General features: G+C 57.4%; 101 protein-coding genes, 8 tRNA genes, 1 pseudogene and 1 CRISPR repeat array (1 of these 111 only partly in view). Of the genes and pseudogenes, 67 read left to right on the top strand and 43 right to left on the bottom strand.

The features are described 5' to 3' along the window. Positions 1-40, top strand: the end of a protein-coding gene (locus tag R84865_RS02670; protein ID WP_435638766.1) for a hypothetical protein. It extends 233 nt beyond the left edge of the window; 40 of the gene's 273 nt are visible here — the last part of the coding sequence; its start codon lies off the left edge, out of view; it ends in the stop codon at positions 38-40. Positions 41-46: 6 nt separating this feature from the next. Here R84865_RS02670 and R84865_RS02665 read toward each other — a convergent pair whose 3' ends face one another. Then, positions 47-253, bottom strand: a complete 207-nt coding sequence (locus R84865_RS02665) for a hypothetical protein (RefSeq protein ID WP_435638765.1) — start codon at positions 251-253, stop codon at positions 47-49. A gap of 239 nt (positions 254-492) precedes the next feature. Here R84865_RS02665 and R84865_RS02660 point away from each other — a divergent pair, with 239 nt between their 5' ends. The 7 genes from R84865_RS02660 to R84865_RS02630 all read left to right on the top strand — a co-directional run bounded on the left by R84865_RS02660 (position 493) and on the right by R84865_RS02630 (position 5,441). Continuing rightward, positions 493-1,476, top strand: a complete 984-nt coding sequence (locus R84865_RS02660; protein WP_435638764.1) for an ABC transporter substrate-binding protein — start codon at positions 493-495, stop codon at positions 1,474-1,476. A 47-nt stretch (positions 1,477-1,523) separates the two neighbouring features. Next, on the top strand, positions 1,524-2,495 hold the full coding sequence (locus tag R84865_RS02655) for a FecCD family ABC transporter permease (protein WP_435636835.1): 972 nt from the start codon (positions 1,524-1,526) through the stop codon (positions 2,493-2,495). Next, entirely contained in the window at positions 2,495-3,535 is a 1,041-nt protein-coding gene (locus tag R84865_RS02650) for a FecCD family ABC transporter permease (protein ID WP_435638763.1), read from the top strand. Before R84865_RS02655 ends, R84865_RS02650 begins: the two co-directional genes overlap by 1 nt. Position 3,536: 1 nt before the next feature. Further along, positions 3,537-4,325, top strand: a complete 789-nt coding sequence (locus tag R84865_RS02645) for an ABC transporter ATP-binding protein (protein WP_435632179.1) — start codon at positions 3,537-3,539, stop codon at positions 4,323-4,325. Positions 4,326-4,664: 339 nt separating this feature from the next. Next, positions 4,665-4,868, top strand: coding sequence for a hypothetical protein (locus R84865_RS02640; RefSeq protein WP_435632178.1), 204 nt, complete (start codon positions 4,665-4,667; stop codon positions 4,866-4,868). A gap of 390 nt (positions 4,869-5,258) precedes the next feature. After that, positions 5,259-5,334, top strand: a tRNA-Gly gene (locus R84865_RS02635). Between the two features lie 33 nt (positions 5,335-5,367). Next, positions 5,368-5,441, top strand: a tRNA-Cys gene (locus R84865_RS02630). A 64-nt stretch (positions 5,442-5,505) separates the two neighbouring features. Here R84865_RS02630 and R84865_RS02625 read toward each other — a convergent pair. The 3 genes from R84865_RS02625 to uvrC form a co-directional block, all read right to left on the bottom strand. Beyond that, positions 5,506-5,895, bottom strand: a complete 390-nt coding sequence (locus R84865_RS02625) for a tautomerase family protein (RefSeq protein ID WP_435632177.1) — start codon at positions 5,893-5,895, stop codon at positions 5,506-5,508. 944 nt (positions 5,896-6,839) lie between these two features. Next, positions 6,840-7,107: direct repeats of the CRISPR family, unit length 28 nt; unit sequence GTGCGCTGCCGCACAGGCAGCTTAGAAA. 140 nt (positions 7,108-7,247) lie between these two features. Then, positions 7,248-7,796: a CDP-diacylglycerol--glycerol-3-phosphate 3-phosphatidyltransferase gene (gene pgsA / locus R84865_RS02620; protein ID WP_435632176.1), complete on the bottom strand. Its 549-nt coding sequence runs from the start codon at positions 7,794-7,796 to the stop codon at positions 7,248-7,250. Between the two features lie 362 nt (positions 7,797-8,158). After that, positions 8,159-10,015, bottom strand: coding sequence for an excinuclease ABC subunit UvrC (gene uvrC / locus R84865_RS02615; RefSeq protein ID WP_435632175.1), 1,857 nt, complete (start codon positions 10,013-10,015; stop codon positions 8,159-8,161). 155 nt (positions 10,016-10,170) lie between these two features. Between uvrC and R84865_RS02610 the strand changes: the two genes are divergently transcribed. Together R84865_RS02610 and grxD are read left to right on the top strand one after the other, a co-directional pair. Beyond that, positions 10,171-10,246 (top strand) — tRNA-Ala (locus R84865_RS02610). 263 nt (positions 10,247-10,509) lie between these two features. Continuing rightward, positions 10,510-10,854, top strand: coding sequence for a Grx4 family monothiol glutaredoxin (grxD, locus tag R84865_RS02605; protein ID WP_435632174.1), 345 nt, complete (start codon positions 10,510-10,512; stop codon positions 10,852-10,854). A gap of 87 nt (positions 10,855-10,941) precedes the next feature. On the opposite strand, the gene rnt is transcribed toward grxD, so the two are convergent. Next, entirely contained in the window at positions 10,942-11,616 is a 675-nt protein-coding gene (gene rnt / locus R84865_RS02600) for a ribonuclease T (protein WP_435632173.1), read from the bottom strand. A gap of 137 nt (positions 11,617-11,753) precedes the next feature. On the opposite strand from rnt, the gene R84865_RS02595 reads away from it, so the two are divergent. The 3 genes from R84865_RS02595 to R84865_RS02585 all read left to right on the top strand — a co-directional run bounded on the left by R84865_RS02595 (position 11,754) and on the right by R84865_RS02585 (position 15,395). Further along, on the top strand, positions 11,754-12,062 hold the full coding sequence (locus R84865_RS02595) for an HlyU family transcriptional regulator (RefSeq protein WP_435636839.1): 309 nt from the start codon (positions 11,754-11,756) through the stop codon (positions 12,060-12,062). Continuing rightward, the gene (locus R84865_RS02590) at positions 12,055-13,785 is read left to right on the top strand and encodes a SulP family inorganic anion transporter (protein ID WP_435638762.1); all 1,731 of its coding nucleotides are present in this window, start codon (positions 12,055-12,057) and stop codon (positions 13,783-13,785) included. The genes R84865_RS02595 and R84865_RS02590 overlap by 8 nt, the downstream gene beginning before the upstream one ends. Positions 13,786-13,949: 164 nt before the next feature. Then, positions 13,950-15,395, top strand: coding sequence for an MFS transporter (locus R84865_RS02585; RefSeq protein ID WP_435638761.1), 1,446 nt, complete (start codon positions 13,950-13,952; stop codon positions 15,393-15,395). A 15-nt stretch (positions 15,396-15,410) separates the two neighbouring features. On the opposite strand, the gene nth is transcribed toward R84865_RS02585, so the two are convergent. From nth to metG, 3 genes are read right to left on the bottom strand one after another with little or no spacing between them, the layout of a single operon-like run. Continuing rightward, a complete protein-coding gene (gene nth, locus R84865_RS02580; protein WP_435632169.1) occupies positions 15,411-16,046 on the bottom strand; it encodes an endonuclease III in 636 nt (211 codons plus the stop codon). A gap of 18 nt (positions 16,047-16,064) precedes the next feature. Next, entirely contained in the window at positions 16,065-17,060 is a 996-nt protein-coding gene (locus tag R84865_RS02575) for an RnfABCDGE type electron transport complex subunit B (protein WP_435638760.1), read from the bottom strand. Positions 17,061-17,064: 4 nt separating this feature from the next. Beyond that, positions 17,065-19,113, bottom strand: a complete 2,049-nt coding sequence (gene metG, locus R84865_RS02570) for a methionine--tRNA ligase (RefSeq protein WP_435638759.1) — start codon at positions 19,111-19,113, stop codon at positions 17,065-17,067. Positions 19,114-19,361: 248 nt separating this feature from the next. Between metG and apbC the strand changes: the two genes are divergently transcribed. Next, positions 19,362-20,162 carry an iron-sulfur cluster carrier protein ApbC gene (apbC, locus tag R84865_RS02565; RefSeq protein ID WP_435638758.1) on the top strand — a complete coding sequence of 267 codons (801 nt, stop codon included), beginning with the start codon at positions 19,362-19,364 and terminating at the stop codon, positions 20,160-20,162. A 325-nt stretch (positions 20,163-20,487) separates the two neighbouring features. Further along, the gene (dcd, locus tag R84865_RS02560; RefSeq protein ID WP_025731914.1) at positions 20,488-21,057 is read left to right on the top strand and encodes a dCTP deaminase; all 570 of its coding nucleotides are present in this window, start codon (positions 20,488-20,490) and stop codon (positions 21,055-21,057) included. A gap of 82 nt (positions 21,058-21,139) precedes the next feature. Here dcd and purN read toward each other — a convergent pair whose 3' ends face one another. From purN to R84865_RS02545, 3 genes are all read right to left on the bottom strand, one after another. Next, positions 21,140-21,853, bottom strand: coding sequence for a phosphoribosylglycinamide formyltransferase (gene purN, locus R84865_RS02555; protein ID WP_435638757.1), 714 nt, complete (start codon positions 21,851-21,853; stop codon positions 21,140-21,142). Beyond that, positions 21,853-22,917 (bottom strand): phosphoribosylformylglycinamidine cyclo-ligase, encoded by a 1,065-nt coding sequence (gene purM / locus R84865_RS02550; RefSeq protein WP_435632164.1) that lies wholly within the window; start codon positions 22,915-22,917, stop codon positions 21,853-21,855. Before purM ends, purN begins: the two co-directional genes overlap by 1 nt. 233 nt (positions 22,918-23,150) lie before the next feature. Continuing rightward, positions 23,151-23,369 (bottom strand): hypothetical protein, encoded by a 219-nt coding sequence (locus R84865_RS02545; protein ID WP_435638756.1) that lies wholly within the window; start codon positions 23,367-23,369, stop codon positions 23,151-23,153. A 374-nt stretch (positions 23,370-23,743) separates the two neighbouring features. Here R84865_RS02545 and hda point away from each other — a divergent pair, with 374 nt between their 5' ends. Then, a complete protein-coding gene (hda, locus tag R84865_RS02540) occupies positions 23,744-24,442 on the top strand; it encodes a DnaA regulatory inactivator Hda (RefSeq protein WP_435632162.1) in 699 nt (232 codons plus the stop codon). A 217-nt stretch (positions 24,443-24,659) separates the two neighbouring features. Here the strand turns inward: hda and R84865_RS02535 are convergent, their stop codons facing one another. After that, positions 24,660-25,079 carry a secondary thiamine-phosphate synthase enzyme YjbQ gene (locus R84865_RS02535; protein ID WP_435636849.1) on the bottom strand — a complete coding sequence of 140 codons (420 nt, stop codon included), beginning with the start codon at positions 25,077-25,079 and terminating at the stop codon, positions 24,660-24,662. Between the two features lie 359 nt (positions 25,080-25,438). Between R84865_RS02535 and R84865_RS02530 the strand changes: the two genes are divergently transcribed. Beyond that, positions 25,439-26,815, top strand: coding sequence for an amino acid permease (locus tag R84865_RS02530; protein WP_435632161.1), 1,377 nt, complete (start codon positions 25,439-25,441; stop codon positions 26,813-26,815). 267 nt (positions 26,816-27,082) lie between these two features. Here R84865_RS02530 and R84865_RS02525 read toward each other — a convergent pair whose 3' ends face one another. Both R84865_RS02525 and R84865_RS02520 read right to left on the bottom strand, forming a co-directional pair. Further along, positions 27,083-28,057, bottom strand: coding sequence for an aliphatic sulfonate ABC transporter substrate-binding protein (locus tag R84865_RS02525; RefSeq protein ID WP_435632160.1), 975 nt, complete (start codon positions 28,055-28,057; stop codon positions 27,083-27,085). Positions 28,058-28,183: 126 nt separating this feature from the next. Next, positions 28,184-29,317 carry an L-dopachrome tautomerase-related protein gene (locus R84865_RS02520; protein WP_435638755.1) on the bottom strand — a complete coding sequence of 378 codons (1,134 nt, stop codon included), beginning with the start codon at positions 29,315-29,317 and terminating at the stop codon, positions 28,184-28,186. Between the two features lie 393 nt (positions 29,318-29,710). Here R84865_RS02520 and R84865_RS02515 point away from each other — a divergent pair, with 393 nt between their 5' ends. Together R84865_RS02515 and glpT are read left to right on the top strand one after the other, a co-directional pair. Further along, positions 29,711-31,087 (top strand): class II fumarate hydratase, encoded by a 1,377-nt coding sequence (locus R84865_RS02515; protein ID WP_435638754.1) that lies wholly within the window; start codon positions 29,711-29,713, stop codon positions 31,085-31,087. Between the two features lie 195 nt (positions 31,088-31,282). Then, positions 31,283-32,608 (top strand): glycerol-3-phosphate transporter, encoded by a 1,326-nt coding sequence (gene glpT / locus R84865_RS02510; protein ID WP_435638753.1) that lies wholly within the window; start codon positions 31,283-31,285, stop codon positions 32,606-32,608. A 179-nt stretch (positions 32,609-32,787) separates the two neighbouring features. On the opposite strand, the pseudogene R84865_RS02505 reads toward glpT, so the two are convergent. Beyond that, positions 32,788-33,594, bottom strand: a pseudogene (locus R84865_RS02505) (IS3 family transposase); the annotation flags it as partial. Next, entirely contained in the window at positions 33,588-34,100 is a 513-nt protein-coding gene (locus tag R84865_RS02500) for a helix-turn-helix domain-containing protein (protein ID WP_435638752.1), read from the bottom strand. The gene R84865_RS02500 and the pseudogene R84865_RS02505, both read right to left, overlap by 7 nt. A gap of 272 nt (positions 34,101-34,372) precedes the next feature. Between R84865_RS02500 and R84865_RS02495 the strand changes: the two genes are divergently transcribed. Continuing rightward, complete coding sequence (locus tag R84865_RS02495; RefSeq protein ID WP_435638751.1) at positions 34,373-34,564, top strand: hypothetical protein; 192 nt, start codon at positions 34,373-34,375, stop codon at positions 34,562-34,564. A 227-nt stretch (positions 34,565-34,791) separates the two neighbouring features. Here the strand turns inward: R84865_RS02495 and R84865_RS02490 are convergent, their stop codons facing one another. Next, a complete protein-coding gene (locus R84865_RS02490) occupies positions 34,792-35,892 on the bottom strand; it encodes a hypothetical protein (protein ID WP_435638750.1) in 1,101 nt (366 codons plus the stop codon). 37 nt (positions 35,893-35,929) lie between these two features. Beyond that, positions 35,930-36,778, bottom strand: a complete 849-nt coding sequence (locus R84865_RS02485; protein ID WP_435638749.1) for an abortive infection family protein — start codon at positions 36,776-36,778, stop codon at positions 35,930-35,932. A gap of 244 nt (positions 36,779-37,022) precedes the next feature. Between R84865_RS02485 and R84865_RS02480 the strand changes: the two genes are divergently transcribed. Beyond that, positions 37,023-37,331, top strand: a complete 309-nt coding sequence (locus R84865_RS02480) for a DUF736 domain-containing protein (RefSeq protein ID WP_435638748.1) — start codon at positions 37,023-37,025, stop codon at positions 37,329-37,331. A gap of 73 nt (positions 37,332-37,404) precedes the next feature. Here R84865_RS02480 and R84865_RS02475 read toward each other — a convergent pair whose 3' ends face one another. From R84865_RS02475 to R84865_RS02460, 4 genes are all read right to left on the bottom strand, one after another. Next, a complete protein-coding gene (locus R84865_RS02475) occupies positions 37,405-38,244 on the bottom strand; it encodes a hypothetical protein (protein ID WP_435638747.1) in 840 nt (279 codons plus the stop codon). A gap of 104 nt (positions 38,245-38,348) precedes the next feature. Then, the gene (locus R84865_RS02470; protein WP_435638746.1) at positions 38,349-38,606 is read right to left on the bottom strand and encodes a helix-turn-helix domain-containing protein; all 258 of its coding nucleotides are present in this window, start codon (positions 38,604-38,606) and stop codon (positions 38,349-38,351) included. 198 nt (positions 38,607-38,804) lie between these two features. Next, positions 38,805-40,334 (bottom strand): glycerol-3-phosphate dehydrogenase, encoded by a 1,530-nt coding sequence (glpD, locus tag R84865_RS02465; protein ID WP_435638745.1) that lies wholly within the window; start codon positions 40,332-40,334, stop codon positions 38,805-38,807. 201 nt (positions 40,335-40,535) lie between these two features. Further along, positions 40,536-41,318 carry a DeoR family transcriptional regulator gene (locus R84865_RS02460; protein WP_435632155.1) on the bottom strand — a complete coding sequence of 261 codons (783 nt, stop codon included), beginning with the start codon at positions 41,316-41,318 and terminating at the stop codon, positions 40,536-40,538. 578 nt (positions 41,319-41,896) lie between these two features. Between R84865_RS02460 and R84865_RS02455 the strand changes: the two genes are divergently transcribed. The 4 genes from R84865_RS02455 to R84865_RS02440 all read left to right on the top strand — a co-directional run bounded on the left by R84865_RS02455 (position 41,897) and on the right by R84865_RS02440 (position 44,583). Continuing rightward, the gene (locus tag R84865_RS02455) at positions 41,897-42,742 is read left to right on the top strand and encodes an MIP/aquaporin family protein (protein ID WP_435632154.1); all 846 of its coding nucleotides are present in this window, start codon (positions 41,897-41,899) and stop codon (positions 42,740-42,742) included. Further along, a complete protein-coding gene (gene glpK, locus R84865_RS02450; protein ID WP_435638744.1) occupies positions 42,742-44,244 on the top strand; it encodes a glycerol kinase GlpK in 1,503 nt (500 codons plus the stop codon). The genes R84865_RS02455 and glpK overlap by 1 nt, the downstream gene beginning before the upstream one ends. Before the next feature lie 152 nt (positions 44,245-44,396). Beyond that, positions 44,397-44,473: transfer RNA gene (locus tag R84865_RS02445), tRNA-Val, on the top strand. A 33-nt stretch (positions 44,474-44,506) separates the two neighbouring features. Further along, positions 44,507-44,583 (top strand) — tRNA-Val (locus tag R84865_RS02440). A 234-nt stretch (positions 44,584-44,817) separates the two neighbouring features. On the opposite strand, the gene R84865_RS02435 is transcribed toward R84865_RS02440, so the two are convergent. The 5 genes from R84865_RS02435 to R84865_RS02415 all read right to left on the bottom strand — a co-directional run bounded on the left by R84865_RS02435 (position 44,818) and on the right by R84865_RS02415 (position 48,714). After that, complete coding sequence (locus R84865_RS02435; RefSeq protein ID WP_435638743.1) at positions 44,818-45,477, bottom strand: HD domain-containing protein; 660 nt, start codon at positions 45,475-45,477, stop codon at positions 44,818-44,820. A gap of 57 nt (positions 45,478-45,534) precedes the next feature. Then, complete coding sequence (locus R84865_RS02430; protein WP_435632151.1) at positions 45,535-45,999, bottom strand: GAF domain-containing protein; 465 nt, start codon at positions 45,997-45,999, stop codon at positions 45,535-45,537. A 130-nt stretch (positions 46,000-46,129) separates the two neighbouring features. Further along, the gene (locus tag R84865_RS02425) at positions 46,130-46,948 is read right to left on the bottom strand and encodes a MetQ/NlpA family ABC transporter substrate-binding protein (protein ID WP_435632150.1); all 819 of its coding nucleotides are present in this window, start codon (positions 46,946-46,948) and stop codon (positions 46,130-46,132) included. Positions 46,949-47,021: 73 nt separating this feature from the next. Further along, complete coding sequence (locus tag R84865_RS02420; RefSeq protein ID WP_435632307.1) at positions 47,022-47,672, bottom strand: methionine ABC transporter permease; 651 nt, start codon at positions 47,670-47,672, stop codon at positions 47,022-47,024. After that, entirely contained in the window at positions 47,665-48,714 is a 1,050-nt protein-coding gene (locus R84865_RS02415; protein ID WP_435632149.1) for a methionine ABC transporter ATP-binding protein, read from the bottom strand. Before R84865_RS02415 ends, R84865_RS02420 begins: the two co-directional genes overlap by 8 nt. A 360-nt stretch (positions 48,715-49,074) precedes the next feature. On the opposite strand from R84865_RS02415, the gene R84865_RS02410 reads away from it, so the two are divergent. From R84865_RS02410 to moaA, 11 genes are all read left to right on the top strand, one after another. Next, entirely contained in the window at positions 49,075-49,686 is a 612-nt protein-coding gene (locus R84865_RS02410; protein WP_435632148.1) for a riboflavin synthase subunit alpha, read from the top strand. A 207-nt stretch (positions 49,687-49,893) separates the two neighbouring features. Then, positions 49,894-50,451: an adenine phosphoribosyltransferase gene (locus tag R84865_RS02405; RefSeq protein WP_435632147.1), complete on the top strand. Its 558-nt coding sequence runs from the start codon at positions 49,894-49,896 to the stop codon at positions 50,449-50,451. A 5-nt stretch (positions 50,452-50,456) separates the two neighbouring features. Further along, positions 50,457-50,966 carry a xanthine phosphoribosyltransferase gene (gene gpt / locus R84865_RS02400; protein WP_435632146.1) on the top strand — a complete coding sequence of 170 codons (510 nt, stop codon included), beginning with the start codon at positions 50,457-50,459 and terminating at the stop codon, positions 50,964-50,966. An 8-nt stretch (positions 50,967-50,974) separates the two neighbouring features. Continuing rightward, positions 50,975-51,673, top strand: a complete 699-nt coding sequence (ung, locus tag R84865_RS02395) for a uracil-DNA glycosylase (protein ID WP_435638742.1) — start codon at positions 50,975-50,977, stop codon at positions 51,671-51,673. A gap of 198 nt (positions 51,674-51,871) precedes the next feature. Continuing rightward, a complete protein-coding gene (gene upp / locus R84865_RS02390; RefSeq protein ID WP_435632144.1) occupies positions 51,872-52,501 on the top strand; it encodes a uracil phosphoribosyltransferase in 630 nt (209 codons plus the stop codon). 463 nt (positions 52,502-52,964) lie between these two features. Further along, on the top strand, positions 52,965-53,594 hold the full coding sequence (gene mobA / locus R84865_RS02385) for a molybdenum cofactor guanylyltransferase MobA (RefSeq protein ID WP_435638741.1): 630 nt from the start codon (positions 52,965-52,967) through the stop codon (positions 53,592-53,594). A gap of 2 nt (positions 53,595-53,596) precedes the next feature. Continuing rightward, positions 53,597-54,187 carry a molybdopterin-guanine dinucleotide biosynthesis protein B gene (mobB, locus tag R84865_RS02380; RefSeq protein ID WP_435636863.1) on the top strand — a complete coding sequence of 197 codons (591 nt, stop codon included), beginning with the start codon at positions 53,597-53,599 and terminating at the stop codon, positions 54,185-54,187. Then, positions 54,187-55,428 carry a molybdopterin molybdotransferase MoeA gene (locus tag R84865_RS02375; RefSeq protein WP_435638740.1) on the top strand — a complete coding sequence of 414 codons (1,242 nt, stop codon included), beginning with the start codon at positions 54,187-54,189 and terminating at the stop codon, positions 55,426-55,428. The genes mobB and R84865_RS02375 overlap by 1 nt, the downstream gene beginning before the upstream one ends. Continuing rightward, positions 55,418-56,245: a cyclic pyranopterin monophosphate synthase MoaC gene (gene moaC / locus R84865_RS02370; protein ID WP_435638739.1), complete on the top strand. Its 828-nt coding sequence runs from the start codon at positions 55,418-55,420 to the stop codon at positions 56,243-56,245. The genes R84865_RS02375 and moaC overlap by 11 nt, the downstream gene beginning before the upstream one ends. Continuing rightward, complete coding sequence (locus tag R84865_RS02365; RefSeq protein ID WP_435636866.1) at positions 56,242-56,697, top strand: molybdenum cofactor biosynthesis protein MoaE; 456 nt, start codon at positions 56,242-56,244, stop codon at positions 56,695-56,697. The genes moaC and R84865_RS02365 overlap by 4 nt, the downstream gene beginning before the upstream one ends. 2 nt (positions 56,698-56,699) lie before the next feature. Continuing rightward, entirely contained in the window at positions 56,700-57,722 is a 1,023-nt protein-coding gene (gene moaA, locus R84865_RS02360) for a GTP 3',8-cyclase MoaA (RefSeq protein ID WP_435632138.1), read from the top strand. A 41-nt stretch (positions 57,723-57,763) separates the two neighbouring features. Here the strand turns inward: moaA and R84865_RS02355 are convergent, their stop codons facing one another. Both R84865_RS02355 and dinB read right to left on the bottom strand, forming a co-directional pair. After that, entirely contained in the window at positions 57,764-59,392 is a 1,629-nt protein-coding gene (locus tag R84865_RS02355; protein ID WP_435638738.1) for a ribonuclease J, read from the bottom strand. A 368-nt stretch (positions 59,393-59,760) separates the two neighbouring features. Then, positions 59,761-60,846, bottom strand: coding sequence for a DNA polymerase IV (gene dinB / locus R84865_RS02350; protein WP_435638737.1), 1,086 nt, complete (start codon positions 60,844-60,846; stop codon positions 59,761-59,763). 313 nt (positions 60,847-61,159) lie between these two features. Between dinB and R84865_RS02345 the strand changes: the two genes are divergently transcribed. After that, the gene (locus tag R84865_RS02345; RefSeq protein ID WP_435632135.1) at positions 61,160-61,543 is read left to right on the top strand and encodes a histone-like nucleoid-structuring protein, MvaT/MvaU family; all 384 of its coding nucleotides are present in this window, start codon (positions 61,160-61,162) and stop codon (positions 61,541-61,543) included. 310 nt (positions 61,544-61,853) lie between these two features. Next, entirely contained in the window at positions 61,854-62,696 is an 843-nt protein-coding gene (gene cysQ / locus R84865_RS02340; RefSeq protein WP_435638736.1) for a 3'(2'),5'-bisphosphate nucleotidase CysQ, read from the top strand. Here the strand turns inward: cysQ and R84865_RS02335 are convergent. Next, positions 62,635-63,588, bottom strand: coding sequence for a FlhC family transcriptional regulator (locus tag R84865_RS02335; RefSeq protein ID WP_435632133.1), 954 nt, complete (start codon positions 63,586-63,588; stop codon positions 62,635-62,637). The two genes, cysQ and R84865_RS02335, sit on opposite strands and share 62 nt — an antisense overlap. A gap of 357 nt (positions 63,589-63,945) precedes the next feature. On the opposite strand from R84865_RS02335, the gene R84865_RS02330 reads away from it, so the two are divergent. Continuing rightward, positions 63,946-64,491, top strand: coding sequence for a histidine phosphatase family protein (locus R84865_RS02330; protein WP_435636871.1), 546 nt, complete (start codon positions 63,946-63,948; stop codon positions 64,489-64,491). A 134-nt stretch (positions 64,492-64,625) separates the two neighbouring features. Further along, positions 64,626-65,057 carry an OsmC family protein gene (locus R84865_RS02325; RefSeq protein WP_435632131.1) on the top strand — a complete coding sequence of 144 codons (432 nt, stop codon included), beginning with the start codon at positions 64,626-64,628 and terminating at the stop codon, positions 65,055-65,057. 183 nt (positions 65,058-65,240) lie between these two features. Here the strand turns inward: R84865_RS02325 and argE are convergent, their stop codons facing one another. After that, complete coding sequence (gene argE, locus R84865_RS02320) at positions 65,241-66,437, bottom strand: acetylornithine deacetylase (RefSeq protein ID WP_435638735.1); 1,197 nt, start codon at positions 66,435-66,437, stop codon at positions 65,241-65,243. Positions 66,438-66,766: 329 nt separating this feature from the next. Here argE and R84865_RS02315 point away from each other — a divergent pair, with 329 nt between their 5' ends. The 10 genes from R84865_RS02315 to R84865_RS02270 all read left to right on the top strand — a co-directional run bounded on the left by R84865_RS02315 (position 66,767) and on the right by R84865_RS02270 (position 82,175). Next, positions 66,767-68,095, top strand: coding sequence for an MFS transporter (locus R84865_RS02315; RefSeq protein ID WP_435638734.1), 1,329 nt, complete (start codon positions 66,767-66,769; stop codon positions 68,093-68,095). A gap of 159 nt (positions 68,096-68,254) precedes the next feature. Further along, entirely contained in the window at positions 68,255-71,752 is a 3,498-nt protein-coding gene (recC, locus tag R84865_RS02310; protein ID WP_435638733.1) for an exodeoxyribonuclease V subunit gamma, read from the top strand. Then, positions 71,749-72,366 (top strand): UbiX family flavin prenyltransferase, encoded by a 618-nt coding sequence (locus R84865_RS02305; protein ID WP_435638732.1) that lies wholly within the window; start codon positions 71,749-71,751, stop codon positions 72,364-72,366. The genes recC and R84865_RS02305 overlap by 4 nt, the downstream gene beginning before the upstream one ends. Further along, on the top strand, positions 72,359-76,078 hold the full coding sequence (recB, locus tag R84865_RS02300; protein ID WP_435638731.1) for an exodeoxyribonuclease V subunit beta: 3,720 nt from the start codon (positions 72,359-72,361) through the stop codon (positions 76,076-76,078). The genes R84865_RS02305 and recB overlap by 8 nt, the downstream gene beginning before the upstream one ends. Continuing rightward, on the top strand, positions 76,075-78,093 hold the full coding sequence (gene recD / locus R84865_RS02295) for an exodeoxyribonuclease V subunit alpha (RefSeq protein ID WP_435638730.1): 2,019 nt from the start codon (positions 76,075-76,077) through the stop codon (positions 78,091-78,093). The genes recB and recD overlap by 4 nt, the downstream gene beginning before the upstream one ends. Positions 78,094-79,059: 966 nt before the next feature. Further along, entirely contained in the window at positions 79,060-79,971 is a 912-nt protein-coding gene (locus tag R84865_RS02290) for a Hint domain-containing protein (protein ID WP_435638729.1), read from the top strand. 311 nt (positions 79,972-80,282) lie between these two features. Continuing rightward, positions 80,283-80,636 (top strand): hypothetical protein, encoded by a 354-nt coding sequence (locus R84865_RS02285; RefSeq protein WP_435636878.1) that lies wholly within the window; start codon positions 80,283-80,285, stop codon positions 80,634-80,636. Positions 80,637-80,693: 57 nt separating this feature from the next. Further along, on the top strand, positions 80,694-81,038 hold the full coding sequence (locus R84865_RS02280) for a hypothetical protein (RefSeq protein ID WP_435636879.1): 345 nt from the start codon (positions 80,694-80,696) through the stop codon (positions 81,036-81,038). A gap of 382 nt (positions 81,039-81,420) precedes the next feature. Next, a complete protein-coding gene (locus R84865_RS02275) occupies positions 81,421-81,774 on the top strand; it encodes a hypothetical protein (protein ID WP_435636880.1) in 354 nt (117 codons plus the stop codon). 56 nt (positions 81,775-81,830) lie between these two features. Then, entirely contained in the window at positions 81,831-82,175 is a 345-nt protein-coding gene (locus tag R84865_RS02270) for a hypothetical protein (RefSeq protein WP_435636881.1), read from the top strand. 906 nt (positions 82,176-83,081) lie between these two features. On the opposite strand, the gene R84865_RS02265 is transcribed toward R84865_RS02270, so the two are convergent. Further along, complete coding sequence (locus R84865_RS02265) at positions 83,082-83,642, bottom strand: helix-turn-helix transcriptional regulator (protein WP_435638728.1); 561 nt, start codon at positions 83,640-83,642, stop codon at positions 83,082-83,084. On the opposite strand from R84865_RS02265, the gene R84865_RS02260 reads away from it, so the two are divergent. After that, on the top strand, positions 83,629-84,000 hold the full coding sequence (locus R84865_RS02260) for an alpha/beta hydrolase (RefSeq protein ID WP_435638727.1): 372 nt from the start codon (positions 83,629-83,631) through the stop codon (positions 83,998-84,000). The genes R84865_RS02265 and R84865_RS02260 overlap by 14 nt on opposite strands. Positions 84,001-84,191: 191 nt before the next feature. After that, a complete protein-coding gene (locus R84865_RS02255) occupies positions 84,192-84,344 on the top strand; it encodes a hypothetical protein (RefSeq protein ID WP_435632118.1) in 153 nt (50 codons plus the stop codon). 1,111 nt (positions 84,345-85,455) lie between these two features. Here R84865_RS02255 and dusA read toward each other — a convergent pair. The 5 genes from dusA to acnB form a co-directional block, all read right to left on the bottom strand. Further along, complete coding sequence (gene dusA / locus R84865_RS02250; RefSeq protein WP_435638726.1) at positions 85,456-86,457, bottom strand: tRNA dihydrouridine(20/20a) synthase DusA; 1,002 nt, start codon at positions 86,455-86,457, stop codon at positions 85,456-85,458. A 218-nt stretch (positions 86,458-86,675) separates the two neighbouring features. Beyond that, on the bottom strand, positions 86,676-87,854 hold the full coding sequence (locus R84865_RS02245; protein ID WP_435633500.1) for a NupC/NupG family nucleoside CNT transporter: 1,179 nt from the start codon (positions 87,852-87,854) through the stop codon (positions 86,676-86,678). A gap of 60 nt (positions 87,855-87,914) precedes the next feature. Continuing rightward, entirely contained in the window at positions 87,915-88,385 is a 471-nt protein-coding gene (locus R84865_RS02240) for a cytidine deaminase (RefSeq protein WP_435633499.1), read from the bottom strand. Positions 88,386-88,918: 533 nt separating this feature from the next. Continuing rightward, on the bottom strand, positions 88,919-89,413 hold the full coding sequence (locus R84865_RS02235) for an outer membrane beta-barrel protein (RefSeq protein WP_435633498.1): 495 nt from the start codon (positions 89,411-89,413) through the stop codon (positions 88,919-88,921). A 314-nt stretch (positions 89,414-89,727) separates the two neighbouring features. Continuing rightward, the gene (acnB, locus tag R84865_RS02230) at positions 89,728-92,325 is read right to left on the bottom strand and encodes a bifunctional aconitate hydratase 2/2-methylisocitrate dehydratase (RefSeq protein WP_435638725.1); all 2,598 of its coding nucleotides are present in this window, start codon (positions 92,323-92,325) and stop codon (positions 89,728-89,730) included. 173 nt (positions 92,326-92,498) lie between these two features. Here acnB and R84865_RS02225 point away from each other — a divergent pair, with 173 nt between their 5' ends. Next, a complete protein-coding gene (locus R84865_RS02225) occupies positions 92,499-93,140 on the top strand; it encodes a MiaE family protein (RefSeq protein ID WP_435633496.1) in 642 nt (213 codons plus the stop codon). 244 nt (positions 93,141-93,384) lie between these two features. Here R84865_RS02225 and R84865_RS02220 read toward each other — a convergent pair whose 3' ends face one another. The 3 genes from R84865_RS02220 to R84865_RS02210 form a co-directional block, all read right to left on the bottom strand. Next, positions 93,385-93,867 (bottom strand): MaoC/PaaZ C-terminal domain-containing protein, encoded by a 483-nt coding sequence (locus R84865_RS02220; protein WP_435633495.1) that lies wholly within the window; start codon positions 93,865-93,867, stop codon positions 93,385-93,387. Between the two features lie 149 nt (positions 93,868-94,016). Continuing rightward, the gene (locus tag R84865_RS02215; protein ID WP_435633494.1) at positions 94,017-94,778 is read right to left on the bottom strand and encodes a UDP-2,3-diacylglucosamine diphosphatase; all 762 of its coding nucleotides are present in this window, start codon (positions 94,776-94,778) and stop codon (positions 94,017-94,019) included. A 223-nt stretch (positions 94,779-95,001) separates the two neighbouring features. After that, a complete protein-coding gene (locus R84865_RS02210) occupies positions 95,002-95,499 on the bottom strand; it encodes a peptidylprolyl isomerase (protein WP_435638724.1) in 498 nt (165 codons plus the stop codon). Between the two features lie 304 nt (positions 95,500-95,803). Between R84865_RS02210 and R84865_RS02205 the strand changes: the two genes are divergently transcribed. The 4 genes from R84865_RS02205 to R84865_RS02190 all read left to right on the top strand — a co-directional run bounded on the left by R84865_RS02205 (position 95,804) and on the right by R84865_RS02190 (position 100,314). Beyond that, positions 95,804-97,507: a glutamine--tRNA ligase/YqeY domain fusion protein gene (locus tag R84865_RS02205; RefSeq protein WP_435636890.1), complete on the top strand. Its 1,704-nt coding sequence runs from the start codon at positions 95,804-95,806 to the stop codon at positions 97,505-97,507. 10 nt (positions 97,508-97,517) lie between these two features. Then, positions 97,518-98,906, top strand: a complete 1,389-nt coding sequence (gene cysS, locus R84865_RS02200; protein WP_435638833.1) for a cysteine--tRNA ligase — start codon at positions 97,518-97,520, stop codon at positions 98,904-98,906. 81 nt (positions 98,907-98,987) lie between these two features. Then, positions 98,988-99,341, top strand: coding sequence for a copper resistance CopC family protein (locus R84865_RS02195; protein WP_435638723.1), 354 nt, complete (start codon positions 98,988-98,990; stop codon positions 99,339-99,341). Between the two features lie 43 nt (positions 99,342-99,384). Further along, positions 99,385-100,314 carry a copper resistance D family protein gene (locus R84865_RS02190; protein ID WP_435638722.1) on the top strand — a complete coding sequence of 310 codons (930 nt, stop codon included), beginning with the start codon at positions 99,385-99,387 and terminating at the stop codon, positions 100,312-100,314. 121 nt (positions 100,315-100,435) lie between these two features. Here R84865_RS02190 and R84865_RS02185 read toward each other — a convergent pair whose 3' ends face one another. From R84865_RS02185 to folD, 3 genes are all read right to left on the bottom strand, one after another. Then, positions 100,436-101,164, bottom strand: a complete 729-nt coding sequence (locus tag R84865_RS02185; RefSeq protein ID WP_435636893.1) for a 5'-methylthioadenosine/adenosylhomocysteine nucleosidase — start codon at positions 101,162-101,164, stop codon at positions 100,436-100,438. Beyond that, positions 101,164-101,631: an S-ribosylhomocysteine lyase gene (locus tag R84865_RS02180; RefSeq protein ID WP_435633488.1), complete on the bottom strand. Its 468-nt coding sequence runs from the start codon at positions 101,629-101,631 to the stop codon at positions 101,164-101,166. The genes R84865_RS02185 and R84865_RS02180 overlap by 1 nt, the downstream gene beginning before the upstream one ends. A gap of 111 nt (positions 101,632-101,742) precedes the next feature. Next, positions 101,743-102,603, bottom strand: coding sequence for a bifunctional methylenetetrahydrofolate dehydrogenase/methenyltetrahydrofolate cyclohydrolase FolD (gene folD, locus R84865_RS02175; protein WP_435633487.1), 861 nt, complete (start codon positions 102,601-102,603; stop codon positions 101,743-101,745). 421 nt (positions 102,604-103,024) lie between these two features. Here folD and R84865_RS02170 point away from each other — a divergent pair. The 10 genes from R84865_RS02170 to R84865_RS02125 all read left to right on the top strand — a co-directional run bounded on the left by R84865_RS02170 (position 103,025) and on the right by R84865_RS02125 (position 114,728). Beyond that, positions 103,025-103,101, top strand: a tRNA-Pro gene (locus tag R84865_RS02170). Positions 103,102-103,166: 65 nt separating this feature from the next. Continuing rightward, positions 103,167-103,243, top strand: a tRNA-Arg gene (locus tag R84865_RS02165). A 109-nt stretch (positions 103,244-103,352) separates the two neighbouring features. Next, positions 103,353-103,427: transfer RNA gene (locus R84865_RS02160), tRNA-His, on the top strand. A 351-nt stretch (positions 103,428-103,778) separates the two neighbouring features. After that, the gene (gene tig / locus R84865_RS02155; protein ID WP_435638721.1) at positions 103,779-105,143 is read left to right on the top strand and encodes a trigger factor; all 1,365 of its coding nucleotides are present in this window, start codon (positions 103,779-103,781) and stop codon (positions 105,141-105,143) included. A 226-nt stretch (positions 105,144-105,369) separates the two neighbouring features. Beyond that, positions 105,370-105,990: an ATP-dependent Clp endopeptidase proteolytic subunit ClpP gene (gene clpP / locus R84865_RS02150; protein ID WP_435632981.1), complete on the top strand. Its 621-nt coding sequence runs from the start codon at positions 105,370-105,372 to the stop codon at positions 105,988-105,990. Between the two features lie 90 nt (positions 105,991-106,080). Continuing rightward, positions 106,081-107,364 carry an ATP-dependent Clp protease ATP-binding subunit ClpX gene (gene clpX / locus R84865_RS02145; RefSeq protein WP_435638720.1) on the top strand — a complete coding sequence of 428 codons (1,284 nt, stop codon included), beginning with the start codon at positions 106,081-106,083 and terminating at the stop codon, positions 107,362-107,364. 210 nt (positions 107,365-107,574) lie between these two features. Beyond that, a complete protein-coding gene (gene lon / locus R84865_RS02140; protein ID WP_435638719.1) occupies positions 107,575-109,983 on the top strand; it encodes an endopeptidase La in 2,409 nt (802 codons plus the stop codon). Between the two features lie 175 nt (positions 109,984-110,158). Then, complete coding sequence (hupB, locus tag R84865_RS02135) at positions 110,159-110,431, top strand: nucleoid-associated protein HU-beta (RefSeq protein ID WP_435632978.1); 273 nt, start codon at positions 110,159-110,161, stop codon at positions 110,429-110,431. 271 nt (positions 110,432-110,702) lie between these two features. Beyond that, the gene (locus R84865_RS02130; RefSeq protein ID WP_435638718.1) at positions 110,703-112,523 is read left to right on the top strand and encodes a SurA N-terminal domain-containing protein; all 1,821 of its coding nucleotides are present in this window, start codon (positions 110,703-110,705) and stop codon (positions 112,521-112,523) included. Between the two features lie 75 nt (positions 112,524-112,598). Further along, the gene (locus R84865_RS02125; protein ID WP_435638717.1) at positions 112,599-114,728 is read left to right on the top strand and encodes a S9 family peptidase; all 2,130 of its coding nucleotides are present in this window, start codon (positions 112,599-112,601) and stop codon (positions 114,726-114,728) included. Positions 114,729-114,793: the final 65 nt, after the last annotated feature.

The raw sequence follows: 114,793 nt of genomic DNA, 5'->3' as shown, positions 1-114,793 counted from the left end.
CCGTTCGCCAAACGACAAGCAGACGCATACCGATGGGTAGCGGCAGCTAGCTTCCCGACAGGTAGATAAGCGCCACACCGATAATCGCTGGCACCGTGGCGATCAGGCATAGCAGCAGTAGTTTTCGCGTGGGTAGCGATGGACGGCCGCGCAGGAAATGGATGATGTTGAGTGCCAGCAGGGCCAGTGTGGTGGCCATCGGCACGATGACACACAGCATGCCGAGGACGTAGTAAAAGTGTGATAAAGCCACGGTGCTTCCTTTCTCTAAATCGCGCTATTTTAGCGTGTCATTTTCTTCGCAACAGCCTTTGTTGCTTCCCTCAAAAAGCGTCTAAAAATCATTGGCTTGTAATTATATCGTATTGCCTTTCAGTTGGATCAGTTAGTTTTAAGCTCTCAATGATAATAATTCCCGCCTAATATCATGGTGATCGCTCGGTGTTTTGCCGTTCGATCAAGCTGTTATTGCTTGGCTCATTGGGAACGCTCATGAAACGACGCACATTTCTTGGTTCGGCTCTGTCGTGTTTGCTGGTATCTACCGTTGCTTCAGGGGCATTCCCCCGAATCGCTCAGGCGGCTGACACCAAAAGCATCATTGATGCACGCGGCAGGCGTATTTCACTGGCGCAGGTGCCGCGTCGAATTGCGGCAATTTCGTATTCTGCGGTCGATATCGCGCTGGCTCTGGGCATCATGCCCGTGGCGTCTACGTACATGACGAAAGGGCGCGCTCCCGATTATCTGCTTGGTCTTACCGAAAAAATGACCAATATAGGCCAGCGAGCGCGCGCTAATCTCGAGGTGCTGTCGAGCGTGCGCCCCGATGTCATTATTGCGATGCGTCGCTATACCGAAGGTCATGCGGCTCAGTTTGAAAAGATTGCGCCCTACATTGCCCTTAACATGGAGCTGCTTGAGGAGAGCTACTACGAGGTGGCGCAACTGGCGGCACTGCTGGGCCAGCCAGAACGCGGCGAAGCGCTCAATGAGGCATTCAGTCAGTTGCTGGTAGATATCGCGTTGCAGGTTCCTGCTGGTCATCAGCCGGGACCGCGTTTCCAGATCATGTGGGGGGGCGACTCGCCGTTCTCGTTCTATGACGAAGCGACTCCTGCCAGCATCGCCAATACGCTGGGAGGTACCAATATCATGGGGCCGGAACCCAGCAACGGCCGTTTCGGCGCCGAAATTAGCCTCGAAGCCATGCTCGAAAAGGACCCTGAGGTGATCTTCGTGTACGACAGCGGCCCAGAGCGGCCGCACGAGAGCAACCCCGTTTGGTCGATGCTGTCGGCGGTCAAAAATAACCGCGTGCATTATGTGGGCGATGCGTGGGTGGAAACCAATGGGCCTATCGCACGCGAGGTGGTGCTGCGGGAAGTCGCTCACTATTTCTATCCCGAGGCGTTCCCGGCCGTTGATACGCAAGCCATCGGGCGACGCTATATTCCCCAGACACTATGGCAGTAATGGCAGCAGTACGAAGCAGAGTACCGTCTAGGCGTCGGGATATATCGATGCTGATCGCAGCGCTGGTAATCGGGTTGGGGCTGCTGCTGGTGGCGGTGATGGCTGGCAATCGCTTCATTCCAGCGAATCAGGTATGGGCGGTGCTGGTGGGGCAGGCGGCACGAATTCCTACCGTTATGGTGTGGGATTTACGCCTGCCGCGCAGTCTGGCGGCGCTGTTCGGTGGGGCTGGTCTGGCGCTATCAGGCTGGGTGCTGCAGCGGTTATGCCGTAATCCTTTGGCAGGCCCCGGCATGACCGGCGTGACCGCTGGCACCGTATTTCCAATTGTGTGCTGCTTTGTATTATTGCCGCGTCTTTCTTCCTTCTGGTATCCACCCATCGGGGTTATCGGCGGTGTCGCCGCGGCGATGCTGAGCTGGTGGATTGCACGGCAAGGCCGATATGGGCGCGCTCAGCTGGTGCTGGCGGGCATGTGTGTATCGCTGTGGTTAAGCGCCTTGACCACCTGGGTTATTTTGCGCCACGGCGCCGATAGCCCCACGCTGCTGTTTTGGCTGGCGGGCGGTTTCCAGGGGCGCTCATGGATGCAGTTGCTGTTCTTGCTGCCGTGGGTGCTTAGCAGTCTGGTATGCATTTTGCTGTGTCATCGGGTGCTTGATCTGCTGGGTACGAGCGACGAGGTCGCGGTGGGGGCAGGGCTGGATATCCGGCGCTGGAAACCGCTGCTGCTGGTGCTTGCGGTAGTGCCGGTCGCCGCAGTGAGCTCGATTGCCGGGCCGGTGGCGTTGGTGGGATTGATTGCTCCCCATATTACGAGACTGCTGCGCCCCTCATCGTCGGTGGTGGCATGTTTGCTGTGTGCGTTGGTTGGCGGTGTGGTGTTGATGGGGGCCGATTTGCTGGCGCGCACGATTGCCATACCCCGCGAAGTACCGATTGGGTTTCTCACCGCCTTGTTAGGGGCCCCCATGCTGCTGTGGCTGATTCAATCCAGCCGTATTCTTAGGGCGGGATAATGGAACAATACGTTTGTCGCCGCGGCCAAGTGCGCTGGCAGCAATGGCTGTGGCTTAGCATCTTATTAGTGGGCGTGCCGATCGCTGCGGTGTTACTGGGCGTTGTCGATACCTCGATGGCCGACATCGTGGCCGTATTTACCGGAAAGGGCAGCGAAGAAGCGCGCTCAATCATTCTCGATATCCGTCTGCCGCGCATCCTGACAGGCGCGTTAGCGGGTATGCAGTTAGCGTTGTCGGGAACAATTCTTCAGCGTATCACCGCTAATCCGTTAGCCGATCCTTCCATCATCGGTATCTCTCAAGGCGCCAGTTTTGCGGCGTCGCTGTTTCTTTTGCTGTCGGTGTTTGTTCATCACATCGGCTCAGGGGTCCTGCCAGCGTTGCCGCTGGAGTGGCTGCCGTCGATCGCCACGCTGGGTGGATTATTGAGCGCTTTGGTTATTTATCTGCTGGCGTTAAAGCATCGGGTGGGGCCCTGGCATCTCACCTTGTGTGGCGTGGCGGTGGGTGCGCTGCTGCAGGCATTGGCGGTAGGAGTAATGGCGGCGTGGGGAACCACGCGTATGGATGTGGTGCTGCAGTGGCTGACCGGCACGCTGTATGGCCGTAGCTGGGAACACGTGCGGTATCTGCTGCCCTACACCCTGGTCTCATTAGCGCTGCTCGTGCTGCTGCGGCGTCCGCTTCAGTTGTTGGGACTGGGGCATGATATTTCGCGCTCGTTTGGACTGTGTTACCGGTGCTATTTCCCTCTGCTGCTGCTATTGGCCGCAGTGATGGCGGCCAGCGCCGTGGGGACGGTTGGGCCGATCGTATTCGTGGGGCTGGTGGTGCCGCATATTGCACGCAGTATGGCCAGCAATGCACCCGGTATCGAGCTAGTGTTCAGCGCTGCATTGGGCATGCTGATGATGGTCGCGAGCGATCTTGCCGGGCGGTTGATCGGTCAGGTCGAAGAAATTCCGGTTGGCGTTGTCACCGTGATTATTGGGGTGCCGGTACTGGCCTATATCTTACGTAGGCCCATGAGGAGGTAGCATGCAGTACAGCGCAACGGCGCTAAATGTTCGCTATGGTCGCCACATGGCGCTCGATAACTTTTCACTGGCAATTGCCCCCGGCTCTATCCACGCGCTGATCGGGCCCAACGGCTCCGGCAAGAGCACCGCGCTTCACGCCATGGCAGGGCTGGTGACACCTTCTCAGGGCCGGGTAGAGCTCGACGGCGAAGTGGTGGCGTCAATGCCGCGTAAAGTGCTGGCCAAAAAGCTTGCGTTTTTGCCTCAGCAACCGCTGGCGCCCGATGAAATGACGGTAGAACAACTGGTGCGTCAGGGGCGTTTTGCTCACGTAGGATTGCTGGGACGCTATCGTGCTGAAGATATCCACGCGATCACCCATGCGTTGGCGTGCACTGGCCTAACATCGCTGGCCGAACGCACCCTGCGAGAGCTGTCTGGCGGCGAGCGGCAGCGCGCCTGGATTGCGGCGGCCTTGGCGCAGGAGCCAAGCGTGCTGGTATTGGATGAGCCTACTTCGTTCCTTGATATTGGCTATCAGGTAGAAGTGCTCGAAGTGCTGCATCGGCTACGCTCCGAAAAAGGCGTATCGGTGCTGATGGTGCTACACGACGTTAACCAGGCAATGAGCATCAGCGATCAGCTAACGCTGCTGTGCCAAGGGCGCACGTTATTCCAGGGAGATGCCCACGGGCTCGCCAAGTCCGGCCTGGTGGAGCGCACCTTCGGTGTATCCGGCCACTTCGTCGATTTGGATGATAACCGCGCACGCGCCCCGCATTTCGATATCACCCTGCCGTTTGGGTAGGGAAATACGTGGCGTGCTAGCGTTGACGATAGGCAAGTGTGTTATTCAATTATTCTGAGGTAAATGCTGGTTTGCTTGGATTCAGTATTGGAATATTTATTTTTCCATCCGTCGCTAACAATTTACGCCAATCTTGTTCTGCTACTGTAGTCAAAACATTGAAACTGAAGATGCGTCGCCATCGCGTAAGTTAATTTTAATAAACTGGCTACTTACAAACTAATACAGCATTGATGTAGTGCGCTTTCTATCTTGGGGCTAGACTATGAGTTATATGCGCTGATCGCGATTCGATCGCTGGTTGGCTTATTGGGTAACTTGCTTTAGTGAGGCGAATAAATGAAATATTTGGGTCTTCCGGTCGTTGGGCTTCTTTCTGCGTTTGCTCTGGCTGCCTGTGGCGGCGGTGAGTGGGTTAAGCCCGATGCGACCTCTCAAGACAGAAGCGCTGACACCGCGCAATGTCAGGTAATGCAAAAGCAGGCAGGTAATGATGCTACCTTTGATAACTGCATGTCAGGCAAAGGTTGGGTCAAGCAGTAATGAATAGCCGGGCACGCGCCCGGCTTTTTGCTTCTATCCAGCACTGTGCCTTGGTTATCGAGCCGTCTTTTGCAAGCTGACGTCATCAGGCCGCCTATCGTTGAGCTTCGTCTGTGGCGCAAAATGGAGCCGAACTGCAGTATTGGCTTAGGGTAGGAAGGGAAGGTACGTTCGCTTCTGACTCAGAAAGGAGTGCACCAGTACTGTCCGCAGGGCTCGGTCGATTACGAGCGATGTGGTTTTGGCCCGAGGCGGTGTGGTAGTTCGCGAACCGATGTATCGCTGTTTACGCCGCAGTAACCGACTGTGCTACATGAAGAATTTCCCTTCAAAGCAACAACTTCGATTGACAATCCTCTGTTGATCCGTATACTTCGCCCTCGTGCACAAGCGGGAATAGCTCAGTTGGTAGAGCGCCACCTTGCCAAGGTGGAGGTCGCGAGTTCGAGCCTCGTTTCCCGCTCCAACGCACATGCTGGTCCTCTCTGGATCAGTCAGAGGCTGGATGGCAGAGTGGTTATGCAGCGGACTGCAACTCCGTGTACGCCGGTTCGATTCCGACTCCAGCCTCCATTCCTTGAATTATCCCCCTCAAAAATCGTCTATGTTCCGCTTCTCGGCGGTAGATCAGGTTTCGTTACAGCTTTCCCGTCAGAAATTGGGCTTCGCCGTGGCCAAATGACCAGTCTTCGTCGCTATTGGTAACGTAATTGATCATGACGTCTGACGACGCGATGCCGCAGCGCTGCTCCAGCTTTTCAACCAATAGCTGATTGAATGCCACTTTCTCCTCTCTGGTGCGGGGGCGTGTTGTTATTGAAACAATCAGCACGTTTTGCGTGCGTTCGATGCCTAAGCCCGTATCCTCGATGCGTACCGCGGCAGGTTTATGCTGGTATACCAACTGATAGCGGTCTCCAGCTGGTACCTTGAAGGCTTCCAGCATCGCTTCGTGGGCGGCATCCAGTAGCGTGGCGAGTTCTTCATCAGAACGACCTTCAATCAAATCAAAGCGAATAAGTGGCATGACTACCTCTGTGTAGTGGCGATCGAATTTTTATTCGTTGCCTTAAGAGCAACGCACGCCATTTGTAGGCGCTTTTCGATAATAGCGGTTAACCTGAATTAAAACAGCCATCGACGCGATGATGCGTACGTTATTAGAGCATCTCTAGATACGAAGTGATCTCGATAAAAATCAACGTGTTGAGTTAGCTAACGCTAGACGCGGGATACAAATTTGTCCACAATAGGCACCGACTCAAGCGGGCGTGGTGGAATCGGTAGACACAAGAGACTTAAACCACAACTTGAGTGCACCGGTGGAAACGCTGGATGTAGAACTGCTCAAAGTCGGGGAAAGCTAACAACCATTGGTTTATGCCAATCCCGAGCCAAGCCCTGACGCTGCTGCGATTGGGGAAGGTGTAGAGACTAGACGGGCAGCATCTAACGCCGTTATTCGGCCATGATGAAGGGATAGTCCAGACCACAAACATTGTCGCTTGTGGCGATAGTGGCGGCGAAAGCCGTAGCAGGTAAGAAAATCTCTCGATCGTAAGATCGTGCGGGTTCAAGTCCCGCCGCCCGCACCAGTTCCCATCTGTTGTACCTATGGCGATCTCATCGCAGGGTGCAGCAAATAATTTGAGATCGTTGGGGAACTTTCTCCGCTGTATTGCGTCTGATCTAGTGTTCCCTTGCAATGATCCCTGTTATGGCCCGGCTTCTTAGCCGGGTTTTTTTATGTCGTCTTGAAGCGCTATCCGCTGGTGGCAGCTACCGCGAACGTTGATGTACCGATCAGTTTCCAGTCTTCCCCGTTCGGCTTCACACCTAGCACCCTTTTTCTTCCACATGTCACAGACTATTTAAAATCAATAGGTTAACTACCACTCAAGAAAAAGGGTGATAGCCTCCAATTTGTCGTTTGTCGTCGAATTATCAACAGGTTAATCTTGGTTGGCGCTAGTGCGCTGCCGCACAGGCAGCTTAGAAACGTTCCTGCGTTGTCGGCTATCGGTGGCACGCGTGCGCTGCCGCACAGGCAGCTTAGAAACCCAAGCGGGTTTAGTATCCACAACCTGCCAGGTGCGCTGCCGCACAGGCAGCTTAGAAAAATCGAGATAGAGCCTAAATTTGGCGCTCTTAGTGCGCTGCCGCACAGGCAGCTTAGAAAGATGTTGTGCAGGTGAGGCGCGGAATGCACTGGTGCGCTGCCGCACAGGCAGCCTGAGAACCTCGATCCAGAGTGGCCTTTGTATTTCAAGAATGCTCTGCTCGCGCTGCTCTACTCAGCCTTCCTTGATGAGTTCCAACTTTTCTAGTCCCCCACAAAAAACCGCCTTTCGGCGGTTTTCATCAATGAAGATCAGCTTGCTACAAATCCCTGACCAGCTCCGGCCAGGCGGCGCGTAGGTATTGGAACATCGACCATAGCGTAAGCAGTGCGGCGGCGTAGAGCATCAGTCCGGCGGCGAGGGCGGTGGCGGAGTGAAGCGGGGCGCCGAGCAGCAGGAAGATGGAGAACATTTGCAGTGCGGTTTTGACTTTGCCTATATACGACACCGCAACATTGGCGCGTTTGCCGAGTTCGGCCATCCATTCGCGCAGCGCGGAGATCACGATTTCGCGTCCGATAATCACTAGCGACGGTAGCGTCATCCAGACATCGGCGTAGCGTTCGATGAGTAGCGCGAGAGCAACGGCGACGATGAGCTTGTCGGCGACTGGGTCGAGGAAGGCGCCGAAAGGCGTGCTTTGGTTCCAGCGACGCGCTAGAAAGCCATCGAACCAGTCGGTGACAGCGGCAGCACCAAACAGGATGGCGGCAAGCGGGTAGCTCATCGGGGTTGGCAGGTAGAAGGTGACTACCAGAAGCGGAATAAAAACGATCCTAACCAGCGTCAGAATGTTGGGAATATTCATTTATGGGAAATTCCTTACGCATTGCGACGCTCTGCGGCGCCTAAGCGAAAAGCCTACCAAGGGGCTTTCTGTCGGGTGAAACGCTAAATGCGATCCGCTTTACAGCATTGGTTAGCGGCCCATCCTCGCCTGCGCGCATTTTAATAAGCGCAGGGGACGGTCAGCACTGCCAAGATTTCGTAACGTGCTTCGCCTTAACACTCTTCATGCTCATTTTAGGGAAAGCCGGAAGGAAACGCTAATCGCTGGGGCTCTTATCCGCAACCTTATCTTAAGCATTGTGCGCTGCTGTCGGTGTTCGACATCAGTCGCTTATCGGTACTGCGTTCGCGCGTTGCCAACCGCAGTGGGCAATCCAGGTGTCAGTGGCCATGCAGTGCAGCATGAATTTGGCCGGCCAGTTGTGCACTAACGCCAGGTACCTTAGCGAGATCGTCGCGGCTGGCCTCTTTCACGCCCTGCAAGCCACCAAAATAGCGCAGCAGCTCACGGCGTCGTTTGGGGCCAACGCCCTGTATCTCCTGCAATGTCGACGTACGGCGCGCTTTATCGCGGCGCTGACGATGACCAGTAATGGCAAAACGATGGGATTCGTCGCGAATATGCTGGAGCAGGTGTAGCGCGGGCGAGGTCGCATCGACCTCAATGCTGTGCTCGGGCGTTTCAAGGTAGAGCGTTTCGAGCCCCGCCTTGCGTGTTACGCCCTTGGCAACGCCCATTACCTTCATCGGGCCAATCCCGTCAATTTCTGCCAGTGCCTCACGGGCCATGTTCAGTTGTCCTTTACCGCCGTCGATCACCAGCAGGTCGGGGCGTTTGGCATCTTCTGACACAATCCGCTTGTAGCGGCGCTGAAGCGCCTGTCGCATGGCAGCATAGTCGTCGCCGGCGGCTACGCCTTCGATATTAAAACGGCGATAGTCGGATTTCAGCGGGCCGTTTTGATCGAACACCACGCAGGACGCTACCGTCGCTTCACCGTGGCTATGGCTAATGTCGAAGCACTCAAGCCGCGTTGGTACGTCATCCAGTTGGAGAAGATCGCGCAGTGCGATGAAGCGTTCCATGATGCGCTGCTGGTTGGCCAGCTCCGAGGCAAGGTGCTGGTTGGCATTGGTGATCGCCAACTGCTGCCACTGCGCGCGATGGCCGCGTACCTGATGGGTGAGGCGTACCGCACGCCCGGCTTGCGCTCCAAGCGCCTGCTGCAGAGTGCTGCTATCGTCAACCGGCTCACTGGTAATGATTTCATGGGGAATCTTGCGCTCACCGCCAATGTAGTACTGTGCGATGGTGCCGCCGAGCAGTTCGCTTTGGTTGACGTCCAAACCGTTGCGCGGCGTAAAGTGCTGGCTGCCCATAACGCGTCCCTGGCGCACCGTCATCAGTGTGATAACGAAGCCGCCCGGCCGCTGCACATAGGCGAATACGTCGGCATCGCCTTCCTGCACTTCTACGGTTTGCTGGGTTTGCAAATGCCGTAACTGCTGGATTTGATCGCGTAGCCAGGCAGCCTTTTCGAACTCCATGGCGGCAGCGGCATTTTCCATGTCGTGGCTAAGCTGCGCAGTTACCTCTTCGCTCTTTCCTTCCAGACACTTGGTCGCATTATCGAGATCGCGGCGATAGTCGTCGCGGCTAATCAGGTCAACGCAGGGCGCACTGCAACGGCCAATCTGGTATTGCAGGCAGGGCCGCGAGCGGTTGGCGAAGAAGCTGTCCTTGCAATTGCGCAAGCGGAAAATCTTTTGGATCAGCGATAGGCTCTCACGTACCGCCAGCGAACTGGTGAACGGCCCGAAATAGCGGCCATCGCTGCGTTTTTGGCGCACACGACGAAACTCCAGCGCTGGGTAGGGGTGCTTGTCGCTGAGATAGATATAAGGGTACGACTTATCGTCGCGCAGCAGGATGTTATAAGGCGGGCGATGCGCCTTGATCAGCGTTTGCTCAAGAATCAGTGCTTCGGTTTCATTATTGGTATAAGTAACCTGAATATCACGAATGCGACGCACCAACGCCTGGGTTTTTACATTAAGGCCGGTCGGCCGGAAGTAGCTCGACAGGCGCGCGCGCAAACGCTTGGCCTTACCCACATAGATGATCTCTTGCTGCTCGTTGTACATGACATACACGCCCGGCGCTTGCTGAACATGCTTCAGAAAAGCGCTGGCGTTAAAGTGTTCATGCTGACAGCGGGTTGCAGAGGTGTTTGCCAAGAGAAGCCTCGAGCGTTAAGCGACGATGGAGCAAATATGAGGTCGGCCTGCAGTTTATCAAATTGCGTTGGTCGATTAAGAACAGAATTGGTGATGTGGGCGCAGGAATTTCTTGACCTTTCAACGCGTTGGTTATAAAGTACGCCCCACGTTAAGGGGCCTTAGCTCAGCTGGGAGAGCGCAACACTGGCAGTGTTGAGGTCAGCGGTTCGATCCCGCTAGGCTCCACCAAATTTTAGCCCGCATGCCGTTCAGGTGTGCGGGTTTTCTTTTTGTCTCCACCGACATAGCGGCCATGCCCATGTTTTCTGGTCGACGTTCGCCATGGCGCGGTTTTCGCTGCACGAATTTCGCTTAAAAAAGCCTTTTTGCCTTGAAAGCTGCCCCGACACACCTCATTCTTAATCCCATAGGATGATGGCGTAGTGCGCTACGCGGTCAGTTAGCAGGCGGCTTCTTCGAAAGCGCCGGGCAACCCGCAAAGGATTTCTACCATGAGCTCCACCATTGATACGATCAAGCAGCAGATCAGTGAGAACCCGATTCTGCTTTACATGAAGGGCACCCCGCAGTTTCCGCAGTGCGGCTTCTCGGCGCAAACGGTGCAGGCGGTAATGGCTTGCGGCGAGCGTTTTGCCTTCGTGAATATTCTGGAAAATCCCGAGATTCGTACCGAGCTGAAAACCTTCGCCAATTGGCCGACCTTCCCTCAGCTATGGGTAAACGGCGAACTGGTTGGCGGTGCGGATATCGTTATCGAGATGTATCAGAACGGCGAGCTTGAGCCACTGATCAAGGAAGCCGCCGCGGCAAACGCCACTGAAGAGGGCGATAGCTAAGCAATCTTTGCGCTATCCTCTTGGCGGTAAAGCAAAAAGGCCACTCGCGTTACACGAGTGGCCTTTTTTATGAGCGGCGCGTGCCCTTTACTCTTCTTCTTGTGCTTCCATGGCTTGCTCGCGCAGCGTCAGCTCCCAGCCGCCTAGATCGCGATAGCGGTTGATGATCGAGCAGAACAGTGTGGCGGTGCGCTCGGCGTCGTAGCCCGCGCTGTGCGCATTTTGCTGATCGAAGGGAATGCCGGCCGCCTGACACGCGCGCGCCAGCACGGTTTGCCCGTAGGCGAGCGCCGACAGCGAAGCGGTATCAAGGCTTGAGAACGGGTGGAACGGATTGCGCTTGATAACGCAGCGCTCGATTGCCGCATTCAGAAAGCCGTGATCGAAGGCGGCGTTATGGCCGACCAGAATCGCGCGGGTGCAGTCGTGGGATTTGATGGCCTTGCGCACCTGCTTGAACAACTCGCCGAGTGCTTCTGACTCGCTAACAGCGGCCTGCTGACGCAGCGGGCTGTCGAGCCGAATACCCGTGAAATCGAGCGCTGACTGCTCAACGTTGGCCCCTTCAAACGGCGTAATATGAGCGCTGAAGTGCTGATCGGGCACAAGCTGGCCGTGCTCGTCCATGGTCACGAGCGTAGCGCCGATTTCGAGAAGCGCATCCTGGCGTGGATTGAAGCCGCCGGTTTCCACGTCGATCACGACGGGTAGATAGCCACGAAAGCGCTGGCTCATCAGGGTTGCCACGCTCGCTTGTGTCATGCAGAACTCCATTGCTTAGTATCGCGCAATCGGCGATAACGAGTGTTAGCGGCCATCTTATCATTGAGTGAGCGTTGTCGTCCTTCGCTTACCACGTTGGCCAACGCCATCTCTATCAATTAGTCACAGGGGATAACGTGATCAAACGGTGGTTTTCACGCTGGAGCAAGTCCGATAACGGCGCCTCGACGCACGCGGCACCGGCATTCGAGCATAAGGGCCATGAGATTATTGCCGCACCTGAAAAGGTGGCGGGGCAGTATCGCGTTAGCGGAGTCATTCGCAGGACGCTGCCCGACGGTCGCTATCAGCAGGTGGCCTTCGAGCGCTCCGATACCTTGCCTGCCTTGCAAGGCTGTATCGAGCTAACCCAGGACAAGGCGGTGCGCTATATCGATGACATGGGCGAGCAAATATTTGCCGACGTTCCGGTTGAGCATGGCTAAGGATCGCGCCGAAGGAGAAGTGCCTGGCCGTTTTCCGGGCATTATACGATGGCGTTCGCTAAGCACCAGCGAACGCATTGCCGACGTGGTGGCAGGGCTGATTATCGCTGCGCTGCTGGTGCCGCAGGCAATGGCCTATGCGGGCTTGGCGGGGCTGCCGCCGCAAATGGGGCTATACAGCGCAGTGCTGCCGCTATTGGCCTATGCACTGTTCGGCAGCAGTCGAGTTGTGTCGATGGGGCCAATGGCACTCTCCGCGCTGCTGGTGGGCAGTACGTTACAGCACAGCGGGCTTGCGCCTTCGCAGCTAACGGCGGCGGCCAGCACGCTGGCGTTGCTGGTCGGCGGTTGGCTGCTGCTGTTTTATGCGCTGCGGTTGGGCCGTTTGATCGACTTCGTTAGTCCCGCTGTGATGCAGGGCTTCACCGTCGCCTCAGCGCTGATGATCATGCTGTCTCAGATGGGTGATTGGCTGGGGCTGGAAGGTGTGCGGGGCGACCTGATCGATCAGCTGGTGGGGCTGTGGCAGCAATTGCCTGAACTGAATATTGGCATCGCATTGATCGGTGTCGTGGCGCTGCTGCTGCTGTGGATGGTGAAACGCTGGCTGCCCACGGCGCTGTTGGCTCTCAAGGTACCGTCTACCGTCGCGCAACTGTTAGGGCGCTGCGGGCCGGCTATTCTGATGGTGCTGGCCATCGCCGCAATGCAGGTGTGGGCGCTGCCGATGGCGAAGGTGGGCAGCATTCCGGCGGGGCTGCCGTCGCTGGCGCTACCGCTGCTCTCGTGGTCGGCAGTTAGCGCCTTGCTGCTGCCCGCGCTCGGTATTGCGCTGGTGAACTACGTGAGCGCTGTGTCGGTCTCCGAGGCGCTGGCGGCGCGCAGCCGCGAAGCTACCTATCCGCTGCGCGAACTGTGGGTGCTGGGGCTGTGCAATCTGTTGGCGGCACTCAGCCGTGGTTTTCCTGTAACCAGTGGCTTGGGGCGTGCGGCGGTCAGTGAAACAGCGGGAGCAAGAACGCCGCTGTCATCGCTGTTTTCGGCGCTGGCGCTGATTGCGGTAATGGCGTGGCTGACGGGGCTGTTCGTTGATCTGCCGCGCGCTGTGCTGGCCGCAATTGTTATTCAGGCGGCGGCGGGATTGATGAGTTTTTCGTCGTTGGTGAGCTGTTGGCGCTATTCGCGTGCCGATGCCTGTGCGTGGCTGGCGGCTTTCGCTGGCGTGCTGTTGTTCGGCGTAATGCCCGGCCTCGGCGTGGGGGTGGGGCTATCGTTGGCGCTGCTGCTGGCGCGTAACAGTAAGCCCTACATCGATGAGATTGGTCGTTTGCCCGAAGGGGGCTTCCGCAACCCTGAGCGTTTTCAGGTAGATATTCCCGCCCATTTGCTGATGGTGCGCCCAGGTAGTGATCTCAACTTCGCTAACATGGGCGCGCTCGAACGCTTCGTGAATACTCATCTTGCCCAGCGTCGCGATGTCGAACATGTGGTGCTGGTGATGTCAGGCGTGCTCTACATTGACGGTGCAGCGCTGGGGGCGCTGGAACGGCTGGATGATCGCTTGCACGGGCAGGGCATTACGCTGTGGCTGGCCGAGCTGCGCGCCCCCGTACGCGACCAGCTCAGCTCCACCGCCTTTCAGACAAGCCATCAGTCGCGCACGTTCTTTTCCGCCGAAGAAGCCTGGCAATATTTCGCCGTGCGTCGCTCGCTCTCATATTAATCGCTGATTGCCTTAGTGCCTGATGGCGCTGCTATTTCCAGCAGCGCCATGCTCTCCTTGTTATACCGTTATCTCGCCAATACGCCCACGTTTCTCTCTCCTGCCTTGAATAATAAAACGATAACTCTCAATCTGGCGGATGTTGTCAACTTCAAAGGTGATTTATGGGGAAACACACGTTTGCACTGATTTGCACGCCTATTTTCGGATTTTTCATGCTGGCGCTAGGCAATGGGTTTCTAACCACGCTAGTGCCGTTGAGACTGTCGGCGGCGGATTATTCGGTGCAAACGATTGGCTATGTGTCGGCCGCTTATTACGCGGGGCTGTGCGCTGGAGCGCTGATTAACGAACGGCTGCTGATGCGGGCAGGGTATATCCGAGCCTATGCCTGTTTTTGCGCCATAGTAGCGGTGTCAGCGCTGATACAGGGCGTATCGCAGGATATTTATGTGTGGCTAGTGGTACGGCTGCTGTGTGGCTGGGCCACGGCAGGGGCCTTTCTGGTGATCGAAAGCTGGCTGCTAAGCATGGGCGACGCTAAAACCCGTGGGCGTATCCTGGCGTTCTATATGGTCGCTTTTTATGGTGCGATGACGATAGGTCAGCTGCTGATCGGGCCGCTGAACACGCCTTTGGAAAGCAGCGACGCTCAGCTGCCGTTCATTTTCGCGGCGATGATAGCGGCGCTCTCGCTGGTGCCCATCACCATGATTCCGCGCAGCGCGCCACTGATCGAACAGCAGACGCCGCTGCCGCCGTGGCAGCTGGCCAAAATTACGCCTACCGGCTCAGGTGGTGCCCTGGGGGCCGGTATCATGATGGGCGCTATCTACAGTGTCTTGCCGCTGTATCTGGACCATCTTGCCGGAGGCGCAGGCAGCATGGTGGGGATAATGATGGCCGTGGTTGTGGTCGGTGGCATGCTGCTGCAATACCCGATAGGACTGTGGTCCGATCGTACCGACCGCCAGTGGGTATTGATTTGGCTGTCGGCATTCCTGGTGGGGGCATCAGCGCTGCTGCCGCTATTGGCGCTTAATCACTGGACGCTGGGCGTGGGGCTATTTGTATTCGGTGGTGCGGCCTTCGCGCTTTATCCCGTTACCATCAGTCATGCTGGCGACCGAGCGCCTGCCGGGGCCATGGTAGGCATGGCGCAGGGAATGCTGTTCGTTAACTCGCTGGGCTCGGTACTGGCTGGGCCGCTGATCTCGCAATTAATGGAACGCATTGGCGATAACGGCTTCTTCGTGGGTTCAGGGCTGGTATTCCTGCTACTCATGCTGTTTTTCGGCTGGCGGCGTACCCATCGCTCAGCGCCCGAACCGGCCGCGCCTTTTCCGAGTATGCCAACGACTCCCCATGCGGCCACTCGCTGGGCGGGTACCGATGAATACTGGAGCGAAACCCAGCAGGCGCATGATGAGCGGGAAGCGCATCTTGAAGACGCCGAGCGTGAAAAGGCAGAAGACTGGGCGTGGGAGCGTGAGCAAGAAATGCTCAAAGAGGGGCGCACTGAAGAGGAGCTGCGCTTGGCGCGCGCCACCAATACTGAATCTGAAGGGCTGTCGCGCCATAACGCCGACCGCCGCGACAGTGATCGCTGAGCAGGGCCGGCTGACTTAGACCTCCGTCTTTTCCTTGTACTCGCACAGGTCCTCGATAACGCAACTGCCGCAGCGCGGCTTGCGCGCGATGCAGGTGTAGCGCCCCAGCAGAATCAGCCAGTGGTGGGCGTCCTGCTTGAATTCGCGGGGCACTACCTTGAGCAGCTTACGCTCCACCTCATCGACGTTTTTGCCGGGGGCCAGGCGGGTGCGATTGGATACCCTGAAGATATGCGTATCGACGGCGATTGTTGGCTCGCCAAAGGCGGTATTGAGGATAACGTTAGCGGTTTTCCTGCCGACCCCGGGCAGTGCTTCCAGCGCTGCGCGCTGCGCTGGCACTTCGCCCTGATGGTCGCGAATCAACTGTTCACACATGGCGACCAGATTCTTCGCCTTGTTGTTGAACAGTCCAAGCGTTTTGATATGCGCCTTGATGCCCTCAAGCCCAAGCGTTAGTAGCGTTTGCGGTGTATTGGCGACGGCAAACAGCTTGGCCGTCGCCTTATTCACGCCCACGTCGGTCGACTGCGCCGACAGTGCGACTGCCACCAGCAGCTCAAACGGCGTGGTCCAGTTGAGCTCGGTAGTCGGGTGCGGATTGTCGGCGCGCAGGCGCTCGAATATCTGACGGCGTTTTTCGTTATTCATGACGATGCCAAATCGAAATCAATCAAGTGAAGGGCTCTGTTCCAGCGCCGCGCGCGCCGCCTGCTCGGTGCTGCGGGCCTGTTCGAGTGCCTGTTTAGCCGCGTCGATCTCATCAGGGCCTGCCTGGCGATAGCAGTGCTGTAGATGGCGTTCAGCGAGACGGCGACGCTGTTCGGCGGCGGCCAGAGCCATTTTTAGCTGGCGAGTCTGCTGAGGCACCGCGTGGGTGGACTGCTGTAGGTCGCTCAGCCGCTGCTCGAGTTCATGGCGTTTGGGATCTTCGGCGGCCAAGCGCGAGAGCTTGTGCTGAAGACGCGCGATCAGTGCGCTGTTGCGGCTGGATGAAGACGTCGCCGCGCTCGCGGTTGCGCCTGTCGTGGAAACCGTTGGCGAGCCGTCCGCTGGCGTGCCAGTGGTGGGTGTGACGGCGCTTGAATCAGCCTTGGCGGGTGACAGGCGTTGCTTTAAACGCGCCATGCGTTTGTCAGCAAGCGCTGCCTTGCGTGCCTCGAGGCGAGCGTTGCGTGCACGGTGGCGGGCTCGGCCGTTAGCGGCGCGCGCGTTGAGGTAGCGCTGGCGGGCGAGTTCATCGTGCGCCGCCTGCCATTGAGGATGCGCAACAATATCGATGCAGTCGACCGGGCAGGGCTCAACGCACAGCTCGCAGCCGGTGCATTCTGCTTCGAGCACGCCATGCATCTGTTTGGCTGCTCCGACGATGGCGTCCACCGGGCACGCCTGAATGCATTTGGTGCAGCCAATGCATTCATCTTCACGAATCACTGCCAGCTGCGGCGCTTCGGCGGGCTGCTCCAATGCTTCGAGCGGCCGCTGTAACAGCTGCGCCAAGGTGTGCAGGGTAGTGTCGCCACCCGGCGGGCATTTGTTGATGGCCTCGCCGTCGGCAATGGCGGCCGCATAGGGCAAGCAGCCGCCGTGCCCGCATTTGCCGCACTGAGTCTGCGGTAATACGGCGTCGATCTGTTCGACCAGAATGGCGTTGGCGCTGCTCATGCGATCAGGTGACTCGCTGGCCCGGCTGTGCGCCGCTGTCGGGCGACAGCAGATAGATGCCGTCATCGTTGCCAGTCGCCAGCACCATGCCTTCTGACACACCAAAGCGCATTTTGCGCGGCGCCAGATTGGCCACCATCACGGTCAGGCGGCCCTCGAGTGCCTCAGGCGCATAGTGCTTGGCGATGCCCGAGAATACGGTGCGGGTTTCGCTGCCAAGGCTCAGCGTCAGCTTGAGCAGCTTGTTGGAACCCTCGACGCGCTCTGCGCTGTCGATGCGGGCGATGCGCAAATCTACCTTGACGAAGTCGTCAATGGTGATGGTGTCCGCGATGGGTTCGATATCGCTCGCTTCTTCGCTGGTCGCGTTAGTCGCCGCTGCGGTGCCGTTTTTCAGCTCCAGCTCTTGTGCCGCCACTTCTTTCGAATCCTCGATCATGGCGTCGATCTGTTTGCTGTCGATGCGCTGAATCAGCGGCTTGAAGGGGTTGATCGCGTGATTGGCGAGTGACTGCTTGCGGCTCTCCCAATGGAGGTCGGGCAAGTTGAGGAACTGCCGCGCACCTTCGGCCAGTTGGGGCGTGATTGGAGCCAAGTAGGTGATGATTTGGCGGAACAGGTTGATGCCGAGCGAGCACACGTCGCGCACGCGCTCTTCGTTGCCTTCCTGCTTGGCCAGCGCCCACGGCGCTCGCTCGGCGATGTAGGCGTTGGCTTCGTCGGCGAGCTCCATAATGCGGCGTACCGCACGCGAATATTCACGCGCCTCGAAGTCGGCGGCAATATCTTCGCCGGCGGCAATGGCGCGATCGAGCAGCGGTTGTTCACTCAGCGTCGCGGCCAGCGTGCCGCCACCTTTCTTGATGAAGCCAGCGCAGCGACTGGCGATATTGACCACCTTGCCGACCAGATCCGAGTTTACCCGGGTGGTGAAGTCATCGAGGCTGAGATCGATATCATCGAGCCGCGATGACAGCTTGGCGGCGAAGTAATAGCGCAGGTACTCAGGATTAAGATGGCGCGCGTAGGTATCGGCCTTGATAAAGGTGCCGCGCGACTTCGACATCTTGGCACCGTTGACGGTTAAAAAGCCGTGACAGTGCACGCTGGTGGGCTTGCGCAAATTGGCACCTTCCAGCATCGCGGGCCAGAACAGCGCGTGGAAGTAAACGATGTCCTTACCGATGAAATGGTGCATTTCGGTATCGGTGTCGGGCCGCAGATATTCGTTGATATCAATGCCTTCACGGTCGCACAGCTGTTTGAAGCTTGCGAAGTAGCCAATCGGCGCATCCACCCACACGTAGAAGTATTTACCGGGCGCATCGGGAATCTCAAAACCGAAATAGGGCGCATCGCGTGAGATGTCCCACTCGTTCAGACCTGCCGAGAACCATTCGCCAAGCTTGTTGGCGATTTGCGGCTGCACGGTACCGGAAGCGAGCCACTGCTCAAGGAAGTGCTGAAAGTCAGGCAGCTTGAAAAAATAGTGAGTCGAGCTGCGAATTTCAGGCCGCGCACCGGAAATGGCCGATACCGGATCGATGAGATCAGCCGGGGTGTAGGTAGCACCGCACGCTTCGCAGTTGTCGCCATACTGATCTTCGGCGTTGCAGTTGGGACAAGTGCCTTTGATGAAGCGATCGGCCAGGAACATGCCTTTTTCCGGATCGTACATCTGCTGAATATCGCGGGTGGCGATATGGCCGTTGTCTTTAAGAACGTTATAGATTTGCTCTACGTAAGCGCGGTTTTCCGGCGAATGGGTGCTGTAGTAATTGTCGTAACCGATGCCGAAACGCGCGAAGTCAGCCTGATGGGCGCGATTGCTCTTGTCGACCAGGGCTTCCGGGGTAATGCCTTCCTGTTCGGCGCGCAGCATGATGGGTGTGCCGTGGGCGTCGTCAGCGCACACGTAGTAGCAGGTATTGCCGCGACTTTTTTGGAAGCGCACCCAGATATCGGTCTGGACGTGTTCCATCATGTGCCCGAGATGAATATCCCCGTTAGCATAAGGAAGGGCACTGGTAACAAGAATCTTGCGTGTGGACATGACGCCTCGGAAGCTTTAGCTGTCGGAAACAATCAAGGAGCGCGCTACGCGTGGCTCTGGTTGTATCGGAAAGAGAGAAAGGCACAAGTTTAACGCGAGACGGCGGCCGAGGGTAGGCGCGTGGCAACGATTGCTCGCGTGCGGAGTGCGCACGCTGAGGCTTGAGAGGAAGGCGGGGCGGCGCGTTATACTGCGCCCATTGCGCTCGCGATATTAGCCGAGCGATGCGTTGTTTTCGGGAGCAGTCGATGATTGAAGGTGTGAAGAAGATAGTCGCGGTAGCGTCGGGCAAGGGCGGGGTAGGTAAATCGACCGTCACTGCCAATCTGGCGCTGGCGTTGGCTTCTGGTGGACAGCGGGTGGGCGTGCTCGATGCTGATATTTACGGCCCCAGTCAGGCGCAGATGCTGGGGGTCGAACCCGGCACTCGCCCGCGTGCCAAGGACGAGAAAACCATGCTGCCGCTCGAGGCCCATGGTCTGAAGGTAATGTCGATGGCGTTTCTGACCGATATCGAAACCGCGATGGTATGGCGTGGGCCAATGGTGGCGGGCGCCTTCATGCAGTTGCTGAACCAGACTGACTGGGGCGAGCTTGATTATCTGCTGATCGATATGCCGCCCGGCACCGGCGATATTCAGCTCAGCCTGGCGCAGAAGGTGTCGGTGGCCGGAGCGGTGATCGTGACCACCCCGCAGGATATTGCGTTGCTGGATGCGCGGCGCGGCATCGAGATGTTTCGTAAGGTTAACGTGCCGGTACTGGGGGTGATCGAGAACATGAGTACCCACGTCTGTTCAGAGTGTGGGCACGTCGATGCGCTATTTGGTGAAGGCGGCGGCGATCAGATTGCCGAGAGCTACGACACACGGGTGATCGGGCGGCTGCCGCTGCTGCGTTCGATTCGTGAACACGCCGACGGCGGCACGCCCAGCGTAGTTGCTGAGCCAGACGGCGAAGCCGCCCGTGAGTATCAAAGCGCCGCCGATGCCATCAAGGATGCGCTAGCAGGTTCTTCGCAGCAGGGCCCGACCATCGGTTTCAGCTAGTCGATAGCACCGCTTGGGCCAAAGCAGTGCCTAATCTAGAGTGCGGCGTTTGCGTTCTGAAGGCGCTGGGACACCGACTGATCTGGCACTGTTTTCACTCCTGGGCGGCCCTGCCCTAGGCAACAGCAAGCACCACGGCGGCGGCGGCTTTAGCTGGGCCGCAGTGACGAAAACCGCTTACGCAAGCCGCCTAATGGCAGGGTAAACGGGCGTCAGCGCAGCGGCAGATAAAAATTGTCGGGTGAGGGCGACACACGTAGGGCTAGCCGCTATTATGTGGGGCCACACATATTTCGTTATTTGCTTCACGAAGGTAGCCAGCGCGATGAGCATCAAAGCCGATAAATGGATCCGCCGCATGTCTGAACAGCACGGCATGATTGAGCCGTACGAAGCGGGGCAGGTGCGTGAATCTGACGACGGCGCTCGGTTGATCTCCTACGGCACGTCGAGCTACGGCTACGATGTGCGCTGCGCCGACGAGTTCAAGGTCTTCACCAACATTCACTCGGCGACGGTCGATCCCAAGCATTTTGATGAGAAAAGCTTCGTCGATATCAAAGGAGACGTGTGCGTCATTCCGCCCAACTCCTTCGCACTGGCGCGCACCGTGGAATACTTCCGGATTCCGCGTAACGTGCTGACGGTGTGTCTGGGCAAATCGACCTACGCGCGCTGCGGTATCATTGTGAACGTCACGCCGCTGGAGCCGGAGTGGGAAGGGCACGTGACCCTCGAATTCTCGAATACCACCAATCTGCCTGCCAAGATTTACGCCAACGAAGGCGTGGCGCAGATGCTGTTCTTCGAATCCGATGAAGTGTGCGAAGTGTCCTACGGCGATCGCGCTGGCAAATATCAGGGCCAGCGTGGCGTCACCCTACCGCGCACCTGATTTTCGCCTTCTTCGCTCCAACAAAAAGCCCCGCCGGGATTAACTCGGCGGGGCTTTTTCATATGCTTGATGCTGGCAACCTTCAGGCCTCGTCGATATCGCTCAGCGCGTCGGCGTGGCTCAGGCGCATGCCGCCTTCTTTAAGCGCGATGCCGTCGAAGCTGGCCTTGTCGCCATCAAGGCGCAGCCGGCCTTCGAGTATCCAGCGCACCGCAATGGGATAGATCAGGTGCTCGCGCTGCTGCACCTTGGCCGCTAGCGTTTGCTCGGTATCGGCGCTGTCGACGTCGACCTCGGCCTGCATAATGATCGGGCCACCGTCGAGCTCGTCGCTGACGAAGTGCACGCTGACGCCATGGGTGGCAACGCCGTCTTCCAGCACGCGGCGATGAGTGTGCAGGCCCTTGTAAGCGGGCAGCAGTGACGGATGAATGTTGACCAAACGGCCGTAAAAGCGGTGCACGAACAGCGGGCTAAGAATGCGCATGAAGCCTGCCAGCACAATCAGGCTGGGCTCGTGGCGCTCAATCACCTTGATCAGCGCGCCATCGTAGGCTTCGCGGCTATCGTATTCGTCCTGCGGCAGCACCACGGCCGGTATGCCTGCTGCGCGGGCGCGTTCAAGGCCGTAGGCATCGCTGCGGTTGGAGATGACCGCGGCAATTTCGCCGCCCAGCTCATCGTGATTCTGGGCGTCGATCATCGCTTGCAGGTTGCTACCGTTGCCGGAAATCAGTACCACCACGCGGGGCGCTTCAGCGGGGGCGGCCTCGAAACCGGTATGCTCTTCGCTCATCAGAGGTTCTCCAGCGCTACCTGCTCTTCATCACCCTGGCGAGCGCGCACTTCACCGATGCGATAGACCGTTTCGCCCTGCGCCTTGAGATGCTCGATGGCCTTATCGGCGTCGGCGGCGGCCACTACCACTACCATGCCAATGCCGCAGTTGAGGGTACGGTACATTTCGCGCGCTTCAATGTTGCCTTGCTGCTGCAGCCAATCGAATACGGCAGGACGCTGCCAGCGCGACACGTCGATGCTGGCGGTGGCGTTGTCGGGCAGCACGCGCGGCAGGTTTTCGAGCAATCCACCGCCGGTAATGTGCGAAAGCGCGTGTACCGAGACGCCGCTCTCCTTGATCAGCGACAGCAGCGGCTTAACGTAGATGCGGGTAGGTGCCATCAGCGCATCGCTGAGCGGCGTGCCGTCGATGTCGGTGGCGAGATCGCCGCCAGCGCGTTCGACGATTTTGCGAATCAGCGAGTAGCCGTTGGAGTGCGGCCCCGAAGAGGCTAGCCCGAGCACCACGTCGCCCGTCCCTACCTGGCTACCGTCGATGACCTCATCCTTCTCGACCACGCCCACGCAGAAGCCGGCCAGATCGTAATCGCTGCCTTCGTACATGCCCGGCATTTCTGCGGTTTCACCGCCCACCAGCGCACAGCCCGCCTGCTCGCAGCCGCTGCCAATGCCCTTGACTACGTCAGTGGCCATATCGACATCGAGCTTGCCGGTGGCGTAGTAGTCGAGGAAGAACAGCGGCTCAGCACCGGCCACCACCAGATCGTTGACGCACATGGCCACCAGATCGATGCCGATGGTGTCGTGGCGTTCCAGCATCATCGCAACGCGCAGCTTGGTACCTACGCCATCGGTGCCTGATACCAGCACCGGCTTGCGGTAGCCGCTGGGCAGTTCACACAGCGCGCCGAACCCTCCCAGACCGCCCAGTACCTCGGGGCGAGTGGTGCGTTTGACGGTTTCCTTGATGCGGTCAACCAGCGCGTTACCGGCGTCGATGTTGACACCAGCATCCTTGTAGCTGATGGAAGCCTGAGATGAAGGATTGGAAGTAGTCATGGCGCTCTCGAAAATGGCTGCGGTCAATGGTGGATAGCAAACTGAAAACAACGCTCCACTGCCAGCGCTGGTCGCACAAGGCAGGCTGCGCGGAGTATATCATCGTCGCTTCCGCATTGGCATGGTGCTAGCGGGGGAATCGGCTGAGACGCAGAGAGCACGCGGTAAGCGAAGCCCGGCGGCCTTCGCCGTGAGCTTTCCTTATCGCTGAATACGCGCTCGAGTAGCGGTGTTTATCGAAGCGGCTGGGAGTTGGATAAGCGATCACTGACCCAGCCCTTACCGAGCATGCAGTCATGGAACGCTTGCTGGTTAGGATTTTCGCCATCCTGCTGGGGATCGCTGCCCGTTTGGGTGCGACAGTGGTGGTAGTCATCGTTGTAGTTAGTAGCGATGGATTCGCAGCCGCTGACGGCAACTGCGATGATCAATAGCGATAGATATTTATTCATTTCTCACCCGTACATTTATTGTAAAAGTTGTTCGCCGCACGAGAGGCAAGGGCCACTGGGGGCATTATCCAGAGGTTATTATGCTTATAGCACATCGCTGATGCGGCGGTGGATATTTATAGGGCTGGCGCTGGCCACGTCATCCAACATCACATCTCGCGTCGCTGAGCGCGCTTGGGTACTATGTTGGGGTTGTGTGCTTGTTTACTGGCAAGAGCGCGACGTTCACGCTGCCGCGAGGATGCGATGACGCTATATCACCTGGCCTTGTGCCGACTGCTCAACGACTGCCCAACGGACGAAGCCGTACCGACTGATGCGGTGCGGGCGGCGTGCGGCTGTGCGTTGTTCGAGCCGCACCGGCGGAGCCTGTCATGAGTTCACCCTGGCAGCTGCCGTTGGGCATTGGACCGCGGGATGACGCCACCTTTGCCAACTTCTATCCTGGCAGCAACGTGGCGGCATTGGCGGCGCTCAAGGCGCAAGCCGCAGGCGCTGCGGAGCCGCTGGTGTTTGTGTGGGGCGCAGCCGAGGCGGGGCGCAGTCATCTGCTGCAGGCGGCCTGTCACGAAGCCGACGATCACGGCCTGCGCACCCTGTATTTGCCGCTCAAGGAGCTAGGGCACTTTCCGCCGTTAATGCTTGAAGACCTCGAACGTCTGGATTTGCTGGCCATCGACGATGTCGATGTCGTGGTAGGTCGCAAGCGTTGGGAGGAGGGCCTGTTTCACTGCTTTAATCGCATGCGCGACGCATCAAAGCGGTTGGTTGTGTCGGCCAACGCCGCACCGCGCCAGCTTGATATCAAACTGCCCGATCTCGCCTCACGGCTAGGCTGGGGCGCTACCTTCCATCTTCAGCAGCTTAACGATGAAGAACGCACCGAAGCGCTGAAGCTGCGTGCCCAGCAGCGCGGTATGGAGCTTCCCGATGAAGTTGCCCGCTATATCATGCATCGCGGACCGCGGCGTCTTCCCGCGCTGTTTGCCGAGCTCGAACGCCTCGATACTGCGTCACTCTCGGCGCACCGGCGGCTGACCATTCCGTTCGTCAAACAGGCGCTGGAGTGGTAGCGGGGCTACCTGCCAGCCGTTGCAACGGGTAGCACGCGGCCCTTGGTAAGCATCTTTTCGATGTAAACCGCTGTGACCTGAAAGGCGCTTTCCCACCGCACCGCGAGCACTCTCGCCCTGGTGGTGCTCGAAGGCTGAAATTATCCCAAATGGCTGGCGATTCGCTCAGCCACCGTGCTGCCGCGGCGCTACTTCTCAACGTAATAGCGCCGCGTAGCTACTCGCCAAACAGCGTAACCAACAGTCGACGACTGCCGCCATGGTCGCGGTGCTCGCCCAGCCAGATACCCTGCCAGGTGCCGGTCGCCAGCCGACCATTTTCCACCGCTAGCGTGAGCTGAGTGCCCAACAGGCTGGCCTTGATGTGCGCGGGCATGTCGTCGTCGCCTTCCAGGGTGTGGCGGAAGTAGGGCAGATTGCCCGGCACGCGATCATTTAAAAACGCCGCCATATCGTGGCGAACATCAGGGTCGGCGTTCTCATTCAGGGTCAGTGACGCCGAGGTATGCAGTATCTGCACATGCATCAGACCGGTCGATATATTCCGTATTTCCGGCACTTCATCGATAATTTCCCGGGTAATCAGGTGAAATCCGCGACGTTTCGGGGCAAGTGTCAGCTGCTTGCGGAACCACATGGCATGCTCCTGATGAGGTGTAGGCGAAAAAGACGCCTCATCTTGAGCCATTTGCCGTCGTTAGCAAAGTCGAGCGTGGCGGTTACGCTGAAATAGCCGCATGGACTATCCCCCTTGATAGGCCAAATGTGGTACAACTGCGCCCGCAAAAAAGGGTCGGAGCCTACCGGTTGCCGTCCTAGCGTGCTTGGTGCCGCCCCGCACTTCCGACTGTCTGCATGGTGTTTATGCTGGCAGCGTGCGGCGCTCACATGCCTTGAAACGTTTTCGCATGTGCTGCGCGAGCACTTCATCTGGCTCGCCGACGTTTTTGACAGCGCCCAGCGTACCGGCCATCCGTCCATCTGCAGCGATCCACCATGACTGACAGCTCTACTCCTTCCGCTCATTCCTTCCAACGTCGCCTTAAAAATCGACACATTCAGTTGATCGCACTGGGCGGGTCGGTCGGCACCGGATTGTTTCTGGGCACGGCGCATACCATCGCATTGGCAGGCCCGTCGATTCTATTGGGATACGCCATCGCTGGCGTGATCGCGTTTTTGATCATGCGGCAGTTGGCCGAGATGGTGGTTGAACAGCCGGTGGCCGGTTCATTCAGCCATTTCGCCCATCGCTATTGGGGGCCTTTCGCTGGTTTTGCCGCCGGCTGGAATTACTGGGTGCTCTACATTCTGGTCAGCATGGCCGAGCTAACTGCAGTGGGCCAGTACATGCAGTACTGGTGGCCCACGCTGCCGTCGTGGATATCGGTGACGGCGTGCTTCCTTATCATCAACGCGATCAATTTTCGTCACGTCAAACTGTTCGGCGAGATGGAGTTTTTCTTCTCGCTGATCAAAATTATCGCCATTGTTGCCATGATCGCGTTTGGTCTTTACCTGCTGATCAGCGGCAGCGGTGGTCCACAGGCGTCGCTGTCGAACCTGTGGGCAATAGGAGGATTCTTCCCGCATGGTGTCAGCGGGATGCTGCTGGGGCTGGCGATTATCATGTTTTCGTTTGGCGGGCTCGAGCTGGTGGGTATCGCGGCGGCGGAAGCCGACGATCCGGCGCGCACCATTCCGCGCGCAACCAATCAGGTGATCATTCGTATTCTGATTTTCTTCATTGGTTCACAAGCGGTACTGCTGGCGCTGTTTCCGTGGAATCAGATCGCTCAGGGCGGTAGTCCGTTCGTGATGATTTTTGCCGCACTGCATTCGCCGTGGATCGCCACCGCGCTCAACGTTGTGGTGCTGATCGCAGCGCTATCGGTTTATAACAGCGCCACCTATTCGACCAGTCGCATGCTGACCGGGCTTGCGCGTCAGGGCGATGCGCCGCGGGTGCTGGGGCACTTGAATGCCAAGGGCGTGCCGGTCAATTCGCTGTGGGTATCGGCGCTGGCAAGCGCCGTTTGCGTGCTGATCAACTACCTGATGCCTGAACGCGCCTTCGACATTTTGCTGATGCTGGTGACGGCATCGCTGACGCTCAATTGGCTGTTTATTACCATCACTCATCTGAAGTTTCACCGTGCCATGCGCCAGCAGCACACCCATTTTCCCAGCCCGCTACAGCCGTGGAGCAACTACCTGTGCCTTGCGTTTCTATGCGGCATCCTGGTGATCATGGCGTGCAGCGACGAGATGCGCTTGGCGGTGTGGCTGCTGCCGCCTTGGCTGGTGGTGCTCGGCGTTGCGTATCGCTTGCGCCAGCGCGGAAGCTCAGACAGCAATGGCGAGTCTCGCTGAGACTGCGCCAACACGAAGGTGTTGGAAGAGCGCAATAGGGAATGCTTCGCACGGATAGGGCGACTGGGCAAGAAGGACAGCATGGCGTTAGTGCTATAGGACGGCTCCACTGCGGCGGTAGGGCGCGGCTACCCTCACAGGGTTGGCGGGTAACGCTGGGCCTGTGGGGAAGGTTTGGCGCAGTGTCATGACTCGAACGCAGCACTGAACATAACATAACAGCGCACGGGCGGTGATCATCATCGCCCGTGTGCTAATGCGTCGGTATTACTGCTCTTTCAATTGACTGTCCTGCGACCACAGCGCCGAGCGAACGTCGACCTTGCCCGGCAGCAAATGCGCGGCGGTGAAGGTATCGGCAAGCTGCTGCTGCTCGTCGTAGACCTTATTGCTCATCCGTTCGATACCGAAGGGTGCACGTCCCAATACCTTCTGCCAGATGCCTTGTTCCAGACCGGTGGTGTTGGTTAACAGCTTGGCAACGTCACCTTGGTGGTGATTCGCCCAGTCGCTGAGCGATTGCAGCTCGCTGATAAACGCCTTCGCGGTATCCGGCGAACCGTCGGCAAATGTGCGGCTGGCCAGATAGAAGGTGTAGTGCGGCGCCAGGCCTTTGGCATTGGTTAACTCACGCGCGCCGGCATTCTGTTCGGCTTCGCTAAGGAAAGGATCCCAGATCGCCCAGGCATCGATGGCACCGCTTTGGAACGCCGCGCGTGCGCTGTCGGGGGTGAGATACACCGGTTGAATATCGCTGTAGCTTAGCCCGGCCTTTTGCAGCGCTTTCACCAGCAGATAGTTAACGTCAGAGCCTTTGTTAAGCGCTACGCGCTTGCCTTTCAAATCCTTCACTGCGCGGATATCAGAATCCTTGGGCACCACAATGGCCTCGGTTTCAGGATTAGCCGGTGAATGCCCTAGGTAAACCAGGTCAGCCTGCGCCGCCTGCGCAAAGGCGGGAGGCGCATCGCCGGTGGCCGCCACATCGATACTGCCCAGATTAAGCGCTTCGAGCATCTGCGGGCCTGCCGCAAACTGCACCCACTTGACCTGAGTACCCTGTTTTTTGAAGGCCTCGTCCAGCGTACCGCGTGACTTCAGCAGTTGGAAGATATTGGCTTTCTGATAGCCGACCGTCAGCGTGTCGGGCTGAGCAGCCAGGGCTGTACTGCTGACGACCCCCATGGCAACAGCAATGAGTCCGGCAAGGAGCGGGGTTTGGCGTTTGATGCTGGCGTTCATAAGCGACCTCTTGATGATTTGCTATAGCTTGGTAGAGGTCGCTTATGGCGGGAAATATAAAAATTCGCTGCTGTTATTCCACTGCTGAATATAAGTCCTGCTGACGAATGCCTGCTGCGGCAGTCGTCAACCGAGGAAGCTGCCTAACTGGATGCCTGCCAGTTGCTCGGGCAGCCGCAGCGTAAACACTTCGAAGGGCAGCTTGGGCTGATAGTGGCCGCCATTCATGCCTGCGGTGTACTCCACTTGGCCGCAAGGGATATAGAGCGTGCGGCGGCGATCAATGAACAGCGCATCCGGTGAGATCAAGCGCGGGTGTTTTATCAGCGTGGCGCGCTTGCCCTGGGGCGAAACCACGTCGATTTGATGGTGCTCAGCATCGCAGATATAGAAGTTGCCGCGGTCGTCCATGGCGGTGCCGTTGGTGCTGGCGATATCAAATGGATAGCTGACGCGCTTATTCAGTTCGCTGTCGCTCAGGTTGCGATCCCATAAGTCGCGAATGCGCACCTTCCGCATCGGGCCTATCAGCGGTGCGAAGTAGAGCCAGGTACCGCTAGGGTCGATTTCCAGCTGGTTGGAGTACGTCGTGGGCTTTTCGCCAGCGGCGTTTTTCAGCAGTCGCCCGCCGCTACCGCGCAGCGGATGCTGGGCATCGTTTTGTACGCTCGGCTGACCGTGCAGGCGGCGGAGGGTGTCGCCGCTGTCCAAGTCGTGGAGCACGATACCGCCCGCGCCGCTGTCGGTCAGAATCATGGTAGTGCCATGAATGCGCAGATCGTTGATGGCTGCACCCTTGGGCAGCACCTGCTCGTCGAAGCGCAGCACCTTCAGCACTTCACCGCTGCGGTTATCGAGCTGGATCACCTTCTGCGCGCCGGGAACGGGCGTTTCATCGGATGTCGCGCCCTGATCGACCACCCACAGCGTATCGTCAGCAAAAATGTGCACGGCGTTCACCGCCACGAACGCATTGCGCGCATTTTGGCCGGGCCGATAGCGATTCCACTCATCATCGGGGAAGGGAACCACCTTGCCCTCTTTGGTGAGCCTGGCCACCGAGTAGCTTGGCTGATGAGGTTCTCCAAACCGTGGAAATCCAAGGAAGATCTGCTGCTGCGAATCAACGGCGATGGCGTTGCAGTTATTATTGCCTGATACCAGCGTTGTTAGCGCAGGGGCGGGCGCGGCGCGTAAAGCGCTCGGCAGCAGTAGCGTGGCAGCGCTGAATTGGCAAAAACGGCGGCGATTGATAGCCATTGGATGGCGACTCCTTTGGCAACTTACGTTGGTCATTGGATGTGCCTGCACTAAGGCATGGTGCGGTCAACCAGCGTGCCATCTATCCGTCGCCGACATCAAGCGGCGGCGGTAGCGCAGCGCGCTTTGGGGCCGGTTGGCAGAGAATACGCGCATGCCATGGGGCCCGTTTCCTTCCAGCCTCTCTACTAATGTCGCTATCGATGTATAGACAGAGAGGGCAGCACGTTGATGTCGCAAGGTGTACCATAATCATATTGTCTGAGCAGCCGTGGCCTGGCTCGGTCGTGTCGCAGGGGCAGCGCGAGCGGCCGGCCGGCCAATAACTAGCGCCGCCAGCAAGCATGTTGGAATATCGATTACCACTGAAAATACCTTGGTTAGGGGGATAAGATGAGCAACACCCGCATTGAGAAGGACAGCATGGGCGAACTGGAGGTGCCAGCGAATGCGCTTTATGGCGCCCAAACGCAGCGCGCGGTCGACAACTTTCCCATCAGCGGCCAACCGCTACCAGCTGAACTGATCAAGGCAGTGGCGCGTATCAAGCTGACCGCCGCGCAGGTCAATCTTGATCTGCAACTGCTCGATAAAGGGCGTGCGGAAGCAATCACCAAAGCGGCGCAGGAAATTATCGACGGTCAATACGCCGACCAGTTTCCGATCGATATTTTCCAGACCGGCTCCGGTACGTCTACCAACATGAACGTCAACGAGGTGATTGCTCATCTCGCCTCCACCGACGATCTGCCTATCGCCCCCAATGACCACGTTAATATGGGGCAGAGCAGTAACGACACTATTCCCAGTGCGATTCACATTTCTGCGGCATTGGCGGTAGAACATCAGCTGCTGCCGGCACTTGAAACGCTGCACGCGGCCATCGAGAAAAAAGCCGCCAGCGTCGAACATGTGGTCAAAACCGGCCGTACCCACCTGATGGATGCCATGCCGATTCGCATGAGCCAGGAACTGCTGGGCTGGGCCGATCAGATTGCGCAATCGATCAACCGTATCAAGGACGGCCAGCAGCGCCTGCTGCGTCTGGCGCAGGGCGGCACCGCGGTAGGTACCGGTATCAATGCGCATCCTGAATTTGCCGAGCGTTTTGCCCGTCGCCTGAGCGAAACCACCAAGCTGTCGTTTGTGCCTAGCGATAGCTTCTTCTCGGCGCTGTCGTCGCAGGACGCCGTGGTAGAAACCTCGGGACACCTGAAAACGCTGGCGTGCGCGGTGCTGAAAATTTCCAACGATCTGCGCTGGATGAACTCTGGCCCGCTGGCCGGTCTGGGCGAAATCGAGCTCAAGGCGCTGCAGCCGGGCAGCTCGATCATGCCGGGCAAGGTTAATCCGGTTATTCCTGAAGCAGCGGCACAGGTAGCGGCGCAGGTTATCGGCAACGATGCTGCCATTACCATTGGCGGTCAGTCAGGCAACTTCCAGCTCAATGTAATGCTACCGATGATCGCGCATAACCTGCTGTCGTCGATTACCCTGCTATCCAATACGCTGCCGTTGCTGGGCGAGGCGATTAGCGAGTTCACCGTGCGTGAAGACAACATTGAAGCGCCGCTGGCGAAAAACCCGATTCTGGTGACCGCGCTGAACCCGGTAATCGGCTACCTGAAGGCGGCCGAGATTGCCAAGAAAGCTTATAAGGAAGGGCGTCCAATCCTTGAGGTAGCGAAAGCTAACTGCGACGTATCGGAAGACGACCTGCGCCGCCACCTTGATCCTTCCCAACTGACCAAAGGCGGCATTCAGGAATAACGAAAGCTGCTGCGAGGCCAACATCCCGTCTCTGGTGTCAGAGGCGGGATTTTTTATGGGCTACTGCTGGCCTAATGCGGTAAACGTCTAAAACAGAGCGCTGCCTAATGCGTTGCTGCGACGATATGATAATGGCGGCAAGCCACTGATTGGCTTAGATTTCAGCCTCCTTGAACAGCTGGGTTGAGTCTCCTCATGATAGGTCTTCTTGCGCCCGCCGCGGCGCGTCCCTCCCTGCCCGATGCCAAAATCGATCCGGTGTATCGCCGACTGCGCTGGCAGATATTCCTCGGCATCTTTATCGGTTATGCGGGCTACTACCTGGTAAGAAAAAACTTCTCCTTGGCCATGCCAGCGCTGATTGAGGAAGGTTTCTCGCGCGGCCAGCTCGGCATCGCGATGTCTGGGGTGGCGGTGGCATACGGTATCTCCAAGTTTGTGATGGGCACCGTGTCCGATCGCTCTAATCCGCGCTATTTCCTGCCGCTGGGGCTGTTGATTTCGGCGGCGGTGATGCTGCTGTTCGGGTTTGCCGATTGGGCGGTATCCAGCGTCGGCATCATGTTCACGCTGTTGTTTATCAACGGCTGGGCGCAAGGCATGGGCTGGCCGCCCTGTGGTCGCACCATGGTGCATTGGTGGTCACGCAGTGAGCGTGGCGGCGTGGTGTCGTTGTGGAACGTGGCGCATAACGTTGGCGGCGGGGCCATCGGGCCGCTGTTCATTCTTGGCATGGCGTGGTTCGATGACTGGCATTCGGCATTTTACCTACCGGCGCTGGTGGCCTGTGCGGTAGCGCTGTTTGCCTGGGCGACCATGCGCGATACGCCTCAATCCTGCGGCCTGCCTGCCATAGAAGCGTGGCGTAACGAGTATCCCGAGGGCTATCAGCAGCAGCATGAGCAAGAGCTGAGCACCCGTGAAATTCTGTTCAATCACGTGCTGAACAATCGGCTGCTGTGGTGCATTGCGCTGGCCAACGTGTTCGTTTACTTCCTGCGCTACGGTGTGCTGGATTGGGCACCGGTGTTCCTGCAGGAAAATAAGGGCTTCGCGGTGAACAGCTCGTCGTGGGCCTACTTCCTGTATGAGTGGGCCGGTATTCCCGGCACGCTACTGTGCGGTTGGCTCTCCGATAAGGTGTTTCGCGGTAACCGCGGCATTACCGGTATTGTCTTCATGCTGCTGGTAACGGTGTTTACGCTGCTCTACTGGCTGAATCCGCCCGGACATCCCGCCATCGACATGACGGCGCTGATCGCCATCGGTTTCTTTATCTATGGGCCGGTGATGCTGATCGGTTTGCAGGCGCTCGAATTAGTGCCGAAGAAGGCAGCGGGTACGGCGGCGGGGCTAACCGGCCTGTTCGGTTATCTGGGCGGTTCGGTGGCGGCCAGCGCATTGCTGGGCTTCAGCGTTGACTGGCTTGGCTGGAACGGCGGCTTCGCGCTGTTGATCGGTGCCTGTGTGCTAGCGACGCTTATGCTGTTGCCAACGGTAAAAGGCGCGCGCACCGTCTAGTTGCGGGCTGCCGAAAGGAGGCTGGCTGAGTACGCCAGCCTCTTTCCATGAGCAAACGCGGCACGCGGTCTTGCTGTTGTCCTTAACGTATCGTCAACGTGCGGCGGCGTCATACGTACGCTTTTTGGGCAGCATAAGAGAAAGAAAAATGAACTGACCCCCAAAAGTTGGACAGTTGGTTAAGCAGGGCTTCCCAAGGGCTGGGTTCGGTATTGCACCGGGCTCAGCCCTTTTAGTGTGCCTTTGATACGCTCGTGGTTGTAATAGTGGATGTAGCGATCTATCGCAGCCTTGAGTTCGTCAATAGTGTTGAAGGTTTGTTGTCTATAACACTCTTCCTTGAGTGTTCCGAAGAAGCTTTCGATGCAGGCATTATCCAAGCAGTTACCTTTGCGTGACATGCTTTGGGTAATGCCCTGATCCGAGTGCAGCAATGGCGTATCGTTTGGCTTTAAGCGCTTTTTCAGCTTCTTCAGCATGTGTCCAACCAGCGGCAAGGTGGGCTGTGTCGCTGAATTCCAGGCAATAATTTCGCCGTTGAACATATCGATAACGGGCGACAGATACAGCTTTTGTCCCGTCACCTTGAACTCGGTGACATCGGTTGCCAGCTTTTGACTCGGGCGATCAGCCCGAAATTTGCGCTTGAGAATATTCTCCGAGGCTTTCCCGACATCGCCCATGTAAGCGTTATACCTTTTCCTGCGGCGGATCACGGCCCCCATATTCATCGACTTCATCAGTCGATGAACCAGCTTGTGATTCACGTGACAGCCTTCATTGCACAGCGCCTGGGTCATACGTCGATAGCCGTAACAGCCCCTGTGCAAAGTATAAAGCGCCCGGATGCGGGTTTTGAGTTCTTCATATTTATCGGCGGCTTTCAGGCGGCTTGTCTGGTAGTACCAGGTGCTGCGAGCCATGCCTGAGACCCGAAGCAATCGAGCCAGAGAGAAGCGGTGGCGCAGCTCTTGAATGATTAACGCCGTTTCCCTTTGTTGAGCTCCTCCTTGCGAAGGAGTTCGTCGAGCTTTTTTAAGTAGGCGATCTCCGCTTTCAGGTCTTCGTTTTCTTCGATGAGTTCTTCACGAGAACGCTGATCACCGGTTTTGGCTGGTTGCTGTGCTCTCTTTCTAGACATGGCGGAAAATCGTCCTCTGGATTTAGGATTAAGCGCATCGAAGCCTCCATCATGATAGAGCGAGAGCCATTTACCAATGTGCCCGTGGCTGCGGATATTGAATTCGATAGCTGTCTGTCGATGTGACCAACCTTCCTGCCGCATTCGACGGATAACCTGCCGTTTAAATTCCGCGGTATAGCTGGCTCCCTTGTGAATCAGACCATCTATGCCATGGCGTTCGTAGAGTTTGACCCACAACCGGAGTTTGGCCGGATCCAAACCTAACGGACCGGAAATTGATTGAATTCCACCGCCTTGTCTCAGTACCTGCTGTACGGCTTTCAGTTTGAACTCTTTATCGTATTTCATACAAAACACCCCGAAGGTTGGATGAGTATCCAACTTTCGGGGTGCAGCTCAACACCGGTGAGGCTTTTTTTTTGGCCGTAGTCGGTTGGCGGAAGCGCTCTGTCGATAACCCCACCCACAGAGCGTCGCCGCCATTTTTGCTCGGCTGAAGTTGCGGGCTGAGGTTTGTGAGTGCCGATTTTCTGCTTGAGATAGTCAGCCACGCGCTGCTGGGCCTGCTGGTGGCGGTGGAGTTGAAGACCGACGAGTTCAAAGTGGCCTAGAAGGGGCAGATGGAGATTTATCTGCGCTGGCTGGATAAGCACGAGCGCGAGCCGGAGGAAGCCTCGTTCCTGAGAATTATTCTCTGCACCGGCAAGAAATGCGAACAGATCGAGTTACTAGAACTGGACAAGCCGAGCATCCACGTTGGCGAGTATCTGACCAGCTTTTCGCCGCGTGCGGTGCTGGGAGAACGGTTGTAGCAGGCGGCTGAACACGTACGCTTGCAGATCGAGCAGCGGCAATCCGACAAAAAAACCTTACCGCAATATTCGGGTGTTCCGGCGTGTCGCCGTTCGGTTCGCGGGCAAGCACCCCTAACGTATTCGATTTTTCGAGTCTCTATTTATAACTGCGCGTGGAAATCATGGCTTGCAATGACGTCAAAGTGCCGTGCCTATATTTTATTCATCCATCGAGTGCCATAGGTTCACCACTGACGCTCTAGCGAGAGCAAATAAGAATATGGGTTGTTATTTCTTATCTGGCGTCTTTGATTCGCCAGTAGCACCGCAGATGCGGTAAGAGAAATTCCTGCTCCGGCCAGCAAAGCGACGGAACTAGGTACTCCAGAGAGCATTGCAACAGATGTCGGGGCAGCGGAAAAAAATGAAACCTTTAATAGACCATTAATACCTGTTTCCCAGTTTTGAGCTTTGAGTGAATCCCGAAGGCTGCGAATTGCCGGTGCGACATTGGCCCGATATTGGTCTGACACAGCTTGTCTTAAAGCTTCTACAGGGACATCTCTCGGCAAGTCGCCAGCAAGTCTAGCTACTTCATTGCGAAATATGGCTAATTCTTCTTTATGACTATTCTTGAATCTTAAAATTTCTGCTGCCGAAAGATGATCGGGCAATGATATCCCTTGGACCATCAGGTCAATAAGCAAGCTTGGCGCCACATCTTCAGGCAATGACCTTCTCGGCCCCAATGCATCGAAATGCCGTCCTCTTCTGCCCGTGTTGATCGTGCCGAGCGGTTTCCCTTTGCGAACAGTAATTGCCAAATGATCCGCTGCTGATGACTCTGTAATCAGGCCGACTCCTAGCCGTTTGGACAATTGAGAGGCAAGTAGTGTCATGTAGAAGTTGGCAAAACCAGTGGGCACATGAAGCCATCCGTCATCGTTTAAGCCGCGGTCAAGCTCTGATCGGATCGTGTATGACAATTTTTCTGGATGTATATGTGCAAGTTCGTGTAACTCACGCGACATTCTGTCTGGATGAATTTGGCGACTTGGATTTCCTTCGGTATCGAACATTACAGCCGCCGATGCTGGATCTGTCAGGAAATCAAGGACCTGCTCAGTAAGCTCCTCAACTTCTTCCATGTCAGACGAAACCCGAACAGGTAGAATCACCCCTTCATCACACAAAGCCCGAGCGAGATCGTTTGAGTAGGGGGCACGATGCGAAACTGGGACGATAGTTCTAATGGAATCCCAAAACAATGCAGCACTCCGCAACCATCGTTCATTTTTTATGTCGATGTAGGGATAGTAGAGTGCTGATGAGAATGCGATCGACATCTTAAGTTCTCCAACATTTATTTGTGCCAATCGTTACTTAACTTAAATTCGATGAGATGACGGATGCTGAAATGTGTTTCTTGTAATCATTAGATGCGTGCCATAGGTCCATAACAAATATCACCAATGAATGGGCCGAATTCACTGCCAGCCGTGCCTCTGCCACCGTAATTTTTGGCGGATTTAAGCCTCGGCCATGAGCCGATCCTATGTGCGTACGATATGCGCCCACACCATCAACTATTGATGCCAATCCTTGCAATATTCGCTTTTGGTCTTCTCTTAGCATTGAGTTAATATTAAGTCCGAGATGCGCTTGAACTACGCGCCAGACAGGCATAACCGACTGATTTGTAGGCATCTTAAGATCGAACCTCTCGATATATGTTTTGCAAAGCGCCTCGATAATTGAGCTGGCCGCCGTTATCGCCGCATGTGGATCTCTATCGAGCTGTTGAATTGTCCTATCAAACTCAGACTCAACGGACGCATAATCCCCTGCATTCAAGTAATCAGTGAGGGTCTTCGCTGCAAGAGATGCTCCTGCAAGAGTGATGACACCATTAAATTGGTAAGTTAGCTGATTTCTAGAAAGGCTTTCACGAATACGTTGCTGCCCCTTTGCGATTTCTGGTCGCCAATCCGAGGATTCTTCTTCCATGAATTTTTGAATAACCAATCCAAGCACTGCAAGCGGGTTGATTGACGGATCTTCATTACAACGACGCAGCCATATTACGCACTTTGTTTCACAGTTTCCAGGCGGTGCATCACCTGGCGCACCACTTTCCATGAACAAAGAGTTGAGCTTGGAGTGGCTGTAATAATGGGCAGCGATGACGGACGCCACAGCTCCGATTACAGAAGTTGGAATTTTGTTAGCCACAATTAAGCCCCCGGAGCCTTAAAACTTACCATACTTAATCTGGATAGAGGCATTGTAATGCCAGGGTAGAAAATATTCTCACAGTATTAGGTTAATCTATCAGAAATGTATAACAAAATAAGCATAGCTTCGCATTCCCGCTGCGCTTCGACCGCAGCCGGTGCGGCCAGCCCATACCCTGCCGGACGGATTACAGCAAGGACGCACTGGCGCGACCTTGTTTAACCCGAAAGGGGAGATCGCAATGGCTAACATCGGCACCTTCACCGCATACGAAGACGGCTACACTGGCACGCTGCGCACCCTGACGCTCAACGCCATGCTGGTTCCCAACGATAAGGGCGACAACGAGAGTGCCCCCGATTTCCGCCTGCAAGCGGCTAGTTACGGCATAGGCGCGGGGTGGCGGAAGACCAGCGAAGCTGGGCGTCCCTATGTGTCCGTAACTCTGGACGATCCTTCGTTCCCGGCCAACGTCTATACCCGCCTGATCGAAGGCGAGAACGGCACGCATGTCCTGATCTGGGCATGCAACAAGCCCAAGGCAGCCTGACGACCGCTCACTGCGGCGGGGCCCTTTCAGGGGAACCTACAAACGGAGCATACGAGTGCCGTGCTTGACGCCGCTATGGGATGGCGGCCATAAGGTCGTCGAAGGTCATGAACTGAACGCCATAGGTTGCCGTCAGCCATGCTCGGTTTGTGGGGGCAAGGATGGAATTTGTTGCATTGCTGTTGCCAATGTCCTCCGAGCAGAAAATATCTAGGCCATATGCGATGTGCGCGGCAATAGCATCTCCATCGGCCCATTCGCTGAAAGCACGTTGGACTGCGTGTTTTTGATGAGTGTCTTTGGCGTTATCGAGAGCACGAAACCACTCTTCCGTTGGATCGGAGGCCATTTTTTGGCCAAGTGCCTTTACTTGAGCAGCACCTAATCCGCGGTCTTCAATGGCTCTGGTCACTTCATGAATCTTGTCGATCCAGGCATCCCCCTCCCCATTAGCAAGATAGAAATCGCCATTTTGATCATTGATTTTGAATGCGCCAATTCGCGGGACATCTTTAAGAACACGAACCCCCAGTATCTTTGCTGCTTTTATTCTGGCGATGACCTCTGGATGTAGCGGATTTCGAGGCTGATCGACGATATACTTAGCCTCAACTGTATCGATATCGGAAGTTCCAACCTCTGCTAGGATCGTTTCGGGAAGGTCTTCATTCTTGGTGATCGAGATTTTCTCTGGTTCTGACTTGAGCTTAGTATTTGAAAAAACCTCTGCCCGGTCCTTGCGCATGATTCCTTCTATAGTCAGCATAGTTGCTGAATAGAAGCCTTGAATTCTCTTGGCGGCGAGAGCGTCATGCACCTTCTGTAGCCGAGGTTGTCGATGGTCCTTGGGGAATCGCTCTGGCCGACAAGCCAAATCCAGGACATTGGTGTCGAACGTCACATGCATAGTCACAATGCGTTTCCTTTAAGTTTGTTGAAAGCAAGCCGGCAGCAAGTGTCTGCTTTTCAGGGCAAGTGCGTTCACTTTCCCGCGTTTTAGAGGGTGGTCATGAGTTCCTATCGTACTCGTGCCAGAGGCTGGTCCGTCTTGTGTTCATCATCGCCAACACAGGCTAGCGTCAGCAGCGTGAGCGGGTGGACTTCCATCACTTCGCACAACTCTGCCAGTTTGCTGGTGGTCGGGTTTTCCAGGTCGCGCCCCAGCGCGTAACTCATGTAGGTACGGCTCGGCACGTCGGAGAATGCTTCTTGGCTCAAGTCACGCGCTTTCTTGGCCGTCTTCAACGCCTTCGCCAACGAGTACCCTGCCGCCATCTTGGTTTCCTTGCAAAAACAAAGATGGCAGCTTATTGCGCCCTATAGGGCTACAATATACGCCCGCTTTTTGGGCAGCATAAGAGATAAGAAAAAGCCTCACTGGTCGGTACGCCGGTAAGGCTTTTTTTATTGGCCGTAGGTGGTTGGCGGAAGCGCTCTGTCGGTAACTCTACCCACAGAGCGTCGCCGCTGATGTTATTCGGCTGAGGTCGCGGGCTGCGGTTCGTGAGCGCCGATTTTCTGCTTGAGATAGTCGGCCACACGCTGCTGCGCCTGCTGATCCAGATGCACCTTGAGTTTGGTGCGTCGCCACAGCACATCGTCCACCTCACGGGCCCATTCGTGCTCAATCAGATAATCGATTTCGGCTGCCGTGAGCCCCGCACCAAAGTGTTCGCCCATCGCCGCTTGATCGTCGCTCAGGAAGATTTCGCACAGGCGACCGTAGCTGGCGGCATAACGCTCAGTGGTGGAGGTTTCCAGCCACGGGAAGCGACGCTGCAACTCACGCGCATAGTCGAGGCGATTGCCGATATCGCCGCCTGGCATCGTGGCTTCAGCGGTCCACGGCTGCCCCATGTTGGGGAAGAAGGGCGCCAGTTTTTCCAGCGCCGATTCTGCTAGTTTGCGATAGGTGGTGATTTTGCCGCCATATACTGCCAGCAAGGGCGCGTGGCTTTTATCGCCGTCGAGATCCAGCGTGTAGTCTCGCGTCATCGCTGACGGATCAGAGGATTCGTCGTCGCACAGCGGGCGCACCCCAGCGTAGCTCGACACCACTTGATCACGGGTGAAGTCCGCCTTGAAGTGTTCGTTCAGCACCTTGATCAGGTAATCGGTTTCTTCATCGCTGATAGTAATCGACGACGGGTCATCGTGATAATCGACGTCGGTGGTGCCGACAATGCTGTACTCCTGCTGCCACGGCAGCACAAACACGATGCGGTTATCGCTGTTCTGCAAAATGTAGGCGCGCTCATCGGTATTGATACGCGGCATGATCAGGTGGCTGCCCTTGATCATCTTGATGCCAAGGTTCGGTTTGCGAGTAGAGTGCTCGCGAATGAACGAGGTGACCCAGGCGCCGGCGGCATTGGCGATGGCGCGAGCGCGACGCTCGAAGCGCTCGCCAGTAACGGTGTTTTCAAGCGTCAGGTGCCACACGCCATCCTGCTCCTTGGCATCTATGCAGCGGCTGCGCGCAAGAATTTCTGCGCCTTTCTGCTGTGCCTGAAGCACGTTCAGTACCACTAGGCGCGCATCGTCGACCCAGCAGTCGGAGTATTCGAAGCCTTTGGTAATCGAATCGACCAGCGGGCTTTGGCCGCCGAATTCGCGCTTGAAGTTAAGTGTTTTGCTCGCGGGCAGGGTAGCGCGGGGGCTCAGGTGGTCGTACAGGAACAGCCCCGCACGCAGCATCCAGGCCGGGCGCAAGTGCTTCTGATGCGGCAGTATAAAGCGCAGCGGCCAGACGATATGAGGCGCTTTTTTCAGCAGCACTTCACGCTCGCGCAGCGCTTCGCGCACCAAACGAAATTCCTTGTACTCGAGGTAGCGAAGACCGCCGTGAATCAGCTTGCTCGACGCCGACGACGTATGGGCAGCGAAGTCGTCCTGCTCGCACAGCGCGACACTCAGGCCACGGCCCGCGGCATCATTGGCAATGCCGGCACCGTTGATGCCACCGCCAATGACAAAAAGATCAATGAGTTGACTGTCTGACATAAGAGCTTCTCCACACGGGATGTAGCAGGCGGCGGTCTGGCAAAGCGGTCGCGTTAAAGACCCTGGAAGCGCCTGGTCGCAAAAGTGAGAGCGGCGTTAACGAAGGATGGGTGTTCGTTTTCGAACCGCTTCGGTTTCGAAAGTGAACATAAACCAAGGCGGGGGCGTTATCAACCCTCTATTAGATGAAGACGTTGGGGGTTACTCCGCAATGTTTAGTTCGACTTCGTTCGCGCTAAGCACTTGCAGCAGTGAATCAGGCGGCATCGCGTTGGTGAACAGTGCATCGATCTGTCCAATGTTGGCCTGCCTGACCAACGCGCGGCGGCCAAACTTGGAATCGTCGGCCACCAATAGCCGCCGCCGCGAGTTGTTGATGATTGCCTGGGCGACGCGCACTTCGCGGTAATCGTATTCGAGCAGCGAGCCGTCTTCGTTATCGATGCCGCTGATCCCGATAATGCCGAAGTCCACCTTGAATTGATTGATGAAATCGATGGTGGCTTCGCCAATAATGCCGCCGTCATAGCTGCGCACCGTGCCGCCAGCAATAATCACGTTGAAGTCGTCCTTGGGCTGCAAAATCGATGCGACGTTGAGGTTATTGGTAATAATCTCCAAACCACGATGGTTGAGCAGCGCGCGCGCCACCATCTCGGTGCTGGTCCCAATGTTAATAAAAAGCGAGGCGTTATCGGGGATGGCGGCCGCCACTAACTCGGCAATCCGCTGCTTGGCATCGCTATTCTGGCGCTGGCGTGATAGATAAGGCGCGTTGGTGGTGCTCGATTCGTCTCTGCCTGCGCCGCCGTGCACGCGGCGAATGCGGCCATCGCTGGAAAGGTGGTTGAGGTCGCGGCGGATAGTTTGCGGCGTGACTGAAAAGTGCGACGCAAGCTGTTCGATGGTGGCGTAGCCGCGGTCATTGACGATGGCGATAATTTGCTCGTGGCGTGCTTCCTGGCCTGAGCCGCGTTCGTGCATGGTGTCTCCTCAAGTGGTACTGAAATGCGCGGCGCTAACACGCTGCCCGGTCAGTCAGCGGGTGCCAATGGTTAGGTGGAACACCGAGCATGGCTTGTCGTGTCGCCTCTATTCGTGCGCTTTTATATGACAGAGCTTATCGCTATTTCGGAAAACAACAAATGTTACCCGCAAGGCGTGGCGCTATTCGCCCCAGGAATTCCGTGGTCGGTCGCTTGGGCAGCTTTTTGGATGGTATTTAAGTCGCTGTTTTATCGATAGTTGTCGTTTTTTATTGCAGGGTTAAGACCAAAGTATGCCGGCAAATTGGCGTTTATTACTGTGCTGTGTAGCTTGGTTGAGGTAATTTCGTATTCGAAAAAATAAACGGCTTCATGTTGCGGTAATGAACATATGGGCGGCACTCTTTTGCCACATCGCGCGTTGCTGGTAGCGCACCTCGGAATACCGCTGCCAGCGACCAGGATAACGCCAAAAGCAAGTACGTTTCGTTGTTTGTTCCGCTGCGTCGAGCCATGGAACGCGGTCTCGAGATTCATCTGCACGGGCGCCACAGGGCGCGGCAGTGAGGAGCAGTAATGAACAAGCAATTTCTGGGTGAATTGATCTCTGAAGCAGTCGCCGTATTTATCATCATTTCGTTTGGTGGATCGGTTGCCGCCATGCTACTGCTTTATGATCCTAGCCCCTACGTTAACGCCTACTGGGGCGTAGCCATGTGCTGGGGGCTGGCGGTGACCATGGCCATCTACGCGACCGGCTCGGTAACCGGCACCCATGCCAACCCGGCGGTCACTCTGGCGCTGGCGCTATACCGCAATTTCTCGTGGGGCAAGGTGTTGCCTTACTGGGTGGCTCAGGTTATCGGCGGCATCATCGGCGCTGCGTTGGTGTACGCGCTTTACTTCACCGTGATTGATACCTTCAACGAAACGCACCAGCTAACGCGTGAAGCGGGCGGTGCGGCGGGAGTATTCTTTACCGCGCCCGGTCCGTCCATTACGCCAATGCATGCCTTCGTCAACGAGATATTGCTGACCGGCTTCCTGGTCTGCGGTATTTTCGCCATTACCGAACGTTTTAATGAAGTCGCCCCCTCTGCCAACACCGGTGCGCTAATGATCGGCCTGCTGGTGGCATTGATCGGCGCCTCGATGGGTTATCTGGAAGGCTGGGCAATCAACCCCGCGCGTGATCTTGGTCCACGTATTTTTGCGTGGCTGGCGGGCTGGGGTCCTTCGGCCTTCCCGGCGGCTGGCAACTATTGGTGGGCACCCATTGCCGGGCCATTGATTGGCGGCGTGCTGGGCGGTCTTGCCTATCAAGTGCTCATTTATCCTTTCTTGCCTGCGCGTCAGCGCGATCTACTGCACAGCGGTTCTGCACCCACTGCCGGTAACGCCACCGACCTTGGAGACCAATAATGAATAAGCGTTATATTCTTGCCATCGATCAGGGCACTACTAGCTCACGCGCCATTCTGTTCGATCATGCGGGTACGCCAGTGGGGTCTGCACAGCGTGAGTTCTCGCAGCTGTTTCCGCAGCCGGGCTGGGTAGAGCACAACCCGCGTGAGATTATTACTAGCGTATACACCACCATCACAGAAGTGCTCAATAACTACGATGTACGTCCTGGCGAACTGGCCGGGGTGGGTATCACCAATCAACGCGAAACTACTGTGGTGTGGGATCGCAAGACCGGTCAGCCGATTCACAACGCTATCGTGTGGCAGTCGCGTCAGACCAGCGGCGTGTGTGACGAGTTGAAAGATCAGGGCTACGAAGATCTGGTGCGCTCCAAAACGGGGCTGCTGATCGATGCCTACTTCTCAGGCACCAAGGTCAAGTGGATTCTCGATAATGTTGACGGTGCGCGTGAACGTGCGCGGCGCGGCGAGCTGCTGTTCGGCACCATTGACACCTGGGTTATCTGGAACCTGACCCACGGTAAGGTGCATGTCACTGATTATTCGAATGCCTGCCGTACCATGATGTTTAACATCCACACCCTCGAGTGGGATGACGAACTGCTGGCGATGCTTGATGTACCCCGCGAGATGCTGCCGGAAGTACGCAATTCCAGCGAAGTTTATGGTGATACGCGCGGCGAGTACTTCTTCGGTGAAGAGATCCCGATCGCCGGTATTGCTGGCGACCAGCACGCGGCACTGTTTGGGCAAGCGTGTTATGACGCTGGCATGGTCAAGAACACTTATGGCACCGGTTGCTTCATGATGATGAACACCGGCCATGAGCCCGTCGAGTCGAGCAATGGGCTGCTAACGTCAATCGCCTGGGGCCTCGATGGCAAGGTCGAGTATGTGTTGGAAGGATCGATCTTTGTTGCCGGCTCTGTGATCCAATGGATGCGTGACGGCATGCGTATGCTGGGGCGCGCCAGCGATAGTGAAGAATATGCACTGCGCGCTGGCGACAACGGCGGCGTATACATGGTGCCTGCCTTCGTCGGGCTGGGAGCACCGCACTGGCGTAGCGATATTCGCGGGGCGATGTTCGGTATTACTCGTGGCACCAGCAAGGAGCAGTTCATTCGCGCGGGGCTCGAGTCGATGGCCTATCAAACGCGCGACGTGCTGAATGCGATGCTGGCCGATTCCGGCTTGTCGCTGAAAGAGCTGCGCGTTGACGGCGGGGCGATCAACAATGATTTTCTCGGCCAATTCCAAAGCGACATTCTCGATGTGTCGGTGGTGCGCCCCAAAGTAACCGAAACTACCGCGCTGGGTGCCGCGTATCTGGCGGGGCTGGCGACTGGATTCTGGAAGAACCGCGACGAGATCAAGGCGCAGTGGGCGGCGGATAAGGTGTTCGAACCGGAAATCACCGAACAGCAGCGCGACAAGCTCTACAAGGGCTGGCAGCGTGCGGTAGAAGCCACCAAGCTGTTCACCGTTGAGAACTGAGCCGGCCATAAAGGGCGCTGTCGCGGGTGCGGCAGCGCCGTTGGTATTGTTACGCAGGTCATTGCATTTCAACGGAAAACCAGTAGAATAGCGCAGCGCTTAGGCAGCCCCAATAGTGTCGCCAGCGGCATTCAGGGTAGCCAGGCAGCCATAGGACCATAGCTCAGTTGGTTAGAGCGCCACGTTGACATCGTGGAGGTCAGCGGTTCAAATCCGCTTGGTCCTACCAAATGCGCCCAATGGTTTATCCATCGCGCGCCATAGGACCGTAGCTCAGTTGGTTAGAGCGCTACGTTGACATCGTAGAGGTCAGCGGTTCGAATCCGCTCGGTCCTACCAGTTTTCAGCCCCTTGCAGCCTCACGGTTGCAAGGGGTTTTGTTTTGCCTGCAAGGCGAACATGGTTTAGCCGCCGAACCGCCGAACCGCCGAACCGCCGAACCGCCGAACCGCCGAACCGCCGAACCGCCGAACCGCCGAACCGCCGAACCGCCGAACCGCCGAACCGCCCAGCCGCCCAGCCGCCCAGCCGCCAATCAGCCAATTCGATATGCCGCGAGTGAGTATGGAAGGCCTAGCGCTCGCCTGCGCATTCGGCGATAAACTGCTCGCGGAACTCGCGCACCCATTGGCAGCGCGCAGCGGCGATGGTTTTGGCGGTGTTGGTATGCAGAAGACTGGGCAGCGTCAGTAGCTTGGTCTCGATGTGATCGAGGGTGTAGCGGCTGTCGTCGAGCGGGCGCTGCTCGGCCAGCGGGTCGGTGGGGTGGCTAATGGTACGCTGCAATGCGCCGCTAACGTAGAGCATACGAGCGATGCCAATCGCGCCTAACGCATCGAGCCGATCAGCATCCTGAACGATTTTGGCATCGATGGTTTGAGGGGTAATGCCCGCCGAGAAGCTATGCGCCTCGATGGCGTGAGCAACGTCATCGAGCTGCTGAGCAGGAAAATCGTGCTCCTTGAGCGTCTGCACTGCGCACTGGGCAGAACGCCGAGACGCTTCGGCGCGCTGAGGGTGATTCTTGGGCAGGTTGACTAGATCGTGCAGGTAGCAGGCCGCCATCACCACTTGCGGCTGCGCCTCGGGATGGGCAGGCAGTATCTGTTTGGCGGTGGCCCACACGCGCTCAAAATGGCTTATATCGTGAGCGGCATCACCGTCGCTCTGCGCCCCGGCCAGCGCGCGCAAGATGGCCTGCCAGCGTGCTTCTAGTGTCGCGATATCCTGCATGGCGTTGTCCTATGGGTGTCGAGAGAAGCCGAGCGCTGCGAGCGAGAGCGCCGAGCATCAGGCGACGAACGACGGCAGCCGAGTAGCCTTGAGGAACACCTCGCACAAGGCTTCAATACCGGCCTGATCCTGCTCACTGAAGCGCTCTGGCAGCGGACTGTCGATGTCGAGCACGCCCCATAGCTGACCGTCGCTAACCAGTGGTACCACCAGTTCCGAGCGCGATGCCGCATCGCAGGCGATATGCCCGGGGAAGGCGTGTACATCGTCTACGCGCTGAGTGCGCCGCTGGGTGGCCGCCGCGCCGCATACTCCTTTGCTGAAGGGGATCGGGTTGCAGGCCGGGTTACCCTGGAAGGGCCCCAGCGTAAGTAGCTGTGGAGAGCGCTGTAGATAGAAGCCTACCCAATTGAGCGAGGCGATGTTGGTATTAATGAAAGCGGCGGTTTGGGCGCTATTGGTGAGCCAGTCATCGCTATCAAGCAGTGCTTCAAGCTGACGTGCAAGAAGATCGTAGTCCATTGCGTACCTCATGAGACAAACGCTGCGCGCGTGGTAATAAATTTGCGGATCAATAAACAGCAAAGGCCGCCCAATGGCGGCCTTGTCGCGCTGGCAAGCGGGCCGCTTGAGCGCGGCCCGTTATGCCAGATTACTTCCAGCCGGGAATAGCGCCATCGCCAAACAGGTCGTGGGCTTTTTTGGCGACATCGTCAGACTGGTAGGCATCGACCAGGTGGCGAATTTTTTCGCTGTTCTCATCGCCCTTGCGCACCGCAAACAGATTCACGTAGGGCGAGTGGGCATCTTCCTTCAGCAGCGCATCGCTAAGGTGCAGCCCGGCAGGTTCGGCGAAATTGTTATTGATGAAGGCGAGATCCACATCTTCAAGCGAACGCGGCATCTGCGCCGTATCCAGCTCGTCGAACTTGAAGTGATGGGGATTGTCGGTAATGTCGTCGACCGACGAGGTGGGGTCATTGGCATTTTTCAGCTTGATCAGCCCCGCCTTTTCCAGAATCAGCAGCGCGCGTGCGCCGTTGGACGGATCGTTGGAAATCGCGATGGTGGCACCGTCGGGCAGTTCGCTGATCGACTTGTACTTGGACGAGTAGCCACCAATCGGGAAGATAAAGGTGTTGCCGTTAGGCAGCGGCACCAGGTCCAGTCCACGGTCCTTGACCATCGCATCCAGATACGGCTTGTGCTGATAGGCGTTGGTGTCGATGCTGCCGTCGGCCAGCGACGAATTCGGCGCGACATAGTCGTTGAATTCAACAATCTTCACGTTGAGATCGTAGCGCTGTTTGGCAATCTGCTTGGCCATCTCCATCAGCTCTTCTTCCGGGCCTGCCATAACGCCCACGCTAACGGTGTTGGGGTCTTCCTTGTGACCGCCGCAGCCGCTCAAGAAGGCGCTGAGGGCGAGTGCGCCTGCGCCTAGTGCGATTCCCTTGATAGCCCTGTGCATGTGGTGTTCTCCGTTTGATTGTGAAGCGTTGTTAAGCGTGCCCAGCGAATGATGCTGTGCGAATAAGTGCTCATCAGTGGCGCGTACGACGCACCAGCCAATCACCCAGCATTTGGATTGCCTGCACCAGAATCACAATAATGACGACGGTTGCCAGCATTACCACGCTATTGTAGCGATTGTAGCCGTAGTTAATCCCAATTGCGCCGAGTCCGCCAGAGCCCACTGCGCCGGCCATCGCTGAATAGCCGATCAGCGTAATCAGGGTAATGGTCACGGCGGTAATCAGCCCGCCGCGTGCTTCAGGCAGCAGCACCTTGAAAATGATTTGGGAAGGCGTCGCGCCCATCGACTGTGCAGTTTCGATAAGGCCCGGCGATACCTCATTCAGCGAGCCTTCGACCAGGCGTGCCACAAAAGGTATAGCGGCGATGGTCAGCGGCACAATCGCAGCGTTCATGCCGATTGAGGAGCCGACCAGCAAGCGCGTGAAAGGTACGATCGCTACCATCAGAATAATAAAGGGCACCGAACGACCAATATTCACCACCACGCCAAGGATGGCGTGCAGCAGCGGCTGTCTTAGAAAGCGGTCGGGGCGCGTCACGTACAGCGCAATGCCCAGTAAAATGCCGGCCACAATCGAAATGACGCCGCTGATCGCGACCATGATAAGGGTATCGAGGGTCGCCTGGCCCAGGCGGCTCCACATCGCTTCACTCAGTCCCAGCCACATGACCAATGACCTCCAGCGTAATATCCAGGGAAGACAAGTGATCAATCACTTGCTGTGTAGTGGCAGCGTCACCGATCAATTCGGCAATCATCAGGCCTAGCGTCCAGCGCTGAATCGATTCGATGCGTGCTTCGATGATGCTGATATCAATATCGAAGGTGCGCGAAATGTGCGAAATCAGCGGCTTGCTGACCTTGTCGTTGGAGAAGGTCAGGCGCACTACCGGATGGCTGCCCTGTGGGCCAGCAATATCGGGCAGCAGGCGTTCCTTCAGTGATGCGGGAATCTCCAGCGATAGCTGGTCACCGATGAAGTGACGCGCCGCCGCGCTGTCGGGTGCGGTGAAAAACTTGCCTACCGAGGCGGTTTCTACCAGCTTGCCGCCTTCAATCAGTGACACCTGGTCGCAGATGGCTTTGACCACTTCCATCTCGTGAGTAATCAGCAGGATGGTCAGGCCCAGTCGCTGATTGATCTCCTTGAGCAGCTCAAGAATCGAGGTAGTGGTATGCGGGTCGAGCGCTGAGGTGGCTTCGTCGCACAGCAGCACCTGCGGCTCGCTGGCCAGCGCACGGGCAATCGCGACGCGCTGCTTCTGTCCGCCGGACAGCTGGCTGGGATAGCGCTCGCCCATCTGCTCAAGGCCGGTGAGCGCAAGCAGCTCGCTAACGCGCGCCTTGATGGTGTGCTTGGGCGTTTTGGTCAGCTCCAGCGGCAGCGCAATATTGGCGGCCACGGTACGCGATTCGAGCAGATTGAAGTGCTGGAAGATCATGCCGATGCGATGACGCGCTTGGCGCAGTTCGGCGGCGCTTAGCGAGGTCAGCTCTTGGCCGTTGACCACCACACTGCCAGACGTAGGGCGCTCAAGTAGATTGACGCAGCGCACCAGGGTGCTTTTACCGGCACCCGAAAGACCGATAACGCCGCTGATGCTGCCGGCAGGAACTTCCAGATCGATGCCCTGTAACGCGTTGACGGTGTGCGCGCCGCGTCCGTAGCTTTTTACAACGTTGGATAGGGTAATCATGGGCCGTGATGAGAGGGATACATAAGTAGGTGGCGCAATGCCACGACTGACAGGGCCGAGAGTGCGGTGCAGGGCGGGGCGCGCCAAGGGTGACGATACGTCACTGCGCGGAACGGAAAGCCATTCCCCGTTTAGCGGTATTTGCTGCGGCGCCCGCAAGCTGGGAACAAATCAGCGCCTGTCTTGATTGGCTAGCGATTGTAAGTTTCCGTATACGGGGCGTCAATCTGGCCGCAGCGGGTTGCCGCGGCTAGACGCTAATTATCAATGAAAGGGCAACTGACACGATGCCCGCAAGTCGTGCCACAATAAGGGCATTAGCCCCGCTATGGGGCAACATCGAACTCTCAAGGAGGCACCATGTTTACTGGCATTGTGCAGGGAATTGGCGAAGTGGTCGCGATCGATAAGCGCGATGGTTTGCATCACCTCACCGTTGCGTTTCCCGATGGGCTGGAGCAGGGCATCGAACTGGGCGCGTCGGTGGCGCACAATGGCTGCTGCCTGACCGTAGTAGAGGTTAACGATAACCGCGTTGGCTTCGATGCGATGATCCAAACCCTTACGCTGACTAACCTGGGCGACCTGGAAGTGGGCAGTCGAGTCAATCTTGAGCGCGCCGCGCGTATTGGCGACGAAATCGGCGGCCACCTGACCTCTGGGCATATCGCGGGCACTGTTACGCTGAAGGATATCGTCGAGCGTCCGAACAACCGTCGCCTGTGGTTCTCTCTACCTGCTGAGTTTGCGCCCTATGTGCTTGATAAAGGCTTCATCAGCATTGACGGTGCCAGCCTGACCATCAGCGAGGTGGACGGCGAGCGCTTCAGCGTCGATCTGATTCCGGAAACCCTCGAGCGCACGACGCTTCGTGATCGCCAGCCAGGGGATCGCGTTAATATCGAAATCGATCCGCAAACGCAGGCGATTGTGGCGACCGTTGAACGCGTGCTGGCAGGTCGCGCAGGCTAACCCCTGCTGGGTGTGCTGGCGCCGCGCAGGGAATCCTCATGAGGTGCTTAAGCCTGGCGGCGTTTTCGCGTAAACTTACCGCCATTGCGGGGTCTTGCGAAGATCGCGTTCACCCATCAGCCACTGAACGGGTGGTGGCAACCATTATCCGATGTCGAAGGCACGTCGCACGGTGCGTCGCTCCACTGTGCGTGCAGGAGAATTCTGTTGGAAGATACAAAAAGCGTCTACGGCGATTACATCAAGTCGGTGATTCGCACCGTGCGGGATTGGCCGGAGCCGGGCGTCAACTTTCGCGACATTACGCCAGTGCTGCAAAACAGCGCCGCATTTCGCAAACTGATCGATGGCTTCGTTCATCGCTATCAGCAAATGGACATCGATGCGATTGCGGCGATCGATGCGCGCGGCTTTATTATTGGTGCGCCGCTGGCCTACGAATTGGGCTGCAGCTTCGTGCCGGTGCGCAAGAAGGGCAAGCTACCGTTCAAGACCATCAGCGAAACCTACAAGCTCGAATACGGTGAAGCGACCGTCGAGCTGCACTCTGATGCCTTCCGCCCCAACGACCGCATTCTGGTCATGGACGATTTGATTGCTACCGGCGGTACCATGCTGGCCGCTGCCAGTCTGATCGAGCGCACTGGCGGCGTGGTGGTCGAAACCGCCGGGATTATCGATTTGCCCGAGTTGGGTGGCTCAGACGCTATTCGTGCGGCAGGCCACAGCGTTTTCGCTGTGTGCAGCTTCACCGAAACGGAGTAACTGGCATGGCGAAAAGCGATCGTTACCAGCGCTATTTCACGGTCTCGTGGGACCAATTGCATCGTGATGTGCGCGAACTATGTGAGCCGCTATTGCATCACCAGTTCAAAGGCATTGTCGCCATCGCACGGGGCGGCCTGATTCCTGCGGGCCTGATTGCACGCGAACTGGATATCCGACTGGTCGATTCCCTGTGCGTCAAAAGCTACGACAACATGGAACAGCGCAACGACGTTGAGGTGTTGAAGGGCGTTGATCACGATGGCGAAGGTTGGCTATTGGTAGATGATCTGGTCGACACCGGCAAAACCGCTGCGGCGGTGCGACGGATGTTGCCGAAGGCTCATTTCATTACGATTTACGCCAAGCCCGAGGGCCGAGCGCTGGTCGATCAATACCACACTGAAGTGGGCCAGAATTGCTGGATTCAGTTTCCTTGGGATACCGGTTTCTCTTACGTCGAGCCGCTGGTCGAGCGCCACCGCCGTACCGGTGCGGGCGACAGCGACGCCTAGGAGTGTCTATGTCCGTGCCAATGAGCGCCGATTGGGAAGCCGCGCTGCAAACCGAGTTCGATGCGCCCTACATGGCGCAGTTGCGAGCCTTTCTGAAGGCGCAGAAAGAGCAGCACAAGGTGATCTTTCCTCACTCCAGTGACTGGTTTCGCGCGTTCGAGCTAACGCCGCTGAGTAACGTCAAGGTGGTTATCCTCGGTCAGGACCCTTACCACGGGCCGGGGCAGGCGCATGGCCTATGTTTTTCGGTGCGCCCCGAGGTGGCTATCCCGCCGTCGCTGGTGAATATCTACAAGGAGCTGGCGGCCGACGAGGTTAACTTCACGCCGGTAAAGCACGGCTTCCTGGAAAGCTGGGCGCGCCAGGGTGTGATGATGCTCAACAGCGTGCTAACGGTCGAGCAGGGGCAGGCCGGGTCGCACCGCAATCGCGGCTGGGAAACCTTTACCGATCGCGCTATCGAACAGATCAATCGCGAGTGTGACCACGTGGTGTTTCTGCTGTGGGGCAGCTACGCGCAGAAGAAAGCCGCCTTCGTTGATCGCGAGCGCCATTTGGTGCTGCACTCACCGCATCCGTCGCCGCTGTCGGCGCATCGCGGTTTCTTTGGCAATCAGCATTTTTCCAAGGCCAACGCATTTTTGGTGCAGCACGGTATTTCGCCCATTGAGTGGCAGCTCCCCGCTGAGGTGAGCGCCGCTCATTAACACCGTTGGTCCAGCAGGCAGTCGGGACATGGGCAAAAGGCGCGCTGTCGCCTTGTTTCATTAACCGATGCCGCACGATTTCGGTGATTCGGCAGCATGCAGGTTGGAAAGCTTCAGGCGGCCACTGCATGCTGCTTCTTACATCCACGGATAGACCGCTCGTTGGTCGCGTCTACTCGCTCTTTTCAGGACATCCTCATGAGTGTTCACGATATTCAGCACCCGCTGATCAAACACAAAATCGGCTTGATGCGTGCCGAAGGCATCAGCACCAAGCATTTCCGCGAGCTTGCCAGCGAGGTCGCTACGCTGCTGACCTACGAAGCCACCAAGCACCTTGAGCTTGAAGCTCGCAGTATTACCGGCTGGACTGGCGAGGCGCTGTCGGTCGATAAGATCAAGGGCAAGAAGGTTACCGTTGTACCAATCCTGCGCGCAGGCATTGGCATGCTGGAAGGCGTTACCACGCTGATTCCCAGCGCGCGCATCAGCGTAGTGGGGCTTTACCGGAACGAGGACACCCTCGAGCCGGTGCCGTACTTCGAGAAGTTTGTCTCCGACCTGCACGAGCGTACTGCGCTGGTGATCGATCCGATGCTGGCCACCGGTGGTTCGGTTATCGCCACGCTCGATATGCTGAAAGAACGCAACTGCCGCGATATCAAGATTATCGTGCTGGTCGCTGCGCCCGAGGGCATCAAGCGCGTGCTCGAAGCACATCCTGATGTCGAGATATTCACCGCGTCGGTCGACGACCATCTCGACGAACACGGCTACATCGTGCCGGGGCTGGGTGATGCCGGCGACAAGATTTTCGGCACCCATTAATAGCAGCGGGCCGCGAGTAGCGGTCACCACTTCAGGGCCATTGCTCGAGCGCCTTCGTTGCAGCGCCACCGCTTCAGGGCCATTGCTCTAGCGGATGCCTACCAAGGCGCGGCGACTCGCGGCGCGGCCCTCAGCGGTCTCGGTAGGGCTGCCGCGCTCTTGGCTGCGAAGCGTTGAACGGGGCCGCTCAGCGGTTTCCAGAAATGCGCATCAGCGGTCTGGACAGAACCTGCCACCGAGTCGTGCGTTAAGCCGTTGCTCGGATGGTGCATACTCTTGCCGTTGATCTGCTGCAGCAGCAGGATCAGGTGTCCGTTCGTACTATCCTCCAGCGGCCGCCGTTAGCGGCTGTTGTCGTTTATGGGCGGCGCGATCGGCAAGGATCGATAGGTGCGAGCAGTGCTCCTTCAGCGCAGCCTCGTATCGATGCCGAGCGATGTCTTTTCAGCATGAGGAACCCGCGATGTGCGCTCAATCGTTTTCTTCATCGCCGCGTGCCAGCGTGGCAGCCATTGTGCTGGCGGGAGGAGAAGGGCGTCGCTTGGCGCGCGGTGAAAAAGCGCTGGTCGAGCTGGCCGGCCGCACTTTGCTGGAGCACGTGATTGCGCGGGTGGCGCCTCAGGTTCAGGCGCTGGCGATTAGCGCCAATCGTGCTTTCGAGCGCTATCGCCAGCTAACGCAACTTCCGCTGCTGGCCGATGCCGCAGATGAGCAATGTCAGGGTCCACTGGCGGGCATTGCGCAGGCGCTCGATTTCTTCCCGCAGACTGACTGGGTGTTAACGGTCCCCTGCGATACACCGTTGCTGCCGCTTGATCTGGTCGATACGCTGGTGGCGCACGCAGCACCTGATAGCGACGTGATATACGCCTGCGACGCTGAGCGCGCGCACTACACCATAGCGCTGTGGCGCCCGAATCTGGCACCGCGGGTGCATCGGGCGTTGGGCAGCGGCGAGCGGCGCGTGCGGGGCGTTATCGAGCAGTGTCGTGCTACTGCGGTGCGTTTCGAACACAGCGCAGAGTTTATCAACGTTAACGGTGATGCCGAGCTAGACGCAGTGGCCGCACGTTTGGCGCTTGCCCAGAGGTAACCATGTCACCAACCAACTCCCCTTCATCCCGCCCCCTATTACTAGGGGTTGTAGGTTTCAGCGGAGCGGGAAAGACTACCCTGTTGGAAAAACTGCTGCCGTTGCTGCGCGAAGCTGGCGAGCGCTGCGCCGTGATCAAGCATGCTCACCACGACGTTGATGTCGACACGCCCGGCAAGGATAGCTACCGCTTGCGCAAGGCGGGAGCGGTGCCGATGCTGCTGGCGTCGGCGCAGCGCTACGCCATCATGGTGGAAACGCCAGGAGCAGATGAGCCCGGTCTCGATGAGCTGGTCGAGCAATTGTTGCCCCATGCGCCATCGCTGATTTTAGTCGAGGGCTTCAAGCATGCCGCTATTCCCCGCGTGGAAGTGTTTCGTGCAGCGCTCGGCAAACCGCTGCTGGCCCGTGACGATGCCCAGATCATTGCCATCGCGGCACCGACGGTGGAAGAAGTAGTTGGGCAAGGTGCAGCACCGGTTAGGGCGGGGGCGGATTCCATCGGCGAGCCCGAGCTACTGCCGCTTGATCACCCCGCACACATTGCTCAGTGGATAGCGCACTGGGCAAGTCAGCAAAGGGAACAGCGCTGATGACACAGCCACGTATCAGTGTCGCCGAGGCGCGCCAGATGCTGCTGGCAGCGATGGGCGACGCGCTGCCGCCGGCCACTCAGCGAGTGGCGCTGGCGCAGGCGCAGGCCGTCGGGCGCTGTCTCGCCAGCGACATCAAGGCACCGCTGGATATACCGGAAGCAGATATCTCAGCAATGGACGGTGTAGCTTTCACCGCACAGCAGGCGGGCACTAAGCAGCCGTTACGTATCGTTGGGAAAAGTCTTGCTGGGCATCCTTGTAAAACGCCAGTGGCTACCGGAGAAGCCGTCGAGATCGCCACCGGCGCTTGGCTGCCAGAGGGCTGCGATAGCGTGATGCCGATTGAAGCGTGCCGCTTCGACCATCAGCAGGTGTGGCTCGAGCAACTGCCTCAGGTGGGCCGCAACGTGCGGCGTCGCGCTGAGGTAGTGGCGCGCGGGGCGGTGGTGATCAGCGCTGGAGAATGCCTCGATTTTCGCCACATCGCGATGCTGGCTGCGCTGGGCATCGAACAAGTCGAAGTGACGCGGCCGCTGCGGATAGCGCTATTTTCCAGCGGCGACGAGCTCAGCGGGAGCTCCGCCAGCGGTTCGCAGCAAGCACGCTTTGACGCTAACTCCCCGATGCTGGCGGCCCTGCTGCAATGCTGGGGGGGAGAGGTCAGCGTGTGCGGTGTGCTTGAAGATAGCCCCGCAGCAATTGCCGAGCGTCTCGATGCCGCCGCGCAGCACGCAGATATGCTCATTACCAGCGGCGGCATTTCGCGCGGCCCGCATGACTACGTGCGCGATGTGCTCGCCGAGCATGGCATTGTGCCGCAGCGAATGGCCCATAAGCCCGGGCAGGCGCTGGCGTTTGGACGTTGGCAACAGGTGCCGCTGATAGCCTTACCGGGGAATCCTTTGGCGGCGCTGGGCTGCTGTGTTCAACTGGTAAGACCCGCGCTGACGCACCTCAGCGGCACGGCTGATCCGATGCCCACGCTGGCAGCCACGCTAGCCGCTCCTGTTAGTGGTCGCGCTGGACGCAGTGAGCTGCTGCTTGCGCGCTATTGGGCCAACGAAGAGGGGCGGCTGTACGCGCTTCCGCTGGCGAAACAGAATTCCCATCAGCTTGATGCATTGCTGCAGGCAAGCTGTCTGATTGAACTCGACGAGCACACCAGCCGGTTAAGCGAAGGTGAGCGGGTAGTGATTCACCCGCTGGTGGCGCTGTCTGGAGGTAACCATGGCCAATGAATCTCTCTCGCATCTTGATCAGCGCGGCCACGCGCATATGGTCGACGTGGGTGAAAAGGCCGTTAGCCAGCGTACTGCGATTGCTTCCGGCCATGTGCGCATGGCGCCGAACACCTTGGCGTTGCTGGCCGATGATGCGATGCCCAAGGGCGATGTGCTGGCGACCGCTCGGATTGCGGGAATTCAGGCGGCCAAGCGCACTTCCGAGCTGATTCCGCTGTGTCATTTGCTAGCGCTGTCATCGGTGAAGATCGACTTCGTGCTCGATAGCGAGCTGCCGGGCGTGCGTATTCAGGCACGCTGTAAAATGGAAGGACGCACCGGTGTCGAGATGGAAGCGCTGACCGCGGTATCGGTGGCGGCGTTAACGCTGTATGACATGTGCAAGGCGGTCGACAAGGCGATGGTGATTGGCGCTGTCCAGCTCGAACATAAAGAGGGCGGCAAATCCGGTGATTGGCACCGTAAGACCGCCGACGATGCTCAGCCAGCGCCAGATCAGCCGATTCCGCCGGCCAGCAGCGCTACATCAAGCGAGCCGAGCGCGCCTGCCCGCCACGCGGCGCATATCACCGTGCTGCTGTTTGCAGCGCTGCGCGAAGCGCTGGGAGAGCAACGCCTCGAGCTTCCCTTCAGTGAATTGACGTCGCCCACCCTGGACGGCCTGAAACAAGCCCTCGTCGCGCGCGATCCGCGCTTCTCAGCGCTGTACGACCAACAGGTGTTGAGCGCCGTCAATCAGCGTATATGCAAGGGCGATACGCCGCTCAGCCCGGGTGACGAAGTGGGTTTCTTTCCACCGGTGACGGGCGGATGATCTATATCGCCGTACAGCCCGAGCCGTTCGACGCGGCCCAGATTGAGCAGCAGTTGCTGGCAGAGCGACGCGATATCGGTGCGGTGGTATCGTTTAGCGGGCGCGTACGCGATTTCAGCGAAGTATCCAACGTGACTGCGCTGACGCTTGAGCATTACCCCGGCATGACCGAACAGGCGCTCGCCGAGCTGGCCGAGCAGGCCCGCCAACGCTGGTCGCTGAGCGGCGTGGCCTTGGTACATCGGGTGGGGCGGCTGGCCGCGGGCGATCAGATTGTGCTGGTGATGACGCTCGCTGCACATCGCCGCGATGCCTTCGCTGGTTGTGAATTTCTGATTGACCGCCTGAAGACCGCCGCGCCATTCTGGAAAAAAGAGCATCTGGGCGATAGCGAGCGCTGGGTCGCAGAACGTCATGGCGACATCGACGCCAGCCGCCGCTGGGAGGAGTAACCATGGAGACCGAAGCGAGCGAGCAGACAAGCAGCGAACTGGTCGATAGCTTTGGCCGCAGGATTCGCTATTTGCGGCTATCGATTACCGATCGCTGTGATTTTCGCTGCGTCTATTGCATGAGTGAGGAAATGACCTTCCTGCCGCGTCAGCAGCTGCTGTCGATTGAAGAGCTTCTGATGGTTGCGCAGCGGTTTGTGGCGCTGGGTGTCGAGAAGATTCGTATTACCGGCGGCGAACCGTTGGTCAGGCAAGGGCTCGAGACGCTGATGCGTGGGCTGGGCGCGCTCAAGCAGCACGGCCTAAAGGAGCTGGCAATTACGACCAACGGCTCGCAACTGCCGCGTCATGCCGCCATGCTCAGGCAAGCGGGCGTTGACCGCCTGAACATCAGTCTCGACTCGCTCGATCCTGCGCGCTTCAAGCAACTGACCCGTACCGGCAAGCTTGAGCAGGTGATTGGCGGTATCGAGGCCGCACAGGCGGCGGGCTTTAGCGATATCAAGCTAAATGCGGTGGTGCTAAAGGGGCGTAACGAAGATGAAGTGCTCGATCTGGTCGAGTTCGCTCGCGAGCGCAAGCTCGATATCAGCTTTATCGAAGAAATGCCGCTGGGCGAGGTGTCGGATCACGGACGCGGGGAAACCTACTTCTCTAGCGATGATGTGCAGGCCGCCATCGAAACCCGCTATCCGCTGTGGCCCACCGCGCAGTCAACGCTGGGGCCATCGCGCTACTTCCGTATGCCTGGCAGCAGCACTCGTGTGGGTTTTATTTCGCCCCATAGCCATAATTTCTGCGCTTCCTGCAATCGCGTCAGAGTGACGGCGGAAGGGCGCTTGCTATTGTGCCTTGGCAACGAGCATTCGAAGGACCTGCGCGCGGTACTCAGACGCCACCCCGGCGATGAGCAGCGGCTGGAGAAAAGCATTATCGACGCCATGCAGCTAAAACCGTGGCGGCATCACTTCACCACCGACGGCGATGTGCAGGTGGTACGCTTCATGAACATGACCGGCGGCTAGCGAGTGTCACAATGACCTGGCCTTGGCCGGCAGTCGGCTGGCTAAGCCGACACATCCACCACGTCCAGATAGAGGCGGCCTGCGCGCTGGCGGCGATTGGCGAGCCAGTGAGTCAGCTGATCGCTCAGCAATGTACGCAGTTCTCGCAGCGATACCGCCCCTAGCGCCGGCAATTGGTCGTCGAGCCAGTCGCTCAGCGCTTCTTCATCGATTGCCACGCCGGGCGGTGGGTCGACAATGGTGCGTCCGACCCGCGACCAGCCGCTTTGATCACCCAGCACTGAAATGACCACCCGCAGTCCATGCCGCGTATCGCGGCGCACGTCGCGCTGTTGGTTGATCAGGCGTGGTGAGAGCGTCAGGCGATCCGCTTGCTCAAGGGTGTCGCCGGTCCAGCGCAGCCAATCGCCATCGCTCGGGGTGTGCTCGCCATCAATGCCGAGCTGCTGTGCCAGCGCCAGATGCGCACACTGGTGAGCCTCGGTGCCGTGCACTGGCAGCAGGTGGCGGGGCTTTATCCAATGATAGAAGGTGCGCAGCTCGTCCTGCGCCGGATGCCCCGACGCATGCAGATCAGGATGGTTGTGTTCATCCATCACGGTGATGTTGCGCTGCTTCAGCGCATTGACCAACGCCGCAATCGGCTGTTCGTTGCCGGGAATCACGCGCGAAGAGAAAATTACCGTGTCGCCTTCTTCCAGCTCCAGATCACGCATACGGTTATGAGCCAGACGCGCTAGCGCAGCACCAGGCTCGCCCTGACTGCCGGTCGCCATCAGCAGCACTTCGTTGGCCGGCAGATAGCCCGCATCCTTGAGCGGTACAATGGTGGGTAGCTCCTCCAGATAGCCGCAGCTTTTGGCGATGTGCACCATCCGCTGCATGGCGCGCCCGGCCAGCACCAGCCGACGACCGGTGGCGCGCGCAATCAGACCGGCCGAGTGAATGCGGGCCAGGTTACTGGCAAAACTGCTGATCACCACGCGCCCGGTCAGCGGCGCAATGGCTTCCTGCAGTGCGCTAAGCACCTCGGCCTCGCTGGCCGAGTGGCCCGGCTGCATGGCATTGGTAGAGTCTCCCACCACTAGGTCAATCGCGCCCAGCGCTCGAAACTGCGCTTCATTGATGGGCGGCCCCAGCAGCGGGGCAGGGTCGAGCTTCCAGTCGCCGGTATGCAGTATGCGGTGACGCCCAGCGCTAATAAGTAACGCTGCGCTTTCAGGAATCGAGTGGGTGACCGGCAGCGGGCGAATGTCGAATTCCCCCTGCTCGAAGGCCTCGCCCGGCTCGAACACGCGAATCGCACTGGTATCCAGCCCATGCTGGGCGAAGCGATGAGTCAGCAGACCTGCCGCCAGCGGCGATGCCCAAATTGGACAGCCCCAGCGTGGCCACAGCCACACCACCGCCCCAAGATGATCCTCGTGACCATGGGTGATGATCAGCGCTTCGGGAGTGATATTACGATCCTTCAGGGCTTGACCATCCGGGACCTGCAGCGGTGAATCCGGCAAATCCTGATGAATCATCATGCCGCAGTCGACCGCTATCCAACGACCGTTATGGCCGTATAGCGTAAGGTTCATGCCGATTTCGCCGCATCCCCCCATCAACAGGATGTCGAGGGGTGGGCGTTTGCGAGGACGGATGGATACCTGATGGTCGCTCATGGAATGCCTTATTACTGTGCGGATGCCGGGTGACAGCACGGTGGTGAGTGCTGCCTGCCCCAAGGCGTTACCTTTACTATACGCAACAGCAACCGTAGCAGGAAAGGCGTGCGGCCAAGGAGTGACACGCAAATAGCAACAAGAGGGTGCCAGCAGCGGCCAGTCGTTGGTGTTAGCGCGCAGTAGGGCATCTGCTCATTATCGCATCAGCAGCGACCAGCAATGCCATATCGCAACCTATCAGCAGCGGAGAATGAACAGCGCCCGAACGGTAGCGCCACCGTGGTGAGCGATGCTCGCCTAAGCGGAGGGCGCATAGGGCGTGGCGTCTGGGTGTGATCGTCTGGATGGGGCTGCTCGGGGGCCAGCTACTGGTACTCTGGTACAGAAGAGGCTTCGTCGGGGGCGGTGCTGAACAGCCCTAGCTGGCGGCTGTCCTCGGAATCGCGCAGCCTGATCCCAACCCCCACCAGCCTGACCGGCCGCTGGCCGCGCTGCCAGGCGCGTTCGAACAGCTCGGCAAAATTGGCGATCGAGGGCAGCATCGCACTGCTTTCCAAGGTAGTGGTAGTGAAATCGTTAAACCGTAGCTTGACGAAAATCTTGCTGGAAGCGGGGTTACCATGGCGATCAATGCGCGCGGTCAGTTTGTCGACCATGGTCGACAGTTCCTGCTCGATCACCTGCGCCGGGGTGAGATCACGATCGAAAGTATTCTCGGCGCTGATCGATTTGCGCTCGCGATGCACCTTGATCTCGCGGTGATCGATACCACGGCTCAGCTCATACAGGCGCTGGCCGAATTTGCCGAAGCGATCAAGCAGCATCGGAAGGGCGCAGCGGCTCAGTTCGGTACAGGTGGTGATATCCAGCTGTTTGAGGCGCTGTGCCGTGGCCGGCCCCACGCCAGGCAATTTGTCGACGCCCAGTTCGGCAACAAAGGCATCGACCTGCTCGGGTGTAATCACGAATAGCCCGTCGGGCTTGCGCCAGTCGCTGGCAATTTTGGCAAGAAACTTGTTAGGCGCCACGCCGGTCGAGACTGTAATACCGGTTCTGCGCAGCACCTCCTTCTTTAGCCACTGTGCCATCCAGGTGCCGCTGCCCTTGAAACGCTCGACGTCGCTGATATCAAGATAGGCTTCGTCGAGCGATAGCGGCTCGACCTGCTCGGTAAGCTCCTTGAAAATGGCCATGATCTGCGCAGAGACCTCGCGATAGCGATCGAAGTCGGGCTTGATCAAGGTGAGCTGCGGGCACAGGCGCAGTGCCTGAGCACTCGACATGGCTGAGTGAATGCCGAAAGTGCGTGCGGGGTAGTTGCAGGTGGCGATGACGCCCCTGCCTTCCGGACGGCCGCCGACAGCAATAGGGATATCGCGCAGCTCAGGGCGGTCGCGCATCTCTACCGCAGCGTAAAAACAGTCACAGTCGGCGTGAAGGATTTTCTTCATAGCGCTATGATCGCGCTTATATGGATGGATGTCCAGTAAGGAGGGCTGGCGTTTCCTCATTCAAGAGGGGGCGATGTGGTGTGCTATATGCAAAATGTATGAATGTGATAGCACATGCTAATTATTTAGCATTCAGAAAGTTTATCTTGTTGCTTTGAGATTCAATATCGTTATAAAAACGCTTCTCTCATTTGATGTAAGGGATGTATACTCTTTATTGGTAATGCATAGTGCTCGTTAAACGCGTAACGCTCTTGCGTTCCACTGCCCACATACGTTGCATGTGTTATGCAATCCGGTTGGAGTTATAAAAATGTCGTTATTGAGTGACTATCTTCTCAAGGAACAGCAGGTCAAGGCGCTACGCGAAGAATTGCAGCGTCTTGAACGCGATGAGCGTTTGCAGTCCGAGCTTGAATTCAAGAAAAAACTTGAAAGCTTGATGGAAGAATTTGGCAAGAATATTTCGGATGTGATTGCTATTGTTGATCCAAAGGGCGATCTCAGTAGTTCGGTAAAAGCCGCTCCCACCAAAACCGGTGGTACTCGCCGCAAGCGCAAGCTGAAGATCTATCGTAACCCGCACAGCGGTGAGGTGATCGAAACACGTGGGGGCAATCATAAGGTCCTCAAGGCCTGGAAAGAGCAGTATGGCGGCGATACGGTTGAAGGATGGGTAGAAGACACCCAGGTTTGATCGATGCGTTAATGGCGTCGGTGCAAGTTATAAACAGCGCCCATTCGTAGCCTTTGTTCTGTGTCAAATAGATAACCGTCAGCGATAGTCGCTGGCGGTTTTTTCGTTATACGCAGGCATGAGTGTGTGTATGCATAGATTATTCGATAGAAAATTGCGTTTTGAATCATGCTAAACGCAGCCATATAATTTCAATGCTAACAATATGACGGTCACAATAAATGCGCCGCTACATAGAGGCGATGTTGTTACTTAGATAGTCGCGACTAGGCTTCCGACAACCGGCGTATTTAAGGAATAATGGCGGAACATGACTCTAATTTCTGATCAATTGCTTAAGGAATGGCAGTCGTTATTAATCGATATTGCCTGTCAGGCAGGCGATGCAATATTGGCCATTTATCGAAATGGTCACTCGATATCGGTTAGTCATAAAGAAGATCACTCGCCCGTTACCGAGGCTGATAAAGCAGCGCATCAGATTATCGTTAATCGCCTGGCCCAGTTGTCTCCGGCGCTGCCGGTGCTTTCGGAGGAATCTTCGCCGCTCGACATCGACAACCGCCTGCAGTGGCAGCAGTTCTGGTTGGTCGATCCGCTCGATGGTACGCGTGATTTTCTGCGTCGCAACGATGAGTTCACGGTGAATATCGCGTTGATTGATGCAGGGAAGGTGGTGCTGTCGGTGGTGGTAGCTCCCGCGCTGAACGACGGCTACACCGCATGTCGTGGAGAATCCGCATGGCGCTTTCATCCTCCGCACTATCGTGCCACCCGCACCGACATCACCGCACGTCCTTGGCGTAACGCAAACACCTTGAGAGTCGTTGAAAGCCGCTCGCACGGGCGCGGTATTCCTGAGCCATGGCAGGCCCGGCTACCGCCGTATCAGCGCGTAGCAATGGGGAGTTCGCTGAAATTCTGTGCGATTGCGCGCGGCGACGCTGATCTCTACGTCAGGAGCGGGCCAACCAGTGAGTGGGATACGGCAGCTGCTCAATTTGTGCTCGAGCAGGCGGGCGGAGCAGTGAGGTCGTTGCAGGGGATGCGGGTGGAAGGAGCGCTTTCTTACAATCAGCGTGATACGTTGATTAACCCTTCTTTTGTGGCGCTTGCGCCGGGCCTCGAGGCGCTGTTTGAATCCTGGCAGTAGCCGCTCTATCGTGCGGTGTTTTGCCTTGTTTGTAATGACCGGCCCGCGAGGGCGGAGCGCACAGCCCGCAGCGGAAGCTTTGCTGCGGAGCATTGGCGTAATCAACAAACAACCGCCCGCAGCGTGTGCAGCGCGTCATTTGCAGCAAGTGGCTTTCCAGAAAGCGCAGCAGTGTCCAGGCTCGCGTCATCGATAGCAGCGCCTCTGCCGGAGGCGCTTCCTGCCAGTTAAGGTAGTGGCGATAGCTGCTTAGCAGTAGTTCGGTACTGCATTGCATCGACAGGCTCTCGAGACGGCGGTGATAGTTGAGAAACACCGATGAATGGATATTGGCGCGCCACTGCAGAAACCAATCCGTGGCAAAGGGCAGGGTGCCCTTGGGTAACGGTTTGCCGGTCATTTCGCGGTAAAGGCGGGCGACGCGTGCGTAGGGAATATTCAGGCTTTGCAGGATTACCGAAGGTCGCGCCCCCAGCTTGATCATCTCGATGGCGAGGGTCTGTTCACGCGTTTGATCGATCAGAGACGCATTGGGCCCTTGGTTGGGATCGCTGTCGTGCGTTCTGCCCGGAAGACTGCAGCGGTTGTCGGTCATGTGCAGGGTACGCTGGGCGTGATAAATCTCCTGGTGCCTAGGGGTTTTATCGCGCCACTCCAACAACCGCGTCTCGTCGAGAGCGAGCGCGCAGATCAGTCGGTTGGTGCGACTGATAGCGACGATTTGCTCGATGGGCATGTCGGCAACCAGATCGGCCAGCGGCTCGTCCATCCCTAGCTGCAGCATCGCCAGCGGCTTGTTTTTGATAATCAGCTCGCGCGCCAGCATCAAGTAAGCAATATTGTGGTTGTGGATGGCGCTTAGTTGATCGTCGTCAGCGGAGTGTGAAGTCATGTCTGAAGTGCCAAAGGGGTATCTCAACCATACGTCGGAGTGCGCGATCGCTGTCAGCGACGCGATAGGCGCTAAGGTGATGCTGCTCCGGTGATACCGGTTATCGGTGAGTGGTGAGCGCAGTACGGGCATGAGCCGGCACGATTGCGCAAAATGCACATTATGCGGTGTATTGGGAGTCCGAACAGTCCTATCGGCACGATCGTCGCGAACTGTTCCTATTACTGTAGTCTTTTCTTAAGGATTCTATCAGCTTTTGCGCGATGGTCTTGCTGGACAGCTTGTTCCCGGTGTTAAGGTGGCACTTCGCTTAAGCAATGCCTGGATCGCTGCCAATGAAACTGAAGAGAGTGAGAAATGGAACTGGTCGAAAAGCCGTTCTTGTTTATCCGCCACGGCGAAACCTACCACAACCGCGCGCGTGTTATTGCCGGTAGTCGGGATGTGCGGTTGACGTCGAAGGGGCAGCTGCAGGCGATCGCTGCGCGTGCGGCGTTGCTGCGTTGGGAAGGTGAGATCGTCGCGGCCAGTTCGCTGCGGCGTGCCGTGCAAACGGCTGAATTAGCGCTACCAGGGCATCGCGTAGCCACCTTTGAGGGCTTGCGCGAACGTAATTGGGGGCCGCTCGAGCTTGGGCCCGTGCTGGATAGCATGCCCTATCTTGATCCGCCCGCCGGGGCCGAGCCGTGGGATGCCTTCGTTGAGCGAGTTGGCGTGACGCTCAATCAACTGCTTGAGCGCTATCACCATCCCATCGTGGTAGCGCATTCGGGGGTGTTCAGGGCCATTCGCCAGCTAACGCATGGCTCGCATCGCGGCGAGAGCGCGCCTAACGCGTTGCCCATCGAGGTGCTTCCTGCTGATGCTCACCATCCACAATGGCGCTTTGAAACACCCTCATAGGCGACGAAAAGCGGGTGGCGCTCGCGCCAATGTCGGTTATGCTTGCCAGGGAAATACAGCGAAGGGTTGATGACAGCAGCTATCGTCCCCATTGCTTTATAGGTAGCCCATCCACGTAACGTACTGGAGAAATCATGACGATTAAAAAAGCAGGTTCAGCACATTGGAGTGGCTCTATCAAGGAAGGCAAAGGCACTGTCTCCACCGAGAGCGGCGCTTTGAAAGAGAACCCCTACGGCTTTAATACCCGCTTCGAGGGTCAACCCGGTACTAACCCTGAAGAGCTGCTGGGTGCAGCGCACGCCGCTTGCTTCTCGATGGCATTCTCGCTAATGCTGGGCAACGCAGGCTACACCGCTGATAGCATTGATACCAAGGCAGTGGTATCGCTCGATCAGGACGGCGATGGCTTTACCGTATCCGGCGTTCATCTGGTCACCGAAGCGGCAATTCCCGGCATCGCGCAGGATGAGTTCGACTCCATCATCAACTCTGCCAAGGAAGGCTGTCCGGTATCGAAACTGTATGACACCGAAATTACCCTCAGCGCCACGCTGAAAGGCTAATTTGGCAGGGCGGGTGAGCGTTACGCTGCAATGCTGTAACGCACCCGATAAAAGAGAGCGAAGGCTGATACCTTCGCTCTCTTTTTTATGCCATCAGGTCTGCCGCCAATCAGGCCATACCGCCTCACAACGCCACGCTTGCGGCAATGCCGTTGTGGCCGTAGCGAGGCTGCTCGAATAGCGCTAGTCGCGCGTCATGGCGTCGCCAATCTTCTGCATGAGCGCATCGGCCTTATCGAGCTGCGCTATGTCGAGGTATTCGTCTGGCTTGTGGGCCACCGCGATATCGCCTGGGCCGCAAATAACGGCGCTGAATCCGGCACGCTGAAACTGTCCCGCCTCGGTGGCAAAGGCCACAGCACCGGTAGTGCGATTATCCAGCATCGGCAGCAAAAATTTGAGCGCTGGAGCATCGTCCAGACTGTTCAGGCCCGGCACCGTTTCCACCACCGGCGATGTGTCGATCGATACCGAAGGCGCGCGCTCGCGCAGCTCGGCTTCCAACGCGGCGGCATAGTGCTGGAAACGTTCGAATACGGTGTCGAAGCCATACTCAGGCAAATCACGTATTTCCCACTCGAAGCTGCAGTGTCCGGCCATGATGTTCACCGCCGTACCGCCCTTGATAGTGCCTACGTGAAGGGTCGAATAGGGCACATTATAGGCGGGGTTAACGGCATCGCCGCCGCTTAGTTCTTCCATGATGGCATCGATTTTGCTGATTAGCTTGCCCGCTACGTGAATCGCCGATACGCCGTCAGGAATTTGACTGGAGTGCGCCTCTAGTCCGGTGATGCGCGTCATTAGATCGGTGATGCCTTTCTGGCGGTTAATCGCCTGAAGCATGGTGGGCTCGCCGATAATCGCAACCGCGGGGCGGTCACTGCGCGTTGCCAATCGCTCAATCATGCGTGGTGCTCCCACGCAGCCGATTTCCTCATCGTAGGAAAGCGCCAGCAGCAGTGGGCGTTTCAAGGGGAGTTGGCGCCAGTGGGGGACGTTGGCCAAACAGCTGGCAATAAAGCCCTTCATGTCGGTGGTGCCGCGGCCGTAGAGCCGGCCTTCGCGTTCCACCACGGTAAAGGGATCGCTGCTCCATTGCTGTCCCTCCACCGGCACGACATCGGTGTGTCCCGACAGCACAACGCCGCCTTCTACATCGGGGCCAATGCGCACCAACAAGTTGGTTTTGCTGCCGTCATCGTTGGGAATGCGCTCAGTAGTAATCGGCTGTCCGGGGGTGTTAGCAAGGTCGGCAAGCGCTGCCTCGATGTAATCGATGAGTGCCAGATTGCTGTTGCTCGACACGGTGTTAAAGCTCACCAGTTGCTCAAGCCATGCACGACTGGAAGAAGGGTAGCTCGCGACGCTGCTGGACATGAAAATTCCTTCTGACGAATGGAGGGCACGACCAGCATAACCGATCTGGTCGATGCGATGTATTGCGCTAATTTGCTTAAAAGAACTATTTCTTTTTTATTATTTTGGTATGCTTAGCAGTTCCTGCTTGAGTGCGCGACCCGCACTCGAGCTCGGGCGCTGGCTTCACCAAGTCCACAGTGTACCCAATTACCTTGATATGGCATCGGGTGATCCCCGCTAAGTGTCAGTATATCGAGGTTTATGTGCGTTACGACCTGCTATGCAAGCCTTATGGGTAGCAGGGTCAAATACGTGATTTGTGTCCTTGGTGTGCCGTGAGCCCTTACATGTCAGAGTTAACCGTTAGCCCCCCTTATTCCTCCTCCGTGAATGATCGTCAGCGCTGCTCGCTGGGTTTCTCGGATATTCGTATTCTGGCGCTGTCAGCACTGGGCGGTGCGTTGGAATTCTACGATTTCGTGATCTTCGTATTTTTCGCTGCCGTGATGGGCGCGCTGTTTTTCCCCGCTGAAGTACCTGAGTGGATGCGGTTGGTGCAAACCTTCGGCATTTTTGCTGCCGGCTATCTGGCGCGTCCCCTTGGCGGCATTGTGATGGCGCACTTTGGTGACCTGCTCGGGCGTAAGCGGATGTTCATGTTCAGCATTTTGCTGATGGCGCTACCAACGCTGGTGATTGGGCTGCTGCCCACTTACGCCACCATCGGTGTTGCCGCTCCGCTGCTGTTATTGCTGATGCGCCTTTGCCAGGGCGCGGCGATTGGTGGTGAAGCGCCGGGGGCGTGGGTGTTTGTGACCGAACATGTGCCGTCGCGCCACACCGGTATTGCCTGCGCGTCGCTGACCATGGGCCTGATTGTGGGCATTTTGCTGGGATCGCTAGTGGCATCGGCGCTGACTCATGCCTACAGCGATGAACAACTGATGGCGTGGGCGTGGCGTATTCCGTTCCTGCTGGGCGGGGTATTGGGGCTCGTTACGCTCTATTTGCGTCGCTACCTGCACGAAACACCGGTCTTCGCTGAGATGAAGCAACAGCAGTCGGCGTCAGCTGCGCAGGAAATGCCGGTCAAACAGGTGTTCAGACGGCATCGCGGCAGCGTCGTTCTGTCGATGTTAGTCACCTGGATACTCACCGGCGCGGTGGTGGTGGGGCTTCTGATGATGCCCACGCTGTTACAGATGTCGTTCGGCATTGCGCGCAGCGCCAGCTTGGCCGCCAACAGCATCGCCATTGGCCTTTCTGCGCTTGGCTGTATGCTGTCCGGTTGGCTTGCGGACCGGATTGGTTTCGGTAAGGCGCTGCTTTTGTGCGGGCTTGGTTTTATCGCGGGCTTCGGGGCCATGGGGATCGCACTGCATCTTGATACCGGCTGGCTTTATCCCAGCTACGCGGTGGCAGGGTTCTTCGGTGGCATCGTGGGCATAGTGCCGGGCGTAATGGTGCGCGCCTTCCCGCCGCAAGTGCGCTTCTCTGGCGTGTCGTTCTCCTACAATCTGGCCTATGCGGTATTCGGTGGCTTAACGCCACTGATTATTTCACTGCTCGCGGCTCGGTGGGACTATATGCCCACCGTTTACCTTATCCTGCTGGGCTTAATGGCGTGTGCGATTGGTGGGTGGCTGCTGGTGCGTGAGTCCCCACCAGCTCGTTAATCAACCAACGTTCCCAACAGCGGGCAGCACCATGGCATGGGCTGCCCGCGCTGCGTTGGCCCCTCGGCGCGCTTGCCGTTCTATCGCTGACGTACCCCTGCGCGTTTGCGCCTGCTCAGGTAGACTGTGGCAATTACTCCCTGCAGCCGGTAGGTGCTCATGTTCAGTGTCATTCATGCCAATCACATCGAGGATCTGCGCGACCTGGCGCTGTCATTGGCTGAACGTCATCCGCTGCCTCCGCTTAGCGCGGAAACCTTTCTGGTGCAGTCGGCGGGCATGGGGCAGTGGCTCAAGCTCGAAATAGCCGAGCGCTCCGGTGTTGCGGCCGCACTTGAGTTCGAATTGCCTTCAAGCTTTATCTGGAAGGCCTACCGCGCGGTGCTGGGTGATGCCATTCCCCAGCGTTCGCCGTTTGAGCGCAAGGCGCTGGTGTGGCGTTTGATGGCGCTGCTGCCTGAAGTTCTTGATGAGCCTGAGTTCGCGCCGCTGGCCGACTATCTGCACGACGAGCGGTTAGCGCCGAGCGGCGATTCATCCGCTGCACCTACCACACCCGCCGACGATACCCCGCCGGATGCGCGCCATCTTTATCAATTGGCCGAGTGTTTGGCGGCGCTGTACGACCAGTATCTGGTCTACCGTCCCGATTGGATGGCTCGCTGGAGTGCGGGGGAAAGCGCACCTCAGCTTGAGCTGCCGAGCACTCAGTCATGGCAGCCAGCGCTGTGGCAGCGGCTGCTGGCGGCAGCCGACGCAAACGAGCAACCCTTGCAGCGTGCCGCCTTGCAGCAGCGCTTTCTGGCGCGGCTCGAGCAGCTCGAACAGGCACCGGCAGGGCTGCCGCCACGGTTGTTCGTGTTTGGCATTTCATCGCTGCCGCTGGCGGTTATCGAGGCATTGCACGGGCTGTCGCGCCACATCGACGTGATCCTGCTGCTGACCAACCCTTGCCGGTTTTACTGGGGCGATGTGGTCAGCGAGCGTGAAGCCTTGCGCCAGCAGGCGCGGGCCGCGCGCCGCCATCCAGAGCGTCCCGAGCTGAGCGGCCTCGATCCTACCGAGCTGCATCTGCGCGCCAATCCGCTGCTATCGGGGTGGGGGGCGCAAGGGCGCGACTTCATTCAGGCGCTGTACGATATCGAGCAGCATAGTCCTCAGGATAGCGAAGCCGATATCTTTCGCGACTGGATTACCCCCAACGAGACACCTTCGCTATTGCAGCAGCTTCAGCAGGATGTGCTCGACCTGCGCCATCCGCTAGAGCACGTCGAGGACGAAGGCAAGCGCTGTGTGGCGCAGGATGACCACTCGGTGCAGCTAGTAACGGCCTATTCGGCGCTGCGTGAGGTCGAGATGCTCAACGATAAGCTGTTGGCCGCCTTCACCGAAGATCCCGAGCTGAAACCGCGCGACGTTATCGTGCAGGTGCCGGATATCGATCGCTATGCGCCCTTTATAGAATCAGTGTTCGGACGTTACGACAGCAGCGATCCCCGCTATATTCCTTTCACTATTACCGATCGTCGCGCCAGCCGTACCGATCCACTGCTGGCCACGCTGCTGGAACTGCTTGATTTGCCCGAGCGCCGCGTGACCATTGGTGAAATGCTCGATTGGCTGGATATTCCGGCGCTGCGTCGACGCTTTGGCATCGCCACCAGTGATCTGGCGCTGCTGACGCGCTGGGTCGAGCAGAGCGGCATCCGCTGGGGCTTGTCGGAGGCGCACCGCGCCCAGCTCAAGCTACCCGCGTTGGCGGCCAACAGCTGGCGTTTCGGCGCGCGGCGTATGCTGCTGGGCTACGCGATGGGGAACGAACTGCCTGCGTCGGGCGCTGGTTTTGATGATGTCGAGCCTTACGACGAAGTCAGTGGCCTTGATGCGGCGCTGGCGGGGCGTCTGTTACAGCTGGTCGATACGCTCGAGCAGGCCGCACGTGAGCTGATTGAGCCGCGCACGGTATCGCAGTGGAGCGAGCGTATTGAGGCGCTGGTCGGCCAGTTGGTGCTAGCCGATAGCGATGCTGAACACGATAGCGTTGGGCGCTTGCTCGATGCCGTTGCGCGCTGGAGCGACAGCTGCGATGCAGCGGCCTTTGCGGGTCAGCTGCCGCTTTCGGTGGTGCGTGAAGCGATTGCCGCGCAGCTCGATGAAAGCGGGCTGTCGCCGCGCTTTCTGGCGGGCCGGGTAAACTTCGCCACGCTGATGCCAATGCGCGCAATTCCGTTTAGCCACATCTATCTGCTCGGCATGAACGACGGCGAATATCCGCGTCCGCGCGTCGATCTCGATTTCGACCTGATGGCCGCCTATCCGCGCGGCGGCGATCGCTCGCGGCGTGATGATGATCGCTATCTGATGCTCGACGCGCTATTAGCAGCGCGCAACAAGCTGGTGATCAGCTACGTTGGTCACGATCAGCGCAGCAACTTGTCACGGCCGCCCTCGGTGCTGGTCAGCGAACTGCTCGACTGCATCGCCCAAGGCTGGTGTCTGACCGGCGACGAGCAGTGCGACGAACAAACCCAGCGCCAGCGGCTGGAGGCGCATCTGTACGAACAGCATCCGCTGCAGCCGTTCTCGCTAAAATACTTCACGGACGCACAGTGCCCAGCGCTCTTCAGCTACGACGATCAGTGGCAGCAGCAGCCTCACCATACTGCGGCTGAAGCGCCATCAGGGATGGCGCCACCGCCCGTTGAAATAGCGCTGCCATCACTGAAAACGCTGCTGCGCGAGCCGTTTTCGGTGTGCCTGAAGGAGCGCTTGGGCGCACGCGCCGTCGCCCCCGAAGAGCTCGCGCCTGATGCCGAACCGTTCGGCTTTGATGGGCTGACCCAGCATTATTTCAAGCGCGACCTGCTCGATGCGCTATTGGCGGGGCAGCCGTTGGCGGCAAGTGCTGCACGCTTGCAGCACGCCGGACGTTTGCCGGCGTTGGGGTTTGGCGAGGCGCTGCTAACCCACCAGCTTCCCGCCATTGAGCAGCAGTGGCAGCGGTGGAGTGAGGCGATTGCGGCGCTGCCTGAATTCGTCACGCTAAGTCTCGACTTCAGCGATGGCACTACCCGCATCAGTGGGCGGCTCGATAACGTGGTCGACCATGGTGATCACCTTGAGCTTTGGCGGCTCGAGGCGGGGGTTTACGGCACCTTGAAGGCTGATCGTAACGGTCGGCCCACTCATCTGGGCAAGCCGCATCGACTTTATCTGCTGCATCTCGAGCAACTGCTGGCCGCCGCGGGTTCAGACAAGCCCGTAGTCGCCCATGGGCTGTTTGAGGATCGCTGGCTAAGCTTGCCCGCCATGTCGGCTCAGCAAGCGCGCGCAGTGCTGAGTCACTATCTCGCGTGCTACCGCAACGCCTGGGCCGAGCCACTTCCGGCACTGGCTGAGCTGTCGCTTGAGTGGCTAGCAGGCCAGGGCGACGACAATGTGCGCGAAACGCTGCGCCAGCGCTATGAAGAAGGCGAAGCATTCAGTGTTGCGCTGCGTGAGCGTTATCCGCAGCTGGGCGATCGTTGGCCGCAGTTTGCCGCGCTGGAAGAGGCCGGCTTCGATGCCGCCAGCCAGCACCTTTATCAGCCGCTGTTTGAGCTGCTCTGCGCGCTCTTGCCTGGTGGCGACACGCAATCCCAAAGGAGTCATCAATGAGTACAGCTTACCCGGGCAGCGCGCGTGCCACGCGACTGATAGTGGGTATTTCCGGGGCTTCGGGCGCCATCTACGGGATTCGTTTGCTAATGCTTCTGCGTGACAGCGACATCGAAACGCATCTGGTGATGTCGCCGTCCGCACGCCTGACGATTGGGCTCGAGACCGATTATTCGGTGAAGCAGGTCGAGGCGCTGGCGAATGTGGTCTATCCCAGCGCTGATATTGGTGCCGCCATCTCAAGCGGCTCATTCCGCACGCTAGGGATGATTGTGGCACCGTGTTCGATTCGCTCGATGTCGGAAATCGCCGCGGGCACTACCACGTCGCTACTGACCCGTGCCGCCGATGTGGTACTCAAGGAACGCCGGCGGCTGGTGCTGATGGTACGCGAAACACCGCTGCATCTTAATCACCTGCGGCACATGACCGAGTTAACCGAAATGGGTGCCATCGTTGCGCCGCCGGTGCCGGCTTTCTATGCCCGGCCTGAATCCATCGAACAGCTGGTCGATCACTCGCTGGGACGCGTGCTCGACCTGTTTGATATCGAGGTGGGTGCCGTCAAACGCTGGCGCGAAAGCGCTGCGCAGGAATCACGCAACGATGACTGAGCAACGCCTCGATATTGCCACGCTACCGCTGGCAGGGCGGCGGTTAATCGAAGCCAGCGCCGGGACCGGCAAAACCTTCACCATTGCCGCTCTGTACGTGCGCCTGGTGTTAGGGCTAGGCGAACTGGCAGCACTTACGCCGGAGCAGATTCTGGTGGTGACCTTCACCCGCGCTGCCACTGAGGAACTGCGCGAGCGTATTCGTCGCCGCCTGCGCGAGGCGCGCGATATGCTGCTGGGACACGCCGAAGGCGACGCCATCCTTAACGATCTGCTTGGCGATAACGACGAAGAGCAGCGTCGCCGCATGGCGCTTCAGCTCGATAGCGCGGTGCGGATGATGGACGACGCTGCGATTTTTACCATCCATGGTTTCTGCCAGCGCATGCTCAAGCGTCACGCCTTCGATAGCGGGGCGCGTTTCAACGTCGAGCTCACCTCCAACGGCGACGCGCTGCTGCAGCAAGCGGTGGAGGACTACTGGCGGCGCCACTATTACCCGCTTGAGGGTGATGCGCAGCGCCTGATTGCCAACAAGTTCGATGGTCCCGCAGCGCTTTACGATCGCGTACGCGTTGCATTGAACGCTGATGTCGAAGGGCGTTTGCTGGAAGGCGATATGCTGCTCGAGTCGCCCGCTAGCGTCGAGCAGGCGCTGGCCCCCACACGGGAGGCGCTGGCTCAGCTCGAGGTGTTGGCGAGCGCCGTACGGGATAGTGTCGACGAGACCGCCATAGTGGCGTTGAACGAAGCGGCCGAGGCCAAGGCGTTCAATGCTGCGCGGATCAAGCCGGATGCGTTGCAAGAGCGCATCGCATTGTTGCAGCAGTGGTGTGACAGCGATGCGATCACGCTTCCTTCACTGCTGTTGGACAGTAAAGGTGCGGCGTGGCTAGGCCAACAGCGCCTTGCGGGATCGGTGAAGAAGGGCTTCGATGCACCCAGTCATCGCCTGTTTGAAGCATTGGATGCACTGGCCGATGCACAGCAGCAGGTGCCTGATCCCACCCCCGCGCTGGTGAGTCACGCGCTGCGGCTGATCAGTGACGATATAAGGGCGACCAAAAAGCGCGCCGGTACTCTCGATTTCGGCGATCTGCTCAGTGAGCTCGATAATGCTTTGCAGGGTTCGCAAGGAGCGCGCTTGGCAGCAAGCATTCGCTGCGAGTTGCCGATTGCGCTGATTGACGAATTTCAGGATACCGATGCCCGCCAGTACCGCATTTTCAATACCATCTACGCGCGCACCGACGAGATTAGCGCGCGCACCGGACTGCTGCTGATTGGCGACCCCAAGCAGGCCATCTATGCTTTCCGTAATGCTGATCTGGCAACTTATCTCAACGCACGCGACAGCGCCGATTCAGGCTATACGCTGGATCGCAATTTTCGCTCCACCAGTGGCATGGTGTCGGCCGTTAATACGCTATTTCAGCACAATCCCAACGCCTTTCTGGAAGAGAAACTGCACTTCACGCCGAGTGATGCGCAAGGGCGTAGCCAGCAGCTATGGGTAGAGGGGCAGCCTGAAGCGGCACTGAGCTGGTGGCTGCCCGAAAGCGATGAAAGCCTGAGCAAGAGCGACTACCAGCACATCATGAGCGCCGCGGTGCGGGCGGATATTCAGCGATTGCTGGAAGGAGGCGTCGCAGGCCATACCGGTTTCGGTGATGAAAGCGGCATCGAGCAGCCGTTAATGGCTCACCATATCGCGGTGCTGGTGCGTACGGGGCGTGAAGCGCAGCTGGTGCGCGATGCGCTCGAAGCGGGCAACATCAAAAGCGTTTACCTCAGCCAGCGGCAGTCGGTATTCGATAGCCACGAAGCCTGGTGGCTGCTGCAGCTACTCGAAGCCGTCGGTCAGCCGCGCCGCGACAGTAGCTTGCGAGCGACCTTGGCGAGCCGATTGCTCAGTGACGATCTTGGCGAAGTTGAACAGTTGGTTGCCGATGAGCGCCGCTGGGAAGCCATGGTCGAACGCTTCGAGGGCTATCAGCGCGATTGGCGCTATGTCGGCGTGCTGGCGATGGTGCGGCGGGTGATGCAGGATTTCTCGGTGGGAGCACGGCTGCTGGCGAGCGCTAGCGGTGAGCGCAGCCTGACCAACCTGCTGCATTTGGCCGAGCTTGCGCAAACCGCCAGCCATTTGCTCGATGGCGAACAAGCGCTGCTGCGCTGGCTGCACCGTGCGCTGGATGGGCGGTTCGATGAAGGGATGGACCCTGATAGCCTGACCCAGCGCTTGGAGAGCGACGAACAGCTGGTGCGCGTGGTCACCATTCACGGTTCCAAGGGCCTCGAATACCCAGTGGTTTATGTGCCGTTCGCCTGCGACTATCGAGAAGTCGATCGACGTTCGCCGGTGCAGGTGGTGCAGCATCCACGCTACGGTCGCGCGGTCAGTCTGGCGCTGAATACAGAACAGCGAGAGTGGGCCGAGGTGGCGCGCCATGCTGAAGATGTGCGGCTACTCTATGTGGCGCTAACGCGTGCCAGCTATGCCTGCCGGGTAGGCGTGGGGCCGCTCTATAAGGGCCGTAAGCGCAAGGACGATGCCTTCGACGCGACCACCATCGGCCACAGTGCCTTGGGGTGGCTGCTGCAATCGGGGCCCGACGACGAACTCGGCGGCAGCCGTCTGCGCGAGGTGCTAACTACGCTCTCTGCACATAGCGACATGCGCGTAGTGCCGCCGCCCGAGGCGCCCGCAGCGCCTTTGGCTCATCAGGATGAAGTACTCCCTGAGCGCCGCGCGCGCCCCTTCACGGGCACTATCGATCGTCGTTGGTGGATTGCGTCCTATTCGGCGCTGACCAGCGATACCCAAACGCCCGGTGCTGAAGCGCCCACGGCTGAAGAGGCCGCGCTCGATCTCGAAGTAGCGGACGAGCGTACCCCCATTCCAGCGCCGCCGCTGGGTAAGATCAACGACTTCCCACGCGGGCCGCGAGCGGGAACCTTCCTGCACGGCATTTTGGGCGCGATTGACTTCAGTCGTATTGGTGAAGCGGATTATCCCGCTGAGCTGGATGCGTTGATCGAACGACGCTTGTCTCGCTCCAGCGTTGATGACGGCTGGCGGGCTCCCTTGGGGGAATGGCTGGCGCAGTTGCTGGCGGCACCCCTGATCGAGGCCGAAGACGGTGCGTTGCGCCTGACCGCGCTTGGCGAACAACAGCCCGAAAGCGGCCCTGCGCCGTGGTCGATTGAGCTGGAGTTCTGGCTGCCAGTGGCCGATGTGTCGGCGCAGGCGGTCGATCAACTGATTCGCCACCATCAGCCGCTCGCGCGCAGTGAAAACTATCCTGCGCTCGTGCCGCGCCAACTACACGGCATGCTGCGTGGCTTCATCGATCTGGTGTTTGGCTGGCAGGGGCGCTGGTATGTCGTCGACTGGAAGTCCAATTATCTGGGTGAGCGCGGCGAGGACTACGCCCAAGCGCAGTTAGCCGGCGCAATGCTCGATCATCGTTACGATGTGCAGTACGTGCTTTACGTGCTGGCGCTGCATCGCCATTTGGCCCAGCGTCTTCCCGATTACGACTATCAGCGAGATATGGGCGGGGTGTTCTATCTGTTCTTGCGCGGTGTCGATATGGCGCGCCCTGGGCAGGGCATCTTCCACGCGCGACCACCGCTGGCATTGATCGAAGCACTCGACAGCATGCTAAAGGGCGAGGCGGTTGATCTGCCTCAGCAGGAGGCTCCATGAACGAGCACACATCGCAACTCTCGCTGCTGGATGACGCGTCAGCGCCCGCCGCCAGCCAAGCGCCTTCGCTCGATAATGAAGGCGATCTGGGCCAGGTGTTCGATGCCTGGCTCGAACTCGGCTGGCTGAGACCGCTCGATGTTTACTTCGCGCAGTTTATCGTCGGCGAGCAGACCGCTAAGCAACCGGCCCTTGCGCTGGCCGCTGCGTTGGTCAGCCATCAGTTGGGCCGTGGACACGTCTGCCTTGATCTAGGCCGTGCGCTGGCTGATCCCGCCAGCGTGCTATCGCTGCCGCCGCAGGATGGCAGATGGCTGGACGGGCACGCGATCGACGCGCGGGCGCTGCTGCGCTCAATGGGGCTGGCGTCGGTAGGGCAATGGTTGGATATTCTTGGCGCCGCACCGCAGGTTGTACAGGCCAGCGTGCTTGATGGCGGCGATGTAGCACCCGCGCCGATGGTGGTGGATGGTCAGCGCTTGTATCTTTATCGCAGCTGGCGCGCAGAGGGCGACGTAGCAGCTGCGCTGGTCGCACGAATGAGCCCCTTGCCGCCGCTTGATGAGCAACTGGGCGAGCTGTTGGCGCGTTATTTTCCGCAGACTGAAGGGCAGCACGAAGGCGAGCCGGACTGGCAGAAAGTAGCGGTGGCGCTGGCTGCAACGCAGCGACTCGCGGTTATTTCCGGTGGCCCCGGTACCGGCAAAACCACCACGGTTATTAAGCTACTTGCGGTGCTGCAGCGCCAGGCGCTTGGTCAGCAAGGGCAGCCGCTGCGCATTCGGCTGGCTGCGCCTACTGGCAAGGCGGCGGCTCGCCTAAGTGATTCGATTGCGGGTGCATTGCATCGCATTGTGAGCGAAGACGATTTGAAAGCCGCGATTCCCAGCGAGGCCACCACGCTGCATCGGCTCTTGGGGGCGCTGCCTGATACGCGCCGCTTTCGACACAACGAGCAGCATCCGCTGCCGCTTGACGTGCTGGTGGTGGATGAGGCGTCGATGATCGATCTCGACATGATGCGTTCTTTGCTCGCTGCGCTCTCAAGCGACGCTCGCCTGGTGCTGCTGGGAGACCGCGATCAGTTGGCCTCCGTGGAAGCCGGAGCGGTGCTGGGCGAGTTGTGTAGCGAGTCAGCGGGCTTTTCGCCTGCCATGCACGAGCGGTTGGAGCAGCTCTGCGGGGCAGTGCTGCCGCCACGTTCCCTTCATTCGCCGTTGGCCGACAACGTGACCATGCTGGAGCGTAGCTACCGTTTTGACCGCGATAGCGGTATCGGCGCGCTGGCAAGGGCGGTCAATGCTGGTGATTCCGCAGCGGTTACTGCATGTTGGGAGGCTGGCTACGCCGATATCGCACGGGTTGATTTGCAGCAGCAGGGCGACGCGCAACTTACGGCGCTGGCGGTAGACGGCTATCGCCACTATCTTGAGCCACTCGTGCAGCTTGATCCACTGGAAGCGCTGCAGCGATTAGGCGAATTCCAGCTGCTGTGCGCGCTGCGACGCGGAAAATGGGGCGTTGAGGGGCTCAACGACACCATCGCGCAGGCGCTCAAGCGACGTCACCTGATCAGCCACACCCGCGGTTGGTTTGCCGGACGCCCGGTGATGGTTACCCGCAATGATCCGCGCCTGGGCCTATATAACGGCGATATCGGACTAACGCTTCAGGATCCCGACGACCCTACCCGTTTACGGGTATTTTTCGCTGCCCCCGATCGTGCAGAAGGGGTGCGCAGCCTCGCCCCCGCACGCCTGACCTATGTAGAAACCTGCTTCGCAATGACCGTGCACAAATCGCAAGGCTCCGAATTCAGCCGCGTGATGCTGGTGCTGCCCGAGCAACCCAACCCAATACTGACGCGTGAACTCCTGTATACCGGCATCACCCGCGCCCGCACCCACTGCACAATTGCCACCGCCGCCCCCACGCTAATTGAAAGCGCTACCCAGCAGCGCATCTGGCGCGACGCCAACCTGCGCGAAAGGATTTCACGTTTGCAGGGGGAGTAGGGAATTTAGAGCGGCTTCAGAGGCTGTGGCTTAACCGAGTGGCTTATTCTTAATCCTACGCAGCCTTTCACTGTTAGCGTCTTTACCGGTAACTCATTTTTGAGCCTGCGCAGTTTTTCACTGTCGGCACCTTTTCAAACCTAACCTTTATTCTGAATGCGAGAGGAACCTTGTCCCTCTCGCGCTCGTGGAAGAGCCCCGAATATGATGTCGCTGCGCACGCACAGCGCACACATTCAATGGGCTGTCACGCCTTGGCAAACAGAACGTTCAGCATGACTAGCTACCGACATACGCAAACTTCGTAAGGAAGGCGCGGAATCATCCGCTTGCAGCGCATTTTTGCAAGCGGATGGTCTGACGCGCCTGACGACAGCGGGGGGGGAGGGGGCCTGCAAGGTCCCCTTCAGATATCAATAAGTAACGTTTGAAAAGACACTAACAGTGACAGGCTGCGCAGGTTCCGGAATCAGTCAGCAGGTAAAGCCACCAATACTGCAATCTTGCGCAGCCCCTGAATAAGCCTCCAAACAAAATCGCCACCAGTGAAATCCTGCGCAGTTTCTTAAATCAGCCATCTAGATAAAACGACAGCAGTGAAATCCTGCTAATAACGCTGCAGTTTGAATAATCATTATGTAAATTTTGAATTTCATTTAATGAAAGTATGACTTTTTTAGTCGTCTCTACCATTGTAATTATTTGTTACAGTCGCGCTGTCGCGGGCTTCGAACAAGTTTTAGATTGCCATAGTACGTGTTGCTCGAAGATATTTTTTCACACTAAGAAACAGTCTATTTCACTGAGGGTGTTTATAAATAATTGAGGTTGTCTTCTAATATGATTTTTGATGATATAAGTAATACAAGCTCCAAGCAGTTCAATTGCAAGGGCATGAAAAAGTGGCCGGTCACCCACTAACATCCTGCTTTACCCATCAATAAATCAACATAGGCGTTAACCAATATGGCGACATATCAAGATATAAAGCAAAGAGCCGATGATATTCGTGCCGATGTCCAGCAGAATGGACCCGGCGGCACTTATGATGAATGGAAGGCAGGCTTGGATCAGTTCAAAGATCTGGTTGGTGATATCAAGACACTGGATGAAGATGACCAGGCTCGCGCGATCAAGTATGTTGATGGTCGACTTGATAGTCTCCGAAACACAGCTCCATATCCAACCGGGAAGGAGTCAGATCCCTCCAGGGACGAAACCGACGCGTACATTGATAGCGTCAAGGATTACATCGATCACTACGGCTGCTTTACCGAAGGCACGTTGATCAGTACTCCGAATGGTGAAGTTGCTATTGAAACCCTTCGACAAGGGGATCTAGTCAATACGCTGTCAGGGCCTAAAGCACTCAAGTGGGTAGGCTTCCGCTCACTCACCAATATGGAGAAGTGGAACAACCGCGAGAAAGCCAACAATTATCCTGTCCACATTTTGGCTAATGCACTGGCGGAGGGCGTTCCCGCTCGCGATATTACTGTATCCGCGTGGCACCATTTGTACGTGAACAACGTCCTTGTTCGCGCAATGGATTTGATCAATGGCAAAACCATTTATCAGGAAGAGAGCGTCAAGGCGGTAAAATACTTCCACCTTGAATTGGACAGCTTCGATGTCATTTTGGCACACGGAGTCTACTCTGAATCTTACTCCGACAACGGCGCTAACCGCGGATTCTACGATAATGCGGTCACCGCTATTCGTCCGCAGTCTAATCAGCGTGGAGGCATGGCTCCACGTCCGGGATTCAGTGTAATTCGCCCGAATCGAAACGCCGATGTGTTGGCCGCCATCAAGCAATCAGTTGATGCACGTGCCGAAAAACTACAGACTCGCCTGAAAAAAGCCCTCAGTGCTTAAGGCGGAGTTGCAGTAATAATAACTGCGAATGAAATTGCCCGTCTCGGGCAGTTTCATTCGATAGTCACTGAGCATTAATTGTAATAAAATGTAATCTTCTGTAATTGCATTAATCGTTTCAAATTATAAAAAACATAATTAACAAATAGCCTATCGTCATCTTCGGCAATATATATATATAGTGGCGTCCGAAGTCCCCTTGGAAGGTCCTTCAAAGATAGAGCTGCATCTGCTCTATCAATATTGCGACCATCCAGCATTGCAAGTTAAGTAAGCATTTTCATAACCGACTTTCCGAGAGAAAAACGCTAATGAAAGCACTGACCGAAAACGAAGTAGCAATGGTTGTTGGTGGAGCAGACTCCATGCCGCACTCATCCGGACTTATCGATTCCATCGCAGGTGGCATCGTTGACGGTATTGTGGGCGCATCATTTGGTGGTCTGACAGGTGGCGCCAATGCTGGCGCAGCTGGTTCCGGTGGCGTGATTGGTGTTGGCGCTATCGCTCAGGGCGTAGGTGCTATTGCAGGCATCATCCTGGGCGGCATTCAGGGTGGTATCTATGGTGCTGTAGCAGGTTATTCGAACTCGGACGACTACGTCTACGACACTCTGGGTTCCATGTGGAATGGCGACGAGCTGCCTAAGAAAGGCTTGGCATAAGTTTCACTCTAGCTCCCATCATTCATTAGATAACTACTCTTACGAGAATATAGAAAAATGAAAGAACTTTCTGCGAACGAAACTCTCTTGGTAGCTGGTGGCCTGCCTGTTGCAAAAGGGCTGGTTGACTCAATTGAAGGCGCACTGGTTGATGGCTCGCTGGGCCTCTTTTACGGCGCTTTGGTGGGTGGTGCTAACGCAGGTGCTGCAGGTTCCGGCGGCGTGATCGGTGTTGGTGCTATCGCTCAGGGCGTAGGTGCAATTGCAGGCGGTATTTTCGGAGGCCTGACTGGTCTCGCGCTTGGTGCCACTGCCGGTTACTCAAACTCCGGTACATATATCAACGGCACGCTAGAATCCTGGCAGAGCGGCGGTGGCTTGCCGAAGAAAGGGCTGGCGTAAGTCAAGCTTGAATTAGACGCATGAGGGTGCCCGGCCTATCGCCGAGCAGCCTTGAGCACCTCAGGGCTGAGAGTGGTGATACACGCCTTCTCAGCCCTTTTTCGTATTCGCCTTCAGCATTGTAGTAATAATGATTGTGAGCGAAGCTGCTCCCTCCAGATAGTTTCATTGGATGGTTGATGAGCGCGAAGCGTCATTTACAGTAATACCACTAATTGTTTCAAATTATAAAAAATATAATTAACAAAAGCGTCGCCGTCATTTTTGTCAGGTTATCTATAGTTACGTTCGCAGTACCCTTGAAAGGTCTATCACAACGGACCCTTCAGCATTGCAGTTTCCCCCGGCATTTTAATAACCGACTTTCCAAGAGAACACGTTAATGAAAGCATTGACTGAAAACGAAGTAGCAATGGTTGTTGGTGCAGCAGACTCCGTGCCGCACTCCTCTGGATTCCTTGACTCCATCGCAGGTGGCATTGTTGATGGTATCGTAGGTGCATCCTTTGGTGGTTTGACGGGTGGCGCTAATGCTGGTGCAGCAAGCTCCGGTGGCGTGGTTGGTGTTGGTGCTATCGCGCAGGGCGTAGGTGCAATTGCAGGTATCGTTTTAGGGGGCATCCAGGGAGTCGTATACGGCGCCGTAGCGGGTTATTCAAACTCGGATGACTACGTTTATAACACTCTGAAGTCCATGTGGGACGGCGAAGAACTGCCCACGAAAGGCTTGGCATAAGTTCCAGTTCAGCACTCATTATTCATTTAATTATTACTTCTAAGAGAATATAGAAAATGAAAGAACTTTCTGCGAACGAAACTCTAGCGGTGGCTGGTGGCTTGCCTGTTGCAGGCGGTCTGATTGACGCGGTCGAAGGCGCATTGGTCGACGGCTCCCTCGGCCTTTTCTATGGTGCTTTAGTAGGTGGTGCAAACGCGGGGGCTGCTGGTTCAGGCGGCGTAATTGGCGTTGGCGCTATTGCTCAGGGTGTAGGTGCGATTGCCGGTGGTATTTTTGGTGGTTTGACTGGGTTTGTGCTCGGTGCCACTGCCGGTTATTCGAATTCAGGTGAATACATTGATGGTACTCTGGATTCCTGGCAGAAAGGCGGCGGTTTGCCCAAGAAAGGGCTGGCATAAGGCAAAGCCTGTGTTAATTGCATGATGCAGCTCTAGCTATACCGAGCAGTCTTATGCAACTTGGGGCTGAGAGTGGCGATACACGCCTTCTCAGCCCTTTTGGTTTCCTCTACTCGTGCTTCTGACCGATCGACGGCGATCCGCTTATTTCCCGCCTCGCATTTTGGCTGCTAGTCAACGCTTGTCTGGCGAATACGAAGCATCTCGCGGGCAGGCTGAATCGATATCCCTCAGTACGGTGCTCATCCTCTCTCGGTATGTAAGCGGGCCCCGCTGTTTCTTACCTTCCTCAAAGGTGCACCCATACCACCTCGCACTTATCGAGCTCCTTGTTTCAGATCTGCGTAATGGTGGGGTAGCTGGTGGGCGATTGGGGGCCGGGGTGGTTTGCATTGTTGGTGGCTTTATCGGATGGCTAATTCTAATTCCTACGCAGTTCTTCACTGTTAGCGTCTTTTCAAACCAAACCTTTCCCTTGAATGCGAGAGGAACCTTGTCCCTCTCGCGCTCTCCCGCTCGTGGAAGCGCCCCGAATGTGATGACGCTGTGCAAAAGCAGCACAGCGCACACATTCAATGGGCTGTCGGACCTCGATAACCATCACAGTTTCCTTTTCAGAACATCATCGTAAGCAAACTACTTTAAGGAAGGCGCGGAATCATCCGCTTGCAGCGCGGTTTTGCAAGCGGATGGTCTGACGCGCCTGACACAGGCGGGGGTGAAGGGGGCCTGCAAGGTCCCCTTCAGATATTAATCAATAAAGTTTGAAAAAACGCTAACAGTGAAATGCTGCGCAGGTTCCAGAATAAGCCAGCAGATAAAGACGCCAACGTACAAAACTGCGCTACGAGCGGATGAACCCGCGCCTTCCTTACGAAGTTTGCGGCGTCAGTTCCTATTTCGGCCCTATGTAATGGGGCGTCTTACGCCTTCTAGATGCTGTTTCGGTGGCGCGCCAAACAGCTGCTTATATTCCCGACTGAATTGTGAGGGGCTCTCGTAACCTACCCGATAGGATGCGGTGGCTGCATCCAGGTGCTCGTTGATCATCAACCGTCTGGCCGCATTAATGCGTAGCCTTTTCTGATATTGCAGTGGGCTTATGCCGGTTAGCTGGCGAAACCGATGATGGAGGCTCGACGCACTCATCTGCACCGCCGTGGCGAGTTGTTCAACACTAATACGCTCGGCGTAGTGCAACTTTAACCAGCCGATGGCTTCGCCAATGCGATGACTCGCGCTACCCACTGAGGCGAGTTGCCAAAGGCAGGGCGCAACACCGCTCATCAATAATCGGTAGTGGATTTCCTTGATAATCAATGGTGCCAGATGAGGAATACTGCTTGGCTCCTGAGTCAGTGCCAACAGGCGTAACAAGGGCTCTAGCAGCACATTCGATAGGTTGCCTGTTGATACACTCGTGCCAGCCTTAAGGCCATCTCGCGGCACCCCAATGTGGGCAATCAACTCGGTACACGGTGGTGAAGCGCAGTTTCTCGTCGATTATCACGATTACTACATGACGCCGCGAGGCTACCATTCGCGTGCGGTCAACTCGGGTAATGCGTGGACGATTACAACGCCGTTATCGTTCATGAATATGCCAATTCTGACGTATATCAACGAGATTTCCCCGCGACCGACTCTTTTTATTCACGGTGAAAAAGCGCATTCACGCTACTTCAGTGAAACAGCCTATGCGGCTGCACAAGAGCCGAAGGAGCTCATGATTATCCCAGGAGCCGTTCATACGGATCTGTATGCTCGTGTTGATGTCATTCCGTTCGAGAAGTTAACCGAGTTCTTCACAACGCACCTGGCCTGAAGCTTCCAACCATCGAAACATGGAATTACTCGGTGCTGCGCTGAGTGCGTAGCACTGACCTGACGACAATCTGCCCGTTACCTCATAGGCGTGGCCCGCGAAGGCCCCTCTCGATAAAACCGCCAACAATGCCATACTGCACAGAGGCTAGAGTGATCTTTCTCTCATTACCGTTGTCATAAGGAACCATTATGTACTTACTGCTCATCCCTATTGTGATTCTGGTGGCTATCTATCTGGGAATGACGACATTGCAGGAAAAAGTGCATAAAGAAGAAGCACAGCAGCACGAACAGCATATTGATAATGGGGCCGGCTCCGATTCCAGCAGGAACTCTCGCTGATGGCGTTCTTGTTGGGGGTCTTATTCTAGAGCCTGTGCAGCTTTCACTGTTAGCGTCCTTCTTGGGAGTCTTATTCTGAATCCTGCGCAGCCTTTTACTGTTTGAGTCTTTTCAAACGTTATTTATTGATATCTGAAGGGGACCTTGCAGGCCCCCTTCACCCCCGCTGTCGTCAGGCACGTCAGACCATCCGCTTGCAAAAATGCGTTGCAAGCGGATGATTCCGCGCCTTCCTCATACGAAGTTTGCGTATGTCAGTAGTTAGCTACGCTAAGCGTTCTATTTGCCAAGGCATGACAGCCCATTGAATGTGTGCGCTGTGCGTGCACAGCGTCATCACATTCGGGGCGCATCCACGAGCGGGAGAGCGCGAGAGGGACAAGGTTCCTCTCGCATTCAAAGGAAAGGTTAGGTTTGAAAAGACGCTAACAGTAAAAGGCTGCGCAGGCTCCAGAATGAGTTGAGTACTGATAAAGACATCAACAGTGAAAGACTGCGCAGGATTCAGAATCAGCCTAACGAAAAGGACGCCAACAACGAACGCCCGCGCTGGCCCAAGAGTCCGTCACCGGCTAACCCACCCACACAGCAAACTTCTTAATAAGGAAGGCGCGGAATCATCCGCTTGCAGCGCGTTTTTGCAAGCGGATGGTCTGACGCGCCTGACGCAGGCGGGGGTGAAGGGGGCCTGCAAGGTCCTCTTCGGATATCAATCAATAACGTTTGCTAAGACATCAACAGTGAAAGACTGCGCAGGATTCAGAATCAGCCTAACGAAAAGGACGCCAACAACGAACGTCCGCGCTGGCCCAAGAATCAACCACCGACTAAACCACCCACACAGCAAACTTCTTAATAAGGAAGGCGCGGAATCATCCGCTTGCAGCGCGTTTTTGCAAGCGGATGGTCTGACGCGCCTGACGACAGCGGGGGTGAAGGGGCCTGCAAGGTCCCCTTCAAATACCAATAAATAACGTTTGCTGAGACGCTACCAGTGAAAAGCTGCGCAGGATTTAGAATCAATCATCCAGATAAAGACGCCGACAATGCAAACTCGCGCAAACTCTCGAATCAGCCACCGGCTAACCCACCAACTAACCCACCAACACTCCTACCCACTTACCCACTCAAGCGCGGCGTCGTAAACCTCAATCCCTGCGTCGGGCAGGTGGGCATGCTGGGAGAGATAGCGGCGGAAGGCGCGGCCGCCGTGTTGGCCTGCACAGAGCCCGAGGATGTGGCGGGTGATGTGGTTGAGCCTGACGCCTTCTGCCAGTCGCTGTTTGACATAGGGGCGGAAGGCCTTGAGCGCATCGAGGCGGCTCGAGACTAAAGCGGGGCGGCCGAACAGCTGCTCATCAACAGAGGCGAGTAACCACGGGTCGTGGTAAGCGGCACGTCCCAGCATAACGCCGTCGAGGTGTTGCAGGTGCGGACGCGCATCGTTCAGAGTGGCAAGACCGCCATTGAGCGAGATATGCAGCTCAGGGCGGCGAGTTTTCAGGCGTTGTACGCGTGCATAGTCGAGGGGCGGCACTTCGCGGTTCTGCTTGGGAGAGAGCCCTGCTAGCCAGGCCTTGCGAGCATGCACGATAAATACGCGGCAGCCGCCTTCATCGGCCACTTGGTCAATAAAACGATCGAGGTCGGCTTCGCTGTCCTGGTCATCAATGCCAATTCGGCACTTGACCGTTACCGGAATCGAGACCGCTTCCTGCATTGCTCTGACAGCACGAGCGACCTTGTCAGGAGAGGCCATCAGGCACGCGCCGATCTCGTTATTCTGCACCCGATCACTGGGGCAGCCGACGTTAAGATTAACTTCGTCGAACCCCCACTGCTCCGCGATGGCCGCACATTCCGCCAGTTCGCCCGCGTCACTACCGCCCAGTTGCAGGGCCAGCGGGTGTTCGACGTCGCTATGGCCCACAAAGCGCTCACGCGGCGTGCCGTGCAGCAGCGCGCCGGTGGTGACCATCTCGGTATATAGCAACGCTTCACGGGTTAGACAGCGTGCGAATGCGCGGTAGTCGCGTGTAGTCCAGTCCATCATTGGGGCCACGGAAAAGCGTCGCGCATGGTCAGCAGTAGCAGTAGGGAGCGGTGGGGTCATGATATACACGGTGGTAGCAGGCTGCGCAGTGGGCAGACGATCAACGAATCAAAGGCGGAAGGGTACCACGTGAGGGCGGCGAGAGGGCAGTTTGGGACACTGTCTTTGCTAGGATCCCCTCGATCGCGATGAAGACAGCTCACACAGCAGCGCCAGCCTGGGGTAAGTAATATACCGAGGCTGGCGCTGTAAGTAATGCAGGTGATGCGAGAAGCCGCTTAGATAAACAGCCCTGCAATAGTGGCTGATAGCAAGCTCACTAGCATGGCGCCATACAGAAGCTTAAGGCCCGAGCGTGCAACTTCTACGGCCTGTTTGTCGCTAAGGGCCTTGATAGCCCCGGCAATAATACCCACCGACGAGAAATTGGCGAACGACACCAAAAATACCGAAGTGATGCCGATACTGCGCGGGCTTAGCTCGTTAAGGTTCTGCAGTTGCAGCATCGCAACGAATTCATTGCTGAGCGTTTTGACCGCCATGATCCCGCCAACCTGAATCGCATCGCTGAAGGGGACGCCCATCAGTAGTGCCAGCGGCGAGAACGCATAGCCCGCCAGATGCTCGAAGCTTACCCCAAACAGGCCATCGAACAGCCCGTTAATCATGGCGATCAGGGCCACATAGCCCATCACCATCACCGCCACAATCACCGCGATTTTGAAGCCATCCAGCAGATATTCGCCGAGCATGTCGAAGAAATGCTGCTTGCGCGGATTCTCAAGCTCGAGCAGGTCCTCGTCCTCAGGCACCGTGTAGGGATTGATGATCGAGGCGATCATGAACCCACCGAACATGTTCAGCGCTACCGCCGTCACTACGTAGCGTGGGTCGATGATCTGCATGTACGAGCCGACAATCGACATCGATACCGTCGAGATGGCCGACGCGTTCAAAGTGTAAAGGCGCTGTGGCGTAAGGTAGTCGAGCTGCTTCTTCATTGAAATGAAGACCTCGGACTGACCTAGAATCAGCGACGCGATGCCGTTATAGGATTCTAGCTTGCCCATGCCGGTAATCTTGCTTAATAGCCAGCCCACAATGCGCATGAACCATTGCAGTACGCTGATGTACTGAAGAATACCGATCAGCGCCGACACGAAGACGATGGGCATCAGCACGTTGAAGAAAAACACGAAGGTACCCGGCTTGACGATGCCGCCAAACACGAAGTTAACGCCGTCGGCGGCATAGCTTAGAAGCTTGGCGAAGGCATTGGCGAAACCGCCAATAAACACCGCGCCGGCGCCGGTATTAAGCAGCGCGAAGGCCAGTACAAGCTGCACGACCAGCATGACCGCCAGCGGCCGAAAGCGAATGCCGGAGCGGTTGCTGGATGCCAACAGCGCCAGCAGGAAGATAACCACAACGCTCAGCAGAGCGACCGTATAGTGCATGAATGAGGTTCCCGGACTTTTTAGGTTTTAGGGTGGCGCTGGCCGCAAGGGGTGATCTTGTTAAGGTGTCATATCGCGTGCAGCGAAGGCACCTGGCAGCAGTTCATTGATGGTGCATTCGCGCACTTCACCACTTAGATTGGCGAGCAAAATGGCCGTATCAGCATCGCAAAACTCTGCCAGCACCTGGCGGCAAGCGCCGCACGGCGACACCGGCTCGCTGGTATCAGCCGCGACGGCAACCGCTGCAAACTGCCGCTGGCCTTGAGCAACGGCGCTGAATATCGCTGTGCGCTCGGCGCAGTTGCACAATCCATAAGACGCATTTTCAACGTTACAACCGCGAATGGTATTGCCGTCACGCGTTAACACTGCGGCGCCTACCGCAAAGGATGAGTAGGGGATATATGCATGGTGGCGTGCCTCGATGGCGGCATCGATAAGCTGCTGAATCTGCTGCTCGCTGAGCATGTTGGTTCCTTCCGGTGTGTCGTTGCGGTGCAGTTTACCGGCATTGCCGCGCTTCGGCATCCGTTCAGGCAAAAACCTTTGGTCGGATTAAACGAGGGGGCAGGCGTTGTGTGCCAATGGTTAAAGCAACATCCATGCCGTTTCCTGCTTACGTAGGCACTGAGCATTTTAGCGTCGCTGGCGCGCACGGGAAGGCGTAAGCAACCGTCTACGATAAGCAGTGAAAACGCGGCCGTCGCCCAATCGCGCCATGCCTTGCACACATGTTGTGGTGTGAACGTTCGAGCGCATCACAGCAAAGGATGAGGTCGCATAATGACGCACCGGTGCATCGAATGCCTTACAACAGTGCACGTAGCAAATGGCTGGGATAAGGAGAATAGCGTCGCTGAGGAGACGGCCATGAGGTTGGGAAGGAGGCTTTTTAGCAAAGAGGCTGCTTTGGAAGGGGGCTTTGAAGGAGGCATTTCTCCCAAGTCTGCCATTTTAGCGTGAAGCAGTTCGAGGAGGCGGTAAAGCAAGCTTTGTGTGACGGGCATAAAAAACGCGCGGCTTAAAAGCCGCGCGTTTTGCATCATGCCAAAAAGGCGTGATTAGAACTGCACACCAATAGAACCTTTGGTGGAGTCGATTTTGAAATCGCTGTTGACCGGAACGCGATCGTACTCGAGACGAGCGAATACGGGCCATTCTTCGATCGGCAGCTGGTATTTAATACCTGCACCGTAAGAAGGAGCCCAGTTACGAGCGCCTTTGCCGCTAGCGTCAACATAGTTGAAGCCACCGCGAGCGAATACGCTGAAGCCACCGCCGATGGGCAGTTCAGGCAGAACGCTCAGGCCAGTAGTACGTACGCTGTTGCCGTAGTCGTCGTAGCTCAGTTCGGTAGAAACCCAAGGAGCATATTTGAAGCCGATGAATGCACCGCCGCCCCATTTGTTATGCTTCTTGAAGTCGCCGCCACCATTGAAGTTGGTGTTGGTGCCGTCGATACCGGAGTAGATGCCAGTTTCAGCATTGGCAACGTTAACCGCTACCAGTGAAGTAGCGAGAACTACGGGTGCTGCAATAAGAGTGGCAAATTTCATGACCTTGCTCCTGTCAAAAAAGTCGTTGCAAGCTTTATGAGTCTATGTTGCCCGATACGTTGTCGAACAGTGTTTTTTAATATGATCGTTATGGCGGAAAAAATCAAGAAAAATTTTTCTTAATGGAACTTTTTCCTAATCACTCACCATAGTACATCATATTTCTTTACAGGGCTCTTTTATATAGTTTGAAAACGGTGTTCGCAACCTGAAAACGTCGAAAACTGGCAAGTTCTGCCTTTTTCCTTTTTTCGCTTCACTCATGCAAAGAGCCCTCGCACGCCTCTAAGAAAGACGTGGAGGGCTCGCCAGCGTTACGCTTCTTCCAGAGGAATGGTCGCCGCTGCCTTCTGATACTCGGCGATTTCGTGGAAGTTCATATAGCGATAGATATCGCCCGCCATGGCATCGAATTCGCCCATGTAGCCTTGATATTCCTCAACGCTGGGGAGGCGTCCCAATACCGCAGAAATTGCTGCCAGCTCCGCCGATCCCAGGTAAACGTTAGCGCCGTCACCCAAGCGGTTGGGGAAGTTACGCGTCGATGTTGATACCACCGTGGCGTGGTCCTCGACGCGTGCCTGGTTGCCCATGCACAGCGAGCAGCCCGGCATTTCCATACGGGCACCGGCGTGCTCGTAAATGTTGTAGTAGCCTTCTTCCTCGAGCTGGTGCTTATCCATCTTGGTGGGCGGTGCCAGCCACATGCGGGTTTTCAGCGATCCCGGCGGCTGTTTTTCCAGCAGCTTGCCTGCCGCGCGGAAGTGGCCAATGTTGGTCATGCACGAGCCAATGAACACTTCGTCGATTTTCTCACCGGCTACCTCTGACAGCAGGCGTGCGTCGTCGGGGTCGTTGGGGGCACAGAGGATAGGCTGGTCCACTTTGTCGAGATCGATCTCGATCACCTCAGCGTATTCAGCATCGGCATCGGCGCGCATCAGGGTCGGGTTCTCGAGCCACTCTTCCATGCCTTTGATACGTCGCTCGATGGTGCGCACATCCCCGTAGCCGTTGCTCAGCATCCATTTCAGCAGAGTAATGTTCGACTTCAGGTACTCGGTGACGCTCTCTTCGGACAGCGTGATGGTGCAACCGGCAGCGCTACGTTCCGCAGACGCATCGGAAAGCTCGAAGGCTTGCTCGACAGTAAGATCCTCGAGTCCTTCGATTTCCAGAATGCGGCCAGAGAAGGCGTTTTTCTTGCCCGACTTCTCGACGGTAAGCAGACCTTGCTGAATGGCGTAGTAGGGGATGGCGTGCACCAGGTCGCGCAAGGTAACGCCAGCGCGACGCTTGCCTTTGAAGCGCACCAGAATCGATTCAGGCATGTCGAGCGGCATCACGCCGGTAGCGGCGGCGAAGGCCACTAGCCCAGAGCCCGCCGGGAACGAAATGCCCATCGGGAAGCGCGTGTGAGAATCGCCACCGGTACCGACGGTATCGGGTAGCAGCATGCGGTTTAGCCACGAGTGAATGATGCCGTCGCCGGGACGCAGCGATACACCGCCGCGGTTCATGATGAAGTCGGGCAGGGTGTGCTGCATTTCGACATCGACGGGCTTCGGATAGGCGGCAGTGTGGCAGAACGACTGCATCACCAGATCGGCCTGGAAGCCGAGGCACGCCAGATCTTTTAGCTCATCACGGGTCATCGGGCCGGTAGTGTCCTGAGAGCCCACCGTGGTCATGCGCGGCTCGCAGTACATGCCGGGGCGTACGCCTTCCATATGGCACGCCTTGCCGACCATTTTCTGCGCCAGCGTATAGCCTGCATTGGTGCTTTTGGGCTGCTCCGGCTTGGCGAATACGTCGCTTGGCGGCAAGCCAAGGAATTCACGCGCATTGTGGGTCAGGCCGCGACCGATAATCATTGGAATACGGCCGCCTGCGCGCACTTCATCAAGCAGCACGCGGGTTTTTAGCGAGAAGGTCGAGATCACTTCGTCGGAATCGTGACGCGTCACCTCTCCTTTATAGGGATAGACATCGATAACGTCGCCCATCGCCATTTTCTCAACGTCCATCTCGATGGGCAGAGCGCCGGCATCTTCCATGGTGTTGAAGAAAATGGGTGCGATCTTGCCGCCGAAGCAGAAGCCGCCGCTGCGCTTGTTGGGCACGTTGGGAATATCGTGACCGAAGAACCACAGTACCGAGTTGGTAGCAGATTTACGCGAGGAGCCGGTGCCTACTACGTCGCCTACGTAAACTACCGGGAAGCCTTTGCTGCGCACTTCTTCGATCTGATTAAGCGGGCCACGCTTGCCGGGTTCGACCGGCTCGATGCCATCACGCGGGTTTTTCAGCATCGCGTTGGCGTGCAGCGGAATATCCGGACGCGACCACGCATCGGGCGCGGGGGAGAGGTCGTCGGTATTGGTTTCGCCGGGCACCTTGAATACGGTCAGGGTGATCTTTTCGGCCAGCTTGGGCTTTTGCGTAAACCACTCTGCTGCGGCCCACGACTCGATGGTGGCCTGTGCATGTGCATTGCCGTTGCGCGCACGTTCAGCGACATCGTGGAAAGCATCAAACATCAGCAGCGTGCGTTTAAGCTGTTCAGAGGCTTCAGCCGCCAACTCCTGATCATCAAGCAGCTCAACCAGCGTAGCGATGTTATAGCCGCCCTGCATGGTACCGAGCAGTTTCACGGCGTGAATCTTGTCGATCAAAGGCGATTGCGCTTCGCCCTTGGCAATGGCCGCGAGGAAACCCGCCTTGACGTAGGCAGCTTCATCAACGCCTGGGTTGATGCGATTGGTCAGAAGCTCAAGCAGGAACTCCTCTTCGCCCTGGGGCGGATTTTTCAACAGTTCGATCAGTTGAGCGGTCATTTCTGCGTCGAGTGCTTTCGGGGGTATTCCCTCTTTTGCACGCTCTTCGACCTGCTGGCGATAGGCTTCTAACACGGTGATCTCCTCGCGAGATATAAAAGTAGCGTTATGTTAGCGCTGAATGTCGACAATGTTAAGCGCTGGGTACTAGGCCTTTCGCCGATAGGGTGCCCATTGCGCTGGTGCTCACGTATGATTCGCGCAGCGTCGATGCCCGATGATGTACTGTCGTTGAAGAGGAAAATGCAATGGAAACGCCTGCTTACCTGACGTTGCTGCCGCAGCAGCTGCTCGATTTTCTGCCGTGTTTAACGCCGCCTGAATGGATTGAAGCGGCGCTGGGCAATGAGCGTTTACTGATGATTGACCATGCTCAGTGTGAGAAAAAGGCGGCTTCGACGGCAATGAATCTGATGTTTCGCTACGTTGATCGGGCCGAATTGTTGACAAAGATGTCGCAATTGGCCCGTGAAGAGCTGCTTCACTTCGAGCAAGTGGTGGAGCTAATGCGCGAGCGCGACATTACCTATGAACATCTCAGTGCTTCCCGCTATGCAGAAGGATTACGCGCCCACGTACGTGCTAACGAGCCGGGACGATTGATTGATATTCTGATCGTGGGTGGGCTGATCGAAGCGCGCTCATGCGAGCGCTTTGCAGCGCTAATTCCCCATCTCGATGAGGGATTGGCGAAATTCTATCGCACGTTGGTGCGCTCGGAAGGGCGGCACTTCGAAGACTATATAGCGCTGGCCGAGCAGTACGCCGAGGAGCACGGGCTTGGCAGTATCGCCGAACGCATCGCATTTTTCTGCGCGCGTGAGCGTGAGTTGATTGAAGGCCCTGACGACGAGTTTCGCTTCCATAGCGGCATACCGCGCAGCGCCTAATACGCCATTCATCGCAGCGGGAAGTCTACGCCATTACTCTATGGAAAAAGTCTGAGTGGCGCTTGGTACGGCCAACGCCTTGGCGATTGCTTCGATAGCGTCAGAGGCGGAGTAAGACGGGGAAGGCGTGGCGATTCGGCGAGCGAGCGGTTAAGGGGCTCCACCGCGGCGCAGTCTTCGTTGACCTCGAGATATCGGCTGAGGGCTAAGGCATCACCGCGCCTGCTGGCGCGGCTGACGAGCGCTATTCGCCCACCGACACCTTGGGGAGTTCCGCCGCGCGGCGGCTCACCTTCTCGCTGGGGGCAATCACCAGCGCCTCGCCACGCAGTACCTCAACACCGTCCTGATTGTGCGCGCTGCATTTCAGCGTTACCCGCCCGCGACGTCCTTTCTCCAGCACTTCTACCGTGGCCGTAATGGTATCGCCTGGCTTTACCGGCTTACGAAATTGTAGGCTCTGCTCAAGATACACCGCGCCCGGCCCCGGCAGTTGGGTGCCCAGTACCGCGGATACCAGCCCAGCGGTCCACATGCCATGCACGATCACGCCACCGAAGGGAGTGCTCTCAGCATATTCAGCATCGACGTGTGCGGGGTTGATGTCACCGGAAAGGTGTGCGAACAGGGCAATATCATCGTGACTGACGGTGCGCGACAGCGAAGCGCTTTGACCGAGCTGAAGTTCGTCGTAGCAGTGGTTTTCGAGGGTGTCTGTAGAAGACATGGGAATTCCTGAACAGTAGCAATAGAACGGAGCCTGCCCCGATGGCGGGGTGCATCCAATAAAAGGGCGGCACCCATGGGTACCGCCGCTCAGTTAAAGCGCGTGTGCTAACGACTAGCGTTCGCTTGAACGTTGCGCACGTGCGAGGGTTAGTTGTAGGCCAGCTCGCTCAGGCTGAACTCCTCTAGCGTGAGGGTCAGGCCATCGTGACGAACCTCCCAGGCAACATCGATATCGTTGGCGTGATCGAGACGCCAGTCGCCCACCACGTAGCGGCGCATCAGTTCGCCGTTGACCTCGAACTCGTGCACATCAGGGCGGTGCGTGTGGCCATGGATCAGGGTGCGTACCTGATATTCACCCATCAGCTCGACGACCGCCTGCTGGTTAACGTCCATGATGTTTTGCGGCTTGTTAGCGTTGGCATCGCTTGAGTCAGCGCGAAACTGCTCGGCAATTGCCTGACGTGCTTCAATCGGCATTTCCAGTGCTTGCTGCTGCCACTGCGGGTTACGCATCATGGCGCGGAATTCCATGTACTGCTCGTCGTCCGTGCACATCGAATCGCCGTGAGCGATCAGTACCGGTACATCGCCCAGCATAATCAGCGATGGGTCATCCAGAAGCGTCAGATGGGCCTCTTCAGCAAAGGCTTTGCCGATCAGGAAGTCGCGGTTGCCATGGATAAAGAACACATCTGTGCCAGTGTCGGCATAGGCAGCAATTTTGGCCGCTACTTCGTGCTCGAAGTCGCCCATGGCATCGTCGCCTATCCAGTAATCGAACAGGTCGCCAATAATGTAGAGGGTGTCTGCTTCTGCCGCGCGATACTCAAGGTAATCGTAGAACGCCCGCGTTAAATCGGGGTTCGATGGCGACAAATGCAGGTCGGCAATGAAAAGCGTGGTCATAGCGCCTCTATTAATTGGGAATATGAGCTAAGCATACCTGTTGCCATCGTGAGTGCAATGCTGCACTTGGCGGGTGCGGTGCCGCAGCGCGTGGCCCGGAGTCGCCGCTGCAATTAACGCGGCAGGGCGCGTCGCTGACGGACATCATCAGAGCCGCCGTTCATTGCGCGCGTTGATCTCTGTCACATGGTGCCTGACGGTGGTAGAGCAACGCGCGCTACACTTACTCTTCTTCGATGGTGGCACTCTCGAGTACCACGTCTTCCTGCGGTACGTCGGCGTGCATGCCACGACGGCCGGTTTTAACGCCTTCAATTGCCTCAACAACGTCCATGCCTTCGGCCACTTCACCGAATACGCAGTAGCCGAAGCCTTGCGGGGTAGGGGCGCTGTGGTTCAGGAAATCGTTGTCAGCCACGTTGATAAAAAACTGCGCGCTGGCAGAGTGCGGGTCAGGCGTGCGCGCCATGGCCAGCGTGCCGCGCTTGTTGGCAACGCCATTGGTGGCTTCGTTCTTGATCGGTGCTTCGGTAGGCTTCTGCTCGAAGCTGGCATCGAAACCGCCACCCTGCACCATGAATCCGGGAATCACGCGGTGAAACAAGGTGCCGTCGTAATGGCCCGAGCGCACGTAGTTTTCGAAGTTCTTAACGGTTTCAGGTGCCTTGTCGGCGAAAAGGCGCAGTTTGATTTTGCCTTTCGATGTATTCAGTACAATCATGCGGGTGTCCTTGTTGGCCACGAAGAGCGCTTCAGTAGAGATAGCTATCTGCTGAAGGGGAGACAGGCAAGGTGCGTACAGGCAGCTCGCGGATCGTTATAATAGCGGTTTATGTCGATAGCGGGAAAGTCGCGTCAAAGGTCGGTACAATGGCGCAATGCGTATGTCATTGCGGGTTAGTGCCAGTTAAGCACTCGCGCAGGTTTTTATTTGCAGGCTTTTAGCAAACGTTAAGAGCCCCGCTACTCTTATTTCCAGGCAAGGCTTGGCTTTGCCGTTCGATCACGAGGTTCAGCATCGCCCCATGAGTGTTGAAAGCAGCAACGCCCCGAATTTTCTCAGCAATCAGATTCGCGAAGAGATCAGTAGCGGTCAAACCCAGCACATCGTGACGCGCTTTCCGCCTGAACCCAACGGCTTTCTGCACATTGGTCACGCCAAATCCATTTGGGTGAACTTCAGCCTTGCCGAGCAGTTTGGTGGGCGCTGTCATCTGCGTTTCGATGACACCAACCCGGCCAAGGAAGAAGACCAGTTCGTACAGTCGATCCAACAGGATATCCAATGGCTTGGCTATCGCTGGTCCGGCGAAGTGCGTTACGCCTCTCAATACTTCGACCAGCTCTACGAGTGGGCCATCTATCTGGTGAAGCAGGGGCTGGCTTACGTGGACGATCTGAGTGCTGAGCAGATGCGTGAATATCGCGGCACCTTGACCGAACCCGGTCGTGCTAGCCCGTTCCGTGATCGCTCGGTCGAGGAGAACCTTGATCTTCTCGAGCGCATGGCAACCGGTGAGTTCGGCGAAGGCGAAAAAGTGCTGCGCGCCAAAATCGATATGGCGTCGCCCAATATCAACCTGCGCGATCCGGTGCTCTATCGTATTCGCCACGCCCATCACCACCAGACCGGCGACAAGTGGAAGATTTATCCTTCCTACGATTTTGCGCATGGTCAGTCCGATGCGATCGAAGGCATTACGCATTCGATCTGCACGCTGGAGTTCGAAGACCATCGTCCGCTGTACAACTGGATGCTCGAGCAGCTACCGGTGCCGGCCAAACCGCGCCAGATCGAATTTGCGCGCATGAATGTCAATTATACCGTTACCTCAAAACGCAAGCTGAGGCTGCTGGTAGAGAAGGGCATCGTGAATGGCTGGGACGATCCGCGCATGCCGACCATCTCAGGGCTACGCCGTCGTGGCTATACGCCCGCATCGCTGCGGCGTTTCTGCGAAATGACCGGGGTGGCGCGTTCGGCCAACGTGGTTGATATCGCGATGCTCTATTCGGCGATTCGCTCCGATCTCGAAGAAAATGCGCCACGCGCCATGTGCGTGCTGAAGCCGCTCAAGGTGGTGTTGACCAACGTGGGCGAAGATCACGAAGAGCGCATCGAGGCGGCTGGGCATCCGGCCCGTGAGGACATGGGCACACGCGTGCTGCCGCTAACTCGCGAGCTCTACATCGATGCCGACGACTTCATGGAAGAGCCGCCGAAGAAGTTTTTCCGTCTTGCGCCGGGCAAGGAAGTGCGCCTGCGCAACGCCTATGTCATCAAGTGTGACGAGGTGGTGAAAAACGACGATGGCTCGATCAAGGAGCTGCGCTGCAGTGTCGATTTCGACACCCTGGGGGCCAACCCCGAGGGGCGTAAGGTCAAGGGCGTGATTCACTGGGTCAGTGCCAAACATGGTGTGCCGGTCGAAGTGCGTAACTACGACAACCTCTTCACCGTCGAAGCACCGGACAAGTTTAAGGACGAGCAGGAGTTTCTCGCCAACCTCAATCCCGATTCACTGTCGGTGGTCGAAGGTATTGGCGAGCCTTCTCTGAAAGAGGCTAGTGCAGAGCAGCACTTCCAGTTTGAGCGGGTCGGCTACTTCTGTGCTGACCGCGTCGATCATGGTCAGGGCGGCAAGCTGGTGTTCAACCGTACCGTTAGTCTCAAGGATGGTTGGGCCAAGGCGCAGAAAAAAGCCGCGCAGCCGGGCCAGCAGGGGTAATCGCATGAGCGTGCAGCTATTTAATACCATGACGCGGCGCAAGCAGCCGCTGGCACCGCTCGAACCCAATACGGTACGTATGTACGTGTGCGGTATTACGGTGTACGACTACTGCCATATTGGCCATGGGCGCGTGATGGTGGCCTTTGACGTGGTGACGCGCTACCTGCGGGCGCGCGGGTACAACGTTAACTACGTGCGCAACATTACCGATGTCGATGACAAGATCATTCGGCGCGCCGCCGAGAACAATGAATCGATCAGTGCGCTGACTGAGCGCATGATCGACGCCATGCACGAAGACGAGCGTCGCATTGGCGTGCTGCCTCCCGATGAGGAGCCGCGTGCCACGGCGCACATGCACGATATCATTGCGATGGTGGAAACCCTGATTGAAAAAGGGCACGCCTACGCGGCTGATAACGGCGACGTTTACTATCGCGTGCGCAGCTTTGCTGATTACGGCAAGCTCTCGAATCGCAATCCCGACGATATGCGTGCCGGTGCTCGCATTGATGTCGAAGAAGCCAAGGAAGATCCGCTCGACTTCGTGTTGTGGAAGAAAGCCAAACCGGGTGAGTCAAGCTGGCCTTCGCCCTGGGGTGACGGGCGCCCCGGCTGGCATATCGAGTGCTCCGCCATGTCGAAGTGCTGCCTGGGCGAAAGCTTCGATATCCACGGCGGCGGTGCCGATTTGGTGTTTCCTCACCACGAAAACGAAATTGCCCAGAGCGAGGGCGCTAGCGACAAGCCCTTCGTAGCCAACTGGATGCATGTGGGGGCGCTGCGCATCGACGGTGAGAAGATGTCCAAGTCGCTGGGCAACTTCTTCTTCCTGCGCGATGTGCTTGAACATAACGATCCTGAAGTAGTGCGTTACCTGCTGTTGGCCAGTCATTACCGCAGCCCAATCAACTACGCCGACGATTCGCTGGAAGATGCGCGCCGTTCGCTGCTGCGCTTCTATACCGCGTTGGATGGTGTGGAAGCGAAGCAGGGCAGCGTAAGCGATGAGTTTTCCACACGCTTCTACGCCGCAATGGACGATGATTTCAACACGCCAGTGGCGCTAGCGGCGCTGTTCGATCTGGCCCGCGAACTCAACCGTGCCCGCAGCGACGATCCGCAGAGCGCGCCTGCGCTGGCCTTCGAATTGAAACGGCTGGCGAACATTCTGGGCCTGTTAGAGCGTGCGCCCAGCGAGTTTCTGCAGGGTGGAAGCCAGCAAGCGCTGCCGCTACCCGCTGCCGAAATCGAAGCGCGTATTGAAGCGCGCGCGGCGGCCAAGCAAGCCAAGCAGTTTGACGAAGCCGACCGCATTCGTGCAGAGCTTGAGGCCTTGGGCATTGTGCTGAAGGACACCCGCGAGGGCACGCACTGGGTCTTCGACAAGCGCTGATCGCCGCGCGAGTCTACTGTGCAGGCCGTGCCGCCGCTGATTGCGCGGCCTGCGATAATTTCATTGATCAAGGAACTTCCGATGGCTCGTCGTGTTCTTTATGGGTTAGCCCTGTTGGCCGTTTCACCGCTGGCGCTGGCTCATGCGCATCTTACCTCCAGCTCGCCGGCTAATGAGGCGGTGCTCAAGCAAGCCCCTACCCAGCTAACGGCCTCCTTCACCGAAGGCGTTGAAACCGCGCTAAGTTCGCTGACGCTCACCGATGATAGCGGTCACACCAGCAAGCTCGATAAGCTGACTGCCAGTGCTGATGGCGACAATACCTATCAGGTGGCGCTGCCCAAGCTGAAAGCGGGGCACTATCGGATCGATCTGCATATCACGTCGGTGGATACCCATCGGGTAGAAGAGCAGCTGCAGTTCACCGTTAAGTAGCGGCTCAGCGAGCAAGTGTGCTTCCAGCAGGTGTGGTGATAGCGTGTTCTCTTTGATCGACGCCGCCTTTAATGGCGGCGCTTTAGTGATGCTGCAAATAGCGGTGCGCGCGCTGGCGATTGGTAGCTCTTCAGTGGCGTTGGGGGCTTTGGTAGTAGGCTGGTGGCTAATTCCCCAGCACAGCGCCAGTCGGCCGTTGATTGGCCGTCTGCAGTGGCTGTCGGGTATTGCCACGCTGCTGGCACTGATCTTTTTCGTTGCGCTGTGGCCGCTGGTCGCTGCCCAAATGTCCGGGGCGACAACGCTTGCCGAGAGCGTTCCCGTGTTGCGGGTGGTGCTCACTGGCACCTCCTTCGGCGGCTTGTTGCGGCTGGTGTGGGGACTGTTGGCGTTGGCAGGCGTGCTGCTGCTTACACTGCTGTCACCGCTGAAGCGTGTTGCCTTGAAGGAGTTGCGCGGCGGGGTAGTGGCGCTGTTAGGCATGGTCGCGTTACTGCAACCGCTGATGGGGCACGGTGCCACGGTGGGCGCTGGTTATCTGCTGCCGATGACTAGCCATGTATTGGCAGCATCGCTGTGGATAGGGGCTATTCCCGCGCTAGCACTGGGCTGTATCGACCAAGCGGTTGATAGCCGACAATTGCTGGCGCGTTTTTCCTGGTTGGGTATTGCCTGCGTGGTGGTGCTAGGGCTGTCGGGTTTGGTGCAAACCATTACGCTGGTGGCCAGCTGGCAAGCGCTATGGCAAACCGTGTACGGGCAGCTGATTGTCGTAAAAGCCGTGCTGCTGGGCGCGCTGCTGGTGCTGGCGTTGATCAACCGCTGCTATTGGACGCCGCGTGCAGCCGCTCGCCAGCGTGGCATGCTGCTGACCATGGGCATTGAGTGGCTGCTGGCGCTGGGCGTGATTGTGATCGCGGTAGGGCTCGCGGCGCAGCCGCCGCCCGGCATTATGGGTGAGATGACCCATTAGCGTGGCAGCAACAGGTTAGACGCAAAAAGGCCAGGTGCGATTCAGCACCTGGCCTTTTTGATGGAATGCCGCGGAGGGCAAGCACTGCCCTCTGCGGCATTCCTTGGCGTTCGCCGTGGTATCAGCCGAGCTGTTCCAGCATCGACGCTACCATCTTCGCTGAGTTGGCGGCTGCGGTGGCGAGGAAGGTCTCGAAATCCACGTTATTGCCGTCCTTCTCGGGAAGATCCGAAATGGCACGGGTAACCACAAAGGGACAGTTGAAGCGCTCGCAGGTTTGCGCAATTGCGGCGGCTTCCATCTCGGCAGCAATCAGCTCAGGGAAACGTCGGCGCAGCGACGCTACCGCATCCTTGCCTGCCACGAATACATCGCCCGAGCCAATCGCACCTTCGTGCGCAGCGATACCCAGGCCATCGATGGCCTTGCGCGCTAGCGCCACCAGATCGTTATCGGCGCTATAGCGCGCCGGCATGCCGGGAATCTGGCCGGGCGCGTAACCAAAGGCCGTGACATCAACGTCATGGTGAAACACCTGTGACGACACCACGATATCACCGATACTCAGGCCTTCGCCCAGCCCGCCTGCGGAGCCGATATTGATAACGGCGTCGGGCGTATAGCGCTGGAAGGTGAGGGCCGTTGCGACCGCAGCGTTGACTTTGCCAATGCCCGATTCCAGCAACACCACCTGCTTGCCCTTGAGGCTGCCGCGGTGAAATACCGAGCCGCCCACTTCGGTTTTAGTGGGCGGGGTATCGAACAACGCCAGCAAGGCGTCAACTTCCTGAGCCATCGCGCCAATCAGTGCTACCTGCACTGATTCGGGGCGAGCATCCTGTGTGCTCATCAAGCGAACACCTGATCCCACTCGCCACGCTTGGCTAGCAGATCACGGGCCAGCTCTTTAGCGCCCTCGAGGCTGTGGCTTGCTGCCCAGCCACATTGAGTGGGGTTGCACGCGGGCACTTCATCGGCCTCGAGAACGTCTTTCAACGTCTTCTCAATGATGTCTAGCACGTCGTCGTAGTCTTCGTGGTTAATCAGTGACCAATAGAAGCCGGTCTGGCAACCCATTGGGCCTATGTCCAGAATCTTGTCTGTGTGGTTGCGCGCCAGCTCAGCAGTCAGGTGCTCAAGTGAATGGAGCGCAGGCATTTCCATGTGCTCTTTATTCGGCTGGCTAATGCGCAGGTCGTATTTGAAAATCTTGTCGCCGTGGATGCCTTCCTTGACGCCAGCCAGGCGAACATAAGGCGCTTTTACCTTGGTGTGATCCAGGTTGAAGCTTTCGACATTCATCTGTTTCTCGCTCATGGGGTCTCCTAAGCGTTGGTCTGGCATCCGCCGCAGCAGATGCGATGAAAGAGTTGTTTGATACCGGCCTGTGCTCGCGGCACGGCATCTGCCACCGGTAACGCTCGTTAACTAGCGTTGAGTATCGTGTAAGGTGGCGGCGGTCAGGGTGTTTTCCAACAGTGACGCCACGGTCATTGGGCCAACACCGCCAGGCACCGGGGTAATCCAGGCCGCTCGTTCGCGGGCTTGGTCAAATTCCACGTCGCCGACCAGATGGCCATCTTCGAGGCGATTAATGCCAACGTCGATAACAATCGCGTCTTCACGAATCCACTCACCCTTGATCAAGTGGGGAATCCCCACGCCAACGATCAGCAGTTCAGCGCGCCGCACGTAGGCTTCGAGATCCTTGGTGAAGCGATGGCACACCGAGATGGAAGCACCGGCCAGCAGTAGCTCCAGTGCCATCGGGCGTCCCACAATATTGCTGGCCCCGACGATGGTGGCATCGATACCCCGTACCGGCAGGTCGTAGTAATCGAGCAGCGTCATGATGCCCTTGGGAGTGCAGGGGCGCAGGTCGGGCTGACGCTGCGCTAAACGCCCAAGGTTGTAGGGATGGAACCCATCGACATCCTTGTCTGCGGCAATTCGCTCCAGAATGGGATTTTCATCGAGATGCGCAGGCAGCGGTAGCTGTACCAGAATGCCATCGATGCGCGCATCACTATTGAGCTCGTCGATCAGGGCCTCAAGCTCGGATTGAGTCGTTGCTGCGGGCAACTGATGCTTGAACGACTCAATGCCCGCTTCCTCGCAGGCACGCTCCTTGTTACGTACATACACTTGCGAGGCGGGATCGTCCCCCACCAGCACCACCGCAAGGCCGGGGGCAGAAAGCCCTTGCTGCTGACGCTTGGCCGTTGCTGCAGCTACTTTGGCACGAACATGATGGGCAACTTTCTTTCCATCAATCAATTGTGCGGCCATCGATGGCAGTTCCTCTAGCAATGTTGAAAATGATCGGTATAACGGCGATTGTCGCACGCCGCGCGTGCCAGTCAAAGCATCGTTAATGTCAGGCGGCCGCTTTCTCCTCTTTGCTCATTACCTCAGGCGCTGCGCTCAGGGAGAGCGGCAAGTAATAAAGCAGGCCCTTGGTTGCACACATCCTGGGGTTATACGCAGGGCCGTATCGCTGCTGTTTTCTTACTGCATCTTCGCGCTTGGCGAATCGTTATATCAGCTGTGCATCTCTCCATCGGTGGTGAAGGCGGGGCGTTAACCGCGCGTGTGGCGCTGGCGTGACGCGCTCAGCGTCGATTTCGTACAAGCCATTGATAATTCTGCTTGACCCGCGCAAGAAAGACGGTAAAATGCGCGTCGCATCGTCAAGCACGACGCTTGGAAACGGGGTATAGCGCAGTCTGGTAGCGCGCCTGCTTTGGGAGCAGGATGTCGGGGGTTCGAATCCCTCTACCCCGACCAACCTATTGATTAGGAAGGATTTTTCCTCGTTCAGGGTTGACGTTGACAGGTCTCGGTCGTACTATGCGCCTATAGCTCAACCGGATAGAGCAACGGCCTTCTAAGCCGTAGGTTGCAGGTTCGAGTCCTGCTGGGCGCGCCACGTGTCGGTCATTCTGGCAGTGAGTGTTCAGTAATCTGCTCGGTTAGGTCAGGGCAGGCTAGCAATTGAATTGAAACATTCGTTATTGCTACTACATGTTTCGGTTATGGTGGGTGTAGCTCAGTGGTAGAGCTCCGGATTGTGGCTCCGGTGGTCGAGGGTTCGATCCCCTTCACTCACCCCATCCCGACAAAATTATTAAAGGCTGAAGCGTCAGTCTTTTGAAAGAGCACCCAACGTCGGGTGCTTTTTTTTATGTCCAAGAAATACGCTTTTCTTCCGCTCAAATGCGGGAAAACTCCAGTAATGTCAGCGCGCTAGCATAATTTTTGCCGACTGGCCTTGAATCGCTGATATCTGGCCCCATGATGACGAGGAGTCAAACGCTTGTCTTAATGCGCGAGTGTTCTTAAAATCTTCGCCTTCGCATTAACCTGCGCACTATATTTTCAGTCGTTGCGGCCTGTCTTCATCACGTTAGCAGGGCGCTGCAACCCAACACGTAACGCCCCGCACGGCGGGTAAAGGATCATCCATGCAAGTGTCTGTCGAAACGACTTCTACAATCGGGCGCCGCCTGACCATTCAGGTACCGGCCGCACAGGTTGACCAAGCAGCAGATGCGCAGCTGAAAAAGTTTCAGGGGCGTCGTATGAATGGCTTCCGCCCGGGTAAGGTGCCTGCCAAGGTGCTGCGCAGTCGTTTCGGTGCAGAAGCACGCAACGAAGCCATCAGCGAAATTATTCGTGAGAACTACGTTAAAGCGCTCTCCGAAGAGTCGCTGAACCCAGCGGGTTTCCCCGAAATCGAGCCGACCGTCAATGAGCCGGGCAAGGATCTCGAATTCGTTGCCAGCATCGAAGTGTATCCGCAGATCGAGCTGAAAGGTATCGAAGGCACTTCCATTGAGCGTCCCAAGGCTTCCATCACCGATGCCGACGTCGACGAAATGATCGAAAGCCTGCGCAAGCAAGCGGCTGACTGGTCTACTGTTGAACGTGCTGCAGCCGATGGCGATCAGCTCAAGATCGACTTCGAAGGCTTCCTCGGTGACGAGCCGTTCGAAGGTGGCAAGGCCGAAGGTCACGAACTGGTGCTGGGTTCCAACAGCTTCATCCCGGGCTTCGAAGACCAACTGGTAGGCGCCAGCGCAGGCGATGAGCCAACCATCAAGGTCACTTTCCCGGAAGATTATCAGGCTGAACACCTGGCCGGTCAGGAAGCAACCTTCAAAACTAAGGTGCACGAAGTCAAGGAACAGGCGCTGCCGGAAATCAACGCTGAGTTCACCAAGCGTTTCGGTGTTGAAAGTGGCGATCTTGAAGAATTCAAGGTGGAAGTGCGCAAGAACATGGAGCGCGAGCTCGACACTGCCGTTGAAAACAGCGTTAAGCAGCAGGTAATCGAAGCGCTGAAAGCGGCTAATCCGATCGACGTACCGAAAAGCCTGGTGCAACAGGAAGTCGATGCGCTCAAGCGTCAGGCGGCGCAGCAGTTTGGTCTGGGCGAAGATTTCGACGTTAGCCAGCTTCCCAACGAGCTGTTCGAAGAGCAGGGCAAGTCTCGCGTGCAGGTTGGTCTGCTGCTGGCGGAAGTTGTCAGCGCCAACAGTCTCGATGCTTCCGACGACGAGCTTCGCAGCTTTGGCGAGCAGATCGCGCAGCAGTACCAGCAGCCCGAGCAGGTTGTTGAGCAGTATCTGAATAATGAGCAGATGAAAAATCAGCTCAAATCAGCGGTGCTCGAAAACAAGGCGGTTGAAAAACTGTCCGAAAGCGCCAATGTCACTGATAAGGAGATGTCTTATCAGGACGCGCTGGCTGCCGCTCAGGCTAACCCGGCTGCCGAAGGTGAAGAAGCCTCCGAAACAGCTGAAGCCAAGGACGAGGAAAACAGCTAAGGCGTTCCTCTCTGCTACGTGGCGCCAAGCGCTGCAGGCAGCCAGAAATGCGGCTCGGCTTCGGTCGGGCCGCAGCTGTTTAAAGAATAGGACACCCCTACTGGCGCGATGAAATGACGCGCGCCTGATATTGTGTTTACATTGACGAATGTCGCCGACGACAGCCGGCTTAAGCCGATTGTCATCGCCGCAGTTTGGTTCTACAGAATTTAAGGGCAGGGTCACGATGCGCAGCGAGTTTGATATTAGTAGTGCCGGTGGACTGGTCCCCATGGTGGTGGAGCAGAGCGCACGAGGCGAACGCTCTTACGACATATACTCCCGACTGCTCAAAGAGCGCGTTATCTTTCTGGTAGGACCGGTCGAGGATTACACGGCTAACCTGGTAGTGGCTCAGATGCTCTTTCTGGAGTCCGAGAATCCTGACAAGGATATCCATCTCTACATCAATTCCCCCGGCGGCTCGGTAACGGCAGGGATGTCCATTTACGACACCATGCAGTTCATCAAGCCCGACGTTTCTACGCTGTGCATCGGTCAGGCGGCAAGCATGGGTGCGCTGCTGCTGACCGGTGGGGCAGAAGGCAAGCGCTTCGCGCTGCCGCACTCGCGGGTGATGATTCACCAGCCGCTGGGCGGCTTCCAGGGGCCTGCCAGTGATATCGAAATCCACACGCAAGAGATCCTCAAGATTCGTGAAGAGCTCAACCGCGTGATGGCCGAACACACTGGGCAGCCGCTCGAAAAGATTGAGCGCGACACCGACCGCGACAACTTCATGAGCGCGCAAAGCGCGGCTGATTACGGCCTGATAGACGCCGTACTTGATCGCCGCCCACAAGCCTGATTCCGTCTTTGAGCGTGCTCCCAGCGCTCAAAGCTTGATTCCGTAAGCGCGGTGGCGTTCGATACCACCGCTTTGAAAAGAGGTACTCGTATGGCAGACGGCAAAGACAAGGACGAAAGTGGCAAGCTTTTGTATTGCTCGTTTTGCGGCAAAAACCAAAACGAAGTACGCAAGCTGATCGCGGGACCGTCCGTCTATATATGTGACGAGTGCGTAGACCTCTGTAACGACATTATTCGTGAGGAAGTGCTCGAAGCCGAATCTCAGGAAGAAGGGCAGGAACGCCTGCCGACGCCGCATGAGATTAGCGGAACGCTAGACGACTACGTCATTGGTCAGGAACGTGCCAAAACGGTGCTGTCGGTAGCGGTGTACAACCACTACAAGCGTCTCAGAATGGGCAACGGTGATGTCGAGCTTGGTAAAAGCAACATCCTGCTGATTGGCCCGACCGGTAGTGGTAAAACGCTGTTGGCACAAACCATGGCGCGCCTCCTCAATGTGCCGTTCACGATTGCCGACGCCACCACCCTGACTGAAGCAGGCTATGTTGGCGAAGATGTCGAAAACATCATTCAGAAGCTGCTGCAATCGTGCGATTACGATGTCGAGAAAGCGCAGCGTGGCATCGTATACATCGATGAAATCGACAAGATTACCCGTAAGTCGGAGAATCCCTCGATCACCCGCGATGTATCCGGTGAAGGCGTGCAGCAGGCGCTGCTGAAAATGATCGAAGGCACCACTGCTTCGGTGCCGCCGCAGGGTGGGCGCAAGCATCCGCAGCAGGAATTCCTGCAGGTAGACACCAGCAACATCCTGTTCATCGTCGGCGGTGCCTTTGCCGGTCTCGATAAGGTAATTCGCGATCGCTCCGAAAAAGGCGGCATTGGCTTCGGTGCTACTGTTAAAAGCAAGGCCGATCAGAAAGGCGTGGGCGAAACCCTGGCCGATGTCGAGCCCGACGATCTGGTCAAGTTCGGCCTGATCCCCGAGTTCGTGGGTCGCTTGCCGGTCATCGCGACGCTGAACGAGCTTGATGAAAGCGCCTTGGTGCAAATTCTTACCGAGCCGAAAAACTCGCTGGTACGTCAGTACGAGCGCCTCTTCGAAATGGAAAATGTCGAACTCGACTTCCGTGAAGAAGCGCTCAAGGCAGTGGCTCACAGGGCCATGGAGCGTCGTACCGGTGCTCGCGGTCTGCGTTCCATTCTCGAAGCAGTGCTGCTCGACACCATGTACGACATTCCGTCGCAGAACAACGTGTCGAAAGTGGTTATCGACGAGAATGTGATTGCCGGTACCAGCGAGCCGATTGTCATCTACTCGCAAGATGACGAATCGCTCAAGCGTACTGCCAACAAGGACGGCTAAGCACCGCTGACCAACCCTCGTGCTGCAGGCGCTGGCGAGAGGCGAGCAGCAGCGGTTATCGCACAAGGGGCCTTCGGGCCCCTTGTTCGTTATGGCCCTCGCAGCACCGGTACGGGGTTGCATTTCGTGATTGTGCCCTCATTAATGTGGGCAACGAAGGTGTTCCTGCAGCTTGCGAACACCCTGATTTCAAGCAAGAGGAAAGTCTGGATGGCAAGTTCCACCGAACAAACGCAACATCTTCCATTGTTGCCATTGCGTGACGTGGTGGTGTACCCCCAGATGGTGATCCCACTGTTTGTCGGGCGTGAAAAGTCGATTAATGCCCTCGAAGCCGCGATGGCCGCCGACAAACGCGTGATGCTGGTCGCCCAGCGTGAGGCAACCGAGAACGAACCGGATCACGACGATCTGTTTCGGGTAGGGACGGTTGCGGAAATCATGCAACTGCTAAAACTGCCTGATGGCACCGTCAAGGTGCTGATAGAAGGGCAGCAGCGCGCCGATCTGGTGGCGCTCGATGAAGACGATCAGATGGTCCGCGCCGAAGTGTCTCCGCGCGCTAGCGAGCCGCTCAAGGAGCGCGAACGCGAAGCGCTGGTGCGGGTATTGCTCGAGCAGTTCGAGCAGTACGTCAAGCTGTCCAAGAAAGTCCCTAACGAAGTGCTCTCGTCACTGAAAGGCATCGACGACCCCAGCAAGCTGGTCGACACCATCAGTGCGCATTTGTCGCTGGCAATCGGTGAAAAACAGCAGCTGCTGGAGCTCGATAAGGTGCGTGAGCGCATCGAGCACATGCTGTCGCTGATCGAGGCTGAAATCGATCTGCTGCAAGTCGAGAAACGCATCCGCTCGCGGGTCAAGGAGCAGATGGAGAAGTCGCAGCGCGAGTACTATCTGAATGAGCAGATGAAGGCCATTCAGAAAGAGATGGGCGAGCTTGACGACGTACCCAATGAAATCGAACAGTACGAGAAAAGCATTGCTGACAGCGGCATGCCCAAGGAAGCCGAAGAGAAGGCACGTCAGGAGCTTAACAAGCTCAAGATGATGGCGCAGAGCTCGGCCGAGGCCACCGTTGTTAGAACCTATCTCGACTGGGTGCTTAGCGTGCCGTGGAAAAAACGCACCCGCGTCAAACACGACATCGAGCGCGCCGCGCGCATTCTCGACGAAGATCACTACGGGCTCGAGGAAGTGAAAGAGCGCATTCTCGAGTACTTGGCGGTGCAGAAGCGCGTCAAGAAGCTCAAGGGGCCGGTACTGTGCCTGGTGGGCCCGCCCGGGGTGGGTAAAACTTCGCTCGGTCAGTCGATTGCGCGCGCTACTAACCGCAACTACACCCGCCTGGCGCTGGGCGGCGTTCGCGATGAATCCGAAATTCGTGGCCATCGCCGCACCTATATTGGCTCGATGCCGGGCAAGCTGGTGCAGCGGATGGCCAAGACGGGTGTCAAAAACCCGCTGTTTTTGCTCGATGAAATCGACAAGCTGGGCCAGGATCACCGCGGTGATCCGTCATCGGCGCTGCTCGAGGTGCTCGATCCCGAGCAAAACAGCGCCTTCAACGATCACTATCTCGAGCTCGACTACGACCTGTCGGACGTGATGTTCATCTGCACCGCCAACTCGATGAACATTCCCGAGCCGCTGCTCGACCGCATGGAGATCATTCGCCTGCCAGGCTATACCGAAGATGAGAAGCTCGGTATCGCCAAGCGCTATCTGGTGCCGAAACAGCTGGCGGCGAATGGACTCAAGAAAGACGAGCTGACGTTCGACGAGCCTGCGCTGCTGGAGCTGATTCGCTATTATTCGCGCGAAGCAGGGGTGCGCGAGCTCGAGCGTCAGATTGCCAAGGTGGCGCGCAAGGTCGTACGCGAGCGCGTTGAGCAAGAGCGCGGTAAGGGTGCCGCAGCCCCGTTGGCGCTGGGTGCCGATGATATCGAGCGTTACGCCGGCGTGCGCCGCTACAGCTTCGGTCTGGCGGATAGCGAAGATCAGGTCGGGCGCGTTACCGGGCTGGCCTGGACGTCGGTGGGCGGCGAACTGCTGTACATCGAATCGGTCACGTCTCCCGGCAAAGGGCGGATTGAAAAAACCGGCTCGCTGGGCGACGTGATGAAAGAATCGGTTAGCGCCGCATATACCGTGGTGCGCTCGCGTGCCGAGGCGCTGCAGATCGATCCTGAACGTTTCGAAAAGCAGGATTTGCATATTCACGTGCCTGAAGGGGCAACGCCTAAGGACGGCCCCAGCGCTGGCATTGGCATGGTCACCGCGATGGTGTCTGCCTATACCGGGCGCGGCGTGCGCGCTGATGTGGCGATGACGGGCGAGGTGAATCTGCGCGGTGAAGTGATGCCAATTGGCGGTTTGAAAGAGAAGCTATTGGCCGCGCGTCGCGGTGGCATCAAGATTGTGCTGATTCCTGAAGAGAACCAGCGCGACCTCAAGGAAGTGCCTGATGCTATCAAGGATGTGCTCGATATTCGGCCCGTTAAATGGATCGATCAGGTGCTCGAAGTGGCCCTGGGCTCGCGCCACGCGGACGATAAAGTAGAGCGCGCGCGCGGTAAATCCACTGCCGCTCGGCCATCTTCAGCAAGTACCCATTGACATGGTTTTCGCGCCATAAAACTCGATTTATTCAGTAATGGCGCGGTTTCAGCACTCAATTTACTTGACCGAATTTGGGCGCGTTGCTATACAATGACGGTCGATGCAATATCATATTGTGCATTGGTCACCGCGCATACGCATGGTACTTATTTGTTAACCCAAGGGGTGAATAGTGAATAAATCTGAACTGATTGAAGCCATCGCGGCTTCTGCCGACATTCCTAAAGCGGCAGCTACTCGTGCTCTCGACGCGTTGATCGATTCTGTCACTGACAGCCTCAAGAAAGGCGACACTGTTGCTCTGGTAGGCTTCGGTACTTTCAGCATCAAGGAACGCGCTGCACGTACTGGTCGCAACCCCCAGACTGGCAAGCCGATCAAGATTGCTGCGGCTAAAGTGCCGAGCTTCAAGGCTGGTAAAGCGCTCAAGGACTCCGTCAACTAAGACACACGTTCTCAGGCGTTGATAAGGGTTAGGTTGGCTAAGTTCAGGTGCGGTGCACCGGTAAGTCACCCCGTTATCGAACATAAAGCGCATCCTTTGATGCGCTTTTTGTTTGCGCGCTGGTCAGGGCGTTGGTGTGGCTATCACTACTTTTCACGTTAAAACACTCCGGTTTTGCGGTACGTGAAGTTCATCGCGCATGGCGTGCCGATGCATGTAAAAGGTATAATGCGGCACCATCCAAGACCGTTTGTGATCAACCGAGGTTTCAATGCTGCAACAAATCAGGGAACATTCTTCCGGCTGGATTTCCAAGGTAGTTATTGGCGTAGTCGTGGTCGTGTTTGCGCTGTTTGGCCTTGAGAATCTAGGCAGCCTGTTTTCTGGTGGCTCGTCGAAAAACGACGTGGCCACCGTCAATGGGGATGGTATCAGCCGGCGCTCCCTTGATGAGCAAGTGATGCGCTTGGCGCAGTCGGGCGACCTGCCTCCAGAGAAGCAGGAGCAGGCACGCGGCCAGATCCTCGATCAGTTGATTCAGCAGAAGCTGCTTGATCAGTATGCTGCCAAGGGTGGTATGGCGGTCTCTGATGCTCAGATTGACCAGTTGATCCTGAACTTGCCGCAGTTCAAGTCGAACGATGGCAAGTTCTCGACCCAGCAGTTTGTCGAGAAGCTGCGCCAGATCGGCTATACCCCGGAAACCTTCCGTGACTATCTAAAGCGTGATCTGACCATCCGTCAGTTGCAAAACGGCCTGATTCTGGGCAGCTTTGCGACCGGTGCCGAGCGCTCCAAGATTACCGCGCTGAGCAATGAAACGCGCGATTTCCGCTATGCCATTCTCGATAGCAGCAACCTCTCTGCGCCGGTGCAGGCCAGCGACGAAGAGCTGCAGCAGTACTACGACCAGCACAAGGAGCAGTATGTACGCCCTGAGCAGGTCAAGCTTGATTATCTGGTGCTCGATAAAAGCGCGCTGGCCAAAAACGTCAGCGTAAGCGACAGCGACCTGCGCGCTGAGTACGACAATCAGGCCAAGGATGCCGCGCGTCAGGTTTCTGACATCGTGATTTCCGACAAGGATGCGCAGAAGGCCAAGGCGCGTATGCAGCAAGTGCAGCAGCAGCTCGATGGCGGCAAGGACTTCGCCAGCGTGGCGCGCCAGTTCTCTGACGACAAGGCATCTGCCAGCAACGGCGGCGATCTCGGTAACGTGACCACCGGCATCTTCGGCGAGCCTTTCGACAGCACTGTTGCCAAGCTGACTAAAGGCCAGGTATCGAAGCCGTTTGAATTCGACGGCGCGCTGCATTTGGTCAAGGTAACCGGTATCGATATGCCTTCCTTCGACGAACTGAAGCCGCAGATCACTGAGCGTTTGCAGCTGCAGAAGGTCAATAGCGAGTTCGATAATGCCGTTGAAGAGCTGGGCGACAAGAGCTTCTCGGCTGATAATCTCGATAGCGTTGCCAAGGACATGAAGCTGCCGCTTCAGCACAGCGATTGGCTGGCTGAAGACAGCGATAACATTGACGGCATACTGGGCGAGCCGGGCGTGCTTGACGCTGCGTTCTCCAGCGATGTGCTAAGCAAAGGCTACAACAGCGATGTGCTCGATCTGGGCAATGATCGCCGCGTAGTGCTGCACGTGAGTGAGCACCGCGATCAGCAGCAGCTTCCGTTCGATCAGGTCAAGGATCGGGTGCGTCAGGCGGTTATCGCCGACAAAACCCGTAGCGCGCTTAACGATCTGGCCAAGCAGCGTGTCGCCTCACTCAAACAGGGTGAGCAGGTGGCGCTTGGCTGGCAGTCGGCGGCCAAGGTTTCCCGTAATGCCGATACCCCCGATGCCAAGATCATTAACCGGGCCTTTGCGCTGCCGCGCCCTGAGCAAGGCAAGCATAGCTTTGGCACCGCCGAGCTTGGCGATAACAAGGTAGCGGTACTCGAGCTCAACGGCGTTGGTACTCGCAGCGATAAAGGGTCCGAAGGCAAGATCGCTAACTCGATTCGCGATGCGCAGGGCAACTCTGTTTCCAAGGGCCTCTTGGATCTGCTCAACGAACGTGCCACTATCGATCGCAAATAACGCGTTTCAGGTTTTGCCACATCATGTAGCCCGGTGCCTGTTAGGTGCCGGGCTTTTTCTTTACAGGTAGGTACGATGACTTCTTCTTCCAGCGTTCAGCCGCTCCCGGCTCCCGATGCCGAGCAGCGTCCCCATACCGTTACGGCTCCCTTTGGGGCGAGTCGTGACGATGTTTATTACTGGCTGCGTGACGATGAGCGCAAGGATCCGGCAATCATCGACTACCTGAACCGTGAAAACAGCTATGCGGATCAGCTGTTGGCGCCGCTCACAGGCTTCCGCGACACTCTTTACGAAGAGCTGATTGCGCGTATTAATCAGGAAGAGTCATCGGTGCCTTACCGTAAACGCGGCTGGTGGTATTACAGCCGCTTTATCAAAGGTCAGGATTATCCATTGATGGCCCGTCGCCGCGATAGCGAAGGGCTGAGCGCAGAAACGCTGATGGCGGCCCATGCCAATAACGATTTCTCGCACGAGCAGATACTTCTCGACCAAAACCAGTTGGCGGAAGGCAAGGAGTTCTTTAGCCTGGGCGCAGCGGCAATTAGCCCTGATACCCGTCTGATTGCGTGGGCCGAGGACGATAGCGGTCGGCGTCAATTCAGGATAAAGGTCAAGGAAATTGGCACTGAGGAGGTGATCGATACCGGTATTACCGGCGTGTCGGGCTATATCGTATGGGCCAACGATAATCGCACCTTCCTGTATATCGAGAACGACCCCGACACGCTGCTGACCAAGCGTGTCAAAAAGCACGTGCTGGGCACCGATGCGGCAGAAGACCAGCTGATCTACGAAGAGCACGACAACAGCTTTTACCTTGGTCTGACCAAAACCCGTGATGATCGCTTTATCACTCTGGTGCACTTCAGCACCGATACCACCGAAATGCGCTATACCTCAGCCGATCAGCCGGCCGAGCTGGTTCCACTGGCACCGCGTGAAGAGGGGCTGCGCTATAACGCGGATCACTATGCGGGGCGTTGGGTCATTTCGACCAACGCCGACGGCGCTGAAAATTTCAAGGTAATGAGCGCGCCATCGACGTCTACATCGCGCAGCGAATGGCAGTCTTTGCTCGATTACGACCCGCAGGTGGTGATCGAAGATGTCGAGCTGTTTGATGGCTTTCTGGCAATCGCAGAGCGTTCCAACGGCCTTGAGCGAATTCGCCTGCTGTTCGATAACGGCGAGCAGCGCTACGTGTCGGCCGATGAGCCGGCCTATTCGATGGGGCTATCGGCCAACCCTGAGGCCGAATCGACGCTGTTGCGTTACGGCTATACCTCACTGACGACTCCCGCAACTGTCTATGAGCTTGATCTCGCCAGCGGCAAGCGAAAGCAGCTCAAACAGCAGCAAGTGGCCGGCTATTCCCCCGATAACTACCACACCGAACGGCTGTGGATCAGCGTCCGCGATGGTACCGAGGTGCCGGTGTCGCTGGTCTATCGCAAGGGATTTGTGAAAGACGGTAGCGCCGCGCTCTATCAGTACGGCTATGGTAGCTACGGCATGTCGATGGACCCCGGCTTCTCATCGACGCGCATCAGCCTGCTGGATCGCGGGGTAGTGTTTGCGATTGCCCATGTGCGTGGCGGCGCGGAGCTGGGGCGTCAGTGGTACGACGCAGGACGGTTGCTGAATAAGCAAAATACCTTCAATGATTTCATCGATATTACCCGTGCACTGGTCGAGCAGGGCTATGCGAGTGCTGAACGCGTGGCAGCCGCCGGGGGAAGCGCTGGCGGTCTGCTGATGGGAACGGTCGCGAACCAGGCACCTGAGCTCTATCGGGTGATGGAGGCGCACGTGCCGTTCGTCGATATTGTTACCACCATGCTCGATCCAACCATTCCGCTCACCACCAATGAGTATCACGAGTGGGGCAACCCTGAGCAGCAAACGTACTACGACTACATGCTGGGTTACTCGCCCTACGACAATGTCAGTGCCCAGGCTTACCCGGCGCTCTATATCAGCACGGGACTGTGGGACTCTCAGGTGCAGTATTGGGAGCCCGCCAAATGGGTCGCGAAGCTACGTGACATGAATACTGGACAGCGCCCGCTGGTGTTCCGAACCAATATGGAAGCGGGGCACGGCGGTAAGTCAGGGCGTTTCAAACGCTATGAAGAGCTGGCAGAGTCGTACGCGTTCGTGCTGGAGCAATTGGGGGCGACCTCGTTGGTCGACGCGTAAGCTTGCGCAGGGCATAGAGCGGCCGCTGGCGCCTGATCGATACGCGTGCGGAGTGTGCATCAGCT

It is taken from the genome of Carnimonas bestiolae, assembly GCF_051251145.1.
GTDB classification, from domain to species: Bacteria; Pseudomonadota; Gammaproteobacteria; order Pseudomonadales; family Halomonadaceae; genus Carnimonas; species Carnimonas bestiolae.
Note: the sequence above shows the minus strand (reverse complement) of the source record. Positions and strands in the feature narration are given on the sequence as shown.

Bases quoted from the DNA above. Each gene is read 5' to 3' on its own strand.
- R84865_RS02530 (WP_435632161.1), top strand. From the start codon at position 25,439: ATGACTGACAGCTCTACTCCTTCCGCTCATTCCTTCCAACGTCGCCTT.
- R84865_RS02185 (WP_435636893.1), bottom strand. From the start codon at position 101,164: ATGAGCACACAGGATGCTCGCCCCGAATCAGTGCAGGTAGCACTGATT.
- R84865_RS02425 (WP_435632150.1), bottom strand. From the start codon at position 46,948: ATGCACAGGGCTATCAAGGGAATCGCACTAGGCGCAGGCGCACTCGCC.
- R84865_RS02335 (WP_435632133.1), bottom strand. From the start codon at position 63,588: ATGACTTCACACTCCGCTGACGACGATCAACTAAGCGCCATCCACAAC.
- dinB (WP_435638737.1), bottom strand. From the start codon at position 60,846: ATGAAGAAAATCCTTCACGCCGACTGTGACTGTTTTTACGCTGCGGTA.
- mobA (WP_435638741.1), top strand. From the start codon at position 52,965: ATGTGCGCTCAATCGTTTTCTTCATCGCCGCGTGCCAGCGTGGCAGCC.
- R84865_RS02585 (WP_435638761.1), top strand. From the start codon at position 13,950: ATGGGGAAACACACGTTTGCACTGATTTGCACGCCTATTTTCGGATTT.
- R84865_RS02330 (WP_435636871.1), top strand. From the start codon at position 63,946: ATGGAACTGGTCGAAAAGCCGTTCTTGTTTATCCGCCACGGCGAAACC.
- R84865_RS02535 (WP_435636849.1), bottom strand. From the start codon at position 25,079: ATGTGGTTCCGCAAGCAGCTGACACTTGCCCCGAAACGTCGCGGATTT.
- R84865_RS02305 (WP_435638732.1), top strand. From the start codon at position 71,749: ATGAGTACAGCTTACCCGGGCAGCGCGCGTGCCACGCGACTGATAGTG.
- R84865_RS02270 (WP_435636881.1), top strand. From the start codon at position 81,831: ATGAAAGAACTTTCTGCGAACGAAACTCTAGCGGTGGCTGGTGGCTTG.
- R84865_RS02645 (WP_435632179.1), top strand. From the start codon at position 3,537: ATGCAGTACAGCGCAACGGCGCTAAATGTTCGCTATGGTCGCCACATG.
- R84865_RS02235 (WP_435633498.1), bottom strand. From the start codon at position 89,413: ATGAAATTTGCCACTCTTATTGCAGCACCCGTAGTTCTCGCTACTTCA.
- R84865_RS02480 (WP_435638748.1), top strand. From the start codon at position 37,023: ATGGCTAACATCGGCACCTTCACCGCATACGAAGACGGCTACACTGGC.
- R84865_RS02345 (WP_435632135.1), top strand. From the start codon at position 61,160: ATGTCGTTATTGAGTGACTATCTTCTCAAGGAACAGCAGGTCAAGGCG.
- R84865_RS02625 (WP_435632177.1), bottom strand. From the start codon at position 5,895: ATGCCACTTATTCGCTTTGATTTGATTGAAGGTCGTTCTGATGAAGAA.
- R84865_RS02225 (WP_435633496.1), top strand. From the start codon at position 92,499: ATGGAAACGCCTGCTTACCTGACGTTGCTGCCGCAGCAGCTGCTCGAT.
- R84865_RS02280 (WP_435636879.1), top strand. From the start codon at position 80,694: ATGAAAGAACTTTCTGCGAACGAAACTCTCTTGGTAGCTGGTGGCCTG.
- clpX (WP_435638720.1), top strand. From the start codon at position 106,081: ATGGCAGACGGCAAAGACAAGGACGAAAGTGGCAAGCTTTTGTATTGC.
- R84865_RS02355 (WP_435638738.1), bottom strand. From the start codon at position 59,392: ATGAGCGACCATCAGGTATCCATCCGTCCTCGCAAACGCCCACCCCTC.
- folD (WP_435633487.1), bottom strand. From the start codon at position 102,603: ATGGCCGCACAATTGATTGATGGAAAGAAAGTTGCCCATCATGTTCGT.
- recB (WP_435638731.1), top strand. From the start codon at position 72,359: ATGACTGAGCAACGCCTCGATATTGCCACGCTACCGCTGGCAGGGCGG.
- dusA (WP_435638726.1), bottom strand. From the start codon at position 86,457: ATGACCCCACCGCTCCCTACTGCTACTGCTGACCATGCGCGACGCTTT.
- hda (WP_435632162.1), top strand. From the start codon at position 23,744: ATGAGTTCACCCTGGCAGCTGCCGTTGGGCATTGGACCGCGGGATGAC.
- glpD (WP_435638745.1), bottom strand. From the start codon at position 40,334: ATGTCAGACAGTCAACTCATTGATCTTTTTGTCATTGGCGGTGGCATC.
- R84865_RS02435 (WP_435638743.1), bottom strand. From the start codon at position 45,477: ATGCAGGATATCGCGACACTAGAAGCACGCTGGCAGGCCATCTTGCGC.
- R84865_RS02125 (WP_435638717.1), top strand. From the start codon at position 112,599: ATGACTTCTTCTTCCAGCGTTCAGCCGCTCCCGGCTCCCGATGCCGAG.
- recC (WP_435638733.1), top strand. From the start codon at position 68,255: ATGTTCAGTGTCATTCATGCCAATCACATCGAGGATCTGCGCGACCTG.
- R84865_RS02590 (WP_435638762.1), top strand. From the start codon at position 12,055: ATGGCTAAGGATCGCGCCGAAGGAGAAGTGCCTGGCCGTTTTCCGGGC.
- gpt (WP_435632146.1), top strand. From the start codon at position 50,457: ATGGCGAAAAGCGATCGTTACCAGCGCTATTTCACGGTCTCGTGGGAC.
- R84865_RS02520 (WP_435638755.1), bottom strand. From the start codon at position 29,317: ATGGCTATCAATCGCCGCCGTTTTTGCCAATTCAGCGCTGCCACGCTA.
- cysQ (WP_435638736.1), top strand. From the start codon at position 61,854: ATGACTCTAATTTCTGATCAATTGCTTAAGGAATGGCAGTCGTTATTA.
- R84865_RS02215 (WP_435633494.1), bottom strand. From the start codon at position 94,778: ATGACCACGCTTTTCATTGCCGACCTGCATTTGTCGCCATCGAACCCC.
- R84865_RS02655 (WP_435636835.1), top strand. From the start codon at position 1,524: ATGCTGATCGCAGCGCTGGTAATCGGGTTGGGGCTGCTGCTGGTGGCG.
- dcd (WP_025731914.1), top strand. From the start codon at position 20,488: ATGAGCATCAAAGCCGATAAATGGATCCGCCGCATGTCTGAACAGCAC.
- rnt (WP_435632173.1), bottom strand. From the start codon at position 11,616: ATGACACAAGCGAGCGTGGCAACCCTGATGAGCCAGCGCTTTCGTGGC.
- R84865_RS02285 (WP_435636878.1), top strand. From the start codon at position 80,283: ATGAAAGCACTGACCGAAAACGAAGTAGCAATGGTTGTTGGTGGAGCA.
- grxD (WP_435632174.1), top strand. From the start codon at position 10,510: ATGAGCTCCACCATTGATACGATCAAGCAGCAGATCAGTGAGAACCCG.
- lon (WP_435638719.1), top strand. From the start codon at position 107,575: ATGGCAAGTTCCACCGAACAAACGCAACATCTTCCATTGTTGCCATTG.
- R84865_RS02495 (WP_435638751.1), top strand. From the start codon at position 34,373: ATGGAGATTTATCTGCGCTGGCTGGATAAGCACGAGCGCGAGCCGGAG.
- R84865_RS02650 (WP_435638763.1), top strand. From the start codon at position 2,495: ATGGAACAATACGTTTGTCGCCGCGGCCAAGTGCGCTGGCAGCAATGG.
- R84865_RS02220 (WP_435633495.1), bottom strand. From the start codon at position 93,867: ATGTCTTCTACAGACACCCTCGAAAACCACTGCTACGACGAACTTCAG.
- R84865_RS02205 (WP_435636890.1), top strand. From the start codon at position 95,804: ATGAGTGTTGAAAGCAGCAACGCCCCGAATTTTCTCAGCAATCAGATT.
- R84865_RS02375 (WP_435638740.1), top strand. From the start codon at position 54,187: ATGACACAGCCACGTATCAGTGTCGCCGAGGCGCGCCAGATGCTGCTG.
- moaA (WP_435632138.1), top strand. From the start codon at position 56,700: ATGGAGACCGAAGCGAGCGAGCAGACAAGCAGCGAACTGGTCGATAGC.
- R84865_RS02195 (WP_435638723.1), top strand. From the start codon at position 98,988: ATGGCTCGTCGTGTTCTTTATGGGTTAGCCCTGTTGGCCGTTTCACCG.
- R84865_RS02515 (WP_435638754.1), top strand. From the start codon at position 29,711: ATGAGCAACACCCGCATTGAGAAGGACAGCATGGGCGAACTGGAGGTG.
- apbC (WP_435638758.1), top strand. From the start codon at position 19,362: ATGATTGAAGGTGTGAAGAAGATAGTCGCGGTAGCGTCGGGCAAGGGC.
- purN (WP_435638757.1), bottom strand. From the start codon at position 21,853: ATGAGCGAAGAGCATACCGGTTTCGAGGCCGCCCCCGCTGAAGCGCCC.
- R84865_RS02575 (WP_435638760.1), bottom strand. From the start codon at position 17,060: ATGAGCAGCGCCAACGCCATTCTGGTCGAACAGATCGACGCCGTATTA.
- R84865_RS02430 (WP_435632151.1), bottom strand. From the start codon at position 45,999: ATGGACTACGATCTTCTTGCACGTCAGCTTGAAGCACTGCTTGATAGC.
- R84865_RS02500 (WP_435638752.1), bottom strand. From the start codon at position 34,100: ATGAAATACGATAAAGAGTTCAAACTGAAAGCCGTACAGCAGGTACTG.
- pgsA (WP_435632176.1), bottom strand. From the start codon at position 7,796: ATGAATATTCCCAACATTCTGACGCTGGTTAGGATCGTTTTTATTCCG.
- R84865_RS02240 (WP_435633499.1), bottom strand. From the start codon at position 88,385: ATGCCGAAGCGCGGCAATGCCGGTAAACTGCACCGCAACGACACACCG.
- glpT (WP_435638753.1), top strand. From the start codon at position 31,283: ATGATAGGTCTTCTTGCGCCCGCCGCGGCGCGTCCCTCCCTGCCCGAT.
- metG (WP_435638759.1), bottom strand. From the start codon at position 19,113: ATGTCCACACGCAAGATTCTTGTTACCAGTGCCCTTCCTTATGCTAAC.
- R84865_RS02470 (WP_435638746.1), bottom strand. From the start codon at position 38,606: ATGGCGGCAGGGTACTCGTTGGCGAAGGCGTTGAAGACGGCCAAGAAA.
- R84865_RS02415 (WP_435632149.1), bottom strand. From the start codon at position 48,714: ATGATTACCCTATCCAACGTTGTAAAAAGCTACGGACGCGGCGCGCAC.
- R84865_RS02315 (WP_435638734.1), top strand. From the start codon at position 66,767: ATGTCAGAGTTAACCGTTAGCCCCCCTTATTCCTCCTCCGTGAATGAT.
- R84865_RS02365 (WP_435636866.1), top strand. From the start codon at position 56,242: ATGATCTATATCGCCGTACAGCCCGAGCCGTTCGACGCGGCCCAGATT.
- R84865_RS02410 (WP_435632148.1), top strand. From the start codon at position 49,075: ATGTTTACTGGCATTGTGCAGGGAATTGGCGAAGTGGTCGCGATCGAT.
- purM (WP_435632164.1), bottom strand. From the start codon at position 22,917: ATGACTACTTCCAATCCTTCATCTCAGGCTTCCATCAGCTACAAGGAT.
- glpK (WP_435638744.1), top strand. From the start codon at position 42,742: ATGAATAAGCGTTATATTCTTGCCATCGATCAGGGCACTACTAGCTCA.
- nth (WP_435632169.1), bottom strand. From the start codon at position 16,046: ATGAATAACGAAAAACGCCGTCAGATATTCGAGCGCCTGCGCGCCGAC.
- R84865_RS02290 (WP_435638729.1), top strand. From the start codon at position 79,060: ATGGCGACATATCAAGATATAAAGCAAAGAGCCGATGATATTCGTGCC.
- R84865_RS02660 (WP_435638764.1), top strand. From the start codon at position 493: ATGAAACGACGCACATTTCTTGGTTCGGCTCTGTCGTGTTTGCTGGTA.
- moaC (WP_435638739.1), top strand. From the start codon at position 55,418: ATGGCCAATGAATCTCTCTCGCATCTTGATCAGCGCGGCCACGCGCAT.
- R84865_RS02130 (WP_435638718.1), top strand. From the start codon at position 110,703: ATGCTGCAACAAATCAGGGAACATTCTTCCGGCTGGATTTCCAAGGTA.
- R84865_RS02525 (WP_435632160.1), bottom strand. From the start codon at position 28,057: ATGAACGCCAGCATCAAACGCCAAACCCCGCTCCTTGCCGGACTCATT.
- R84865_RS02455 (WP_435632154.1), top strand. From the start codon at position 41,897: ATGAACAAGCAATTTCTGGGTGAATTGATCTCTGAAGCAGTCGCCGTA.
- R84865_RS02275 (WP_435636880.1), top strand. From the start codon at position 81,421: ATGAAAGCATTGACTGAAAACGAAGTAGCAATGGTTGTTGGTGCAGCA.
- argE (WP_435638735.1), bottom strand. From the start codon at position 66,437: ATGTCCAGCAGCGTCGCGAGCTACCCTTCTTCCAGTCGTGCATGGCTT.
- R84865_RS02640 (WP_435632178.1), top strand. From the start codon at position 4,665: ATGAAATATTTGGGTCTTCCGGTCGTTGGGCTTCTTTCTGCGTTTGCT.
- mobB (WP_435636863.1), top strand. From the start codon at position 53,597: ATGTCACCAACCAACTCCCCTTCATCCCGCCCCCTATTACTAGGGGTT.
- R84865_RS02260 (WP_435638727.1), top strand. From the start codon at position 83,629: ATGTGGGCAATCAACTCGGTACACGGTGGTGAAGCGCAGTTTCTCGTC.
- ung (WP_435638742.1), top strand. From the start codon at position 50,975: ATGTCCGTGCCAATGAGCGCCGATTGGGAAGCCGCGCTGCAAACCGAG.
- R84865_RS02490 (WP_435638750.1), bottom strand. From the start codon at position 35,892: ATGTCGATCGCATTCTCATCAGCACTCTACTATCCCTACATCGACATA.
- R84865_RS02180 (WP_435633488.1), bottom strand. From the start codon at position 101,631: ATGAGCGAGAAACAGATGAATGTCGAAAGCTTCAACCTGGATCACACC.
- R84865_RS02255 (WP_435632118.1), top strand. From the start codon at position 84,192: ATGTACTTACTGCTCATCCCTATTGTGATTCTGGTGGCTATCTATCTG.
- R84865_RS02210 (WP_435638724.1), bottom strand. From the start codon at position 95,499: ATGATTGTACTGAATACATCGAAAGGCAAAATCAAACTGCGCCTTTTC.
- tig (WP_435638721.1), top strand. From the start codon at position 103,779: ATGCAAGTGTCTGTCGAAACGACTTCTACAATCGGGCGCCGCCTGACC.
- R84865_RS02245 (WP_435633500.1), bottom strand. From the start codon at position 87,854: ATGCACTATACGGTCGCTCTGCTGAGCGTTGTGGTTATCTTCCTGCTG.
- clpP (WP_435632981.1), top strand. From the start codon at position 105,370: ATGCGCAGCGAGTTTGATATTAGTAGTGCCGGTGGACTGGTCCCCATG.
- R84865_RS02545 (WP_435638756.1), bottom strand. From the start codon at position 23,369: ATGAATAAATATCTATCGCTATTGATCATCGCAGTTGCCGTCAGCGGC.
- upp (WP_435632144.1), top strand. From the start codon at position 51,872: ATGAGTGTTCACGATATTCAGCACCCGCTGATCAAACACAAAATCGGC.
- R84865_RS02325 (WP_435632131.1), top strand. From the start codon at position 64,626: ATGACGATTAAAAAAGCAGGTTCAGCACATTGGAGTGGCTCTATCAAG.
- R84865_RS02460 (WP_435632155.1), bottom strand. From the start codon at position 41,318: ATGCACGAACGCGGCTCAGGCCAGGAAGCACGCCACGAGCAAATTATC.
- recD (WP_435638730.1), top strand. From the start codon at position 76,075: ATGAACGAGCACACATCGCAACTCTCGCTGCTGGATGACGCGTCAGCG.